Origin of the sequence: Pseudonocardia sp. UM4_GMWB1, from assembly GCF_017312155.1 — a bacterium.
GTDB classification, from domain to species: Bacteria; Actinomycetota; Actinomycetes; order Mycobacteriales; family Pseudonocardiaceae; genus Pseudonocardia; species Pseudonocardia alni.
On the sequence record NZ_QJPN01000001.1, the window covers coordinates 169,962 to 281,634 of the forward strand.

Here is a 111,673-nt window from a genome sequence, read left to right on the forward strand (position 1 = left end):
GGGTCGACCGGGACGCTCCCGCGGCTGCGCGGCCGCGTCGCGGTCGGCGGTGTTCGGTCCCCAGGGACTTCCCGTGGGGTCCCGGCCGAAACCCGAAACCGGTGCGCGACGACGACGGGCGCGGGTCAGGATGGGGTCGTGCCCGACACCGCCGCCACCGCACCCCGCGCCGGCCCGGGTGCGTTCGCCGACGTGCTGCGCCTGCCCGGGGTCGGTGCGATCACCGCGATCGGCATGGCCGCCCGCATCCCCGCGACGGCCGTCGGCGTCACCCTGACCCTGCACACCGTCACCACGCTCGGCCACGGCTTCGGCGCCGCCGGGCTGGTCGCCGCCGCGGTCCCGACCGGGATGGCGATCGGCGCCCCGCTGCTCGGCACGATGGTCGACCGGCACGGGCTGCGGCCGGTCCTGGCGCTGACGATGACCGCGGGCCTGCTGTTCTGGTCGGTGGCGCCGCTGCTGGGCTACGCCGGTCTGCTCGGCGCCGCCTTCGTCGCCGGCATCCTGACCCTCCCGGTGTTCTCGCTGGTCCGGCAGGTCATCGCGGCCGCCGTCCCGGCCGGACGACGCCGCCCCGCCTTCGCGCTGGACTCGATGACCGTCGAGATCTCCTACATGACCGGGCCCGCCGTCGGGTCGCTGCTGACGGTGTGGCTGGGCTCGGCGACGACGATGCGCGTGATCGGCGCCGGGTTCGTCCTGGCCGGGATCGCGCTGTGGCGGCTCGACCCACCGGTCCGCGCCGACGGCGACGGGGCCGCCCGCACCGGCCCCCGCCCTCCGCTGCGCAGCTGGCTGACCCGGCCGCTGGTCGGCGCGCTGCTGGCGGTGACCGCCGCAGTGATCGCGATCATGGGCACCGAGTTCGCGTTCATCGCCGCCCTCACCTCCTCCGGGCAGGCGTGGGCGATCGCGCTGGTCAACGCCGTGTGGTGCCTGGCGTCGCTGGTCGGCGGGTTCCTCTACGGCAGCGCGCGCCGCGGCCTCCCGCTGCCGCTGCTGCTCGCCGCGCTCGGGCTGGCGACGCTCCCGGCGGCGCTGGCCTGGTCGTGGTGGAGCCTGCTGTTCCTGCTGCTCCCCGCGGGTCTGGCGACCGCGTCGACGCTCGCGGCGGGCAGTGCCGCGATCGGCGACCTCGCCCCGGACCGGGTGCGTGGCCTGGTCACCGGCCTGCAGGGCTCCGCGACGACGCTCGGCATCGCCATCGCGACCCCGCTGGCGGGGGTACTGGTCGACACCGCCTCCCCCGGCGTGGCGATGCTGGCCTGCGGGTCGATCGCGGTCGTCGCCGCCGGGGTGGCGGCGCCGCTGCTGCGCGTCCGCACCTGACCGGCCGGGGCTGCACACGGGCGGCGGAGTCACCGAGATGCACCTCAGCGGGAATTGTGGATCTTCCAGGCCCGCTGGGCTGCATCTCGGCGATCCTGCTGCCGCCGAGATGCACCTCAGGGTCGTCCGAATCGCTCCGCCGGGGCCCTGAGCTGCACCTCGACGTGCGAACGGTCGACGAGCGGTCGCGCAAGTCGGACACTGAGAGAGTCCACAGACGATCGGCGCAGCGCACCGTCCGGATGCGGCGGGCGCGTGGGCCCCTCGGGCAGACTGGATCGAGTGAGCGCACCGCCCCACCCCGACTCCGAGACCCAGCCCATCCCGAGTGGGCGGCCCCGTCGTCGGGGAGGTCGGGTGCGCTGGGGGTTCGCGCTGTTCCTCGGTGCCGCCGCCGCGCTCGCGACGCTGCCCGACCTCGTCGGTCTCGACGCCCACTCCCCGTTCGCGCAGGTCATCGCCTTCCGGCCGCTGATGGTCGCCGCGCTCGGCGTGCTGGTGGTGATCGGCCTGCTGATCACCCTGGCCGCCCGCCGGTTCTGGCCGGTGCCGGTCGTCCTCGCGCTGGTCGCGCTGGTCGGCGCGGCGATGGTGCTCCCGCGCACCGTGGCCGACCCCGCGCCCACCGGCGGCACCCCGCTGAAGGTGCTGGCGCTCAACGTCTACGAGGGCAACGCCGACGCCGACTCCCTCGCCGCGCTCGTCGCCGCGGAGAACCCCGACGTCGTCTCGATCCCGGAGGCGGGCGGCCGCTACGAGAGCGAGATCGCGCCGCTGCTGGAGCCGCTGGGCTACCGGACGGCGTCCAGCGTCGACCGCTGGGACCGCGACGTCACCGGCAACACCGTGGCCTGGTCGGACCGGCTCGGCGACGTCCGCACCCGGATCGGCAAGGACGTCCGCTTCGACTACATCGAGATCACCGGCGGCGGCCTGGGGAACCTGCGCTTCGTCGCGTTCCACTCCGTCGCGCCGGTCCCGCGCTCGGTCGGGCAGTGGCGCTCGGACCTGGAGACCGTCGCGAAGTGGTGCTCCGCGACGAGCCCGGCGATCGTCGCCGGCGACTTCAACGCGAGCCTCGACCACTCGGTCTTCCGCAACGCGATCCAGGGCTGCGGCGACGCGGGCTCGCAGACCGGCAACGGGCTGGCCGGAACCTGGCCGACCTGGGCGCCGTCGTGGCTGGGGCCGCAGATCGACCACATCGTCTACAACGGCGGGATCGCCGCCGAGTCCTTCGGGACGCGGTTGGTGCCCGGCACCGACCACCGCGCGATCGTGGCGACGCTGCGCCTGCCCTAGACCCGCACACGACGACGGCCGCCGCTCCGGGCTCCGGGGCGGCGGCCGTCGAACGTGCGGAGGGGTCGGTCAGCCGGCCGCGGCGACCGTCTCCGCCACCTCGTAGGTGTTCAGGGCGGCACCCTTGCGCAGGTTGTCCCCGCACACGAACAGCTCCAGGGTGTTCGGGAAGTCCAGCGACTGCCGGATCCGGCCCACCACGGTCGGGTCCCCACCGACGGCGTCGGCCGGGGTCGGCCACTCGCCGGCGGCCGGGTCGTCCTTGACGACGATCGTCGGCTGCGCGCCGAGAACCTTGCGGGCGGCGTCCACCGAGACCTCCGAGGAGAAGGTCGCGTGGATCGCCAGCGCGTGCGTGGTGACGACCGGGACGCGCACGCAGGTCGCGGAGACCTTGAGCTCCGGGATCCCGAGGATCTTGCGGGACTCGTTGCGGACCTTCAGCTCCTCCGACGACCAGCCGTCGTCCTTGAGGGAGCCGGCCCACGGCACGACGTTGAGCACCAGCGGAGCCGGGAACGGCGAGTCGCCGCCGACCGGGATGCCGGCCTCGGTCAGGACGGCCGCGACGTCGCCGGCGGCCTTGCCGAGGTCCTTGCCGGCGACCGCGGACAGCTCGGCCTGCAGCTGGTCGATGCCGGGCTGGCCGGCACCCGACGCGGCCTGGTACGACGACACGACCAGCGCCTCGAGCCCGAACTCGCGGTGCAGCGCACCCATCGCCGCCATCATCGACAGCGTCGTGCAGTTCGGGTTCGCGATGATGCCCTTGGGCCGCTCGGTCACCTTCTCCGGGTTCACCTCGGGCACCACGAGCGGGACCTCGGGGTCCATCCGGAACGCGCCGGAGTTGTCGACGGCGATCGCGCCGCGGGAGGCGGCGATCGGCGCCCACTCGGCGGAGACCTCGTCGGGGACGTCGAACATCGCGATGTCGACGCCGTCGAAGACCTCGGGCTTCAGCTCCAGGACGGTGATGTCCTGGCCGCGGACCGTCAGCACCTTGCCGGCGCTGCGGGCCGAGGCGATCAGGCGGATCTCGCCCCACGGCACCGACTCGCGGGAGTCGATGATCTCGATCATGGTGGTGCCGACGGCACCGGTCGCGCCGACCAGCGCGAGAACGGGCTTGTCCATGGCCATCTCAGCTCACCGGCCCGTTCCGGCGGCGACCACCGCGTCGTCCTCGGCGCCGAGCTCGAACGCCTCGTGCAGCGCCTGCACCGCATCGTCGAGCTGGTCGGAGCGGCAGATGACCGAGATCCGGATCTCCGAGGTGTTCATGGTCTCGATGTTGATCCCGGCGTCGGAGAGCGCCTCGCAGAACTTCGCGGTGACGCCGGGGTGGTTGCGCATACCGGCGCCGACCAGCGAGACCTTGCCGATGTCGTTGTCGTAGATCAGCTCGGTGAACCCGATCTCGCCCTTCGCGCGCTCCAGCGCCGCGACGGCGGTGTCACCGTCGGTGCGGGGCAGCGAGAAGGTGATATCGGTCTTCTTGTCCGACACGTTGGAGATGTTCTGCAGCACCATATCGATGTTGATCTCCGCGTCGGCGACCGTGCGGAAGATCTTCGCCGCCATGCCGGGGGTGTCCGGCACCCCGGTGACGGTGATCTTGCCTTCGGACCGGTCGTGGGCGACGCCGGTGATGATCGGATTCTCCAACGGGATCTCCTCGATCGAGCCGGAGACCAGGGTGCCCGGCTTGTCGTTGTAGGAACTGCGCACCCGCAACGGGACGCCGTAGCGGCGGGCGTACTCGACGGCGCGCAGGTGCAGCACCTTGGCGCCGGACGCGGCGAGCTCGAGCATCTCCTCGTACGTCACCGTCTCGAGCAGGCTCGCCTTGGAGACGATCCGCGGGTCGGCGGTGTAGACGCCGTCGACGTCGGAGTAGATCTCGCAGACGTCGGCGTTCAGCGCGGCCGCGAGCGCGACGGCGGTGGTGTCCGAGCCGCCGCGGCCCAGCGTGGTGATGTCGCGGGAGTCCGCGCTCATGCCCTGGAAGCCGGCGACGAGCACGATGTGCCCCTCGTCGAGGGCCTCACGCAGGCGCCACGGGTTCACCTCGGTGATGCGGGCGTCACCGTGCTTCGAGGTGGTGAGCATGCCCGCCTGCGAGCCGGTGAACGACCGGGCCTCCGCGCCGAGGGCGTGGATCGCCATCGCGACGAGTGCGTTCGAGATCCGCTCACCGGAGGTGAGCAGCATGTCCATCTCCCGCAGCGGGGGCTTCGGGGAGATCTGCTCGGCGAGATCGGTCAGCTCGTCGGTGGTGTCCCCCATGGCGGACACGACGACGACGACATCGTGGCCCTCCTTGCGGGTACGGACGATGCGCTCGGCGACCTTCTTGATCCGCTCAGCGTTCTCGACCGACGAACCGCCGTACTTCTGCACGACGAGGGCCACGCCGACCTCCAATCCTGGCTCCGCGGTGGGAGCCGTCGGGTGCTCTCTCTTCGACCGCCGGAATGCGCAGGTGACGCACCGGCGGCGTTGGTCGGAACGGAACAGTACCGGCGAGCGCCGTCCGTTTTCAGGATCTGGACGGTCACCGATGACCCAGACCACACGGGCTCGCCCGCGGACCCCCCGCTCGGGTATGTGCGCGGGCCGCACGGCCCCGGACCGGGGGCTCAGGCCCGGACGGGCTGCTGCCTGCCGCGGTGCCGACGGACCGCGTCGGTGTTGCCGCAGCGTGCGCTGCAGTACCGCTGCCTGCCGTTGCGGGAGACGTCGGCGTAGACGCGGGTGCAGCCCTCGGCGGCGCACCGGCCGAGCCGGTCCATCCCCCGGGTCGCCAGGTGGGTGGCGGTGCCGGTCGCGAGCAGGGCGCGCAGCACACCGGCCAGGCCCAGACCGTCGTCGCGGTGGTGCAGGTGCCAGTGGCCGTCGTGGTCGGTGAGGCGTGGCGGCCCGGTCGACTCGGCGAGCAGGGCGTTGAGCAGCCGTGCCCGCTCCGCGCCCGGCTCGGCGTCGACGACCGCCTCCCACCGGCGCAGGAAGTCGAGCACCGTCGGCAGGTCGGCGCCGACCGGGTCCCAGTCGCGCGTCACCCCGGCGGCGAGACAGCGCGCGACGAGCTCCCCGGTCGACGACGGCGGCGCGTTCACCAGGTCGGTGGCGAGGAGCACCGGATCACGTCCGTAAGGGTTGATGTGCACTGACCCATTACAGCAACGTCGTCGTCGTGAGTACACCCCTGGACCACGAGTGGGAGACGACGTCGCGGCACCGCACCTCCGACGGCGTCGTGAGCTACCAGCGCTGCCGGTGCGGGGCGTGGCGGATCCGGCTACGCCCGGACCGGGTGGACGGCCCGCGGACCCTCACCCCGGCCGAGCGCGGGTAGGCCCCCTCAGGCCGCGGGACGCGCCAAGCGCTCGACGGCCGCGGCGATCTCCAGCAGGGCGCGGTCGGCGCCGTGGCGGGCGACGAGCTGGACCCCGACCGGGAGCCCGTCGGGGGTCCGGCCGAAGGGCACCGAGACGGCAGGGCAGCCGGTCACGGTGATCAGGTACGCCGAACGCATCCAGTCCAGGTAGGACGCCATCGGGACGCCGTCCACGGTGGCCGGGAACTCCTGGTCGGCCGGGAACGGCGGCACCTGCGACACCGGCAGCACCAGCACGTCGTGCTCGGTGAAGAACTCCCGCATCCGCTGGGCGAGCGTCGTGCGGCGCTGGTACGCGACGGCGACGTCAGCGCCGGTCAGCGCCTCGCCTGCCCTGATGTTCGCGGCCAGCGAGGCCTTGAACTCCTGCGGGTGCACGGCGAGCTGCATGCCGAACCGGGCCTGGAAGTGCCAGGCGCGCAGGGTGCGGAAGCACTCGTCGGCGCCGGTCAGGTCGGGCGCGGTGCCCGAGACCGCCGCCCCGGCGCCGGCCAGTGCGTCACCGGCCGCCTCGACGACCGCGGCGACGGAGCGGTCCACGGTGAACGCGCCACCGAGGTCGGCCGACAGCGCCACGCGCAGCCCGGCGAGCGGGACCGGGCGCAGCGGCGGGGCGAAGGTCTCCCCCGGGTCGCCCAGGGCGTGCGGGGCGCGCGGGTCCGGACCGGCGAGCACCGACAGCAGCAGCGCGGCGTCGTCGGCGGTGCGGGCCATCGGGCCCCCGGTCGACGTGGTCTCCCACATGTTCGACGACGGCCACTCCGGCACCCGTCCCCACGAGGGGCGCAACCCCACGACCCCGCAGAACGACGCCGGGTTGCGCAGCGAACCGCCCATGTCCGAGCCCTCGGCCAGCGGGACCATCCCGGCCGCCAGCGCGCACGCCGCGCCGCCGGACGACCCACCCGCGGACCGCGTCGGGTCGTGCGGGTTGACCGTGGTGCCGAAGACGCGGTTGAACGTGTGCGAACCGGCCGCGAACTCCGGCACGTTGGTCTTGCCGATCGGCACCACGCCGGCGGCCCGGATGCGCTCGACGATCAGGTCGTCGGTGTCGGGGACGTGGTCGGCGAACAGCGGCGAGCCGTAGGTCGTCCGCCACCCCGCGACGGCGTGGGTGTCCTTGAACGCGAACGGCAGCCCGTGCAGCGGCCCGACCGTCGCACCGGAGGCCAGCCGCTCGTCGGCGGCGGCGGCACCCGCCCGCGCGCGCTCCACGTCGAGGGAGACGACGGCGTTGAGCTCGGGGTTGCGGGCCTCGATCCGGGCCAGGTGCAGGTCCATCAGCTCGCGGGCCGAGATCTCCCGGGCGCGCAGCGCCGCGACCTGCTCGCGGGCGCTCGAGGCGACCGTGACGGTCACCGCGACCGCACCAGGACGGCCCCGACGCGGGTGGGTCGGTTAGAGCTCATGGGTGGTGCTCCTCCGGGCCGGACGGGTCCGGCGTCGCGGCGCCGGCACGTCCCGGCATCCTGCCACCGCATCCGCGCCCGGCGCGGGGACGTGTCAGACCCGGCGCAGCAGCCGCACGACCACCGTGGTGATGATCAGCCACAGGATCGCGGCGACCCCGTAGTTCAGGGTGACGGCCATCTTCGGCTGGGACGGGGTGAACAGGTCACCGAGACCGAGGTTCAGCTGGGCCGCCCAGGAGGACACGAACTCGGTGAGGAAGTTCGCCGGGTTGGCGTCGAGCAGGGTCAGCACGATGTGCGCGACCAGGATGGCCACGATCACCAGGCCCACGATCCGCACGATCGTCGCGATGATCCCCATGCCCTGCCGCACGGTCGTACCCACGGTTGCCGCCATCACAAACCCCTTCGTCACGGACGGCGTCATGGTTGCACCGCCGCATCCTCACTGCCCTTCCAACGAGGGGAAACGCCGCTGGTTGTGATCACTTCGTTGCGAGCCGGGGCTCGGGGGCCGGGTTCGACCGTGCGGGTGGCGACTTGCCGCGCAACGGGGGTTCGGGTCTACGGTAGGAGACATGGCGCGCCTGCTCCTTCGCCGCCGCGGCGGGGTCTGAACCGACCGGCCCCTCGTCGCGGGGTTTCGCGTGTCCGCCGGTCGCCACGACGGCACGACGACGGAGCATTCCCGTGACCACCTCTCCCGACGCCTACGAAGCCCGCGCCCGCAGCAACGTCCGCACCCCCGAGGGCGCGCCGCACGCGACCCAGCCCGCCTGGAACCGGCAGCGCGGCTCGCAGATGCCGGTCCACCGGTACAAGCCCTTCCATCAGCTGGTCGAGCCGGTCTCGCTGCCCGACCGCACCTGGCCGGACAAGGTCATCGACACCGCGCCGCTGTGGTGCGCGGTCGACCTGCGTGACGGCAACCAGGCACTGATCGACCCGATGAGCCCGCTGCGGAAGCGGCGCATGTTCGACCTGCTGGTACGCATGGGCTACAAGCAGATCGAGGTCGGCTTCCCGGCGGCGAGCCAGACCGACTTCGACTTCGTCCGCGAGATCATCGAGCAGGGCGCGATCCCGGAGGACGTGCAGATCCAGGTCCTGACCCAGGCCCGCCCGGAGCTGATCCAGCGGACCTTCGAGGCCTGCGAGGGCGCGCACTCGGCGATCGTCCACCTCTACAACTCGACGTCGATCCTGCAGCGCCGGGTCGTCTTCCGCTCCGACCGCGCGGGCATCACCAAGATCGCCACCGACGGCGCGGAGGAGGTCAGCAAGTTCGCCGAGAAGTACCCGGCGACCGACTGGACCTTCCAGTACTCCCCGGAGTCCTACACCGGCACCGAGCTGGAGTACGCCGTCGAGATCACCAACGCGGTGAGCGCGATCTGGCAGCCGACGCCCGAGCACCCGATGATCGTCAACCTGCCGGCGACGGTCGAGATGGCGACGCCGAACGTCTACGCGGACTCCATCGAGTGGATGCACCGCAACCTGGCCCGCCGCGACTCGCTGGTGCTGTCGCTGCACCCGCACAACGACCGCGGCACCGGCATCGCCGCCGCCGAGCTGGGCTACCAGGCCGGAGCCGACCGGATCGAGGGCTGCCTGTTCGGCAACGGCGAGCGCACCGGCAACGTCGACCTGGTCGCGCTGGGGATGAACATGTTCACCCAGGGCGTCGACCCGCAGATCGACTTCTCCGACATCGACGAGGTCCGGCGCACCGTCGAGTACTGCAACCAGCTGCCGGTGCACGAGCGCCACCCGTGGGGCGGCGACCTGGTCTACACCGCGTTCTCCGGCTCCCACCAGGATGCGATCAACAAGGGCTTCGCCGCGATGGAGGCCGACGCCGCGGAGGCCGGTCACCCGGTCGCCGACCACACCTGGGAGGTCCCGTACCTGCCGGTGGACCCGAAGGACATCGGCCGCACCTATGAGGCCGTCATCCGGGTCAACAGCCAGTCCGGCAAGGGCGGCATCGCCTACATCATGAAGACCGAGCACCAGCTCGACCTGCCGCGCCGGCTGCAGATCGAGTTCAGCCACGTCATCCAGGCCTTCACCGACACCGAGGGTGGCGAGGTCGAGCCCAAGGCCATGCGCGACGCGTTCGACGTCGAGTACCTGGGCCGCGAGACCCCGCTCAAGCTGGTGCGCCACCGCGTCCACAGCGACGGCGAGGGCCGCGACGAGATCGTGGCGACCGTGCGCGTCGAGTCCGACCTGCACGAGATCGCCGGCTCCGGCAACGGACCGATCGCGGCGTTCGTCGACGCTCTGGCCGGGATCGGGTTCGACGTGCGGGTGCTCGACTACCACGAGCACGCGATGGGCGGCGGTGACGACGCCCGCGCCGCGGCCTACGTCGAGTGCGCCGTCGAGGAGAAGGTGTTCTGGGGCGTCGGGATCGACAGCTCGATCACCAGCGCCAGCCTCAAGGGCGTCGTGAGCGCGATCAACCGCGCCCTGCGCTGAGTCCGCGCACCCCGCCCTGCCCCCAGGGTCACTCTCGTAGCGCTCTAAGCCACGAAAGTTCCCCTGGGGGCACCGCAGGGGAACCGCGAGGGCACCGCGGGGCCGGGGCTCAGCGGCCGATCGCGTCGCCGAGGGTGATCTGCCGGTCGGGATCCCGCGGGCCGGTGTCCGGTGCGGCGGCGGCCTCGGCCTCGTCGGCGGTCACCTCGTGCGGGATGATCCGCCCGTCGCGGACGGCCTCGGCGTGGTGGCAGGCGACCCGGTGCCCCGAGGTGTCGCCGTCGAGCACGCGCAGCTGCGGGCGCTCGGTGGAGCACCGGTCGTCCTGGCGCCACGGGCAGCGGGTGTGGAACCGGCACCCGGACGGCGGCGCGGCGGGCGAGGGCAGGTCCCCGGACAGCAGGATCCGCTCGCGGGTGTCCTCCACGGTCGGGTCCGGCTGCGGCACTGCCGAGAGCAGGGCCCGGGTGTAGGGGTGCAGCGGGCCGTCGTAGAGCGCGCGGGCGGGCGCCTCCTCCACGATCGACCCGAGGTACATCACCCCGACCCGGTCCGAGACGTGCCGCACGACGGCCAGGTCGTGCGCGATCACCAGGTAGGTCAGGCCGAGCTCGCGCTGCAGTGAGCGCAGCAGGTTGAGCACCTGGGCCTGCACCGACACGTCCAGCGCCGAGACCGGCTCGTCGGCGACGACGAGGTCGGGCTCCACGCACAGGGCCCGGGCGATCCCGATGCGCTGACGCTGCCCGCCGGAGAACTCGTGCGGGTAGCGGCGCAGTGCGGACTCGGGCAGCCCCACCGCGCGCATGAGCTCGGCGAGCCGGTCCGGACCGGCCTCGATCCCGTGCGCGGCCAGGCCCTCGCGCAGCAGCGACCCGACCGACTGGCGCGGGTCCAGGCTGGACATCGGGTCCTGGAACACCATCTGGAACCGGCGGCGCATCCGGCGCAGCGGCTCCCCCTTCAGTGCGGCGACGTCGGTGCCGTCGAAGGACACCGTGCCCGCGGTCGGCTCGGTGAGCTTGAGGATCGCCCGCCCGAGGGTCGACTTGCCGCAGCCGGACTCGCCGACCAGGCCGTAGGTCTCACCGCGCTCGATCCGCAGCGAGACGCCGTCGACGGCCCGGACGTGCCCGACGGTGCGCTGCACCAGCACACCCCGTGTGATCGGGAAGTGGACCTGCAGGTCCTCGACCTCCAGCAGGGGGCTCATGCCGTCGCTCCGATCGGCTCGGGATTGTGGCAGCGCAGCAGCCGGCCCGCCTCGTCGTCGGCCACCGGGGTGACCGAGGTGCAGGTCTCCAGCGCCCGCGGGCAGCGCGGCGCGAACGCGCAGGCGTGGTCCCAGGGCAGGTTGTCCGACACCGACCCGGTGATCGCGGGCAGCTCCGCGGCGGGGTCGGAGTCCAGCCGCGGGATCGACCGGATGAGCCCCGAGGTGTACGGGTGGCGCGGTCCCCCGAACAGGGCGTGCCGCTCCGCGCGTTCCACGACCCGGCCGCCGTAGAGGACGTTGACCCGGTCGCAGAGCCCCGCGACGACGCCCAGGTCGTGCGTGATCATGATGAGTGCCGTTCCCGTCTCGGCGACGAGCTCGCGCAGCAGCTCCAGGATCTGGGCCTGGATGGTGACGTCGAGGGCGGTGGTCGGCTCGTCGGCGATGAGCAGCTTCGGCCGGCAGGCGAGCGCGATCGCGATCAGCGCGCGCTGGCGCATCCCGCCCGACATCTGGTGCGGGTAGGCCGACACGCGTCGTGCCGGGTCGGGGATGCCGACCCGCTCCAGCAGGGAGACGGCCTCCGTACGCGCCTCGTGCTTGCTCATCCCGCGGTGCCGGGTGAGCGCCTCGGTGATCTGGACACCCACCGGGACGACCGGGTTCAGCGACGACAGCGGGTCCTGGAAGACCATCCCGATGTCGCGGCCGCGCCGCTCGCGCAGCTCGGCGTCGGACAGGGTGAGCAGGTCGACGGACTCGTCCCCGGAGGAGAACAGCACCGAGCCGCCCACCCGGGGGGTGCGGCCCGGCAGCAGTCCCATGATCGCCAGGGAGGTCACGGACTTGCCGCAGCCGGACTCGCCGACCAGGCCGACGACCTCGCCGGGGCGGACGTCGAACGACACCCCGTCGACGGCGACGACGTCGGCCTCACCCCGCCGCACGAAGCGCACGGACAGGTCCTGGACCTGCAACAACGGGTTCATCGGAGGTGTGGTCATCTCCGGCCTTTCGGGTCGATGGCCTCGCGCAGCGACTCACCGAGCAGCGTGAACCCGAGCGCGACGACGATGATCGCGATCGCCGGGTAGACCGCCAGCCCGGGCCGGACGTCGAGGTAGGGCTGCGCGGAGGCGAGCATCAGGCCCCACTCGGCGCGGGCCGGGTCGGCGTCGCCGAGGCCGAGGAAGGACAGCGCGGCCGCGTCGAGGATCGCCGTCGCCAGGGTCAGCGTGGCCTGCACGATCACCGGGCCGATCGCGTTGGGCAGCATGTGCCGCAGCACGACCGCCCGTCGCTTCACGCCGAGCGCGGTGGCCGCGAGGACGTGGTCGGAGTCGCGCTGGGCGAGCATCGACCCGCGCAGCAACCGCGCGAAGATCGGCACGTTCACCAGCGCGACGGCGATGATGACCGTGGTCTGGCTGGGCCGGGCCGCCAGCGCCGCGACCGAGATCGCGAGCAGCAGCGACGGGATCGACAGCAGCACGTCGGTGACGCGCATCAGGACGGTGTCGATCCAGCCGCCGAACGCTCCGGCGAGCACGCCGATGACCAGGCCCGCGGCCAGCCCGGACACGGTGGCGAGCACGCCCACGAGCAGGGTCTGGCGCGACGCCAGGATCAACCGGGAGAACTCGTCGCGGCCGTTCTGGTCGCTGCCGAGCGGGAAGCCGGGCTGCGGTCCGGGGATCGAGCCGGGGCGCAGCTGGTCGAGCAGCTGCGGGAACGCCTGGGCCGGGTCGTGCGGGGCCAGCAGCGGCGCGAACACCGAGACCAGCACGAAGAGGCCGATGATCACCGCCCCGACGATCGCGGTGGGGCTGCGGCGCAGCCGGCGCAGTGCGTCCGCGGACAGGCTGCGGCCGGCGGTGTCGTCGATCCGGTCCTTCCGCCGCTGCGCCCAGGTGGTCGGTGCGCTCATCGCAGCCTCACCCTCGGGTCGATCACGGCGTAGGACAGGTCGACGAGCAGGTTGACCAGCACGTAGATCAGCGCACCGAGCAGCACCACGGCCTGCAGCCGCGGGTAGTCGCGGCGCTCGATGCCCTCGGCGATCAGGGTGCCGATACCGGGCCGGTTGAACACCTTCTCGGTCAGCACCGCACCGGCGAGGAGCAGCCCGGTCTGCAGACCGATCGTCGTGGAGACCGGCAGCAGGGCGTTGCGCAGGACGTGCCGGCCGCGGACGGTGCCCGGCGCGAGCCCCTTGGCGTTGGCGGTGCGGACGAAGTCGGACTCCAGGACGTCGAGCACCGAGGCCCGGGTGATCCGCACGATGACGGCGAGCGGGATCGTGGCGAGGGTGACGGCGGGCAGCACGAGGTGCAGCAGCGAGTCCCAGCTGGCGTCGAACTCGCGGGTCAGCAGGCCGTCGAGGGTGGGGAAGCCGGTGACCGAGGTGGCGTCGATGCCGGTCGACTGCAGTCCGGACGGCGGGAACAGGCCGAGGTCGACGGCCAGGAACTGCTTGAGCACGTAGCCGAGGAAGAACACCGGCACGGCGACGCCGACCAGGGTCCCGACGATGGTCAGGTTGTCCCAGATCCCGCCGCGGTGGCGGGCGGCGAGGTAGCCCAGCGGGATCCCGAGGGCGACGGCGAGCAGCAGGGCCGACAGGGACAGCTCGATCGTCCCCGGCAGCGCCCGCCCGAGCTCGGTGATCACCGGGTCACCGGTGACCAGCGAGGCGCCGAAGTCGCCGGTCAGCGCCCGGCCGAGGTAGTGCAGGTACTGGATCGGGATGGGCTGGTCCAGGCCCAGCGTCTTGTTCAGTGCCGCGATCGACTCCGGGGTCGCCTTGTCTCCGAGCAGCGCACCGGCCGGTCCGCCGGGCAGCGAGCGCAGCCAGGCGAACAACAGCACGGACAGGATGAGCAGCGTCGGGACGACCTGGAGCAGGCGGCGCGCGACGAAGCGCAGCATGCGTGGATGTCCTCAGTGGTGGGAGGCGGGACACGCGACCGGGCGCCGCGGGGTCTCCGCGGCGCCCGGGGCACGGTCAGTTCTTGCTGACGGAGACGAAGCGCTCGTCGGTCAGCGGCGACGGGATCACGCCCTGCACGTCCGGTCCGACGACGATCGCCGGGCCGGTGGTCAGGATCGGCACGGCCGGCAGGTACTTGGCCATGATGTCCTTGTTCGCCTGCTGGTACGCGGCGGCGTGACCGGCCGGGTCCGGGATGGAGTCGGCCTTGGCCAGCTCGGCGAACATCGCCGGGTCCTGCGGCCCGAACTCGGCCTTCTCCCGGCCGAAGAACGTGCCGACGAAGTTGCCGGCGTCGTTGTAGTCGCCGGTCCAGCCGAGCATGTGCAGGTCATGCTTGCCCGCCTTCTGGACGTCGTCCTTGTAGCCGCCGTTCCACGGCCGCGCGACCGGGTTGACCGTGATGCCGACGGCCTTCAGGTTCGCCGACATCGCCGAGAACAGGTCCGCCGGGTTCGGCATGTAGGGCCGGGTGATCTCGGTCGGGTAGTAGAAGTTCAGCGTCAGGTTCTGCGCGCCGGCCTCGGCGAGCAGCTGCTTGGCCTTCTCCGGGTCGTACGGGTACTGGGTGACGTCATCGGCGTAGCCCGCGACGGTCGGCGGCACGAACTCCTTCGCGACCGCGGAGCCCTCGGGCATCTTGGTGCGGACCAGCGACTCGCGGTCGATGGCGTACGCGAGCGCCTGGCGGACCCGCAGGTCCTTGAGCTTCGGGTTGTTCTTGGTGTTGATGCCCATGTAGAGCAGCGAGAACGGCTGGCGGATCAGCACCTGGTCACCCTGGTCCTTCAGGGTCTGGTAGTCCGCCGGGGACGGGTAGTCGTAGCCGTCGATGGTGCCGGCGGCCAGCTCCTGCTTGCGGGCGTTCTCGTCGGGGATGATCTTGAAGATGAGCCGGTCGAGCTTCGCCTTCTCGCCCCAGTACTGGTCGTTGCGGACCAGGGTGATCGTGTTGTTCGCCTTGTCGAAGCTCTCGAACTTGAACGGCCCGGTGCCCGTCGGGTGCTCGTTCGCGTAGGCGGGGTAGGTGAAGGAGTCACCGCTCTGGGTGACGGCGTCGGCGTCGTACTGCTCGAGCGCCGCCGGGCTGGAGATCGAGAACGACGTGAGGCCGAAGGCGGCCGGGAACGCACCCTTGAACTCGTTCAGCGCCAGCACGGCGGTGTTCGGGCTCTGCGCCGTGCAGGACTTGTAGAGCGGGGCCCCCGAGGCGTCGCCCTCGTTCTTGGCGAAGCCCTCGAAGACGTCGCCGTAGTAGATCATCTGGCTCTGCGCCGCGGCGCCCTTCATGTTGAACCAGCGGTCGAAGTTCGCACAGACCGCGGTCGCGTCGAGCGGCGTGCCGTCGTGGAACGTGACGCCCTCGCGGAGGGTGAACGTCCAGGTCTTGCCGTCCGGCGTGGACGTCCACTCGGTGGCCAGGCCGGGCTCGAGCTCGGTGGTCCCGGGCTTGTAGGTGATCAGCGTGTCGAACATCTGCCGGGCCGGGCGGAAGCTCTCGCCGTCGTCGTTGAAGATCGGGTCGAAGTTCTTCGGCGCGCCCGCGGCGCCGAACACGAACGTCCCCCCGGCGGCGTCGCCACCCGCTCCGCGCTCCGAGCTCGCGCAGGCGGTCATGCCCACTGCGAGCACGCCCGCCATGACCGCCGTCATCCACCGTCTGCGCATTCCGGTCCCCTCGTCGGCAGAGGCGTCCACCCGATGTGTGCGTGCGGACACCTGATGACGGGGAAACCTATAGCGGTCCGTTACCAACCGGTAGACCCTTGCGTCACGATAGTGCTACGAACTGGTACGCACGTCCCGTTCGTCCGGACCGTCGTCGACAGCCGACCGGTGCGCGTCCCGGTGTGCCGACACCGCGGCCCGCGAGGCGTCCTCGTCGAGCGCGGCGTCCCGGACCTCGTCGAAGACCTCGCGGTAGGTGCGCAGGTCGGCGGGCGACTCCAGGAACGACTCCCCGGCGTGCCCCTCGGTGTGGACGACGTCGGGTCCGAGCTCGTCGGGGACGGTCAGGATCGCGAAGCGGCCGGCGTGCGCCCGCTGCGGTCCGGCGCCGAACGGGAGCACGCGCAGCGTCACGTCGGGCAGGCCCGACAGCGTGAGCAGCCGGTCGAGCTGCTCGGCCATCACCGCGGGGCCGCCGGTCGCGCGGGCGAGCACGGCCTCGTCGACGACGGCGTCGAGCACCAGCGGCGGCGTCGCGGTGAGCGCCTCGTGGCGACGTCCGCGCAGCCGCACGAGCTGGTCGATCTCCCAGTCCGGGCGCCCCGGGAGCCGGGCACGCAGCGCGGCGTGTGCGTAGGCGGGCGTCTGGAGCAGCCCGTGCAGCACGGTCAGGTCGAACGCGGCGACGGCGGTCGCGTCGGACTCGGCGGCGGCGTAGCGCCCCGGCGACGGCAGGAAGTGCGGGTCGCTGCGCAGGCCCTCGGTGAACGGCTCCCACCAGCCGCGGGTGCGGCTCTCGGTGACGAGCCGCTCGAGCATCTCCGCCTCGACCCCGGCGACCCCGCCGTAGACCTCGACCAGCGCGGCGACGTCGGCCGGGCGCGGCACCCCCTTGCCGTTCTCCAGCCTGCTGATCTTCGACGTCGAGCAGCCCACGCCACCCGCGGCGTCCTCCAGCTTCAGACCGGCGTTGACGCGCAGCCTGCGCAGTTCGGCACCCAGCCGTCGTCGCGCGCCGGTCGGCTCCTGCTCCACCTCGCGCCCCCTCCGTGGCCCCGCCGTGCAATCTACAGTTCTGTGCAATTCCCTGTGCCTGCAATTGCACAGAGGCGGGTCGTCGTGCATCCTGGAATCACCTGAACGTGACGGCAGCCACACCGGCCGTGTCAACCGGGGCCACGGACCGACCGCGACACACGAAGGGAGATGGACATGATCCGCAGGACGCAGGTGCCGCACACAGGCACGCACCACAGCGCCCGTACCGGGCGGTGGTCGCCGTGATCGCGCTGGTGGCGGTGGCCCTGGCGGGGCTGGCCACGCTGGTCGTCTCGGCGATCGTGATCGGGGTGACCGACCGGCGCCAGAGCGAGGCGTGGCGCCGGATCGCCGAGCAGCGACGCCGGGAGTGGGAGCGCAGGCAGCGCCGGCTCCACGGCAGGCCGCACCGCGTGGACGCGTGGGGCGACGAGGACACCGACTGAGGCTCGCCGAAGTCGTATCGATACCGACTGAGGCTCACCGAAGTCGTATCGATACCGACTGAGGCTCACCGAAGGAGTGTCGATACGGCTGACGCCGCTTTCGGGACCCACCAGGAAGGACGGCGCCGCGGCGGGGGGTTGCTGCGCCGGGTGGCCGGTCACGACCGGGACGACACGCCCGGGACGGACCGGCCCGTTCCGTGTCCGGGGGCTAGAGGGCCCGGCGGCCGGCGAGCGCGCGGCCGAGCGTCATCTCGTCGGCGAACTCCAGGTCGCCGCCCATCGGCAGGCCGGACGCGAGCCGCGTGACGCTCAGGCCCGGGAAGTCGCGCAGCAGCCGGACCAGGTAGGTCGCGGTCGCCTCACCCTCGGTGTTGGGGTCGGTCGCGATGATGACCTCGGAGATCTCGGTCTCGTCGGTCGCCGGACCGGTGCCGCCGAGGCGGGCGAGCAGCTCGCGGATCCGCAGCGTGTCCGGGCCGATCCCGGCCAGCGGGTCGAGCGCGCCGCCGAGCACGTGGTAGCGCCCCTTGAACTCCCGGGTCCGCTCGACGGCCAGGACGTCCTTGGGCTCCTCGACCACGCACACCAGCGTCGGGTCGCGTCGTGCGTCGGAGCAGTAGCGGCAGCGGGTGTCCGACGCGACGTTGCCGCACACGTCGCAGAACGCGACGCCCTGCTTGACCGTCTGCAGGACCTCCTGGAGCCGGTTGATGTCGGCCGGGTCCGCGGCGAGCAGGTGGAACGCGATGCGCTGGGCGCTCTTCGGACCGACCCCGGGCAGGCGCCCCAGCTCGTCGATCAGGTCCTGGACCGGTCCTTCGAACACCTCAGGCGCCCGGGAGGCCCAGGCCGCCCATGTCGAGACCGCCGGCGAGCGGACCCATCTTCTCCTGCTGCAGCTCCTGCGCACGGCGGACCGCGTCGGCGAGCGCGCCGGCGACGAGGTCCTGGAGGGTCTCGACGTCCTCGGGGTCCACGACCTTCGGGTCGATCCGCACCGAGCGCGGCTCCAGGCCCGCGGTGACGGTGACCTCGACCAGCCCGTTCCCGGCCTGGCCGGTGACCTCGGCGGTCGCGAGCTCGGCCTGGGCCTGCTGGAGCTGCTGCTGCATCTTCTGGGCCTGCTGCAGGATCATCTGCATGTCGGGCTGACCGGGTTGCACGCGTACCCCTCGCTGTCGGGTCCGGCTCGCGCGATCGGGGGCTTCCCCGGCGCGACCGGCGCGGACGTGTCCTTCTCCCAGGGTAGACGTGTCAGGCTGACCGACCGTGCGCGCCCTGATCCGTTCCGCCACAGCCGTCCTCCCGGTCGTCGTCGCGCTGCTGTGCGCGGGCTGCGGGGCACCGCAGGCTGCCCCGCCCGCCGTCGACGCGACGCCGTCACCGGCCGCGACGACCCGCTCGGAGTCGGCCACCCCGGCGCCGCCGCCCGCCCCCGTCGTGCTGCTCGACCCCGGGCACAACGGTGGCAACGCGGCAGACCCGGCCGCGGTGAACCGACCGGTCCCCGACGGGCGCGGCGGGACCAAGCCGTGCAACACGACCGGCACCTCCACGAACGACGGCTACGCCGAGCACACCTTCACCTGGGACCTGGCCGGGCGGGTGCGGTCCCGGCTGGAGGCCGCCGGTGTGCGGGTGGTGCTCACCCGCCCCGACGACGACGGCGTCGGCCCCTGCGTCGACGCCCGCGGCGCGGCGGGCGGCCGGGCCGGTGCGGCGCTGGCCGTGTCGCTGCACGCGGACGGCGCGGCGGCCTCGGCCGGCGGGTTCCACGTCGCCTACGCGGAGCCCACCGTGCACGGGACCGGACCGGCGTCGCTGCGCCTGGCCACCGGGCTGCGGGACGCGCTGCGCTCGGCCGGGTTCGCGTCGGCCGGTTACATCGGCCGCGACGGGCTCGACGGCCGCGAGGACCTGGCCGGCCTGAACACCTCGACCGTGCCGACCGCGCTGGTGGAGGCGGGCAACATGCGCAACGCCGACGACGCCGCCGTGCTCACCGACCCCGCCGGGCGGGACCGGATCGCGGCGGCGGTGGCCGCTGCGGTGCTGGCACAGCTGCGCCGCTGACCACCTGCGCCCCGGCCACGACCCGTCCGGGCCGGGGTCAGCGCGGGTCGATCGCGCGGGCCCCCAGGTGCGAGGTGAGGATCTCCAGCGCGGCGGCCTCGGGGTCGCGACGGGCGCCCGGCGACGCCGCCTCGGCCGCGGCCTCGGCGAGCATGTCCTCCTCCTCGGCGGCCTGGTTCCGTACCGGGGCGGGTCGTGCGCCCGGACCGTCGCCCCCCTGCGGTCCGGCATCACGAGGGTCCGGCGGTGCGTCCTCCGGCGGCGGCTCCGGCGGCAGCGGGACGTCGGAGTCCCCCGCGGGACCGCGGGTGGGCCGCCCGCCCTGCTCGCGCTGCGGAGCGTCGCGCTGGGAGGGGCGCTGCGGCACCGCCCGCTGCGCGCGTTCCGGCGTGGCGGCGCGACGCGCGGTCGCGGCCTCCCCGGTGTCGCAGTGGACCCGCCACTGGACCCCGAGGACGGCGCGCAGCGCATCGGCGATCACGTCGGTGTTGCGCGCCTCGGACAGCCGCCGGGCCAGCGGCGGGGCGCCGATCGCGAGGACCAGGGTGTCGCCGTCGACCGCCCGGACGGTGGCGTTGACCAGCAGCGCCTCGGTGCTGCGGCTGCGCTGACGGACAGCGGCGAGGATCTCCGGCCAGACCCGGCGGACCGCCGTCGCGTCCAGCGAGGACGCCGACGACACCGGCTGCGCCGACTCCGGCGGTACGGCGTCGGCGGGGGCGCCGTCGCGGGGCGGGGCGGGGCGACGGACTGGGGCCTCCTGCGCGGCGGGCTCCTCGGCCCCGCCCGCTCCCGGCCCGTCTGCCCGGCGACCGTCCGCCGGCCGACCCTCTGCGGCCGGGCCGTCCGTACCCGGGCCCTCGGCAGCAGGTCCGTCGGCAGCCGGGCCGTCCACCGGGGCCGGGCCGGCGGTCGCCGGAGCGCGTTCCGCGGAACGCTCCGCGCCGGACTCCGCACCGGCGGAGGGAGCAGCGGGCCTGCCCGAGGACGCCGCCTCCGTCGCGGCGCCGCCCGGCCCGCGTGGTCCGGTCGCGGCCTCGGCGTGGGGCGTCGTGGCGCCCGCCGGACGGTTCCCGGCATCCGCGGACGCGGGGCCACGACCGGAGGGCTCACCGCCCCGGTCGTGGGCGTCGCCGCCCCGGTCATGGGGGCCGTCGCCCTGGTGCGCGCCGGGGGCTGCGGCCGGGGCGGCAGCGGTGGCCCGGCCGTCGTCGCGTTCCGCGGAACGCGCCGCGCCCGCCTCCGGTCCGGTCCCCGCCGGCTCCGGGACGGTGGGCGCCGGGGCGGTGGGTGACGGGACGGGCTCGGCGGGCCGCGGCGGTGCCGGGGCGGGCACGGCCGTCGGCGCCCCTACCTCGCGTTCCGCGGAACGCGACGGTGCGCCGCCGGTCGGCTCCGGGGTGGCCGGGCGCTCGCTGGGCCGGACGAACCGCTTGGCGGCTCCGCCGTCGTCGGCCGGGCCGGCGGGGCCCGGCGCGATCGCGTTGCGCCGCTCGATGCGTTCCAGGCGTTCGAGCAGCCCGCCGTCGGAGGTCGTGGCCGCCGGGAGCAGCATCCGCGAGACCAGCAGCTCCAGCAGCAGCCGCGGGGCGGTCGCCCCGCGCATCTCGATCAGACCCTGGTGCAGGATCTCGCCGTAGCGGGTGAGGGTGGCCGGGCCGAGCCGGGCGGCCTGGTCGGCCATCCGGGACAGCTCGTCCGCGGCGCCGTCGACCAGTCCCTGCTCGGCCGCGTCCGGCACGGCCTGCACGAGCATCAGGTCGCGGAAGCGCTGCAGCAGGTCCGAGGCGAAGCGACGGGGGTCGTGCCCGGCCTCGACGAGCCGGTCCACCGCGCCGTAGACGGCCGCGCCGTCGGCCGCGGCGAGCGCGTCGACGGTGTCGTCGATCAGGCCGGAGTCGGTCACCCCGAGCAGCGCGACCGCGCGCTCGTAGGTCACACCCTGCGGCCCGGCGCCGGCGAGCAGCTGGTCCAGCACCGACAGCGTGTCCCGGGCCGAGCCGCCCCCGGCCCGGATGACCAGCGGGAACACCGGCGGCGCGACGGTCACCTGCTCCTCGCCGCAGATCTTCTCCAGCAGCGCGCGCATCGTGCCGGGCGGGATCAGCCGGAACGGGTAGTGGTGGGTCCGCGACCGGATCGTCGGGAGCACCTTCTCCGGCTCCGTCGTCGCGAACACGAAGACCAGGTGCTCCGGGGGCTCCTCGACGATCTTGAGCAGCGCGTTGAAGCCCTGGGTGGTGACCATGTGCGCCTCGTCGACGACGAACACGCGGTAGCGCGACTCGGCGGGCGCGTAGAACGCCCGGTCACGCAGCTCGCGCGCGTCCTCGACACCACCGTGCGACGCCGCGTCGAGCTCGACGACGTCGATGCTGCCCGATCCCTCGGGGGCGAGCGCGATGCACGAGTTGCAGACGCCGCAGGGATCCGGGGTCGGCCCCTGCTCGCAGTTCAGCGAGCGCGCCAGGATGCGCGCCGAGGACGTCTTGCCGCAGCCCCGCGGCCCCGAGAACAGATACGCGTGGTTGATCCGCCCCGCGGTGAGGGCGGTGGCCAGGGGCTCGGTGACGTGCTCCTGCCCCACGACGTCGGCCAGCTTGGCCGGGCGGTACTTGCGGTACAGAGCCAGAGCCACGAGGGGAAGGCTACCCAGGGGGTCCGACACTCCGGGGACCCGCTCGGAGACAGAAGGGGACCCCGCGCACCCGCCAGAGCCTGTTGACCCTTGCTGCCTTCCGGCCCTGGGGGAGTTCACAGGATGGACGCCGCACGGGGTCCACGGACAGTGTGCCACGGACGGCGCCGTCGGGCGGCGAGGGGGCCGCGTCGGATCGCCGAGGGCGTCGCGTAACCTCTTTCGCGGAGGATTCGCCTAGTGGCCTAGGGCGCACGCTTGGAAAGCGTGTTGGGAGCAATCCCTCAGGGGTTCAAATCCCCTATCCTCCGCCAGCAGGAAGGCGGAACGCCGGGCACACCCTCGCGGGTGGCCCGGCGTTCGTCGTCCCCGGCTTCGGTCTCCGCGGTGGACGGGCGAGGCGACGAGGTCCGGCATCCCTGCGCACCCTGCGACGGCGCGGCGGCGGACGGGACGTCGCGGCGCTGCGAGGTGGGAAGGCGGTGCTCGATCCGAACCGGGTCCTCCTCAGCGCCGCACTCGGCCTGTGGACGGCGGCACCGCTGATCGCCTACTTCGCGCAGCTCTCCGCGGGAGTCGGCCTCCCCGTCGTACTGACACCGGCGGCAGGACTCGGCCCGCTCATCGTCGTCGTCCCGGCTGTCGTGACCCGGCACAGCCACTCGGCGATCGGTCCGTTCGACCTCCTCCGTGCGGCGATCGCCGGGGCGGCGCTCGTCGTCTGATCCGGCTTCGACGCGGCTCCCACCGCGATGGTCTTCGCGGTCGGCGCCGACACGGCAGCGGCACTCCCCCACCGTCCGGACGGCCTGGCGCGACCGCCGGCTCCGAGAACCTGGTGTTCCACGTCCTGGTCGGCCTCGGAGCTGCGTTCACGCTCCTGACGCTGCGCAGCGGGGTCCCGCCCGACTGGGCATTCGCGGTGTACATCCTGGTCCTGTGCCTGCTGCTCATCAGCCTCGTCACGGCACGCAGGCACTCCGCGCTCGTGTGCTCCGCTCGTCGGCTGCAGGGGCACCTGCGGGCACCAGGCGTCCGCTCGGAGCTCGCCGGCGGTCGATCCGGGTCTAGGGTCGACGACGGACCGGCATCGGAGGACGTGCTGGGGGCCGGCCGCGCCGCCGGTCGAGGGCCGTCGTCCCGCACGGCCGCGCGGTGTCCCGGATGCCCGGTCCCTGGATCCTGCCGTCGTGGAGTGAGGTGGGCGATGGACGTCGATGTCCTGCGCTACGTGGTGACGCTCTCCGAGGAGCTGCACTTCGGACGGTCCGCGGCGCGGCACTATGTCGCCGAGGGGCATTTCGGACGACGGATCCGGCGGCTCGAACGGGAGCTCGGTGTCCGGCTGTTCGACCGCACGACGCGCCGGGTGTCGGTGACGCCGGCCGGGGCCCGCGTCATCGCGCACGCCCGCACGACCCTGGCCTCGTTCGACAGCCTGGTCGAAGCCGTTCGCGGCGTGGAGGCCGACGGGCAGGTGCTGCGGGTCGGGGTACTCGGGTTCGGTGTCGCGCACCGATGGCGGACGCTCGTCTCGGGCATCGCCGCCGCGGCACCGGGGGTCCGCATCGAGTACGAGGAGCTCGATCTGATGGACCAGTACGACGCCGTACGGAGCGGCGACGTGGACGTCGGGCTGGTGCACCATCTGGGTGGCCTCGACGGCCTGGTGATGCAGCCGGTGCTGAGTACGCCACGGGTGGCGGTGGTCCCCCGCACGTCGCCGTTGGCCGACGCGGACCGGCTTGTGGAGGCCGATGTGGCGGATCTGCCGTGGCTCCCGATGGCCGGAGCGGACCCCCGGCTCGCCGAGTGGGCGGCGGCGGGCCGGCAGGGCGGGCGGACAGGGCAGGTGATCCGCCGACCGGCCGCGATCCCGACCGCCGTCGCGACGTCCGGGCGGATCGGCCTGCACGGGGCGGTGGCGGTCCGCTACTGCAGCCATCCGGAGGTGGCCTTCGTGCCGCTGGAGGGAGCGCCCGTCGACGTCGCCGTGGCCACCGGCGGGCACGACGACCGCCCGGTGATCCGGGCGGTCCGGGCGGCCGCGGAGGCCACCGCCGGTGCCCGGGGCCCGGGGATTACGGCCGATCCGATACATGATCCCGGCGCGGCCTGCGTGCTCGACTGAGGGCGTCGGCCCACCGGGGCCGGCTCCCCCGAAGACGTGGAGGCACCCATGGCATCCGGTCGCACCCTCGTCACCGGCGGGCACGTGATCTCGATGGACCCCGCCATCGGTGACCTGCCCACCGGCGACGTCCTGATCTCCGACGGGGAGATCGTCGCCGTCGCTCCCGTCGTGGAGGCCGACGGGGTCGACGTCATCGACGCCACCGGGCACATCGTGCTCCCGGGACTGATCGACACCCACCGGCACACCTGGCAGTCGCTGGTGCGCGGCATCTGTGCGGACTGGCCGCTCGGGGACTACTACTTCGGCATCAGGCTGGGGATCTCACCGGCGATGACCCCCGACGACGTCCGGCTGGGCCAGCTGGTGGGTGCCGCGGACGCGCTCAGCGCCGGTGTCACCACGCTGCTCGACTTCTCGCACACCAACAACACCCCCGACCACTCGGACGCGGCGGTGCAGGGCCTGCGCGACGCGCACATCCGGGCAGCCCACTGCCACGGATTCTTCGAGAGCTCGCCGGGGGGCTCCCGGTTCGGGACCCACGCGGACCGTCTCCGGGACTTCCGACGGCTGGCCGACACCTGGTTCCGCGACGGCGACGGCCTGCTCTCCCTCGGCGTCTCGCTGAACGAGGTCTTCGGAGTGCCCTGGCAGGCGACCCTCGACGAGTTCGCCGTCGCCCGCGAGTACGGCGCCCTGCTCGTCAACCACACCGGATGCGTGTGGGGCAGCTCGATCACCGGTGGGGTCCTCGAGCTCGACGCCGCAGGTGTCCTGGGCCCGGACATCGTCCATGTGCACTGCAACGCACTCACCGGCGAGGAGTGGGCCGCGCTCGTGCGGTCCGGCGGCAAGGTGTCGATCTCGGTCGAGACCGAGCTCAACATGGGTATGGGACGGCCGGTGTTCGAGGCCTGCCGGCGTCACGGCCTGGCCCCGACCCTGTCCGCGGACGTCACGAGCCTCAACAGCGGCGACCTCTGGCACCAGATGCGGTTCGGCCTGGGCTTCGACCGGTGGGACGCCACGCACGCGCTGAACCTGTCCGGCCGCATGCCCGACGTCGTCACCACACCGGCGTCCGACGCGCTGCGGTGGACCACCGTGAACGCGGCCGAGGCGATGGGGCTCGGGGACCGCATCGGCTCGCTCACCCCCGGCAAGCGGGCGGATCTCGTGCTCGTCGGCGGAGACGCACTCGAGCAGCACCCGCGGACGGACCCCTACGGGAGTCTCGTGTTCCAGACGACGGTCGCGGACGTCCGGACCGTGCTGGTCGACGGCCGGGTGGTCAAGCGGGACGGCGTGCTCGTCGATCTCGACGCGGTGGACCTCGGTCGTCGGGCGGACGCAGCGGTCGACGCCCTCCTCGGCCGCATCGCCGACGGCGGCGGGACGCTCCCGGGCACACCACCCGGTGCCTGGGACGCGCTCGAACCGGTCTTCGCCGAGCATCGCAGGGCCGTCGGCCGATGAGCCGCGCGATCGAGCGGGCGGACCTGGTCGAGGTCGCGGCCGGAGTCTTCGCCTACGTGCAGCCCGACGGCAGCTGGATGATCAACAACACCGGTGTCGTGCTGGGCACGCCGAATCGTCCGCTGCTGGTCGACACGACCTCGACGGAGACCCGGAACCGAGCGCTGCTGTCCGTGGTCGCGGAGGTGGCACCGGGCCGCCCGCTCACGCTGGTCAACACCCACCACCACGGGGACCACACCTTCGGCAACTGGCTCCTGGAGGCGGACACCCCGATCCTCGCCCACGAGCACTGCCGCGAGGACCTCCTGGCCGCGGGGCTCGTCGCCGCCCGGCTGCTACCCGGCCCGGACTACGGGCGGCAGGAGATCCGCCCGCCCGACGTCACGTTCGCGGGCCCGATGACCCTGCACCTCGGTGACCGGCCGGTGCAGCTGATACCGGTCGGACCGGCCCACACCCGTGGGGACATCGTCGTCCGGCTCCCCGAGGACGGCGTCGTCTTCGCCGGTGACATCGCGTTCGCCGGTGGCCAGCCCTTCCTCGTCGAGGGCAGCGTCGCCGGGTACCTCCGTGCACTCGAGGAGCTCCGTGCACTCGACGCCGAGGTGCTCGTACCGGGGCACGGCCCGGTGTGCCGTGGAGCCGAGGTCGGCCGTCTGCTGGACGATCTGGAGGGCTACGCCCGCTTCGTCGATGCCGTCGCGAGGGAGGGTCACGCCGCGGGAACTCCCCCGCTGGAGGCCGCACGTGCCGTCGCCGACGACCCCTACCGGGACTGGCAGGAGGCCGAGCGACTCGTCGGCAACCTGTACCGCGCCTACAGCGAGCTCGACGGCGACCCGCCCGGCACCCGGCTCGACCTGGGCGCCGTGTGGGAGGACATGACGGCGTTCCACGGCGGCCCCATCCGCTGTTTCGCCTGAGGAGGAGAGATGCGTCTCGCGACCTGGTCACATGAGGGCGTCGTCCGGTCGGGCGTCGTCACCGACGTCGGGCTGCACGCGTTGCCCGACGGCAGGACCGTGCTGGACCTGGTCCACGCCGGTCTGCCCGCCGCGTTGGAGGCGGGCGCGTCCGCGCTGTCCACGGCGCCGGTCCCGCTGTCCGAGGTCCGGCTGCTGCCGCCGATCGCCCCGCCGACGATCCGCGACTTCGTCGCCTTCGAGGAGCACGTCGAGGGCGTGCTGCGCGCGGTCACCGCCGAGGCGGCGGTGCCGCCGGAGTGGTATCAGGCCCCGACGTTCTACTTCACCAACCCCTACGCCGTCGTGGGCGCGTTCGACGACGTCGCGGTGCCACCGGGCAGCGAGCGGTTCGACTTCGAGCTCGAGGTCGCCTGTGTCGTCGGCAGGGACGGACGCTCGCTGACACCCGAGCAGGCCCGGGGCCATGTCTTCGGCTACACGGTGCTCAACGACTGGTCGGCGCGCGACCTGCAGAGCCGGGAGATGCGCGTACAGCTCGGACCGGTCAAGGGCAAGGACTCGGCGACGACGCTCGGACCGTGGCTCGTCACCGCCGACGAGGTCGAACAGCACCGTGACGCCCACGGCTTCCTGGACCTCGCGATGTCGGTCACGCTGAACGACACGCTCGTCGGGCACGACCTGCTGGGGAACATGGGCTGGCCGTTCGAGGAGCTCCTGGCCTATGCCTCACGCGGGACGGAGATCCGGGCCGGGGACGTCATCGGCTCGGGGACCTGCGGGAACGGTGGCTGTCTCGCGGAGCTGTGGGGTCTGCGGGGGACGGACGACCCGCCGCCGCTGCGCCCCGGTGACGTCGTCGAGATGACGGTCGAGGGGATCGGGTCGATCCGCAACCGAGTCGTCGCGGGCCCGACGTGCCCGGACGTCCGACCTGCCCGGCCCCGTCCACGTACCCGGAGGGAGACCCCGTGACCCACACGGACGAGCAGACCTGGTCGGCGACCTTCGGTGCCGCCGACGCCGACGCGGCGTGGTTGCTGTGCGACCGGCACGATCCCGACGCGATCGCCTTCACCCTGGTCGACGCCGACCTCGCCGGCCGCGACCTGAGCTACGGGGAGCTGGCGGACCGGTCCCGCCGGATGGCCGCGGTCCTGGCCACCCACGGGGTCCGGGCCGGTGACCGGGTGGCGGTGCTGATGGGCAAGCGGATCGAGCTGGTGGTGACGCTCATGGCGATCTGGCGGTTCGGTGCCGTCCACGTACCGCTGTTCACCGCGTTCGCCGCCCCCGCTGTCGAGATGCGGGTGGAGGCCAGCAGCGTCGGTGTGATCGTGACCGAGCCGGCCCAGCGTGCCAAGCTCGACGCCCTCGACGGCCGGACCGTGCTGGAGGCGGGGCCGCGTCTGGACGCCGAGCTCGATGCCGCCGAGCCCGTCACCGGGCGGGTGGCCGTCGGGGGCGACGGCCAGCTGGTCGAGCTCTACACCAGCGGCACCACAGGACACCCCAAGGCGGTCCCGGTCCCGGTCCGTGCCCTCGCGGCGTTCAGTTCCTACATGGTCTTCGGACTCGACGTCACCGACGACGACGTGTTCTGGAACGCCGCGGATCCCGGCTGGGCGTACGGGCTCTACTACGGCGTGCTCGGCCCGCTGGCCATCGGCGGGCGGAACCTCCTGCTCGACGCCGGCTTCGGCGTCGAGACCACGTACGCGGTGCTGGAACGCTTCGGCGTCACCAACTTCGCTGCGGCCCCCACCGTGTACCGCGCACTGAGCCGCGCGACCACGACGCCGACGGTGCGGTTGCGGCGGGCGTCCTCCGCGGGCGAACCGCTGACCCCCGACGTGGCCACCTGGGGAAAGAACGCCCTGGACGTCGAGATCCGCGATCACTACGGGCAGACCGAACAGGGGATGGTGATCGTCAACGGTTGGCACGACGAGGTCCGCGCCCCGGTGCGGCCCGGCTCGATGGGGCGGGCGCTGCCGGGGTTCCGGGCAGCGGTCGTCGATGGACAGATCGCGCTCGCCACCGACAGCCCGTTGATGTGGTTCACCGGGTACGTCGACGCCCCGGAGCGGACCGCCGAACGCTTCACCACCGACGCCGCCTGGTACCTGACAGCCGATATCGGCAAGGTCGACGCGGACGGGTACTTCTTCTTCACCTCCCGTGACGACGACGTCATCCTCGCCGCCGGATACCGGATCGGCCCGGTCGACGTCGAGAGCGTCCTGGCCACCCATCCACTGATCGCCGACGTCGCCGTCGTCGGCGCCCCCGACGCGGTGCGTGGTCAGATCGTCGTCGCCCACGTCGTCCTGGTGGACGGTGTCACTGCTCCGGACGACCTCGTCACCGAGCTGCAGGACATGGTCCGGTCCCGGTACTCGGCCCACGCCTATCCACGGCAGGTGCACGTCGTGGACTCCCTGCCCCGCACCCCCAGCGGGAAGGTCCAGCGCTACCTGCTCCGGTGACCACGATCCCGCTCGACCACACCGGAACCGCGGTGCGGTCCCGCGGCGTCCGGCTACGGAGGAGGACCGGCGTCACCGACCACCACCAGCCGATGCCGGGTGACCCAGGCGATGACCGGGACCGGGACCGGGACCGGGTCGGGCTCGGAGCCCGCCCGGTCGGGCCGCCACGTCCCGTCGCCGGACCGGTGCGAGGGTGCCTCCGGCGTCGCGGCGCGATGGCTGAGCCGCCCTTGCCCCCCGCCCCCACGACGAGTAGGGCGGCCGGTACGAGGGACGGGGGAGGAACTGAGCACACCCCGCACCGGCAGTCACCTCCCTGATGACCGCCGAGCGCCGCCTATGCGCCGAGGTGGTCCGTGATCCGCTCGGCCGCCTGCTGTCCGCTACGAATGGCTCCGTCGACCCACGGTGCGGTCATGTGGTCCCCGGCCAGGTCCACGTTTCCGGCGGGCAGAACCGCACGTGCGGCGGCGAGACGACGAACGGTGCCCGGGCCGAAGGTGGGGGTGTAGGGCTGGTGCCGCATCACGACGCGGTCGGTGACCTGCCCGACGACCTCGGGGTGGTACTTCTCGACGTCGACCTGAAGACGGTCGGCCAGCTCGGTGTCGTCGAGGTCCTCCGCACGTGCCGGACGGGCCGCGGTGACGAGCAGCAGACCACCCTCCTCGGCCCAGCTGTTGGCGAGGTAGATGCCGCCCATCGTCGCCTGTCCGACCTCGGGGGTAGTGACGACCTCCATCCCGACGGGGCGGCCCTGCGCGGTCAGTGAGATCGCCTCGCGGGTGCGGAGGTAGACGTAGTCGATGCGCGAGTAGGGGATCGTCAGGTGGGCCGCGACCGGCGCCGGTGCCTGCGTCCAGATGCGGGCCGTGACGTCGGCCGGGCAGGCCAGCACGGCGCGTCGCGCGGTGATCTGCTCGCCGCGGGCGTGGACCACGACGCCGTCGCCGGTGTCCTCGACCTGGTCGACCGGTGTGTCGTGGCGGACGTCGAGTCCCTGGGCGAGCGTCGTGACAAGGCGGTCGGCGCCGCCGGCGATCTCGCGGAGCTGGCCGGAGAAGACATGGAGCTGCAGGGCAAGCATCGCCGCCGACAGCTGGTCGCTGGTGACGCCCCAGAGGAACTCGTGCGGAGCTGCGGTGAACCAGCCTCCCGCGGTGGGGGTGAGCCCGTCGGTGACCGCACGCGAGTCCCGCCCGGCGAAGGAGACCAGGTCGCCGAGGTCCTTCGGTCGCGACACCAGGATCGGGCCGGCGGCCTTGAGCACGGAGACCTTGTCCCTGACTGACAGTGCGGAGGTCCGCAGCGGGCCGGGGACCGAGCCGTAGTCGACGTGATGCCACGTGCCGCCGCGTCGCAGCGCGGTGTGGAACCCGGTCGGGATCGCGACCGTCTCCCCGTCGAGACCGACCTCCCGGAGGAGCTGCGCCATCGCGCGGTAGCCGTGGGTGTGGAAGATGCCGCCGTGCTCCAACCGAAGACCGGGGCGTCGCTCGGTGCGGATGCGGCCGCCGGTGTGGCTCTCGGCCTCCAGCACCACGACGGACAGCCCTCGGGCGGTCAAGGTCCGCGCGGCGACCACTCCGGCCATACCCGCACCCACAACTACGACATCGACGTCGGCCATGGATCGAGACGGTAGGGACGTGCGAACCGCCTGCCGTCCCGCGCCGGGGGGAGACATGTACCCACATCTGCGCGGTGGCCCGCGGGATGCTGCCGAGCACAGATCCGCCGAGTACGTGCCGAAGTGCCGACCGGACCGCCCTTCGGACTGAGGTCTCCGCAGGTCGACGGGGTCGCCCGGCCGGCGTGACTCCCCTCGACAGGATCTGGTCCAGCGTCACCGACCACCACCCGTCGATGTGCCGGGTGACCCACGCGATCGTCGGGACGGGGACCGGGGCGGGTTCGGAGTCCGCCCGGTCGGGCCGCCACGTCCCGTCGCCGGACGGGTGCACCGTCCAGCGGACGCGCGCCGGCCGCCACAGGGTCTGTCAGGTCGAACTGCCACCGTCGTAGCGCGACACGGGATGCCGACATCGCCCGGGCCTGGCATCACACGGTCCCGGCCGAAAGTACGACGCCCCGCAGGCGGAACCGGCCTCCGGGCCGATCCGCGAGCTCTGCACGGCCGCCACGCTGAACCGGTGCAGCGAACAGACGTGAGCGTTCCCCCGGATCCGACGACCACCGCGCCCGGCCGGGTCGACGCCCTCGACGCCCTCCGCGGGCTGGCCCTGTGCGGGATCCTGCTCGTCAACATGCCCGCGATCGCCGGGCTGCCGCCCGCCGCGGGGTCCTGGAGCGGCACCCTGCCGCAGTGGCTGGAGCTCACCGCGCACCAGCGCTTCTTCCCGCTGTTCTCGTTTCTGTTCGGGCTCGGCACCGCCCTGTTCCTGGACGCGGCCGCCCGGCGGACCACCCGGCCACGGCTCGTGCTGCTGCGCCGGCTGCTCGTGCTCGGCGTGCTCGGCGCCGCGCACCATCTCCTGCAGCCCGGTGAGGCGCTGCTCCCGTACGCGATCGTCGGCGTCGTCGTCCTCCTCCCGGCCTCCTGGCTACCGCGGCCGGTGATCGCGCTCGGCGGCGCGGCCGCGACGGGCGTGGCGCTCGCGTTCACCAGCGGCGGACTCCTCCTCGTGCCCGGCCTGTTCCTGCTCGGTCTCGCCGCCGCCCGCTACGGCCTGCACCACCGGATGGCGGCGCCGAACCGGGCCGTGTGGACGGCCGTGCTGGCCGGGGCCGTCGTCGTCGCGGTGCCGCTGCTCAGCATCCAGGTCGACACGATCGAGCACAGCGGGTTCGACCGGGTGTCCTCGACCGCCGGGCTCGCCGTGGCCGTCGGGTACGCGAGCGCACTGGTGCTGCTGACGGCGTCCCGGTTCGGGCCGTGGGCGTCGTCCGTGCTCGCCCCGCTCGGCCGGCTCGCATTGACGAACTACCTCACGGCGACGCTGATGGTCGTGCTGCTGACCACGGCCCCGGCGTTCTCCGGCCCGGGCGGGTACCGCGCCCTGCTCCCGCTCGCCGCCGCGATCCTGGTGGTCCAGGTCGTCGCGAGCCGCTGGTGGCTGCGGCGCTTCCGGTACGGGCCGGTGGAGTGGTTGTGGCGCAGCATCGTCTGGTGGTCACCCGCTCGGATGAGATGAGCCGACGGCGGTCACACGGACGTGCGGACCTCTCGTCGGACCGGTGGACGAATCGCCATGATCGGACACTCACGGCTCGGGCACGCAGTCGTCGCGGCGAGGAGGACCGATGACCGGCCAGGACGACGGACAGGGTGTGGACGGCCGCTGGGGGCGCGCGGCGGTGGCGACGGCCGTCGTCGTGGCGGCGGTGTTCGCAGGCCAGTTCCTCTGGACGGCGGTGCGTCCACCGGCGCCCCCGTCGGACGGGATGCGGTTGTGGCAGGCGACCGAGCTGATCGTCCCCTTCGGTGTGTCGCTGGTCCTGCTCGTGCTGTGGCTGCGGCTGCGGGAGAGCCGGGGGCTGTCGGATCTCGGGGTCCCCGTCCGCCGGCGGGCCCGGGCGGTGCTCGGTGCGGGACTGCTGGCGCTGCTGGTCCTCGCGGTGGCCTCCGTCGCCGGTGCGCTCGCCGCCGGCGACGACGGCGGCGGCGGCGGACCGACACCGGAGGGAGCCACCGCGCTCCCGGGAGTGCTCGCCGTCGTGCTCGTGCTCGCCGCCACCGCGCTCCAGTCCTCGACCGAGGAGCTGCTGTTCCGCGGCTACCTGCTCGGCGCGGTGCGCACAGGATTCGGCAGCGGCGCCGCCGTCGCGTTCAGCTCCGTCGTGTTCGGTCTGTGCCACTCGTTCAACTCGGGCGCGACCGTCGTCTACGTGGCGACGACCGTCGCGCTGGGCGCCCTGCTGGGGGTCATCTCGCTCGGCCGGGGCGGGCTGTGGGCCGCATGCTCCTTCCACACCGTGTGGGACGTGGTGCAGAACATCCAGGCCGACCCGACCGCCCCGGCCCGGGACACCGGGTCGACCGCGGTCGACGTCGCGGTCCTGTTCGCGATCGTGTGCTGCGTGGTCGTCGCGGTGTGGCTCCGTCGCCGTCGCCCCGCCCCGCAACGCCCGCAGGTGGCCCGGTGACGGTTGCCGGAGTCCTGTCGGCCCTGGCCGCACTGTCGGCGACGCTGTGCGTCGTCGGCGTGCTCGTCGAACGGCGGCGGTTCCGCAACGCCGTGGCCGGTGGGACGACGGTGGTCCTGCTCCTGATGGCGTCGATCGCCGCGATCCCCCGGGTCGACGTCGGCGTCGTCGACCTCGTGACGGCGCTGGTCGCGGCGCTGCTCATCGTGTTCGTGCTCGTGCTGACGGGGTTCCTGCTCGTCAACGGCGTCGTGATGATGCGGCGGGAGGGGCGTCGGCCGGCGAACCTGCTGTCGCTGCTCGCGGGTCTGGCCTGTCTCGCGGTCGTGGTCCTCGTCCCGCTCACGCTGCAGCTCGAGAACCGGTTCCTGACCACGGTCACCTACGTGACGCTGCTGCTCGCGGCCCACCTCGGCCTCCTGCTGTGCAGCCTGCTGGCCTACTCCTTCGTCTACGGGCGGATGGAGGTCCGACCCGGGGTCGACTTCGTCGTGGTGCTCGGGTCGGGTCTCATCCGGGGTGCGGTGCCGCCGCTGCTCGCCGCCCGTCTGGACCGCGGAGTGGCGCTGTGGGTCCAGGAGCGGGAGCGGGGCGGGGACCCGATGCTGGTGACCTCCGGTGGGCGCGGTCCCGACGAGCCGGTCGCCGAGGCCGTCGCGATGGCCGACTACCTCGTGGCCCGCGGTGTGCCGTCGGAGAGGATCCTGCGGGAGGACCGGTCGAGGACGACGCGGGAGAACCTCGTGTTCAGCCGGGCGCTGATGACCGAGCGGGCGCCCGACCACCGGTGCGCCGTCGTCACCAACAACTTCCACGCCTTCCGGGCCGCGCTCACCGCCCGCCGGGCCGGGGTGAACGGCCAGGTCGTCGGTTCGCCGACCGCCCGCTACTACTGGCCCAGCGCCACCCTGCGCGAGTTCGTCGCGATCCTCGCCGAGCACCCGGTCCTGAACGGCACGATCTGCCTCGCACTGGTCGTCCTCGGGGTCCTGGTCGGCCTCGACCGGTAGCCGCCGGCTACTGCGACGACCCCGTCGCCGCCACCCCGACGCCGAGCCCGATCATCGCGAGCCCACCGGCACCGCCGACGGCCGCGATCCGCCTCGGCGACGACGCGAACCAGGCCCGGGCCGATCCGGCGGCGAGGGCCCACACGCTGTCGAGCACCAGACCGATGGCGACGAAGAACGCCCCCAGCAGCAGGATCTGCGTGACGACCGGCCCGCGGGCGTCGACGAACTGGGGCAGGAACGCCACGAAGAAGACGACGGACTTCGGGTTCAGCACGCCGACCACCAGACCGTCGACGACGCTGCGGGCCGGACCCACCTGCCGGGCGTCACCGGCCGAGCGCTGCATCGCGCGGACGACGTCGTGCCGGTGCCGGAACGCCGTGATCCCCAGGTACACCAGATAGGCGGCGCCCACCAGCTTCAGGACGGTGAACGCCGCGGCGGACTGGGCGACGAGGTGCCCGAGGCCCACCGCCACCGCGACCACCTGCAGGAAGACGCCGACGGCGTTGCCGACGACCGTCGCCAGCGCGGCGGACCGGCCGGCCGCGAGCGCGCGGCCGACGGTGAACACGACGCTGGGTCCGGGGATGACGATGACGACCGCCGCGGCGGCGGCGAACGCGAGGAGTCGATGGTCCACGGCGGAAGCGTCCGCCGGCCGGCCTCCGGTGTCGAGCCCGTTCCCGATCAGCGTCGGGGCGGTGCGCGGCGGTCCGACCGGTCACCATCACTCGACCCGGGCCCGGCGGTCCGCCATCCTGGTACCGGACCGCCCACCCGGCGGCTCCCCGGACGAGACGCGCCGTACCCGGAACGCCAAGACGACGCATCCTTCCGGGAGGAGCTCGTCATGGCATGGATCTACCTCGTGGTCTCCGGTGTGCTGGAGACGGTGTGGGCCGCGGCGCTGTCGCAGAGCCGCGGGTTCAGCAGGCTCGGCCCGTCGCTGCTGTTCGCGGGCGCGCTGGCCCTGAGCATGGGCGGGCTGGCCCTGGCGTTGCGCGACCTGCCGGTCGGCACCGCGTACGCCGTGTGGGTGGGCATCGGCGCGGTCGGCACCGCGCTCTACGGCATGGCCGCCCTCGGGGAGCCGGCGACGACGGCGCGGCTGTTGTGTCTGCTGGCGATCGTCGCCGGTGTGGTGGGGCTGAAGGTCCTGCACTGAGGCTGGAGACGACGGCGGGGCCGGACCTCGTGAGAGGTGCCGGCCCCGCCGCCTGGGAGCCCCTTACTCGAAGGGTCCGTCCTTCAGCAGCCCACCGACGGGACCCTCGACGAAGCGGGGGTCGGCCTGCGGGATCTCGGTGTCGGTGCCGTTGACTCCGTCCGGCCGGTTGTTCGGCGAGAAGGTGTCCGCGGCGTCGAGGAAGCTGTAGCCGAACGTGTCGGAGGTCTCGAGCACGGCGTCGAGGCCCTGCGTCGGGCTCTGGGTGCTCGGGTAGCCGTGGTCGCGGTCCTCGTCGGCCGCGGCGATGCCGGCCAGCGGGAACGCCACGGCGCCGAGGGCGCCGACGGCGATCAGTGAGCGGCGCATCCGGTTCTTCATCGAATCCGTCCTTCGGTTGGGGAGCAGGCCGTTCACACTAACGGCCCAGTGCGGTACGGCGTACGGAGCACGCCGCACCGGCGTCACATGTTGTCGGCGCCGGCCTTGATCGCCTCGCGGATGCGGTTGTAGGTGCCGCACCGGCAGATGTTGCGGATCTCGTCCAGGGCGTCGTCGTCGATCGAGCGGCCCTCGGCCGCACACCGCTTGACCAGGTCGATCGCGGCCATGATCTGACCAGGCTGGCAGTAGCCGCACTGCGCGACGTCGTTGTCGATCCAGGCCTGCTGCATCGGGTGCAGCTCCTCGCCCTTCGCGATCCCCTCGATGGTGGTGATCTCGTCGGACTCGGAGATGGCGCCGACCGGCACCGAGCAGGGGTTGAACGCCTTGCCGTTGATGTGGCTGGTGCAGGCCTTGCAGACGTTGATCCCGCAGCCGTACTTCGGACCGGTCACCCCGAGCAGGTCGCGCAGGACCCACAGGACCCGGACGTCGTCCTCGACGTCGACGGTGACCTTCTCGCCGTTGACCGTGAAGGTGTGGGAAGGCATGTCAGTCTCCTCAGCGGACGAAGTCGAGGCCGTTGGTCGGCGACGGCGGGACGGGCGGGACGGTCGGGTACGGCTCGAACGGCAGCGGCTCGTTGTGCAGGATCGGGAACTCGGTCGGGACCTTCCCGGTCGCCCGGGCGTAGGCGTTCGCGATCGCGCCGCAGGTGGCCGCCACGCCGAACTCGCCGGCGCCGCCGGGCTCCGGGGCCTCGGAGTCCTCGATGAGCACGATGTTCATCTCCGGCGGGGTGTTCCACTGCCGGGTGTAGAAGTAGTTGTCCCAGCTGGCCTCGACGAAGTGACCGTCGACCAGGTGCAGGCCTGAGGTCAACGTCATCGCGATGCCGTCGTTGATCCCGCCCATCATCTGGGCCTCGAGACCACGCGGGTTGATGATCAGGCCGACGTCGACGACGTAGGTGACCTTGGTGACGCGCGGGCCGGTGCGAGCGGAACGGATCTTCCGGTTCACCGTCTCGGGGCGGCAGTCCAGCTCGACGACGGCGCAGGCCACGCCCTTGTACTCGACGTGCATCGCGATGCCCTGGGCGGTGCCCTCCGGCATCGACTTGCCCCAGTCCGCCTCCTGCGCGGCCCGGTCGACGACGTTCTTCCAGCGGGTCAGCTTGGTGAACTCCGAACGGAACTCGTACGGGTCCTTGCCCATCTTCGCCGCGACCTGGTCGATCATCAGCTCGCGCGCCGTGGCCGTGTCGGGCGAGTAGATGTTGCGCATCGAGCAGGTGTTGAAGCGCATGTCGACCTCGTTGAGCAGCGAGGTGGCAGCGCCGACGTTGTACGGGTTGGTCTGCGTCGTCAGGTAGATGCTCTGCGAGATCGTGTAGTTGCCGCCCGGAGCCTTGTTCGCCGCGGCGGTGATCGCCTCGGACAGGCCGGGGTTGATCTCGGTGGCGACGCTGGTGTGGCGGATCTCGAAGCTCGAGACGCTCTCCCCGGAGACCTGCGCCCGGACCCGGGTGGTGGCCATCGGGTGCGTGCGGCCCTGGCGGGAGTCGTCGGAGCGGGTCCACATGAGCTTGACCGGCTTGCCGAACGCCTGCGAGCACTCGGCGGCCTCCTCGAGACCGTCGAAGAACAGCCGGCGGCCGAACGAGCCGCCGCCCTCGGTGACGTGCACGGTGACCGCGTTCTGCGCGATCCCGAGCTTCTTGGCGATCTCGGCCTGCGCGGCGATCGGCGACTTGGACGGTCCCCAGATCTCGGCCGAGCCGTCGCGGACGTCGGCGATGGCGCAGTTGGTCTCCAGCGCGGAGTTGCTGCGGAAGTAGAACGTGAAGTCGCCCTCGACGGTCTCACCCGGCACCTGGGGCACGGCCAGCGGCAGCTCGCCACGGCGCAGGGCCGCCAGCACGGACTCGTCGTTCTCGCCCTCGACCGTGCCGCCGTCCCAGTCGACACGCAGCGCGTTGACCGCGTCGACGGCCTGCCCGAACGTCTTCGCGCGGACCGCCACGCCGGTCGGGACCTGCTCGACGTCGGTGACGCCGGGCATGTTCCGGACCTCGTCGATGTTGCGCACACCCTGCGGGGCCGAGTTGATGTTCGGGCCGCGGCAGATGACGGTCGGCAGCGCGTCCGGGATCTGCAGGTCGGCGAGGAACTTCTTCTTCCCTGTCACCATGGCGCGTGCGTCGGACTTGGTCCGCGGCGTGCCGATGACGGTGAACTCCTCGCGGTCCTTCAGGACGACGTCGACGGCCTCGTTCACCGCGCTGGAGGCCATCTCGGTGAGCTCCCCGAAGGGCAGCTGCTCGCCGTTGTTGCCGGTGATGAGCCCCTGACGGCTGCGCAGCACGTTCACGTCCTGGCGCAGCTCGTTCGCGGCCGCGTCGAGCAGCCGCTTCTGCGCGAGCGCCGCCGCGACCCGGATCGGGGTGTAGGTGGAGAACGTGGTCGTCGAGCCGCCGGTGAGCTGGTTGAACACCAGTTCCGGGCGGGCGTCGGCCAGGGTGACGATCACCTGGTCGGGGTCGAGGTTCATCTCCTCCGCGATGATCATCTGCGTCGAGGTGATGATGCCCTGGCCGTTGTCCGACCGCGGCAGCGCGAACGAGACGGTGCCGTCGCGGTTGACCTCGATGCGGATGAGGTTGGCGGTCGGGCGCGCCGAGTCGCGGATGACGTCGAGCAGGTCGTAGAGCTCGGCGGGCAGGGGCGGCGACGGGATCGCGGCCGCGTTGGCCTGCGGGACGCCCGGGAAGTAGGTCTGGCGCCCGATCTCGGCCGCGACCACCAGCGTGGGGGCGGCGACCAGGTAGCCGAGGAACCGTCGGCGGCTGACGTTCTTGCGGTCGTCTCCGGACGCCGGGCGCTCGGGGGCGGTGGCGCTGTGAGCGGGCATCGTTGTCCTCTCGGAATGTGCTGCGGTGCGCGCCCGATGCGACGTCCGGTGCGGGGAGCGGGGGACGACTGCGGGGCTTTCGGTCGATCAACGACGTGCCTGATTCGACGGATACGCGTCGGTACGCGTGGCACACGTAGAGGGAAATCCGCTGGTCGGACTGTCGGAGATCCAATGATTCGCAGGTCAACGACCTGGCGCTCAGGGTCCCCTTACCCGCAGATGCGGATGACTTGCCGCCACAAGTTCCGCAGGATGGGGTTGCTCTCCCGGCGAACAGACCACTCGTACGGGTGATCCAGTGGAGAGGGCCCGAACCTGGACCGGGTCTCGGCCGAAGGGGCTGCGCCCGCCGCCCGGGTCCCGGTGCGGCGGGCGCGCGCCGTCACATGGTGTCGGCGCCGGCCTTGATCGCCTCGCGGATGCGGTTGTAGGTCCCGCACCGGCAGATGTTGCGGATCTCGTCCAGGGCGTCGTCGTCGATCGAGCGGCCCTCGGCCGCACACCGCTTGACCAGGTCGATCGCGGCCATGATCTGACCAGGCTGGCAGTAGCCGCACTGCGCGACGTCGTTGTCGATCCAGGCCTGCTGCATCGGATGCAGCTCCTCGCCCTTCGCCAGACCCTCGATCGTCGTGATCTCGTCCGACTCCGAGAGGGCGCCCACCGGCACCGAGCACGGGTTGAACGCCTTGCCGTTGATGTGGCTGGTGCAGGCCTTGCAGACGTTGATCCCGCAGCCGTACTTCGGTCCCGTCACGCCCAGCAGATCCCGCAGGACCCACAGGACCCGGACGTCGTCCTCGACGTCGACGGTGACCTTCTCACCGTTGACCGTGAAGGTGTGGGAAGGCATGTCAGTCTCCTCAGCGGACGAAGTCGAGGCCGTTGGTCGGCGACGGCGGGATCGGCGGCTCGGTCGGGTACGGCTCGAACGGCAGCGGCTCGTGGTGCAGGATCGGGAAGTGGTCCGGCACCCGGCCGGTGGCGCGCGCGTAGGCGTTCGCGATCGCCCCGCAGGTCGGGGCGACGCCGAACTCGCCGGCCCCACCGGGCTCCGGCCGGCCGTTGTCGACCAGGTGGACCTGCAGGTCGAGCGGGGTGTTCCACTGCCGGGTGTAGAAGTAGTTGTCCCAGCTCGCCTCGAGGAAGTGACCGTCGACCAGGTGCAGGCTTGAGGTCAGCGTCATCGCGATCGCGTCGTTGATCCCGCCCATGATCTGTGCCTTGAAGCCGAGCGGGTTGATGACCAGACCGCCGTCGACGGCGAAGACCGCCTTGGTCACCCGCGGGCCGGTCCGCGCCTGGCGGACCTTACGGTCCACGGTCTGCGGGCGGCAGTCGATCTCGACCAGGCAGGCGGCGAAGCCCTTGTACTCGACGTGGAACCCGATCCCCTGCGCCGTGCCGTCGGGCATCGACCGGCCCCAGTCGCCCTCCTCGGCGACCTTGTCGAGCACGGCGCGCATCGCGTCGTTGCGGAGGAACTCGCGGCGGAACTCGTACGAGTCCTTGCCCATCTTCTCCGCGATACGGTCGACGATCAGGTCGCGCGCGGTGCAGACGTCGGGCGAGTACACGTTGCGCATCGAGCCGGTGTTGAACCGCATGTCGACCTCGTTGAGCACCCGGGTCTGGGCGCCGAAGTCGTAGGGCGTGGCCTGGGTCAGCTCCCAGATCGCCTCCGCGACCGAGACCTGGCCCAGCGGCGCCTTCGCGGCGGCCGCGGTGACGGCGTCACCGAAGCCGTGCCCGAAGTCGCAGCTGACACCGGTGTGCCGCTGCTCGAAGCTGACGACGGACTCGCCGGCGACGACCGCCCGGATCCGGGAGGTCGCCATCGGGTGCACCCGGCCCTGGCGGGAGTCGTCGGCGCGCGACCAGATCAGCTTGACCGGCTTGCCGAGCTTCTGGGAGATCTCGGCGGCCTCCTTGGCCGCGTCGCCGAAGAGGCGACGGCCGAACGAGCCGCCGCCCGGGACGATGTGGATGGTGACCGCGTTGACCGGCAGCCCGAGCTGCTCGGCGATGTCGTGCTGCACGGTGATCGGGATCTTCAGCGAGGTCCAGATCTCGCACCGGCCGTCCCGGACGTCGGCGATCGCGGTGTTGGTCTCCAGGGCCGAGCTGCTGCGGAAGTAGAAGGTGAAGTCGCCCTCGACGGTCTCCCCCGGCACCGACGGGACCGCCAGCGGCAGCTCGGCCGCCCGTACCTTCTGCAGCACGGACTCGTCGTTCTCGCCCTCGACGGTGCCCGCGTCCCAGCGCACGCGCAGCGCGTTCGCACCGTCGACGGCCTGGCCGTAGGTGTGTGCCCGCACGGCGACGCCGGTGGCGCACTCGACGACGTCGGTGACGCCCGGCATGGAGCGCACCTCGTCGGCGTTGGCGACCGAGACCGGGGCGCAGTTCAGGTTCGGGCCGCGGCAGATCACCGTCGGCAGCGCGTCGGGGATCTTCATGTCGGCGATGAACTGCTTGCGGCCGGTGACGATGTCGCGGGCCTGCGCGTTGCGCCTGTCGGTCCCGATGACCGTGAACTCCTCGCGCGGCTTGAGCACCACCTCCACCGAGCGGGTGGCGTCGACGGCCGCGGCCTCGGTGAGCTCCCCGAACGGGATCGCGCTGCCCCCGGCGCCAGTGATGAGCCCCGCGCGGCTGGTGAGGGTGCCCACGTCCTGCTGGAGGAGGGCGGCGGCCGCGTCGAGCAGCCGGCCCTTCGCGATCGCCGCGGCGACCCGGATCGGGGTGTAGGTCGAGAACGTCGTGCTGGAGCCACCGGTGAGCTGGTTGAAGACCAGCTCGGGACGCGAGTCGGCCAAGGTGACCGTCACCTGGTCCGGGTCGAGGTCCATCTCCTCGGCGATGATCATCGCGGTCGAGGTGATGATCCCCTGCCCGTTGTCCGACCGCGGGAGCTGGAACGACACCGTGCCGTCCCGGTTCACCTCCACCCGGATCAGGGCCGAGGTCGGCCGGGAGGAGTCGCGGACGGCGTCGAGCAGGTCGTAGGCGTCGGCCACCTGGGGCGGCGACGGGATCGCGGCGGCCGAGGCCCCCGGCGGGGCGAACAGCTGCTGGCGGCCGACCTCCGCCGCGACGACGAGGGTGGGTGCGGCGACCAGGTAGCCGAGGAATCGGCGACGGCTGACATCGCGGCGTTCGGTGCGTGCACGTGTCGGGGCAGACATCGTTGTCCTCTCCTTCGCTCCGTGGCCCGGGGGGAGCGGCCGGCGGAGTCCGTTGGAGAGCGGAACGAGAGGGCAGTGGTCGTGATGCGCTCGGCGATGTGACCCACGGAACCCACTGAGATCCGCACAACGCCGATAATCGGGCCGAACATACCCGCAGATGCGGATGCGATGTGTCTCACAGGTCCGAATCAGGAGGTTGTGCGCCCGATATTCCGTTCACCTGTTCGAGCGAGCGTCGCTACCAACTTCAGTGGGTACGCCGACCGGCGCGCAGCAGCTTCACGAAGGTCCAGGGCAGGACGACCAGCGCACCCAGGACACCGACGATCCCGGCGACGACGATCGCCCAGTGCCCGGCACCCGGCTCCGGGGTCGCCACGAAGCCGGCGACCAGCACCAGCGCCGGGACGGCCACGATGCCCGGCCACACCAGGGTGCCGAGCCACTTCTCCCCGACCGTCCAGGAGCGACCGGTCCACAGCATCACGACACCGGCGAGCCAGCCGACGACGGGCAGTACGAAGCCGCCGAGCATCAGCATCAGGACGGTGAGGACGGGGTAGGCGTCCGGGTCGCCGGGGCGGGCGGACTCCGGGGTCGCGTGGTCGTGCGGGGTGGTGGTCATCGTGGTCATCTCCAGCTCCTCGTGTCGGGGTGTGCACCCACTGTCGCGCCGGACGAGGGTCGGCCACATCGGAGCCGGGAATGATCCACGCCGTCGGACCACGGTCGGAGACGGGACGCGCTCACTCCGCCCGCGAGAGTGCCTCCACCCCGGGACCGGTGAGCGCGTCGCCCCCCGGCGGCCGGCCCGAGATCGCGAGGAGCAGGGCCAGCGCGGTCCCCCGCACCTCCGGGCCGCTGCCGACCACCAGGCCGGTATCGGTGGCCGACAGGCGGATGCCGGCGACGGTCTCGCGGGCACCCCCGAACGAGGTGGAGGTCCGGATCTGCAGCGCGAGCGCGCCGGCCACCGCCGCGGGGGCGTAGGTCCGGACGATCCCGAGCGGACGACGGACGTCCTCCCCGTGCACGACCATCTCGACCAGCCGGGTCGCGAGCGGGGCCGGCGGCGTGGCGGTCATCGGCACGCACTCCGCGAACCGGCGCAGGGTCTCGTCCGGCGTCGCACCGCGTGCGCGGGCGAGCCCGTGCTCGTTCTGCCGGTCGAAGTCCATGCGCGCCCGCAGCATGCCGACGACGAACCGGCCCCGGGTCGTCCGGGCGGTGTCGACGAGGTGGGCCAGCACGTCGTGGACGGTCCACCCGGGACAGAGCGACGGCGTGTCCCACCGGTCGCCGGACACGTCCCGCAGGTCGGCGACGAGCGCGGCGCGCTCGGAGTGGACGAGCTTCCAGACCTCGGTCACGGTGGTCCTCCCGGGCGTCGAGCGGATGGTCGGCTGCTCCTGGGGACCGCCCGGCGGCCGTGGACTCATCGGCCCGACGACAGAGGGCCGGACCCCCGACTCGGGGATCCGGCCCTCTGACCAGCGGTAGCGGTGGGATTTGAACCCACGGAGGCGTGAACCTCACGCGCTTTCGAGGACGGAGCACGGGCGTTCAGCCGGGAACGTCCATGACCCCCGACCACTACAGCCAGCACTCTCCTTAGCCTGCGGCGAAGAACGAGCACCAACAACTGCAACCGGGAATGCAACCAGGCTCGCTGGGGCAGCGCAGCCCGCGCGCTTCGCCGAACAACCCCGAAACGCGGCCTTCCAGACTCTCTAGGTCGCCTCGATCATGTCCGTAGGCGGGCATGTACCTCCGCCTTGCAGGCGACTAGTCAATATCCGTCGGCTTGTGTGCGGCGCAGTACCAGCCACGAGATAGGACTGGGACTGTGTCGCGCGACTCACACCGTGTACAGCGGGGGCCGTATGAGATCACAGCCTCTCGCGCGTGCCGATCGATGACAGCGCCGAAACCACTGCGCAGTTCGGCACGATGGATCGGCGCCCTTCCGCGTCGTTGCTCTGGTACTCGAACCGCCGCCTCGGTCGACTCCAGCTCGATCCACAGGTCACGGTGAGCCGGGGTAACCAGTGGAAAACCGTGCCGGCGACCGGCATTTAGCCTTACCAGATCGTCGGCGGGAGCCCGCTCCACGACTTCGTAGACCCGGAGAGCCCTCTCGGGCGGCCGGAGGCGAGCATGCCATCCACCACAGAAACGTCCGCGACCGAGTTTCGAGCATTGCCCACCGATACGCGGACTGCACTGCTCGGGAAGAACATCCCGAACCCCACCCACGACTAGCCAAGTGTCACGAGGTGAATGTCCTTCCGGAAGGCCGTTCGTGCGAATATTCGCAACAGCGTTGTCGCGATTCCATTCGGTGATTCGATCCGAAGACCAGATCGGCTCAATTAGATCAGACCGATTTCGTCGAGTGCGATGCAGCGCGGTCGCGCGCGTTTGATGGCTCCGCTGAACCTCAACGTCGATACTTCTAATAGGGCCTCGGATCAGGACGTCCGCCGTTCCTCCGCCGGGAAGAGGCTCCTCCTGTCGCGCTTCATACCCGACTGCGTCAGCGGCAGTGCAGAACTCGTCCTTCTCGCGTCGATGCTCAGCACTCTCGCCACTCGGCAAGTGATGCTTAGCGCGGCCATCAAAGTGAACGACAACCCAGCGCTCAGCTGGGGTCCCCTCGTGCAACTTCTTTAAGTAGATGTAGATCCCACGGACGCGGCCGTCCGAGTCCCGGCGGGAGACGAGTTCGGGGTCACTGCTGTCGTCGTGCTCTCTACACTCCACGATCTCTCGTCCAGCCCGGCCACGACCGGTGATCTTCTTGTACAGACGATCTGCAAGATCACGATCAGCAGGGGAAGTATCCGGTCCAATCTCGAAGTCGATAGCGGAGCCGAGGTGGGTCGCCCGCACCACCAGGTGCGTCGGTTCGTTCGCCATCAGACCTGGCACCTCCCCGGGGCGCGGCGCCCCCTTGCCGGAGGCTTCTCGACATGGTCTCACACTCATGCCTGTGAGGACCTCGATATTCCTAGGAGCTATGAGCAGCGTCCACGACCCGACACACGACTCGAAACGAGGACTCCGACCGATGAGCGCGACCACGGTGCGGGTCGTGCCGCGCAACGTAACGACTGAGCAGGGTTCGGCAGATACGTCGGTGTGACCCCTGCTGCCCCGCCGTTGCCGCCGAGCCCGGAACCGTCGGCTGTCGTAGTCCCCGCGCCGATGCCGGACGTTCCGGCGGCCCCCGCACCGACTGCGGAGCCGACCTTGTTCGGGCTCGCGCCGGAATGCGTCAGCGCAGCCGCGGGTGTTGCGACTGCGTTGATCGCTCTCGCCGCATTGATATTTGCGCGACGTGCTGCAAACGCGAATAAGGAGACTCAGCGCGACCAGCGCGCTACGCTCGATCTTCAGCGACAGCAGTTCGCGGATGCTCGCGAAGCCGAAGAACGCGCGCAGGCGTCGCGAGTGTCGTTCTATATACCTGGCCTCCGTACGCGCGAGCGCATCGTTAGACCTGATGGCCGGGGCGCGACCTCGTTTTCCGGCCCGAACTCTGTGCGCCTATTTAATACGTCAGAGAGTCCGGTATTTACGGTTGTCATGTGGGACGAAGAACCAAGTCTGCGACTTTTGCATGCATTGCATTACCTAATGCCCACTGGCAAAGAGGCGAGGAACAATTTCATGCAATACGACAAGCATTATCCCAATACTGCCGCGGTCATGTTCTTTCGCGATGCTTCCCGGGCCCCCTGGGTCCGCCTGCACACCGGAGAGCTGCACCGGGCGAGCGCAGAGCAAATCGCGATCGCTGACCGACTTACCGAGCTCATACAGACGTCGGGCGATGACGAGAGCCCCGTCGAGCTTCCGTCAGTCGAGACCGCACGACCAGCCGCAAACCCAGAGAGGGCGGGCCCCGGTCCGGACCGATCGGACTCCTCCGGCCAGCCGGAGGGTCGCGCGTCGAACGGGGAGCAGCCAACTGTGCCATGACCTGCGTCGACCCGGTCGTCGACATCGCAGCTCACGCTACAGACGCAGCAACTCCGCTCGAGCGTCGAACGCTCGTTGCAGAATGCACGCTCCAGGCGAAGCGAGCGGCTCGTCGCGCAGTAACCGGGTCACGTTGACTTCATCAAATCGGAGTCCGTCGGTCACATTGACGACATCGGAGGAGCTGACGAGTGACCCCTCTGAATTGACCGATACGGCGTCACCGAAGAGTTCATCGAACACATCGTCGTCGAATACGACGACTGTGAGGACGGTTGCGGTCAAGGTGAGAGTGTCGAGGCCGATCCCCAGGCAATACGGCGTGAGTCGCCCATCTTGCCGCGCCCGCTCCAGGTCGTTGTAGAGCTGCCAGTCTTCGTATATCAGCGGCTCCCCCGAGCTGCCATCCCTCTCGGGATCGCCGAGAACCTCTTCGCTGTACTCCCGGACCATGCTCCGCCACAAACTGAAGTCGTTCTCGCGATCGTGGGTTGCGACGGTCGACGGCTGGAACTCTCCCGCCGGAATCAGCCCGTAGATGCCGGCTGAGGTCGCGACCTTCGCCGGGTCCCGCCAGTGCAGCAGGAACGTCGCCTCTCCGGTATCACGGTTTCGGCGCAGCGTGAGCGTCTCGATGGCCGGGATGATGTAGCGCCGTTCCATGTCGAACGGGTCCCCGATGAGCCCCCGCAACGGCAGCTCACTCCAGTCGAGCTTCTTGCTCGCTCGCTCCGCGGCAATCGCCATCTCGTGCGCGATCGCCTCAGCGAGGTCGAGCTTGTCGAAGTAGGCCGCGAGCCCGAACGTCATCCGCGGATCGTCGCGTAGGTCGACGTCGAGCAGGCGGTAGCTGGTGCGGTTCTCGAACAGCTTCGGCGGGTCGAGGTAGCGCACGGCAGAGGTGTAGCGCGGGAACGACTTCCCCGGTGCCCTCAGCGGCAGCGTGGCCGCTGCCTCCGGCTCACTGCCGGTGATGCTGACCGGGGGCGGGTTGTCGCTCCATTCCAGGCGGATGTCGTCGAGCGGGATCGGCCGCTCCGGCGTCCACTGCGGCAGCGCCAGGAACGTCAGGTCCCCGACCCGCACATCGGGTTGGTAGAGGTCGGCGGCCCGCTGGGCCAGCTCCCGGCGGGACCGGTTGAGCGCACGGCGCGTCCGGCGCCACTTCTCCTGGCTCACCGCGACCGGGTCGACGTCGCCGACCAACCGCGAGTCCGACGGCTCGGCCACGGGCCGCAGCAGCTCGTCCGACAGTCCGAGACGGGCCGGCGAGATGTTGAGCTGCTGGGCGATGCGCAACAGCATCTCGATGTCGGTAACCCGGCGCTTGCCCGTCTCGATCTTGGAAACGTAGGACTGATCCAGGTGCAGCAGTTGGGCCAGGTCGGCCTGGTTGATCTTGTTGGCGCGGCGGTACTCGCGCAGGACTTCGCCGAGCAGGTCGGTGTTCAGTTCCAGCTCCGATGACGCGGGGGACGACAGCCACGGCTCGTCTGGCACGAGAATTCTCCGCCTTCCTCTCGGGCGCCGGCCCCGCGGACGCGGGCTCCGACCAGTGCTTATGCCTGGTAGTCCTAGCAGGTCACGGGGTAGGTCAGAGGGTCCTTGGACTCATGTGTCCGGAGACTCGATTCTCGGTTCATGGCACCGAGACGAGCACTACGAACCCGAGTCCGAACCAGACGCCGGCGCCCGGTCGAGCATCTCGCCGATGGTCCGCTCGACGTCGTTGAGCGTGGCCTTCGCCCGGCGGACCTGGTCCCGCAGCGCGGCGAGTTCGAGCCGGCCCGCCGCGGTGGTCCGGGTCGCCCCGGCCGGCTCGTCGGCGACGAACGCGCCGCTGCTGGGTCGCACAACGGCCCGGCCGGACGCTACGAGGAGCCGGACAGCCGCCTGTGCGGTGTTCACGGCGATGTCGTGGTCGGTCGCGATCTGCCGGTAGGAGGGCAGCCGCTCCCCCGGCCCGTAGGTGCCGGCGTCGATGTCACGGGCGAGCAGCTCGGCGACGCGATGGCTCGCGTGGCGCGGCTCGGCGTCGTCGGGCTCGGAGTCGGGCGCAGCCATGCCGGTGAGGCTACTCGCCGTCTCAAGACGGCGGTTGACGTTGCGACAGTCGAGCCTTACCGTCGCAATCACAGCAACCGTATTAAGACGGATCGGAGCGTCATGCACACGGACCGACACGACACCGCCGAGCTGGACGACTGCACCGTGCCCCTGGCCGACGAGCAGCGTGATGCGCTGCACGAGTTCTGGGACCGCGTCATCGCCGAGGAGTGGGGCCCGGCCCCGATCCCGCGACCGGCCCCGGTGGACGGGGCGTTGGTGGAGCTGGCCGAGCGCCGGCGCCGGCGCAGCACCCGCCGGGCCATGACCCGGATGACCCGCGCAGCGCAGGTCACCGCGCCCGCACCGAGCTACGGAGGTGAGGCAGCGTGATCGCGCTGCGGGTCACCGTCGGCTGCGACGACTGCGCGATGGCCCTGGCCGGTACCGACCAGGTGCGGACGACGACCGACGGACTGGCGGCGGCCCGCGCCGCCGGCTGGGTGGTTCGGCTGTCCGGCCGGCTGCTGTGCCCGGCATGTGCCGACCCGGCGCTGTGCCGGTTGCTCGGTCACGACTTCGGCCCCGCCCCGGTGTGGCGGGCGTGCGCCTGCGACGGCTCTCTGTGGGAGCACTCGACCTGCGAGCCGTGGCAGGACCCAACCTCGTGGGAGGGCTGCGGGTGGGAGTGGCGGACGTGCCGGCGATGCGACCACGTCGACGACCGGCACGTGACCCAGGCCGACGAGGCATCGCGACGAGCCGAGGAGCGCGCGGCCGACGCCTACGTCGCCGCGATCGAACGTGGCGAGCTGCGCCCGCAGCCGGCACGCCGCAACGGGAACCGCAGTGAGCACCAGCCCGGCGACGGGATCTTGGCGGATGTAGCCGCCGGGCTGGCTCTCCCCCACCAGCAGAACGCACGTGAGGAGACCGCGATGGTAGAGCCGCACGGGCCCCGGCCCGCCACCCCGGCCGGGGGTGAGCAGCGGTGAACGGGCAGACGATCGCCGTCGCGCTCGGCGTCCTGGCCGGGCTGGTCCTGATGTGGTCGTGGGCGGCCGGCGCACGCGCCGGGCGCAAGGTGCAGAAGTCGATCCACCACGCCGGCCGCACCGGCAACAACGCCGCCCGAATCCTGACCACCGCTGCAGTGGTGGTCGGGGTGCAGTGGGCGGTCGTGAAGCTCTCGGCCGACCCGATCGCCTGGGTCATCGTGCTCGGCGTCCCAGCGCTGATCGCCGGGGTGACCGTGGCTCGGATGCTCGCCGGCCCGGACGACGTCGTCCGCGTCTCGTCGCGGGGTGTCCGGTGAGCGCCGCGGTGGAGCGCCTCGCCGAGCAGGCCGCGGATGCGGCTCGGGTGCGGGCCCTGACCACCGATCCGGACGTGATCGCGCTGCGGGTCGAGCGGGTGCGTACGCAGGTGGACGGGCTGCTGTGGGCCGGCATCGTGCTCGGTCTGGCGTTCACGATGGTCAACGTCCAGAGCTTCGCCGCTGCCGGCGCCCCGATGTGGTCGGCCGCGTGGTGGGTCGCGTGGCTGCTGGACCCGATGGTGTCGCTGGTGCTGCTCGCGGTGCTGCGCGCCGAGCAGGTCACCGCCCGCTACCAGGTCGCGTTGCCGACCTGGGCGCGGCGGACGAAGTGGCTGACCTTCGCCGCCACCTACGTCATGAACACCTGGACCTCGTGGGGCCTGGGCGACGCACCGTTCTCCGCTGCCAGGGTGGTGCTGCACTCGGTGCCGCCGCTGGTGGTGTTCGCGACCGCCGAGACCGGCCCGGTCCTGCGTGACCGGCTCACCGAGGCGGTGCACCGCGCGGTGGCCGCCGGGCCGGCGCCGGCCGCCGAGCAGACTCCGGTAGTTCACGACCCGGTCGAGCCCGACGTTCACGAGCCGGCCGCCGAGCCCGCTCCGCGAATCGCGGCGGCACCGGTCCGGGCACCGCGTGGCGGTGGCCGACGGAAGGCGGCGGCCCGGCCGCGTCGGCTGCTGGCCGACTACGTCCGTGCCGCGTCCGAAGCGCTCGACAGCGCCCGGGACGCCGGCGAGCAGGTCGACGTCACGCCGGCGTGGTGCCGGCAGGTGACGGGCTGCTCGGCCGGCACCAGCGTCAAGGTCGCTGCCGCCCTGCGCGCTGCGCCCGCCTCGATCGACTCCGCTCGTTCCCGCGACAGCCGGCCGGTGGCCGGCGAGGAGGTGGCTGCGTGATGACCGACCACCCGCACACCCCGAACCCCGACCAGCAGACCCCGGCGACCGTTCACGAGCCCGCGCCCGACACCGTTCACGACGGGACCGGCGCCCGGGTGCTGAACTTCCGCCCGCGTTCGGCCGACCCTGTCGAGCGCTCCTACCGCCCGACGGTGGTCGACGGCGAGATCGTCGACGACACCGATGTCCAGCACGTGGCGGTGGACCCGCCAACCGGGGCGGACGTGGCACTGCCGTGGCGCCGTGAGGTGTCCCGCCGCCCGGTCGTGGAACCGTGGCTGCGCAGCCGGGAGGACATCGCGGCCGCCGCCCGCTGGGCCGCCGGATGGGCGTGGCACTCCACCGGGTTCCACACCGTCCGAGTGCCCCTCTACGCCGCCCGCCTCACGGCCCGCGCCCCGCGGGGCGCGGTGACCGCGGTCGCCGGCGCCGCTCGGTGGGCCGGCGACGCCGAGTCCCGACCGTTGCGGGAGCAGGCCATCCGCTCCGGTGAGCCGGACCAGTACCTGCGTCTGACCGCTGCGCGCGCCGAGCGGATCACGGTCCGGCGACGGCTGCTCGCCGCCGCGGTGCTCGGCGGGGCCGGTGCCCTGGTGGCGCTGTGGACCTTCGCGCCGCCGTGGCTGCTCGCCGTCCTGCTGGTCGCCGGGGTGTTGGTGCTCGGCTGGGTCGGGTCGCCGGCCGACAAGCCGGTCACCGGGCGGTCGGTGGTCACCCATCGGCCGACGCGGCTCACCTCGGAGGTGGTCGTGCGGGCCCTGGGCGCGCTCGGTCTGGGCGAGATGAACAAGGCGCTCGCGAAGGGGCCCAACGGGATCACGTTCCCCGCACCGATCACCCGTGACGGGCCGGGCTGGCGCGCGGACGTCGACCTGCCGTTCGGGGTGACGGTGACCGACATCGTCGAGCGTCGTGATCGGCTCGCGTCCGGCCTGCGTCGCCCGCTGGGCTGCGTGTGGCCCGAGCCCGCGCACGACGCCCACGCCGGCCGTCTCGTGCTGTGGGTCGGCGACCAGGACATGAGCCAGGCCAAGCCGCGCCCGTGGCCGCTCGCCGCGCACGGCGAGGTGGACCTGTTCAAGCCGGTGCCGTTCGGTGCCGACCAGCGCGGCCGGTCGGTGTCGCTGCTGCTGATGTTCTCGAACGTCCTGATCGGGGCGATGCCGCGGGTGGGGAAGACATTCGCGCTGCGGGTGCTGCTGCTGGCCTGCGCTCTGGACCCGACAGCTCAGCTGCGGATCTTCGAGTTGAAGGGCACCGGGGACCTGTCGCCGATGGAAGGGTGCGCGCACCGCTATGCCTCCGGCGCTGACGACGCCACGCTGGAACTGGCGATGGAGTCGCTGCGCGAGCTGTACGCCGAGCTCAACACCCGGGCCAAGCGCATCCGGGAGCTCCCGCGGGAGCTGTGCCCGGAAAACAAGGTCACCCCGCAGATCTCCGGGCGCCGTGACCTGGGCCTGTTCCCGATCGTCCTGGCGGTCGACGAGTGCCAGGAGCTGTTCTCCCACCCCGACTTCAAGGACGAGGCCGACCGGCTCGCGACCGGCATCATCAAGCGCGGCCCGGCGATGGGGATCATCCTCATCCTCGCCACGCAGCGCCCGGACGCGAAGTCGCTGCCCACCGGGGTCAGCGCGAACGTCGGCACCCGGTTCTGCCTGCGGGTGATGGGCCAGACCGAGAACGACATGGTGCTCGGCACCAGCGCCTACAAGAACGGCATCCGGGCGACCACGTTCACCGCGAAGGACAAGGGCATCGGCTACCTCGTCGGCGCCGCCGACGAGCCGCAGATCGTGCGCTCGGCCTACATCGACGCACCCGCCGCGGAGACCATCGCCGCGCGCGCCCGCGCACTGCGGGAGGCCGCCGGCACCCTGTCCGGCCACGCCGTCGGCGAGACGGTCGAGGTGACCGGCGGGCCGTCGCGGTCCGCGCTCGGTGACGTGGCCGCGGTGTTCGCCCCCGGCGAGGACCGGCTGTGGTCCGACGTCATCGCCGCCCGGCTGGTCGATCAGTGGCCGACCACCTACGCCGGCACCACTCCGGCGACGCTCGCCGCCGCCCTGCGCCCGTACGGGGTCGAGCCCAAGCAGGTGTGGGGCACCGACCCGCAGACCGGCGACGGACGCAACCGGCGCGGCTATCACCGCGACGCCATCACGACCGCGTGGGAGACCGCAGAACGGCGGCGCCGCACCGGCACCGACGGTGACACCGAGTAGCCAGACGAGAGGGCGCGGCGGCGGGTGCGACTAGCAGTGAGCCCCGCTAGGTCTAGCACCCGTCGCTAGCGCGCCACACCACATCTGATCAGCCCGCTAGCAACCTAGCGCCACCAGGGCGAACACACCCGGAAATCCCTCCACACAGCATCCACACGGGTGCTGCGGCGCTAGACCCATGCCGAAATCAGGAGCCCGAATGTCGACACAGAGTGACCGTTCCGGCAGTCCCACAGACCGTGCTCGTCTCGCCGGCTGGCTCGACCTCGCCGCCCGCGGCTGGCACCTCTTCCCGGTCCTACCCGGCCGCAAGCAGCCCGCCATTCCGGCGTGGGAGTCCCGCGCCACCACTCGCCCGGAGACCATCGTGGACTACTTCACCTCCCACCCCGACCACAACGCCGGCATCGCCTGCGGCCCCTCCCGGCTCCTGGTCGTCGACTGCGACACCCCCAAGCCGACCGACCCCGACCAGAGCCGCGACGGCGTCGCCGTGCTCGCCGGCCTCGCCGCCGGCCGGGGCGGGCTGCCCGACACCTGGACCGTCGCCACACCGTCCGGCGGCCGACACCTGTACTTCCGGGCCCCCGCGGTCCGGCTCGGCAACACCGCCCGCACGCTCGGACCGATGCTCGACAGTCGCGGGCACGGCGGGCAGGTGCTCGCCCCCGGCAGCCGGCTCCCGAACGGCTCCTACGAACTGCTCGACGACACCGACCCGCCCCCTCTGCCGGGGTGGTTGGTCTGGCACCTGTCCGTTCGCCCCGCCACGGCCAACTCAGCGCCGTCTGAGCGGCCCACCACCACGCCACGCGACGCCGGGGCCTACGTGTCGGCGGTCGTGCGGGCCGAGCTGCAGCGCATTGCTCAGGCCGGGCGCGGGGACCACAACGCCGCGGTGTTCACCGCTGCCCGCGCCCTCGGGCAGCTCGTCGGGGCCGGGGTGCTCGACCGCGACCAGGCCGCCGCGGACCTGACCGCTGCGGCCGGGCACATCGTCGACGGGCCGTGCGACTGCACCGCCGGCGACATCGCCGCCACGATCGCGTCCGGACTCGGCTACGGCGCCCGCCGGCCCCGTCGGCTGCCCACCCTGTCGAGCACTCGCTCCCACGGCGAGGGGCGGCGATCGGCATGAGCACCACACCCGCCGGCCTGCGCGCCGTCCCGGACCTGCCCGCAATCGCGCCGTCCGAGCTGCTCGACCAGGTCGCCGCGTTCGTCTCCCGGTTCTCGGTGTTCCCCGACCGGCACACCGCCCCGATGCTGGCGCTCTGGTACGCCCACACCCACGCCGTCCAGCACTTCTACACGACCCCGCGCCTCATCCTCGACAGCGCCGAACCCGGCTCCGGCAAGACCCGCGTCCTCGAAGTAGCGCAGTACCTCGTCCGCAAGCCCGAGATGACCATCTCGATCACCACCGCAGCCATCTTCCGGATGCTCTGCGACGGCCCGGTCACGCTGCTGTTCGACGAGATCGACGCCGTGTTCTCACCCAAGGGCGGCGGGAACAACGAGGACCTGCGCGGGCTGCTCAACTCCGGCTACAAGCGCTCGGCCACCGTGTCCCGCTGCGTCGGCGACGCCTCCCGGATGAAGGTCGAGCGATTCCCGGTCTTCGCCCCGGTCGCGCTGGCCGGGATCGCCGGGGCGATGCCCGCCACGATCACCACCCGCGCGATCACCGTGCACATGCGCCGCCGTGCCCCGCACGAACGCGCCGAGGCGTTCCGCGAGCGTCGGGTCGAGAACGAGGCGACGCCGCTGCGCGAGCAGCTCGCCGCGTGGCTCGACAGGGTCGGGGAGGACGAGCTGGTCGGGGCAGAGCCGGTCATGCCCGAGCAGGTCACCGACCGCGCCGCCGAGGTCTGGGAGCCCCTGCTCGCCATCGCCGATCTCGCCGGTGGGCACTGGCCCGACACCGCCCGCGCCGCCGCTGTGCACTTCGTCGGGCAGGCCACCGAGACCGGCACGTCGGTCGGGACGCGGCTGCTCGCCGACCTGCGCGCTCTGTTCACCGCGCACGAGGCCGAGCGGATGGCGACCAGCGACATCATCGGCCGGCTCTGCGCCGACGAGGAAGCCGGCTGGGCCGACCTCGACGGCCGCCCCCTCGACGCCCGACGCCTCGCCCGCGAGCTGGCCCGCTACGGCGTCCGCCCCGGCCCGCTGCGCATCGGCGGACACGTCACCAAGGGCTACCACGTCGACGGCGCACTCTTCGACGCCTTCGCCCGCTACCTGCCACCCGCCACCGAAGCCACCCCGGCAGGTGCGGTTACCGCGGTTACGCCGGTTACGGCGCAGGTCAGAGGCGTAACCGATCCCGACCGCGTAACCGCACCGACGGTTACGCCCCCTGTCGAGCCCTCACCCGACGACCCGCCCGAGCAGACACCCGTAACCGACGCTGCGGTTACGCCCCGCTCGTCGGTTACGCCTCTGACCAGGCACGTAACCGCTGTAACCGACGTAACCGCTACCAGTGGAGGTGCCCGATGACCGACGACCGCACCGCGCAGATCGGGCAGCTCCTCGCGCAGCTCGCCACCCTCATGGCCGACCAGCCGGCGCCTCGCGAGCCCGAGCCCGCACACCGGCCGGCACGGGTCCTCTTCACCGTCGAGGAGGCCGCGGAACAGCTCGGCATCGGGAAGACGACCGCGTACGCCTACGTCCGCACCGGCGAGCTGGAATCCGTCCTCATCGGACGACTCCGACGCATCCATGCCGACGCCATCGCCGGTTTCGCCGCCCGGCTCGTCGCCAAGCACCGAGCCGCCTGAGAGGACCGGACATGACCCGCGAGAAGCGCACCCGAAACGCCAACGGCCGGTCCAGCATCTTCGAGGGCTCCGATGGCTCGTGGCACGGCTACGTGACCGTCGGCACCAAGGACAACGGCCGCCCCGACCGCCGCCACGTCCGAGCCAAGACCAAGGCAGAGGTGACCAAGAAGGTCCGGAAGCTCGAACGAGACCGCGACGAGGGCAAGGTCCGGAAGGCGGGCCAGACCTGGACCGTCGAGCAGTGGCTCCGGCACTGGCTGGACACCATCGTTGCGCCGCCGGCGATCACGGAGAACGCCCACATCGCCTACGACGTCGCAGTCCGTGTCCACCTGATCCCCGGCATCGGCGCCCACCGGATCGACCGCCTCGAACCCGAGCACTTGGAACGGCTCTACCGCAAGATGGTCGCTGCCGGGGCGAAGCCCGGTCGGGCTCACCAGGTCCACCGGACGATCCGAGCCGCGCTTAACGAGGCGCTGCGGCGCAAGCACATCACCGAGAACCCCGCCTCGCTTGCTCGCGCGCCGCAGCCGGACGAGGAGGAGGTCGAGCCGTGCACCGTCGAGGAAGTACAGCGAATCCTCGACGCAGCGAACAAGGGCCGAAACGCAGCGCGCTGGGCTGTGGCCCTCGCCCTCGGGCTGCGGCAGGGCGAGGCTCTCGGACTCAAGTGGTCCGATGTCGATCTGGACGCCGGAACGCTAGTGGTGATGCGGAGTCGCCTGAGGCCGAAGTGGGCCCACGGCTGCACGACACCGTGCGGGCGCAAGTTCGGCGGGCACTGCCCCGACCGCGTGGCTCTTAGGCCAGAGACGGCGAAGACGAAGTCCCGCGCCGGCCGACGCGGGATGGGGCTTCCCGATCCGTTGGTGGAGCTGCTGCGTCTTCACCGGAAGCACCAAGATGAGGAGCGAGCCGCCGCCTGCGACCTGTGGGAGGACACCGGATATGTCTTCACCACACCCACTGGACAACCGTTGAATCCGCGGACCGACTACACAAATTGGAAGGTGCTGCTGGACAGGGCAGAGGTCCCGGAAAGGCGCCTACATGACGCGCGACACACCGCGGCGACAGTCCTGCTACTACTCGGCGTTACGGAGCGAACAGTCATGGCGGTGATGGGTTGGTCAAGCACTGCGATGGCAGCTCGATACCAACACGTTGTCGCAGCAGTTCGGCGTGACGTAGCGATACAGGTGGGCGGGCTCTTATGGAAGCCATAAGCCCGTGATGTGGCGCCGGCGGCAGACTCTGTCGCCGGCGCCGCGCTAGATCAGACGCTTCGCTCGATCGTCAATAAGGCCCCATGCAGCATTTGTCATCAACATGCCGGCCAGCGCCATAGTGACCAGATTCGAATCCGACGCAGTCACTCTCAGATCCAGGACACCCGCAGCCACCTCACCGATCTGCTCTTGTTCTAGCACCGACAGGGTCGCCCAGGGCTTCGCGTGAGCCATACCGCTGCATGAACGCCAGCAGAAAAGGGCCATATCCCCGGTCAGGTCCGGATTAGCCTCGCCCGCAATTTGAACGATGGTCGAGTACGCGACCGGACGGGCCGCGATCGTAGCGATTGCATCCTGCGAGAGGCCCGCTTCCCTGCCTACCTCTTGCAGCTTTGCCTTTCTAGACGCTAGATCGTCTGGCGCTCCGCCTGTCACGTTGTGAAAGTCTTGAGCATCTCCCCATTGCAGTCGAAGTCGCCGCAGCACTCGCTCTTGGCGACCAGCCGGCGCGAGGAGCCACAGAGGGACGGACGCGTTCTCTATCGCAGCACGGAGGATCGTGAAGGATGCGTACGGATGCACTGCCTGCGCGCCCCGAACCAAGCTCTGCAACGCGTTGAGATGGTCCACCGCGCTAGCCATAGCCAGGTGCGCAGAGTGGGACATCTGGTACGGATCAGTAGCGGCATCATCTCCAGCAAGACTGCTGCCGGCCTCAGGTCGCGTGGCTACATCAGATACCCGGCGTTGCCAAAGCTCGACGACAGCGAAGATCTCACCGAGTCGGCGCTTCGTCTCATCATCAAGTTCGTGCATGCCGTTCTCCGATCGTGCAACTGCACACTGCCGCCTGCGCCGCCCGAGCCCCAGCCAGCCCTGCGCTCCACCGGAGCATCCCACCCAGCCAACTCGGGCCTCTGGCTCCTGCGAAGCGCAACCACAACTGCAACCAACGACAGAGGGCCGGACCCCCGACTCGGGGATCCGACCCTCTGACCAGCGGTAGCGGTGGGATTTGAACCCACGGAGGCGTGAACCTCACGCGCTTTCGAGGCGCGCTCCTTCGGCCGCTCGGACACGCTACCGCCGACAAGGTTACAAGAAGCTCAGTCGCGGTCGGTGCACGGGGTCCGGCCGAAGAACTCGCGCATCAGCGCGGCCGCCTCACCTGCGCGGACCCCGCCGACGACCTCGGGCCGGTGCGCGAGCCGCCGGTCGCGCAGCACGTCCCAGAGCGAGCCCGCGGCACCGGTCTTGGGCTCCCACGCCCCGAACACGACGCGCTCGACCCGGGCCAGCCCGATCGCGCCGGCGCACATCGTGCACGGTTCGACGGTCACGGCGAGGGTCGTCCCGGTCAGCCGCCACTCCCCCACGACGGCCGCGGCGGCGCGCAGGGCGAGCACCTCGGCGTGCGCGGTCGGGTCGCCGGTGGCCTCGCGGGCGTTGCAGGCCGCGGCGAGCTCGGTGCCGTCGGCGGCGAACACGACCGCGCCGATCGGGAGGTCCCCGGTTGCCGCGGCATCGCGCGCCACGTCGAGGGCACGGCCCAGCGCGAGCCGATCGGCCGGGCGGAACAACTCAGGAGCCGACGAGCTCGTCCAGCGCGGCGGCGAACCCGCAGCGGCGGGCGATGGTGTCCAGCTGCTCGTCGGGGTACAGCTCGAGGTCGGAGACGAGGATCTCCAGCTCGTCGGCGGGCAGGCCGAGGTCGGCCAGGATGCCGAGGTCGCCCTCCGGCCAGGCGTCGTCGAGGGCGTCGTCGTCCGGGGGGAGCTCGACGCGGAGCAGGTCGAGCACGTCCGCGGCGATGTCGTAGTCCAGCGCGGCGACGGCGTCGGAGATCAGCAGCCGCACCCCGCCCGCGGACGGGCGGAGGAGGACGAAGAACTCGTCGTCGACGTCGAGGAGGCCGAGCACCGCGCCGGTGGAGCGCTGCGCGCGCAGCGCGGTGATCGCCGCGTCGAGGTCCACGAGCGCTTCGGAGTCCAGCCGGACACAGCGCCAACGGCCCTCCTCCCGGATCGCGGCGACCGCGAATCCGGGCAGGGCGGCGCCCCGGGTGTCCGGGGCTGCCTCGACGCTCTGTGTGGCCACGCGTCAACGGTACGTCGCTCCGGGGTTGTGAGTCACGCCACGACCAGGTACGCGTGGTCACACCGGGCCCGCGGGCGCCGGACGGGCTCCGGTCAGCGACGATCGGTCCATGCCCATCACGCCCGCCTCGGTCGCGGGGCTCCCCGGCGGCCTGCTCGAGGCCGCTCGTGTCCTGCAGCCGCGGACGGTCGCGCTGCGCCGGGCGCTGCACCGGGCACCGGAGCTCGGACTGCACCTGCCCCGCACCCGGGACGCGGTCCTGCGGGCCCTCGTCGGGCTGCCGCTGCGGATCCGCACGGGCGGGTCCTGCACCTCGGTGACCGCCGTCCTCGACGGCGACCGTCCCGGGCCGACGGTGCTCCTGCGGGGTGACATGGACGCGCTGCCGCTGCCCGAGGACAGCGGACTGGACTTCGCCTCGGCCACCGACGGCGTCATGCACGCCTGCGGGCACGACACCCACACCGCCATGCTCGCCTCGGCCGCGCGGCTGCTCGCGGACCGGCGGGACCGGACCGCCGGCCGGGTGGTGTTCATGTTTTAGCCGGGCGAGGAGGGGTTCCACGGCGCCCGGCACATGATCGACGAGGGCGTACTCGACGAGGACCCCGAGCTGGCCTACGCCCTGCACATCACCTCGACGGTGCCGACGGGGCAGCTCCACCACCGGCCGGGCCCGATCATGGCGGCCGCGGACGTGCTGCGGGTCCGGGTGACCGGCCGCGGCGGGCACGCCTCGGCCCCGCAGGACGCCTGCGACCCGGTCCCCGCCGCCGCGGCGATGGTCGGCGGCCTGCAGACGCTGCTGACCCGCCGGGTCGGGCCGCAGGAGTCCGCGGTCCTCACGGTGTCCCGGATCGAGGCGGGCACCACCGACAACGTCATCCCGGAGACCGCGGAGCTGACCGGGACACTGCGGACGTTGTCGCAGCCGGTGCGCACGCTGCTGCACCGGGCGGTCACCGAGCACTGCCGGCACACCGCGCTGGCCTACGGCTGCACGGCCGAGGCCGAGATCGTCCCGGGCTACCCCGTCACCCGCAACGACGACCGCGCGACCGCCGGGCTGGTCCGCGTCGCGGAGAAGGTGCTCGGCCGCGGCGCCTGCGTGGCGATGCCGGACCCGCTGATGGGGGCGGAGGACTTCTCCTACGTGCTGGACCGGGTGCCGGGCTCGCTGGCGTTCCTGGGGGCGCGGCCGCCGTCGGTCGACCCGGCCCTCGCCCCGCCGAACCACTCGAACCGGGTGGTGTTCGACGAGGCCGCGTTCCCGGCGGGGGTCGCCGTGTACGCGGGACTCGCCCTGGCCGCGACCGGCTGAGCCCCGCCCGGTACGCGACGGCGCCGCACCCCCTCGTGGGATGCGGCGCCGGGAGCGCGGACGCTCAGACGGTCTCCTCGACCTGCTCGGCCGGGGCCACGCGGCCGTAGCCCTTCCAGGTGCGCTGGGCGTAGGCGGCCAGCGCGGAGGTGACCGCCAGGCCCACCCCCGTGCTCGCGATGATCGACAGGAAGACGGCGTTCGACACAGCCATGACGGCTCCTCCTCACACGGGCACGCGCCGGGTCCGGTGACCGGGTCCGGATGACCCGGGCGGAGTCGCGACGCTTGCGAGTCCCACGGGCGCTGCCTGCGCCCGCCGACCACGGTCCCACGTCGGAAAAGCGCTGTCCCGCCTGCGGAAGTACCGATTCGAATGACTCCGCTCACAGACATGTCGGTGCCTCATCCGGCATGGGGGGCGACGTCTCGTTAACGTCGAGGAGAACTGTTTGACGAAACGGACAGAACGCCACGGATCGACAGTTTCCCGACGAAAGCTTCATCCGTGGCGTGCACTGTCGCCAGGGGGAACGCGTGGACGACACAGCAGAAGGGGCGGTCGACGGCGTCACCGTCACCGATCCCGCGACCATGCGGCGCGCTGTTGCGGCGGCCGCGGTCGGCAATATCACCGAATGGTTCGACTTCGGTGTCTACGGTTATCTGGCCACGACCATCGAGGCCGAATTCTTCCCACCCGGGCCGCTGTCCCAGGTGGCGGTGTTCGCGACGTTCGCGATCGCGTTCTTCTTCCGTCCGCTGGGCGGGCTGTTCTTCGGTCCGCTGGGCGACCGCATCGGCCGGACCAAGGTCCTGTCGATCACGGTCATCCTGATGGCGCTGGGCACGTTCCTGATCGGGCTCATCCCGTCGTACGCCTCGATCGGGCTGGCCGCGCCGATCCTGCTCGTCGCCGCCCGCGTCCTGCAGGGCTTCTCCACCGGCGGTGAGTACGCCGGCGCCATGACCTTCATCGCCGAGTACGCCCCCGACCGTCGTCGCGGGTACTTCGGCAGCTTCCTGGAGCTCGGCACGTTCGTCGGCTACGCACTCGGCGCCACCATCGCCTCGGTGCTGCCGCTGGTCCTCAGCGCCGAGTCCATGTCGAGCTGGGGCTGGCGGATCCCGTTCTTCGTCGCGCTGCCGCTGGGCATCGTCGGGGTGTACCTGCGGGTCAAGCTGGAGGAGACCCCGGCCTTCCAGACCCTGCTCTCGGAGTCCGAGGAGCGCGAGGGCACCCAGGTGAAGGACGGCCTCAAGCTGATCTTCACGAAGTACCTGCCGACCTTCGTCATGGTCGGTGGCGTCGTCGTCGCCTGGAACGTCACGAACTACATGCTGACCAGCTACATGCCGACCTATCTGGAGACCACGGTCGACCAGCACGGCGGCACCTCGATCGACTCCACGACGTCGTCGTGGCTGCAGATCGCGGTGCTGTGGCTGGCGGTGTTCATCATCCCGCTGCTCGGGCGGCTCTCCGACCGCACCGGGCGCAAGCCGATCATGTGGGTCGGCGCGGGCGGGCTGATCGTGCTCGGCATCCCGATGATCCTTCTGATGCAGGACGGGTCGGTGCCCGCGGTGTTCCTCGGCCTGCTGGTCATGGGGCTGCTGCTGATCTGCTTCTCGGCCACCGGGCCGTCGACGCTGCCGGCGCTGTTCCCGACACAGATCCGCTACGGCGGACTGTCGATCGCGTTCAACATCTTCGTGTCGGCGTTCGCCGGGACCGTGTCGCTGGTGATGTCGGCGCTCGTCCTGTCCACGGGCGACCTGCTGTGGCCCGGCTACTACCTGATCGCGGCGGGGGTCATCGGCGTCGTGACGCTGCTGTTCCTCCCCGAGACGGCGAACCGGCCGCTGCGGGACTCGCAGCCGTCGGCGGGGTCGGTGGACGAGGCGCGCGAGATCGCGGCGACGATGCACGCCGCGCGCTGACCACCGGTTGTCGGAGTCGGGGAGCGACGGCACGCTGAGCGCGTGCTGCCGCTCCCCGATCTGTTGCGGGCCCTCGACTCCGGGGAGCTCTCCCCCTCCGAGCACGTCGACGACGTGCTGTCCCGGCTCGTGTCCGACACCACGAACTGCGTGGTCGCCCTCGACGCCGACCGCGCCCGCGAGCGCGCCGCCGAGCTGACCGCGCTGTCCGCCGCGGGACGACGGCTGGGCCCGCTGCACGGCGTCGCCGTCGGGATCAAGGACCTGGTCGACGTCACCGGGCTGCCGACCCGGTGCGGCTCGCGGCTGCTGGCCGACGCCGCCCCCGCCACCGCCGACGCACCGGTGGTGACGATGCTGCGGGCCGCGGGGGCCGTGGTCGTCGCGAAGCTCCACACCCACGAGTTCGCCTACGGCCCCACCGGCGACGTCGCCGCCACCGGCGCGGCCCGCAACCCACACGACCCGGCCCGGATCACGGGCGGCTCGTCGTCCGGGTCCGCCGCGGCCGTCGCCGCCGGGCACCTCGCGCTGGCCGTCGGGACCGACACCGGGGCGAGCGTGCGGACTCCGGCCGCGCTGTGCGGCGTCGCCGGGCTGAAGCCGCGGCGCGGGGCCATCCCGGGCGAGCGGGTGTTCCCGCTGGCCGAGTCGTTCGACACGGTCGGGCTGCTGGCCGCCGACGCCGCCTCGCTCGCCGTCGCCCGCACCGCGCTCGGGGAGCCCGGCGCGTCGGCCGCGGCGGTGCTGCCCCGGATCGGCGTCGCCGACGACGACTGGTGGCGCCCGCACGACCCGGTGATCGCCGACGCCGTCCGGGCCGCGGCCGACGCGCTCACCGCGCTCGGCGCGCCCGTCGCCGCCCAGGACACCCCCGGCGTGGCCGAGCTCGCCGCCACCTACCCGGTGATCACCGGCGCGGAGGCCTACGCGACCCACCGGCGTTGGTTCGCCGAGCGCCGCGACGAGTACCAGCCCGCGACGGCCGCCCGGCTCGCCCCGCACGCCGAGGCGCCGGCGCACCTCTACGTCGACGCCCGGCGCGAGCGCCGCCGGGTCGGACGCGCCCTGCTCGACCGGCTCGGGGCCTCCTGCGACGTGCTGCTCTGCCCCACCACCCGGCTGCGGGCCACGCCGATCGGCGCGACCGAGCACGACGGGGTGCCGGTGCTGCCGTCGATGCTGCAGCTGACCTCGCCGTTCAACCTGCTCGACCGGCCCGTCGTCGCGCTACCGGTCCCGGTGCCGGGGCTGCCCGCGGGGGTGCAGCTGGTGGGGGTCACCGTCGGTGAGGACGTGCTGCTGGGGCTGGCGCGGGCGCTGGAGAGGGCGTTGCGGTGATCCTCCCGGTGGCGGTGGCACGCGGGGTCGCCGCGGGCGAGGTCGACCGCGTGTACCGCCGCTGGGCGCGGTCGCGGGTGGCCGTGGGCTCGACGCTGCGCACCGCCGCCGGGGTGGTCGAGGTCGTCGCCGTCGACGAGGTGGACCCGGACCGCATCACCGACGACGACGCCCGCGCCGCGGGCGAGCCCTCCGCCGACCGGGTGCGCCGCGCGTTCCGCGGAACGCGGTCCGACCCGGTGTTCCGCATCGGGCTGCGCTTCGCCGGGGCCGACCCGCGGGAGTCGCTGCGGGACGCGACCGGGGACCTCGACGACGTCGTCGCGGCCCTGGACCGGATGGACCGCCGGTCGCGCCGGGGGCCCTGGACCCGGCCGACGCTGCGGCTGGTCGCCGAGCTGCCCGGGGTACGGGCCGCCGAGCTCGCGGAGCGGGCCGGGCGGGACACCCCGGCGTTCAAGCGCGACGTCCGCGCGCTCAAGGAGCTGGGCCTGACCGAGAGCCTGGAGGTCGGCTACCGGCTCTCCCCCCGCGGGGCCGCGCTGCTCGCCGGACCATGATCACCGGTTGTGGAGTCCGGAGTGCGCTGTCCGTGCCTCTGCGCTCCACAACCGGTGATCACCGGGTCGGGCGGTGCGACGAGCGGAGTCCGCGCGGGGCCGGGAACCGCGGTCTCTACCCTCGTGACGCATGCGAGCGGTGTGTGTGCTGGGGACCGGACTGATCGGCGGGTCGCTGCTGCGGGCCGCGGCCCGCGCCGGGCGCGAGGTGTGGGGCACCGCCGCGTCCGAGCCGACCGCGGCCGCCGCCGTCGCCGACGGGTTCGACGTCACCACCGACACCGACGCCGCGCTGGCCCGGGCCGCCGAGGCCGACGCGCTGGTCGTCGTGTGCGTCCCGCTGACCGCGCTGGAGGCGGTGCTGCGCCGCGTCGACGCGGTCGCCCCCACCTGCCGGCTCACCGACGCGGTGAGCGTGAAGGTGTCGGTCGCCGACGCGGTCGCCCAGTTCGCACCGCGCACCCGGTTCGTCGGCGGGCACCCGATGGCCGGCACCGCCGAGTCCGGCTGGCCCGCCGGGTCCGCGGACCTGTTCACCGGCGCCGCCTGGGTGGTCGCCGCCGACGACGGCCTCGACGTCGAGGTGTGGCGCGACGTCGCGGAGCTGGCCTGGGACTGCGGGTCCCGGGTGGTGCCCGCGGCCGTCGACGAGCACGACGTCGCCGTCGCCCGGATCTCCCACCTCCCGCACCTGTTCGCCGCGGTGCTCGCCTCCGTCGGCGCCGGTGAGCAGGGCGACGACCTCGCCCTCGCCCTGTCCGCGAGCTCGTTCGCCGACGGCACCCGGGTGGCCGGGACCCGGCCCGAGCTGGTCCTGGCGATGTGCGAGGGCAACCGGGGCGCGCTGCTCGCCGCCGTCGACGACGCGCTGGGCAGGCTCGGCGCGATGCGCGGGGCGCTGGCCTCCACCGGTGGGCTGGCCGCGACCGTGCGCTCCGGGCACGAGGCGCGGATGCGGTGGGCCTCGACCCGCGAGCCGCTGGAGGTGCCGGTCGACCTCGGCGCACCGGACGTGTTCGCCGAGCTGCGCGAGCTCGGCCGCCGCGGCGACGTCGTCGAGCCGGTGAAGCGCTAGAGAGTCACCCGGGACGCGATGCCCGGGTAGTCGAGGACGAAGCCGTCGTCGTCGACGGTCATGTCGGCGGCGAACGAACCCGCGGCGAAGCCGACGACCGCTGGCGTGCCGGGCGACCCGGCCGTCACGGTGCGGTAGGTCTGCTCGGTGTTCTCGACGGTCAGTGTCGGGAGGTCGACGAACACCATCGGCAGCACGTGCTCGGCGGGCTCACGGTGCAGGGCGAGGCGCCGGACCGGGAGCGCGTTGAACACCGGGCTGAAGGCGAGGTCGACGTCACGGGCGCCGCCGAAGTGGCCGCGGCTGCCGCCGGAGCCGTCGTCGACCAGCCAGACGCCGTCGGTGCTGCGCGACAGCGTGAGCTGCTGCTCCCCCTCGGCGGTGGCGACGTCGACGGCGAGCCGCGACAGCGTCCCGTCGCCGGCGACGACGAGCCGGTAGGACGCGGTGAGCACCCCGCCCTCCCCGCCGCGGATGATCCGGCCGACGGCACGGAACCCACCGCCGTTGGTCGTGATGCGCGCCGACTCCATGCCCGCGGCGCCGTCGGTCTCGGGGTCGGACCGCCAGGTCAGCATGACCGCCACGCGCGTCACCTCCGGGTCGTCGATGTCGGGCACACCGAACCACATCGCCGCGCGGACCACGCGAACGGGTGATGATCAGGCGTCCTCAGCGGGGCTCCCGGCGGACGTCGGCGGCGTCGACGTCGTCGCGGATCCCGCGGAAGACCGGCTGCCGCAGCCGGCCGGCCGCCGTCCACCCGAGGTGGGCGACCTCGGCGACGACCGTCGGGGAACACCAGCGTGCGCCCGCGGCGTCGACCCGGGGCAGGACCTGTGCGAACGGCGACTCCGGTGCCCCGGTCAGCCGGGCGGTGAGCAGCTCCTGCACCGCCGCCCCGGCCAGCCCGGACCCGACCCGGCCGGCGAACTCCAGCCCGTCCGGCCCGGGGACACCGAGCAGCAGCGCCCCGATCCGCCCCGCAGCACCGGACCTCTCGGGTTTCCAGCCGCCCACCACACAGGACTGCGAGTGCCGGTGGGCGATCTTCACCCAGTCCGGGCTGCGCCGGCCCGGCCGGTACCGCGAGTCCTCCCTCTTGGCGACGACGCCCTCCAGCCCCCGCGACGCCGTCACCTCCAGCAGTGCGGCCCCGTCCGGGTAGAGCGGCGAGGTCTCGACGTGCGGGGTCGCGGACAGGTCGAGCCGTTCCAGGGTGGCCCGGCGCTCGGCCAGCGGGCGGTCGAGCAGCGGGACCCCGTAGAGGCGCAGCACGTCGAACACCATGAACGTGACCGGGCGGCCGCCTACGGGACCGTGGATCCGGTGGGCGAGCGCGGCGAAGCTGGGGACACCACCGTCGAGCAGCACCACCTCACCGTCGAGGAGCACGTCGGGGGCCAGGTCCACCAGACCGGCGAGCTCGGGGAAGTTCGCGGTGACATCGCGGCCGGAACGGGTACGCAGGCGCAGTGCCGGCTCACCACCGCCGTCGGTGACCTCGGCCAGCACGCGCATGCCGTCCCACTTGACCTCGAACGACCAGCCGGCCCCGGTCGGCAGGGGTCCGGGGGTGGCGAGCATGGGCTGCACACCGTCATGCTGTCACTTCGGACGGCACGCGAGGGGGGACCGTATGCGCGCGATCTGGAGCGGGGCCGTGTCCTTCGGGCTGGTCAGCGTGCCGATCAAGGTCTATTCGGCGACGTCCAACCACGACGTCCGGTTCCACCAGGTGCACGGTGAGGACGGCGGCCGCATCCGCTACAAGCGGACCTGCGAGGTGTGCGGCGAGGAGGTCACCTACGCCGACATCGTGAAGGGCTTCGAGACCCCCGACGGCGAGCTGATCACCCTCGACGACTCCGACCTCGCGTCGCTGCCCGTGAAGACGGGGCACGAGATCGACGTCATCGAGTTCGTGCCGAACGACCAGATCGACCCGATGCTGTTCGACAAGAGCTACTACCTCGAGCCGGAGACCAAGGCCGCCAAGCCCTACGCGCTGCTGCGCGAGGCACTCGAGGAGACCGACCGCACCGCCGTGGTGAAGGTGGCGCTGCGCCAGCGCGAGACCCTCGCGCTGCTACGGGTGCGCGGCAAGGCGATCGTGCTCCAGACCCTCATCTGGCAGGACGAGATCCGCGAGCCGGAGTTCGACATCCTCGACAACGAGGTCGACCTCAAGCCGCAGGAACTGAAGATGGCGTCGTCGCTGGTCGAGAGCATGGGCGCGGACTTCGACCCGTCGGAGTTCCACGACGAGTACCGCGACGCGATGGCCGACCTCATCGAGGCGAAGAAGTCCGACGGCGACGCCCGCCCGGCGCCCGCCGCGGAGGCCGCCGACGACGGCGGGGACTCGATGAGCGACCTCCTGTCGGCACTGCAGGCCAGTGTGGACGCGGCCCGGTCGACGAAGTCGGACTCCGGGTCGGGGTCCGGGCCGACGGAGAAGAAGACCCCGAACCGGCGATCGTCCTCCCGGACGAAGAAGACCGAGGAGAACGACGCCGAGACCGGCACCGACGACGCGAAGCCCGCGAAGCCGGCCACCACACGTCGGCGGTCGACGAAGAAGACCGCCTGACCGGCGCCCTCAGGGGCCGAAGCTGGACTCCGGCGGCGCCTGGTCGTTCTGCAGGGCGCCGAACAGCGCCTGGGCCCGGGTGCGGTCCCAGCGCAGGTTCGACCCGCCCGCGCTGCCGCCGATCGGGACGGTCGTCTGCACGCCGTCGCCGCCGGAGACGCCCTTCATCCCCCAGGCCAGGCCGGCGAGGTTCCAGATGTGGTCGGAGTCGTCGACGGTGATCGTGCCGGTCACCGCGGACGCCAGCGGGACCATCCGGAACGGGTTGATCAGCGTGAGCGGGCTGGTGGCCCTGCCCAGCAGCGCGGAGAGGAACTCGCGCTGGCGCTGGACGCGGTCGAAGTCCGAGCCGGGCGTCGCGCGGGTGCGGACGTAGCCGAGCGCGGTCGTCCCGTCCAGCTCCTGGCAGCCCGCCTGGATGTCGAGGCCCGCCTTCGGGTCGTCGATGGCGCGGGGGACGCACATGTCCACCCCGCCGACCGCGTCGACCGCGCCGACGAACCCGCCGAAGCCGACTTCGACGTAGTGGTCGATACGCAGGCCGGTCGCGGCCTCGACGGTCTCGACGAGCAGCTCCGGGCCGCCGAACGCGAACGCCGCGTTGACCTTGTTGCTGCCGTTCCCGGGGATCGGGAGGTACGAGTCGCGCGGGATGGAGACGAGCACGCTGCCGGAGCTGCCCGTGTGCAGCAGCATGATCGTGTCGGTGCGCTGGCCCGCCGCGTCGCCGGTGGCGAGGCGTTCCTCGTCCTCGGCGGAGAGTCCCTCGCGGCTGTCCGATCCCACGATCAGGTAGTTCGTCCCCGACGACGACGCCTGGGAGTCCGCGGGCAGCGCCTGCACCCGGGTCATGTTCTGGTCGAGGTAGACGCCGAACCCGACGAACGCGACCAGCAGCAGGATCAGCACGGCCTTCCAGCGCCCGCGGGTGGCACGACGGACGCGGCGCCAGTCCGGCATCGACGGGCCGCGGGTGACCCGGCCGTCGCGGGGGGCCTGCGACGCGGGATGCACCCCGGCCCCCGCTCCCCCGGCTCCGGAACCGGCAGGGCGCGGCATGACCGGACCACGGGGCGGCGCGGCGGCCCGGGTCGGTGGCGGCGCCCCGGCGGCCCGGCCGGGCGGCGGCTTGCGCAGCGGTCCGCGGCCCCCGCGCGACGGCGGGGCCCCGGGCGGCTGCTGCGGCGGGGACGGCGGCGGGAGCGGACGGCCCCCGTGTCCGGGCAGCGGGTTGCGGGGCTGGTTCGTCCAGCCGGGGCTGCCGGGCCGCGCGGGACGGCCGCCGCGCGGCGGCTCGCCCTGCGGCGGACGCCCGCCCGCGGGGGGCGGGCCGCGGAAGTCTCCGGCCATGCCTGTGCCACCCTCCGATCGGCCCGGATCCTGGGCATCCGCGGCCGACGATACTGCGCGCCGTCGTCACCGGGACGCCGGGCGAGAGGGTCACCCCGCCCACCTGCGGTGTTCCACCCGACCGGGTGCGCGGGGGATGATCGTCGACGATGGACCTCCCCCTGCACGAGGACGACCTGGACGCCGAGGGCGTGATCCGGGCGTCGGCGATCACCCCGCTCCGCCCGGACATGCCGGCCGCGGCGGTGCTGTGCTGGTTCCCCGAGGTCGTCGAGGACGTCGGGACCCGCTCCGAGACGGTGACCGTGCTGCGCAGCGAGCTCGGCCGCAGCCCGGTGTGGCGTACGACCGGGCCCGGCGGGACACCGGTCGCGGTGCTGCACCCCGGCGTCGGCGCGCCGCTGGCGGCGATGTTCCTGGAGCACCTCGCGGCGCTGGGCGTCCGCACCGTCGTCGGGGTCGGCGGGGCCGGGGCGCTGCGGCACGAGCTGACGCTGGGGCACGCCGTCGTCCTGGGCAGCGCGCTGCGCGACGAGGGCACGTCGTTCCACTATCAGCCGCCGTCGCGGACGATCGACGCCGACCCGGACGGCGTCGACGCGGTGGTCCGGGTGCTCGACGGCGCCGGGGTGCCGCACGTCGTCGGGCGGTGCTGGACCACCGACGCCGTGTTCCGGGAGACCCCGGCGCGGGTCGCGCGGCGCCGCGACGAGGGCTGCGCGGTGGTCGACATGGAGGCGTCCGCGCTGGTCGCGGCCGCGCGCCGGATCGGGGTCGGCTACGGCCAGGTGTTCCTCGCCGCGGACTCGCTCGCCGGGCCGGAGTGGGAGCACCGCGGCTGGACCAGTGCCCGCGAGGCCCGGGCGGGCCTGTTCGGCCTGGCGCTGGCCGCGGCCGAGACCTGGGACGGGAGCCGCGGCTCCGGGGCCGGACCGCGCGACGACCCGGCCGGCGCCGCGGACGGGGACGGGCGGTGGGCGGGCGGGACCGGTACGCCCTAGCGTCTGCGGGCATGCGCGTCCTCGTCACCGGCGGTGCCGGATTCATCGGGTCCCACGTCGCCGACCGCTTCGTCGCGGACGGCCACGAGGTCGTCCTGTTCGACGCGCTGCTGCCGCAGGCGCACGGCGGCGAGGCCCCGGAGCTGGACCACGAGCTGGTACGCGGCGACGTGCGCGACGCCGACACCCTGTCCCGGCTCCTGCCGGGGGTGGACGCGGTCTGCCACCAGGCCGCCATGGTCGGGCACGGTGTCTCCCCCGCCGACGCCCCCGACTACGCCTCCCACAACGACCTCGGCACCGCGGTGCTGCTGGCGCAGATGCACGCCGCGAAGGTGGACCGGCTCGTGCTGGCCGGGTCGATGGTCGTCTACGGGGAGGGCCGCTACGACTGCCCCGACCACGGCGTCGTCCGGCCCGGGCCGCGTGCGCTCGACGACATCGACGCCGGCCGCTACGAGCCCCGCTGCCCGGAGTGCGGCAAGGACCTCGAGTCCGGCCTCGTCCCGGAGTCCGCGCCGGTCGACCCGCGCAGCACCTACGCCGCCACCAAGCTCGCCCAGGAGCACCTCGCGAGCGCCTGGGCCCGCCAGACCGGCGGGACGGTGTGGTCGCTGCGCTACCACAACGTCTACGGCCCGCGGATGCCCCGCGACACCCCGTACGCGGGCGTCGCGTCGATCTTCCGGTCCTCGCTGGAGCGCGGTGAGGCGCCGCGGGTGATGGAGGACGGCCGGCAGCGCCGGGACTTCGTGCACGTCACCGACGTCGCGGCCGCCAACGCCGCCGCACTCGTCGCCGACCCGGAGCCGACCGGCTTCGGCGCCGCGAACGTCTGCTCCGGCGAGCCGCACACCATCGGCGACCTCGCCGCCGAGCTGGCCCGCGCGATGGACGGCCCCGAGCCCGAGATCGTCGGCGGCGCCCGGCCCGGCGACGTGCGCCACGTCGTCGCCGATCCGGCCTACGCGGCGGCCCGGCTGGGCTTCCGCGCCCGGACCACCTTCACCGACGGGGTGACGGCGTTCGCGACCGACCCGCTCCGTTCACCGATCACCACGAACCGCTGAGGGGCGCCGTTCGAACCTCCTGCGGGACCCTCCCGCATTCGGCGGGCGGTGGACCGGCGGAGAGGTGAAGATCGCGACGTGCACCCGGAGATCGTCCTGCCGTGCCTCGACGAGGCGGAGGCGCTGCCGTATGTCCTGAAGCGGATGCCCGACGACTGGCCGGTGATCGTCGTCGACAACGGGTCGACCGACGACACCGCGGCCGTCGCGCGCGGGCACGGGGCGCGGGTGGTCGTCGAACCGCGTCGCGGCTACGGCGCGGCCGTGCACGCCGGGCTGGAGGCGGCCAGCGGTGAGCTCGTGGCCTTCCTCGACGGCGACGGCTCCCTCGACGCCGACGTGCTGCCCGGCATGGCCGAGACCGTCGCGTCCGGCCGCGCCGACATCGCCGTCGGACGGCGGGTCCCCGACACGGTCGGTGTGTGGCCCTGGCACGCCCGCGCGGCGAACGCGGTGATCGCCGGGATGCTGCGGACCCGAGGGGTCCCGGTGCACGACATCGCCCCGATCCGGGTCGCACGCCGGCAGGCGCTGCTGGACCTGCGGATCGAGGACCGGGCGTTCGGCTACCCGCTGGAGCTGCTGCTGCGGGCGGGCCGGGCGGGCTGGCGGTTCGACGAGATCCCGGTCGCCTACTCCCGGCGTGCCGGCGGGCGGTCCAAGGTCTCCGGCTCGGTCAAGGGCACCGTCCGGGCCGGGCGCGACATGATCCGGCTGCTGCGATGACCGGCCCCGTCACCACCGTCGTCCTCGCGAAGGCACCCGAGCCGGGCCGGGTCAAGACGAGGCTGTGCCCGCCCGCGACGCCCGAGCTCGCCGCGGCGATCGCCTCGGCGGCGCTGCTCGACACCCTCGACGCCGCCGCCGGGGTGGCCGGGGACACCGTCGTCGCGCTGACCGGGGACCGGGCCGCCGCCGTCGGCGCGGCCGATCTGGCCGCCGCGCTGGACGGGCTCGCCGTCGTCGCGCAGCGCGGGGAGGGGCTGGCCGCGCGGATCGCCGCCGCGCACGCCGACGCCGCCGCGCTGCACCCGGGCCGCCCGACCCTGCAGGTCGGGATGGACACCCCGCAGGCCACGGCCGAGCTGCTGTCCCACTGTGCGGAGCGACTCGCCGAACCGGGGGTGGACGCCGTCCTCGGCCCCGCGACCGACGGCGGCTGGTGGGTGCTGGGCCTGCGCGACCCGCTCGCCGCCACCGCGCTGCACGGCGTGCCGATGTCGACCGCCGAGACCGGCGACCGGACCCTGGACGCGCTGCGGGCCGCCGGTCTGCGGGTGGCCCTCGCCGAGCCGCTGACCGACGTCGACACGGCCGCGGAGGCCGTCGCCGTCGCCGCGCAGGTCCCGGGGAGCCGCTTCGCCCGCGCCGTCGCCGAGCTGACGCTCCGATGTCCGGAGGTGTCGGTGTGACCGTGACCGCCGAGGGCTTCGACATACCGCTGTCCGGCGCCCCCTCCCGCCTGCTCTGCGACGACGGCACCGAGATCGCGCTGGACGTCGACCGCTGGGCCGACGCCGCCGGAGGCTGCGACGACTGGCTGCTGCGCCACTGCACGGGCCCCACCCTCGACCTCGGCTGCGGACCCGGCCGCCTGCTCGTCGCGCTCGCCGCACGCGGGATCGCCGCCCTCGGCGTCGACGGCTCCGCCGTCTCCCGGGTGCTGTGCCGCCGCCGCAGCGTCGCGATGGTCCAGGCCGACCTGTTCGGCCCGCTGCCCGGCGAGGGCAGCTGGTCCCACGTGCTGCTCGCCGACGGCAACATCGGCATCGGCGGCGACCCGGTCGCCCTGCTCACCCGCGCCGCTCGGCTGCTCACCCACGGCGGGACGGTGCTGGTCGAGGCCGACCCGCGCCCCGAACACGCGTGGCGCGGTACCGCCCGGGTGCTGTGCGGCAGCGGTGCGGGCGAGCCGATCCCGTGGGCCGCGCAGGGCGCGGTGCCCCTCGCCGTGACGGCCGGGCGGGCCGGTCTGCGGGTGACCGACGTGCACCTCGGCGCCCGGGTGTTCCTGGAGCTGACCGGGCCGTGAGGCACGTGGTGCGGTGGCGCAGCCCGATCCGGGGCCCCTGGCTGACCTCGATGTTCGCGCTGCCACTGCTGGTCGGGCTCCCCGTCGTGGCGTTCACCGGGCTGCTCGACCGGCTCGCCTACGGCCGGGAGCAGGCCATCCCGGCCGCCGACGCCGTCGGCGGGCTGCAGCTGCCGTGGTGGGACTGGCCCGCGTCACCGGCCTGGCTGTTCCGGCTCACCGAGGGCCTGCACGTCGGGCTCGGGATCGTGCTGGTGCCGCTGGTCCTGGCGAAGCTGTGGTCGGTCATCCCGAAGCTGTTCACCGCACCCGAACGCAACCCGGTGACGCTCCTGGAACGGCTGTCGCTGGTGCTGCTGGTCGGCTCGATCCTGTTCCTGATCGTCACCGGCCTGCTGAACGTCCAGTACGACTACGTCTTCGGCTTCTCGTTCTACGACGGCCACTACGCCGCGGCCTGGGTGTTCCTGGCCTCGTTCGCGCTGCACGTGGTCACGAAGCTCCCGACGATGGTCCGGTCGCTGCGGGGCCGATCGCTGCGCACCGAGCTGGCCACGCCGCTCGCCGCCACCCGGCCCGAGCCGGCACACCCGCTGGTCGCGCCCGACCCGGACCCCCCGACGATGTCGCGGCGCGGCGCGCTCGCCCTGGTCGGCGGCGGGATGCTCTTCGTCGCGGCACTGACCGTCGGCCAGTTCACCGACCGGCTCCGGTCGACGGCGCTGCTGCTGCCCCGCGGCCGGACGACGGCGCCCGACAGCACCGAGCGGGGCGGCCCGAACGACTTCCCGGTCAACCGCACGTTCGTCGCGTCCGGCATCGCCCCCGCCGCGGTCGGGAGCGCCTGGACGCTGACCCTGACCGGCGGCACGGCACCGGTGGTACTCGACCGGGCGGCGCTGGCCGCGCTGCCGCAGCACACCGCGGAGCTGCCGATCGCCTGCGTCGAGGGCTGGTCGACCGCGCAGGTGTGGACGGGGGTGCGGCTGACCGACCTGGCCCGCGCCGCGGGCGTGACCGACCCGGAGACCGCGGAGGTGCGGTCGGCCGAAGTGGGGAGCCCGTTCGCCCGGTCGCTGCTCAACCGCGGCCAGACGGTGTCGCCGGACTCGCTGCTCGCGCTGCGGGTCAACGGCGCCGAGCTGTCACCCGACCACGGGTACCCGGCGCGGCTGATCGTCCCGGCGCTCCCCGGGGTGCACAACACCAAGTGGGTCGTGACGATCGGGTTCTCCCGTGCTGCTCCTCGGTAGCCGCCTGCTCGCCGCCCTCGGCTGCTTCGCGCTCGCCGGATGGGCGGCGTACGCGATCGTCGGCGGGTCCCCCGACCTGGTCACGATGGCCTGGTGGTTCGCCGGCGCGGTCCTGCTGCACGACCTCGTGCTGTTCCCGCTCTACGCCGCCGGGGACCGGCTGCTGCTGCTCGCGCTGCCCCGCACCCGGGTGCCGCTGGTCAACCACGTGCGGATCCCGGTGCTCGGCTCCGGGCTCGCGCTGCTGATGTTCCTGCCCGGGATCATCCGGCAGGGTGCGCTGAGCACGCTGAACGCGACCGGGCTGGACCAGGAGCCGTACCGGATGCGGTGGGTGTGGCTGACCGTCGTGCTGTTCGCCGTCTCCGCGCTGGTCTGGACGGCGCGGACACTGCTCGCCCGCCGGGCAGTATCGGAGCCATGAGCGAACCCGTCTTCGACAAGCGCGACCAGCTCGACAAGGTCGCCGCCGGCCTGCTGGAGGGCGAGCGGATCATCGCCGTCTACGACGCGATCGGTGCCGGCACCGGCTTCCTCGGCCTCACCGACCTGCGGGCGGTCCTGCAGGACAACTCCTTCGTCGGCAAGCGCACCGCGATCACCTCGATCCCCTACGGCCGGATCTCCTCGGTCTCGTTCGTCGCCGATCGGAACCTGCTGGGCCGGTTCGCGAGCTCCAGCCAGATCGCGATCACCGTCGGGGCGGCCGTGCACGAGGTGGCCTTCCGCGGCGACGACAAGGCCCGCCACGCCCACGACGTGATCCTCTGGCACCTGACCCGGTCGTGACCGGAGTTCACGCGTCGCGCAGCGCCGCCAGGAACGCGAGCAGGTCGGCAGGGCCCTGCGAAGCGATGGTGTGGACCCGGCGCAGGTCGAGCTCGCCGTAGGCGTGGACCAGTAGGTTGCGGAACGCGGCCGCCCTGGCCAGCCGGTCCGCCAGTCCGGTCTCGACGACGCCGTGCCTCCCGAGCAGGCGGAACGCGTCACCGTAGGTGGGCGGCGAGCCGAGCCCCGATGTGACGCAGGCCGACACCGCCATGTCGATGACGACCTGGATGGCCTGCCACAGGTGCAGGACGACGGCGTCGGTCGCGTCGGTCATCGGGGCCAGCCCGTCCGGGTCCGACGGCAGCCGGTCCCGCACACGGTCGAGGTGCCGGCGGACCGTCGCCGCGCGCTCGGCGAGCAGTTCCGGCCGGATCGCCCCGCTCACCGCCCGAGCCCCGCGAGGACGTCCTGCTGAGCACGCCGGATCACGGGACCGGCATCGCACCAGAAGCGAGTGGCCTCCAGCACGAAGTCGCGATACGCGTCGCCGGACGTGTACAGGGCGACGCCGTCGCGGGCTGCCTCGTACCGGAGCAGCGCGGTGGCCCGGTCGAGGTCGACGAGGTCGACGGCGTCCGTACCCAGCGCCGACGCGACCGCGTCGAGCAGCGTGGCCGGGTCGGCGTCGCCGCGATAGCCCAGGTCCCAGTCCGACCCGGCATGCTCCTGACCGCGGCTGCGCGACCCGTGCAGGAGCAGGAGCGTCAGTCCCGGTACCCGGGCCGCCACCACCCGGACGGCGTCGAGCCGGGCCGGGTCCTGTGTCTGCGGTCCGATCACGGGTGCCACGGTAGCGGCCCCGGTCGTGACCGGGGGCACGCTCAGCGGCGGCCGCCCGGCCGGGTTGCGACACTGGGGTCATGAGCACCGGCCCCGTCCCGCCCGCCACCACTCCGGACTCCACCGACGTGCTCGTCGTCGGGGCGGGACCGGCCGGGTCGGCGGCGGCGGCGTGGGCGGCCCGGCACGGGCTCGACGTCGTCCTCGCCGACTCCGCCACCTTCCCCCGCGACAAGGCCTGCGGTGACGGGCTGACCCCGCGCGCGATCGCCGAGCTGGGGCACCTGGGCCTCGGTGGCTGGGTCGACTCGCACGGCACCAACCAGGGGCTGCGCGCGCACGGGTTCGGGCAGGTCCTGGAGCTGCCGTGGCCGGGCGGGTCGCTGCCGGCGCACGGCTCGGCGATCCCGCGCACCGAGCTCGACGCGGGCATCCGCCGGGTCGCCCTGGAGGCCGGCGTGACCCCGATGGAGGGCGCCAAGGCCGTCGACGTGACGTTCGCCGGGGGCCGGGTCGACTCCGTGCTGTTCGACGACGGCCGCTCCGTCCGGTGCCGCAGGCTCGTCGTCGCCGACGGGGCGCGCTCCACACTGGGGCGGGTGCTGGGCCGGGAGTGGCACCAGGACACCGCCTACGGCGTCGCCGCCCGCGGCTACGTCAGCTCCGGCCGGCACGACGACCCGTGGATCAGCTCGCACCTGGAGCTGCGCGGCGAGGCCGACGAGGTCCTGGCCGGGTACGGCTGGCTGTTCCCGCTGAACGACGGCCGGGTCAACATCGGCGTCGGCACCCTGGCCACCGACCGGCGCCCGGCGAACATCAAGCTGCGCGGCCTGATCGACCACTACGCGAACGCGCGCCGCGCCGAGTGGGAGCTCGGCCCGGAGGTCGAGCTGGTCCGCTCCGCGCTGCTGCCGATGGGCGGGGCGGTGTCCGGCGTCGCCGGGCCGAACTGGGCGCTGGTCGGCGACGCGGCGGGCTGCGTGAACCCGCTCAACGGGGAGGGCATCGACTACGGCCTGGAGACCGGCCGGCTGGTCGCGGAGCTGCTCGCGTCGGGCGCCGACCTGGACCGCGCCTGGCCCGCGACCCTGCGCTCGCACTACGGCCTGGCGTTCTCGATCGCGCGGCGGCTCGCCGGGCTGATCACGATCCCGCGCCTGCTGCCGCTGGCCGGGCCGGTCGGGATGCGGTCGCGGGCACTGATGACCGTCGCGCTGCGGGTGATGGGCAACCTCGTGACCGACGAGGACCGCGACCTGACCGCCCGTGCCTGGCGGGCCGCCGGGAAGCTGTCGGTCCGCCTCGACGACCGGCCCCCGTTCCCCGCGGCCGACCTGCGCACACCGGTCGCGGCGCGCTGAGGTCTCCGGACCGCAGGATCACCGGGTGGTGGCAGCGCGCCGTCCACCGGGGTGATCGGTTCCGGACGGTACGGTCGCCGCCAGGAGGTCCGCCACGACGGCGGACGGCCGGTGCGCGCGCCCGCGGCCCGGCTGCACCACCAGACCGGGAGGGCCCGTGACCCGCGGCGACGATCCGGAGCGCACCCGCAGGGATGCGTCCGACCCGTGGCGGACGGGGAACCGCCGGCATCGGCCGCCGGGCGGCCCCGCGCCCGACCCCACCCGTCGCGTCGGCGGTGCCCGGCCCGCGCCGCGGCGCGCCGACGACGACCCGGCGACCCGCGGCAACCCGCCGGACGCCACCCGCCGGGTCGGCCCGCCCCCCGGCCCCGGCCGCCCGGGCCCCGGTGCCCCCGCGGACGGCACCCGGCGCCTCGGGCCCGGCGAGGCCCCGACCCACCACCTCGGCGCCCCGCCGACCGCCGCCCACGGCGCGTCGCGCCCGTCGCGCCCGGACGCGACCCGGATGATGCCCGCTCCCATCACCGAGCCCGAGCTGCTCGGCGGCCGGTACCGGCTGGAGGGGCTGCTCGGCCAGGGCGGGATGTCCGACGTGCACCGGGCCACCGACACCCGGCTCAACCGGCCGGTCGCGGTGAAGATCTTCGGTGCGGCCGACGACCCGAGCGCCGACCAGCGCTTCGAGCAGGAGGCGCAGGTCATGGCGAACCTGCGCCACCCCGGGCTGGTCGCGGTGCACGACTTCGCCGTCGAGGCCGACCGCGCCTACCTGGTCATGGAGCTCGTCGACGGGCCCACGCTCAAGGACGTCATCGCCCGCGAGGACCTGCCGCCCGAGGACATCCGCCGGATCGGCACCGAGGTCGCCCAGACCCTGGCCTACGTCCACTCGCAGGGCGTCACGCACCGCGACATCAAGCCGTCGAACATCCTCGTCGACTCCGACGGCCGGGCCCGGCTCGCCGACTTCGGCATCGCCGCCCTGCTCGGCGCCGACGGCCACACCGCGGCCGGCGAGATCATCGGGACACCGGCGTACCTGTCGCCTGAGCAGGTCCAGGGCCGACCGGTCGGGCCGCCGACCGACGTGTACGCGCTCGGCCTCGTGCTGCTGGAGGCCTGGACCGGGCGGCAGGAGTACCAGGGCCAGGGGCTGCAGGGCGCCGCCGAGCGCGTGAACCGCGCCCCGGTGGTGCCCGCGGACGTGCCCGAACCGGTGCGGACGGCGATCGACCGGTCCACCGCGACCGACCCGCAGCGACGTCCGGACGCCCGCCGCGTCGCCGAGATCCTCTCCGAGCCGGCCGCCGTCGCTCCGCCGGTCGTCGCACCGGAGCCGGAGCCGGAGCCGCGTGACCTCGGCTCGTCGGGGATCGGCAAGTGGATCGCGATCGGCGCGCTCGTCGTCGCGCTGCTGGTGCTGCTCCTCGGGTTCCTGCTGTTCGGCAACGGCGACTCCGACACCCAGGCCCCGCCGACCACCGAGACCAGCGCACCGCCCACCACCGAGACGACGACCGAGGCCCCGACCAGCGAGAACGACGGCGGCATCCAGCTGCCGAGCAACATCCCGGGTCTGCCGTCGGGTCTGCCCTCTCTCCCGTCGAACCTGCCGTCGCTGCCGAGCGAGCTGCCGTCGCTGCCGTCGAACCTGCCCGATCCCGGCCAGATCGGTCAGGACGCGCAGGGTTTCTGGGAGTCGATCCAGCGCTGGTGGTCCGGGATCACCGGGAACTGACGTGACCCGTCCGACCCGGTGCGGCGCGCGCCGGGCCGGGCGGGGACCATCGGAGGTGACACGGGCGCGGTACGTGCCCGGTGACCACCTGCGGAGGGGTTCTCGGTGAGCGCGAGCACGGAGCAGGCGACGACCGATGCGGCCGGTGGTGCGCAGCCCGCACCGGCGGTGCCGGCGCGGCGCGACCGTCGTGCCCTCCTGACCGCGCTCACGGTCGCCCTGGTGCTGCTGTGCGCCGGCGTCGCGGTCGCCGTCTCGATCGGCGACGACGGCTTCTGGCGGCAGAGCGGGCTGCCGGTGCCCGAGCCGGGCCTGAAGGCCGCGACGGTCGTCGCGAAGGTCCTGGCCGTCGCCGCGACCGCGCTCGCCGCCGGGTCGCTGCTGGTCGGCGGCCTGGTCGCGGCGCCGCAGAGGTCCGGGACGGTCGACGTCCACGGCTACCGCGCGCTGCGCCGGGGCACCCTGGCCGCCACCGTCGCCGGGGTGTCGGCGATCGCCGCGGGCTGGCTGTCGGTGGCCGACATGACCGGCAACTCCCCCGGTGTCCTGGCGTCGGTGGGCCCGTTCGGGTGGCTCGGCGCCGCCGCGACGATCGAGGAGCCGCTGGGCTGGGCGCTCGCCGGGGCGCTGCTGCTGCTCGTCGCCCTCGGGGCGGCGTTCTCGCTGAGCTGGAAGGCCGTCGCCGCGCTCGGCCTGGTCGCCGCGTGCGCGATGGCGATACCCGCCGCGGTCCACCCGGCCGCGACCGGAGCCGGGCACGACTGGAGCGGCGACGCGAACGTGCTGCGCGCCGTCGCCGGGACCGCCTGGCTCGGGCTGGTCGCCGCGCTGGCCGCATTCCGCGCGCACGGCGGCGTCGTCGAGGGACGGACCGTGGGCCGGGTCCGCGGGCTGCTCGCCGTCGGCGGGGTCGTGTACCTGGCCGGTGAGATCGTCTTCCAGTTGGTGGTGACCGACGCCGGGCCGCTCGGCGGGTCGGCCTACGTGCAGGTCGCCGTGGTCGTCGCGGTGCTGCTCGCGGCCCTGGTCCCACTGACCGCGCTGCTGGTCCGCGGGCTCGTCGCCGCCCCGGGCGGGCCGGTCCCGGGCCGGCTGCTGCCGGTGGTCGCGGCGCTGGGGGCGGTGGTGGCGACGCTGGGCGTCGCGAGCATCCGGCTGGTGCCGCCGCGGTTCGTCGTCGCCGACGACTCGGCACTGCAGACCCTGATCGGCTGGGACATCGTCCGACCGTTCTCCGCGCTCACGGTGCTGACCGACTGGCGCTGGAACCTGCTGTTCGGCACCGGTGCGCTGGTGCTGGCCGGGCTGTACCTGGTGGCCGTGCGCCGGCTCGCGTCCCGCGGGGTGGTGTGGCCGGTCGGGCGCACCGTCGCCTGGCTGCTGGGCTGCGCGACGTTGCTGCTGGCGACGTCGTCGGGGCTGGGCTTCTACTCCCCGTCCATGTTCAGCGTCCACATGATCAGCCACATGACGCTGAACATGCTCGCGCCGATCCTGCTGAGCCTCGGCGGCGCGGTCACGCTCGCGCTGCGGGTGCTGCGCCCGGCGGGCCGCGGCAACCCACCCGGCCCGCGGGAGTGGCTGCTCGCCGCGGTGCACTCGCGCGTCGCGAAGGTCATGACCCACCCGGCGTTCGCGGCGGTGCTGTTCGTCGGCTCGTTCTACGTCCTGTACTTCACCCCGCTGTTCGACGGGGCGCTGCGGTTCCACTGGACCCACCAGCTGATGAACCTGCACTTCGTGCTGGCCGGCTACCTTTTCTTCTGGCCGCTGATCGGCGTCGACGCCGCCCCGCACCGGCTGCCGCACCTGGGGCGGCTCGCGGTCATGCTCGCGACGATGCCGTTCCACGCGTTCTTCGGCGTCGCGGTGATGAGCTCCTCGACGGTGCTCGGGGAGAACTTCTACCGCCAGGTCGGGCTGCCGTGGCTGGACCTGCTCGACGACCAGCGCACCGGCGGCGGCATCGCCTGGGCGACGGGCGAGATCCCGATGCTGCTGGTGATGGTCACGCTGGTGGTGCAGTGGTCGCGCGACGACTCCCGGGAGGCGGCCCGCAAGGACCGGCAGGCCGAGCGGGACGACGACGCCGAGCTGAAGGCCTACAACGCGATGCTGGAGCAGATGCGCCGGGGCGGCTGAGCGCCGGTCGCGCTCACGCCGTCGCGGCGATCGCCCTCAGCCGGGTCAGGCCCGGCGAACAGACGGCGGCGAGGTCCGCCCCGTCCTCGCCGCGGACCTTCTGGTCCCCCGGCCGCGGGACCAGGACGAGCTCCCCGCCGCGACGGTCGTCCAGCAGCCGGTCGTCGTGCGGACCGGGGCGCGGCCCTCGTGCAGGAAGACGGACCCGGTGGCGTCGCGGAGCACCGTGGCCGTCGCGCCGTCGGTCACCCGGGAGCAGCGGGACCGCCGCAGCTGCCACTCCGACCGGCCGGCATCCGGTCGAGGCGGGTGTCGATCGCATCGGGCAGGGGTGCGGTCACCCCCGGATCAGCCGCGGGACGGGTCGCCGTATTCCGACGACCGCGCCCGCCCACCCCCTCCGGCGGCCGTCCACACCCGCTGCGACGGGTGTGGGGACCCGTCAGGGGGTGTGGACCGTGGGCTCCACGTAGTCGGTCGACTCCTCGCCGACCGGGGTGCGCGTCCCGCCGAGGGTGCCGTCGGCCCAGCTCGCCGCCTTCCGCAGCCGCAGGCTGTTGGTGACGACCAGGAACGACGACAGCGCCATCGCAGCCCCGGCGAGCAGGGGGTTCAGCAGTCCCGCCATCGCGATGGGGATCGCCGCGGTGTTGTAGCCGAACGCCCACCACAGGTTCCCGCGGATGGTGCCCATCGTGGCGCGGGCGAGCTCGACGGTCGCCGGGAGCACGCGCAGGTCGTCGCGCACGAGCACGACGTCGGCGGCCTCCAGGGCGACGTCGGTGCCCGAGCCGACGGCGATGCCCAGGTCGGCCGCGGCGAGCGCGGCGGCGTCGTTCACGCCGTCGCCGACCATGGCGACGGTGCGGCCCTGCCCCTGCAGCGCACGGACGTGGTCGACCTTGCCGTCGGGCAGCGCCCCGGCGACGACCTCGGTGATCCCGCAGGCCCGGGCGACGGCGTGCGCGGCGGCGGGCCGGTCACCGGTCAGCAGCACCGGGCGCAGCCCCATCGCGACGAGCTCGGCCACCGCGACCGGCGCGGACTCCTTCACCGGGTCGGCCAGCGCGACCAGCCCGGCGAGGGCGTCGTCGACGTGCACGGCGACGACGGTGTGCCCGGCCGCCTCCCACTCCGCGAGGCGCGACGCGAGCGCGCCCGTGTCCTCCGGGGGACGCCCGACGGAGACGGTGCGGCCGTCGACGGTGCCGCGTGCGCCGAGCCCGGGCAGCGCGACGAAGTCCTCCACCGCCGGGACGTCCGGTCCGGCGTGGGCCCGGATCGCGGCGGCGATGGCGTGTTCGGACCCGCTCTCGACCGCGGCGGCGCGGGCCAGCAGCCGCGCCGCGTCCGTACCCGGGAGGGCGGCGACCTCGACCACGGCCATCCGCCCGGTCGTCAGGGTGCCGGTCTTGTCGAGGACGACGGTGTCGGCGGCCCGGGTGGTCTCCAGCGCCCGGTGCCCCTTCACGAAGATCCCCAGCTCGGCGCCGCGGCCGGTCGCGACCATCAGCGCGGTCGGCGTCGCCAGCCCCAGCGCGCAGGGGCAGGCGATGATCACCACGGCGATCGCGGGCGCCAGCGCACCGGCCCAGCCGGCGCCGGCCAGCAGCCAGCCCCCGAGGGTGAGCAGCGCCAGCGCCAGCACCACCGGCACGAACACCGACGACACCCGGTCGACCAGCCGCTGCGTCGCGGACTTCTCGGTCTGCGCGCGCTCGACGGCCGCGATCATCCGCGCGAGCCGGGTGTCCGCGCCGACCTGCTCGGCGACGACGACCAGACGCCCGCCCGCGGCGATCGTGCCACCGGTGACGGCGTCGCCCGGCCCGACCTCGACCGGGACCGGCTCGCCGGTCATCGCGCTCGTGTCGACGGCGGCCCGCCCGGTCTCGACGACGCCGTCGGCGGCGACCCGCTCGCCCGGCCGCACCAGGAACCGGTCGCCCACCCGCAGCCGTCGCACGGGGATGCGGGACTCCGTCCCCCCGGACAGGACGGTGACCTCGTCGGTCTCCAGCGCGGCGAGCGAGCGCATGACACGCCCGGCGGTACGGCGGGCGCGGGCCTCGAAGTACCGCCCGGCCAGCACGAACGTCGTGACCCCGGCGGCGACCTCGAGGTAGAGCGGGCCGGACGGGTGCAGCACCGCGTCCCACCCGGTGAGGGTCTGCCGGGTGTCGAGGAAGGCCATCTCCCCCAGCGACCAGGCCGACGCCGAGATCACGCCGAGCGAGACGAGGGTGTCCATCGACGTCGTCCCGTGGCGCAGGTTCAGCACGGCGGTGCGGTGGAACGGCCACGCCGCCCAGCCGACGACGGGCAGCGCCAGCGCGACGACCACCCACTGCCAGTAGGGGAAGCGCAGCGACGGGACCAGCGACATCGCCAGCGACAGGTCGGCCAGCGGGATGAACAGGATGAGTGCGACGGCCATCCGGGTCCGCAGCCGGCGCAGCGCGGTGTCGTCGGAGGTGGCCTCGTCGCCGGTGTCGGTCGGGCGGATCTCGGTGGCGCCGTAGCCGGCCTTGCGGACCGTCTCGACCAGGGTCGCGACCGGGGTCGCCGACGGGTACCGGACCAGCGCGCGCTCGGTGGCGAGGTTGACGGTCGCGTCGACGCCGTCGAGCTTGCCGAGCTTGCGCTCGACCCGTCCGACGCAGGCCGCGCAGGTCATGCCGTCGATCTTGAGCTCGACCGTACGGACGTCCGTCTCCCCCACGGTCCGGTCCACGGCGCTGTCGGTACTCACGACCCCATGGTTCTACACGCGATCGAAGATCCGCCACCCGGGCCCCTGACCTGCGGCGGACCGGCGCCCCGCCGAACCGTTGCGGGGCGACAGGGCGTACAACTGGTCGTCGGGAGTGGGGTACGCGGACGTCCGAGGAGGAACCCTGATGGCCACCGGGAAGCGGAAGGCGGCGGCGAAGAACCCGCTCACCGCGAGGGAGGGACCGTCGCAGTTCACGGTGATCGCGCTGATCGTCGTGGTGGCCTTCGCCGCGGTCGTCGGTGTCGGCGTCTACTGGAAGAACTCCGGCGGCGGGATCGCGGTCCCGGCGAACGCGTCCGCGCAGGGCGTGACCGTCGGCAACGAGGCGGCCCCGAAGACGATCGACATCTACCTCGACTTCCAGTGCCCGATCTGCAAGCAGTTCGAGGCACAGGCCGGGCAGACGCTCGACCAGATCGTGTCCTCGGGCCAGGCGAAGATCGTCTACCACCCGATCGCCATCCTGGACCGGGCGTCGTCGACCCGGTACTCGACCCGTGCGGGCGCCGCGGCCGGATGCGCCGCCGCGGCCGGGGTGTTCCCGCAGTTCGAGAAGGAGCTCTACGACAACCAGCCCGCCGAGGGCGGCGCCGGGCTCCCGAACGAGCAGCTGGTCGCGCTCGGGCAGAAGGTCGGCGCGGGCGGCGACTTCGCCCAGTGCGTCGACGACCAGCGCTACGCGCCGTGGGTCACCCAGCTCACCCAGCAGTCGCTGCGCGACGGCGTGTCCGGCACTCCGACCGTGAAGGTCGACGGCACCCAGGTCGACGCGACCCCGCAGGCCGTCGCGCAGGCGGTCGCCGCGGGCTGAGGCCCGGGTCCTCCGCGCAACCGGAGCGCCACACGGCTCAGTCCGTCGCGCCACCGGAGCGCCACGCAGCGACGGCCGCGGTCACCTCGTGGCCGCGGGCGCGGGTCAGGTCGCGGTCCCGGAACGGCGATCGGACCCGGTACGCGACGGTCGCGGCGAGATCGTCCAGGTAGCCGCGTCCGCCCCCGTCGAGGGCCCGCCGCTCGTCGTCGTCGAGTTCCAGGAGCACCGAGTACCCGACCGGGCCGTGCGAGCAGTTCACGTCCAGGTAGGTCCCGGCGTCGTCGCGCAGCAGGAACCAGGCGTGCGGCTCGTGGTCGACGACCTGCATCACGGCGCTCCCCTCGGGCCCGGGCCTGCCGGTCAGCCGGGGCGCCGGAGCGGACAGTCCAGCCGGGGGCAGCTGCGGAGGAGCAGCTGCCGTTCCTCCCAGCGGTCCCGGCGTTCGGCGGCGATCCGCTTCCACTGCCGTCGCTGGTTCTCGGTGTCCACCGACATACCGATGAGCACGGAGAACCAGATGAGGGCGAGGACTCCGCCGACGACGATCAGCGAGGTGGTCATGGTGTGCCACCTCCGCTCCGGTGCGGCGGGGTGGGGATCTCGGGACCGTGTGTGGTGCCGTCATGGTCGTGCATGGCGCACCCCCTTCAGCGGTGGTGACCGCTGTCCAGGATCTGGGAGTCGAGTATGCGGTGCGAGTGGCTACTTGCACCAGGTCAAAATGCAAGACTTCGTCTGCAATTGCAGGATGGCTACGGTGGTCCGGAGCTACGCTCGACACGCTCGTGATCACGAGGAGGTCGGGATGACCGTGACACACGGCCCCGTCGTCATTCGCCGACGTCTCGGCTGGGCCCTGAAACAACTTCGGGTGCGCCGGAAGAAGCAACTGGGCGACATCGCGAAGCTTCTGGAGATGTCGGCGTCGAAGCTCTCGCGCATCGAGACGGGTCAGGTGGAACCCAAGTACCGCGACGTCCGGGATCTCCTGGAGATCTACGATGCCTCGCCCGAATCACGAGAGCAGCTCCTGTCGTGGGCAACCGACGCAAAGTCACCCGGATGGTGGCAACCGTTCAATTCGACTGTCGCCGTTGCCGATCTCGACATGTTCATCTCGCTCGAGGCCGAATCGGCCTCCGAGCTGATGTTCAGCACACCGATCACAGGCCTGCTCCAGACCGAGGCCTACGCGCGCGGCATTCTGTCCGATGCGTTTCCCGCGGCATCTCCGGCCGAGCTCGACAGATTGGTCGAGATCCGAATCGGCCGGCAGGCAGTGGTGGATCCCGCTCGCCAGGACGCCCCGCCCCTCATCCTGCACGCCGTCATGGACGAGAGCGCGCTGCACCGAGGTCGCGATCGTGCAGTTCTCCGCGGGCAGGTCCGACACATCCTGGAGCGCGCCGAGCAGCCGAACATCGAGGTCCAGATCCTCCCGTTCACCGCCGGGTACACGCGGGCGGTGAGCACTTTCGCGATCTTCGAGCCTCGCGAGACCACATCGGACTGGACCGTCGTCAATGTGGAGAGCACCGGTCACGACGCCTACTTCGACACACCGGTCGAAGTAGACACATACCGATCGATCTGGTCGGACGTGCTGCAGGGAGCACTGTCCCCCCAGGCGAGCCGCGACTACCTCGCGGACCTGGCGAGCTGAACGCTCAGGGGTGCAGGACCTGCGAGTCGAACTCGCCGACCTTGACGCCGGCCACGAAGGCATCCCACTCCGCCCGCGTGAATGCGATCGGCGTAGCACTGGCATCCAGCGTCGAAGCGATCTCAACGCGCCCGTCGCCTGTCGGCGCCACGGCGACACAGCCGCCGTCGAGGCAGAACGAGCTGGTTCGGAAGCGGCCGGGCAGCGACACGACAATCTCGATTCGTTCGATCCCACGACCCGCTGGGCACCCACGCAGGTCAAATCCGCGTCGAGGGTAGTGGGTGGTGCATCACACGCCCCACGCACCCCGGAGACACGATCGGGTGGATCCAGGTTCCGTGACCGAACAGCGTCGAATCACGAGCCGCGAAGCCCAGGTTGATGATTGCTCCGCCGGGAACGCAACAGGTCCCGACGTGCGAGATCCACGGGCGCTCTGCCCCGTCAGCCCTGGGTGGCGATCTCACTCGGCGTCGCCGCGACTCGGTTCTCCGCCCGCCGGATCAGCACGATCCCCCCGAGGATCAGCACCCCACCACCCACCTGGACCAGGGTCGGCACCTGCGCGATCAGCACCCAGGCCGCCAGCACCCCGAACATCACCTCGGACAACCCCACGAACGAGGCGACGCGCGTGTCGAGCCGTCGGATGGCGATGATCCCCGTGAGGTACGGCAGCGCCGTCGCGAGCACGACGAGCATCCCCAGCAGCACCGGCCAGGACACGTCGACCCCCGCCAGCCGGCCGCTGGACTCCCCCACCCGCCACGGTGTGATGCCCAGCAGACCGGTCACTGTGAGTGTCACCGCACCCACGACCATCGCCCCGGAGATCATCAGCAGCGGCGGGACGCCGCCCTCGTCGTCGCCGCCGGGCAGCACGAAGTAGACGCACACGCACACCGCCGCGCCGAGGCCCCACAGGATTCCCGTCAGGTCGACGCGCTGGGGTCCGAACGGGTCGACGACCAGCACGAGCCCGGCGAGTGAGACCAGGCAGCCGACGAGCGTCACCGCGGCCGGGGTGCGCCGGGTCCGCGCCCAGGTCCAGCCGACGAGCAGCACGGGCGCGAGGAACTCCAGCAGCAGCGCGACGCCCACCGACAGGTGCTGCAACGCCTGGAAGAAGCACAGCTGGACACCGGCGACGGCGGCCAGGCCGTAGAGCAGGACCTTGCGGGCGTTCGGCGCGCTGAGCGGGTGCCGGCGCAGCATCACGACCGTCACCGGGAGCAGCAGGACGGCGGCGCCCGCGATGCGCAGCAGCGTCGTGAGCCCGGGCGACCAGCCCGCCTCCAGGAACGCCGCGCCGAGCGGTCCGGAGAAGCCGTACGCGGCGGCCGAGACCAGCGCCCACATCAGCCCGCGGACCATGTGATCCCGTGTCACGACCGAAGCACCCATAGACTCCTGACACTAGGAACCGACCATGTCAGGGGTCAACATGGAATTCGCCCATGACACCCAGGTGCTGCTCGCGGCGGCCGCGGCGCTGGTGAACACCCGTCGGGCCGAGCCGGACCCGCTCGACGACGTGCCGGGCTTCGCGGCGTGGCTGGCCGAGCAGCCGTACTCGGGGCGCCGCTCCGGCTCCGACGACGAGCGCCGGGCCGTCCGTGCGCTCCGCGAGCGGCTGGCCGGGCTGTGGCCCGCCCACGGCGACGACGACGGCCCCGACCGCGACGGCACCGTCACGCTGGTCAACGCGATCCTCGCCGAGACCGACGCGCGCCCCCACCTCGCGCGGCACGACGGCTGGGACTGGCACCTGCACGTCACGCCCCAGGACGCGCCGCTCGCGGACCGGATGGGCGCGGAGATCGCGATGTCGGTCGTCGACCTGGTACGCGGCGACGATCTGTCCCGGCTGCGCCGCTGCGCCGCCGAGGACTGCGACGCCGTGCTGGTCGATCTGTCCCGCAACCGGTCCAAGCGGTTCTGCGACACCGGCAACTGCGCGAACCGCGCGCACGTCGCCGCCTACCGCGCCCGCCGCGCCACCCGGACGCCCTGACACCCCGTCCCCCGCCGTGTCGATCAGTACCTGAGCGCGGTGCGCCCCGGTCGGGACCGCACTCAGGTACTGATCGACGTCAGCTGCCGGGCAGGTGCTCGGTGAGCAGGGCGTTCACCTCGTCGGGGCGCTCGTAGTTCAGCAGGTGTGCCGAGTCGGCGACCTCGGCGTAGCGGGCGCCGGGGATCGCGTCGGCGATCTCGTGCAGCGACGACGGCGGCGTCGCCGGGTCGTCCGCCCCCGCCACGACGAGCGCCGGCACCGAGACCGCACCCAGCTCGGCGCGGATGTCGAAGGCGCCGATGGCGGCGCAGCAGGCGGCGTAGCTCTCGTCGTCCGCGGCGCGCAGCATGTCCAGCAGCCGCCGCTCACCGGCCGGGTCGCGCTGCGCCCAGGTCTCGACGTACCAGGTCCCGGGCCGGGAGCCGACCATCGCGGCCGTGCCGTCGGCCCGCACGGTCGCCGCGCGCTGCGGCCACGAGTCCGGGTTCGGGAAGCGAGCCGCCGTCGCCAGGACCGCGATGCTGCGCACCCGCTCCCCACCGTGCACGCCGAGCCACTGGCCGATCGCCCCGCCGATCGAGACGCCGACGTAGTGGAAGTCCCCGATCCCGGCGGCGTCGGCGGCGGCGAGCGCGCCGCGGCCGAGCTCGGAGATCGTGAGGTCACCGGTGACGGGGGCCGAGTCGCCGTGGCCGGGCAGGTCGAACCGGACGCATCGGAAGCGGTCGGACAGGGCCGCCACCTGGGCGTCGAACAGGTGCAGGTCGGTCCCCAGCGACGGGCCGAACAGCACGGCCGGTCCGTCGGCCGGACCGTCCACGACATGGTGCAGATCGAGTGCCATGTGCCCATCCTGCACCGGCTGCGGATCGCGGCCCGGGTTCGTAGGGTCACCGGCGAGGACGTGCGCCACCGGAGCCGCTGGAGAGAGGACCGTCCATGGCCGAGCTCGAGACCTTCAGGATGCTGATCGGCGGCAAGCCGTCCGACGCGGCGTCGGGCCGCACCTTCGAGACCCAGAACCCGTTCACCGGAGCGCCATGGGCGACCGTGCCGGACTGCGGCCCCGACGACGTCGACACCGCCGTCGCCGCCGCCCGCACCGCGCTCGACGGCGAGTGGGGCGCGATGACCCCGTTCGCCCGCGCCGCCTGCCTGCGCCGGCTGGGCGACCTGATCACCGAGAACGCCGAGGCGCTGGCCCGGACCGAGGTCAACGACTCCGGGAAGCTGTACCGGGAGATGATCGGCCAGCTGAGCGGGCTCGGCGGCTGGTACCACTACTACGCCGGGATCGCCCCGACGATCGAGGGCCGCCAGATCCCGGCGCCGAACCCGAACTACCTGGTCTACACGCGCAAGGAGCCGGTCGGCGTCGTCGCGGCGATCACGCCGTGGAACTCCCCGCTGCTGCTGATGACCTGGAAGGTCGCGCCCGCGCTGGCCGCGGGCTGCACGATCGTCGTGAAGCCGTCGGAGCACTCGCCCGCCTCGACGCTGAAGTGGGCCGAGCTGATCGAGAAGGCCGGGATCCCGGCCGGTGTGGTCAACGTCGTCACCACGAACGACCGGGACACCGCCGCGCACCTGGCCGGGCACCCGGGCGTCGACAAGGTCGCGTTCACCGGCTCCACCGCGACCGGGCGGTCGATCGCGAAGGCGGCCGCTGCGAACCTGAACAAGGTCACCCTGGAGCTGGGCGGCAAGTCCCCGCAGGTCGTGTTCCCCGACGCCGACCTGGAGTCGGCCGCGAACGGGGTCATCGCCGGCGTGTTCGCCGCGACCGGCCAGACCTGCATGGCGGGGTCGCGGCTGATCGTGCACGCCGACGTCCACGACGAGCTCGTCCGGCTCATCGCCGAGCGCGCGGCGACCATCGCGCTCGGCGACCCGAACGCCGAGGACACCGAGATGGGCCCCGTCGCGAACGGGCCGCAGTACGAGAAGGTCCTCGGCTACCTGGAGACGGCGAAGGCGGAGGGCAACACCATCGCCTACGGCGGGGCCGCGGAGTCCGGGCTGGGCGGCTACTTCGTGCAGCCGACGGTGATCACCGGGGTGACGCCCGAGTCCACGGTCTACCGGGAGGAGGTGTTCGGCCCGGTGCTCGCGGCACTCACCTTCACCGACGAGGACGAGGCCGTGAAGCTGGCCAACGACACCCCGTACGGCCTGGCCGGCGCGGTGTGGACGAAGGACGTGCACCGGGCGCACCGCGTCGCCGGACGGATCCGGGCCGGCACGGTGTGGATCAACGCCTACCGGGTGGTGGCGCCGAGCGTCCCGTTCGGCGGGTTCGGGCACTCCGGGCTCGGCCGGGAGAACGGCGTCGCGGCCGTCGAGGAGTACCTGGAGAACAAGTCGGTGTGGGTGGAGTTGTCCGGCGGCACCCGCGACCCGTTCACCCTCGGCTGACCCGGGACTCCCGGTCCGGGGACTCCTCCCAACCCAGCCGTTCGGTCCAGCGCTCGCCGCGGTCGGCACGACGCGGGGCGGGCACGCGGGCGGCGGGGGTGTCAGTACGGGTCTCGGACGTGCTCATGGGGGGCCTTCCGTCGGCGGTGTGCACCGCCGTGCCCGGGGTCGAGGTCCCGGGCACGGCGGTCCTCCGGCACCGCGGCCAGGACGCGCGGGTCCGGCGACGGGGAGCGTCGCCGGATCCGGCGACGTGTCGCGCGGCGCGGAAGTCGGGGAGCGGCCACGGAACCGGTGCGGACCGCACGCTACGGACCGACGGGGGCCGCTGTTCGCGAGCTGAGACCCCGACCGGTGGACGGACCCGCGAGCGCGACGGATGGGAATGCGTTCGGCCGTCGGGACCAGCCGAGTCCGTCGTTCGCCCGCGGGGCTCTCAGCGGGCGGCCGCTCTCCCGGGCGAACGCGAACGCGAACGCGATCGCGCAGGCAGAGCTCCGACCCGCGACGATCACGACGGTGTGGGTCCGCCGGGCCGGGGCCGGTCCCGCGGGCTGCCGGTCAGGCCAGGACCACCTGCCCGCCCTCGACCCGCACCTGTCGCGAGGTGAGCGGGGCCTGGGCGGGGCCGTCGAGCGGGGCCCCGTCGGAGACGGCGAACAGGCTGCCGTGACAGGGACAGGAGATGCCGGCCGGGGAGACCTGGTCGACGAGACAGCCCTGGTGCGGGCAGGTCGCGTCGAACGCCAGGACGGTGTCCGCGTCCGGGCGGGTCACGACGACCTTCTGCTCGGCGAAGACCCGGCCGCCGCCGACCGGGACGTCGTCGACGGCGGCGATGCCGGCCGGTGCCGCGGCGGTGCTGCTGCTCGGGGCGGCCGCCGCGGGGGCGGGGGTGGTCGGTGCGGGCGCGGCGGGTGCCGTGTCGCGCGGGGTTCCGTAGGTGGCGCAGCCCGCGGCGCAGCAGGCCACGGCGGCACCGGCGCCGGCGAGGAGCCGGCGGCGCGGGATCGGGGACACGGGGGACCTCCGGGGGACGGTGGGAGCGGTCGGGGGGTCAGAACGACAGGCCGTGGCCGGCGAAGAACCACAGCGCCGAGGTCAGCCAGACCCCGGCGAGGACGGCGAGCAGCACCCCGCCCGCGACGGCGAGCAGCCATCCCGGCACGCCGGGGCGGCGCAGGAGCAGCATCTTGGTGACGAACGCGCCGTAGAACAGGCAGCCGAGCGCGGAGTGCAGCAGCGCCGACGTCGTCGCGCCGGACCAGCCGAACGCGTAGAGGCACTGCGCGGCGACGGGCACGGTCACCAGCACCGCGGCGCGGCCCGACCAGCGGTGCACGACCGCGGTCACCGGGTCGGCGTAGCCGCGCATCATCATCCGGCCGGTGACGCCCTGGACGATCGCGAGGACCAGGGCGGCCGAACCGAGCCACGCCTTGGCCGCGGCGCCGCTGGAGAAGCCGGCGAGGTTGACCGCGACGCCGGTGCCGACGTGCTGGCGGGCCCAGACGCCGAGCGCGACCGCGACCAGCGACCCGACCACGACGGGGACGGCGACGACCCGCCACGACAGACCCTCCGCCGGGACCGCGACGTCGTGGGCCGCCTCGGCGTCGGGGCGGCGACGGGCGCGCGCCGGGTCGGGTGCCGTCGCGCGGGACCGTCGACGGCCGGGGCCGCGCCGACCGGGCCTGCGGGCGGGGCCGTCGCCGCCGTCGGCCCGGTCGCGGACGGCGGGGCGTGCGGGGCGCTCGCGGTACGCGGCAGCCGGGTCCTCGGCCGGGGCGCCGGTGCGGACGTCGGTACCGGCGGCCGCCCCGTCGCCCGTCCCGTAGCCCGTCCGGTCGTAGCGGCCGGGTTCGGCGTAGCCGGCGAGCGGTTCGTAGGCGTCGGGGTGGTCGGCCGTGCCTGCCGGCCGGCCGCGGTGGTCGGCGTCGTCGGACCAGTGCAGCCGGTCCGCGCCGGCGGGCCGGGAGCGGCCGGGGGTGCTCCCGGACCAGGCCGTGTCGTCGGCGCCCTCGGACCATCCGGAGGGCGGGTCGTCACCGGCGGCCCGGCGCGGGCGGCCGGGACGCGCGGCCCCGGCGGCGGGCGCCGGGCGGCGCGGCGCGGCGACCCCGTGGGTGCCCGAGCCGCCGCCCGGGGGCGGGGTGAGCGGGCCGGTCGGGGTGAACAGGTCCCCCGCGACGGCGTCGCGGCGACGGTCGGCGGTGCCCGCCCACCGGTCCGCGCCGCCGCCGGGGTCGTGGTCGGGTGCCCAGGACGGCTCCGGGACGGCGGCCCAGCCACCGCTGTGCTCGGGGCCGCGGGGGCTCGGGATGTCCGCGGAGACCGGGGCGAACCCGACCGGGTCGGTGAGCTCGCGGTCCGCGTGCCGCGCGCGGGGGGACATCAGTACCCACCGCCGTAGCCGCTGCCGCCGGTGGACGGGGCCGGCGCCTCGGCCGGGGCCTCGGCGGGTGCGGCGGCCGGCGTCGCGGCCGGGGCCGGGTCGGAGGCGTCGGTCCGGGTCGCGGTGAAGTCCCAGGACCTCCCGTCGGCGCGGGCGGTGCCGGTGGCGACGCCGTCGGCGACGGTGTACTCGACCTCCGCGCCGTCCTCTCCGGTCAGGCGGGTGGTGCCGCCGGGGGTGGCGGTGCCCTTCGTCCAGGATTCGATGCCGCGGTTGTCGCAGACGTAGGCCTGCACGGCGCCGTCGGTGACCCGGATGTCGACGGTGACCTTCCCGTTCGTCGACCGGCCCGTGTAGACGACCTCGCCGGTCGCGGCCGGTGCCGGGGCGGCCGTCGGAGCGGGCGCCGCCGGGAGGGCGGACGAGCCGGCGGCCTGTTCGACGGCGGCGGGGGCCGCCGGTGGCAGCGGTTCCGGTTCCGCGGTGAGCACGACGTTCGCCGTCGCGGCCCCGGCGGCGACCGCGCCGACGGCGACCATGGTCAGGAGGGGTCCGGAGAGTCGCATGTCAGCCCACCTCGATCCGGACCGAGTCGAACGCGGGCGTCTGGTTGGCCCGCTGCATCATCGGGGTGCGGTGCGACCCGTCCCCCGCCCACGACGAGCACTGCAGCTCGCCGGTCTGCTCGACCCCGGGCACGTCGATCGTGACGCTGTCCGGCCGTGCCCCTCCACCGCCGTCCTCGGTGGCCTGGAAGAACAGCGGATCGGGCGACGAGTCCGGTGCCTCGCCCGGGTCGGGCAGGATCCGGCAGGCGGTGTGGAAGTGGCCGCGCTGGAGTCCCTGGCCGTCGAGCAGGGACGCCTCGGCGTAGTAGCCGCCCTGGGCCGCGGGGAGGAACCGGTCACGGACCAGGTTCCGGGTGCTGACGGTCAGGCGGAACGACTCCCCGGGCCGGACCGTCGTCGGGGCCTGGGTGATGAGCAGCGACGGGCTGCGGTCGGCGTCGGCGACCTCGCCGAACGCGGTGGACACGCAGCGGGGCGCCTTCTGGAAGCCGTCGTGGGCGGTGAGCCGGCTGCCGGAGCAGTCGACGGCGAGGATGTCGAGCGCCGACGGCGCACCCTTCTTCTCCCCGTCGCCCGCGTCGGGCTCGTCCCCCGCGCTGCCGGAACCCTGGTCGGCCGAGCCGCCACCGGCCCCGGCCCCGGCGCTGTCACCGGACCCGTCACCGGAGCCCGATGAGCCGGGGCCCGTGTGCCCGGCGTGGTCGTGCTCCCCGCCCCCGGAGGAACTCCCGGATCCGGAGGAGCCCTCGGAGGAGCCGGAAGAGCCGGACCCTCCGGACGAGCCGGTCGAGTCGGACGGCCCGGAGGCGACGTTCGCCGGCCGGTCGCTCCGGTCGGCGGAGGCGGCCCCGGCGGCGTAGGCGGCGGGCCCGGCGACGAGCAGGCCCAGGGCGAGCGCGGTGACCGCGATCGTCCTGCTGCGGCTGGTGGAGGATCTCATCGGTATCGGCTCCTCGGGGCGGTGCGGTGCGCTCCGGTGGTGCGGGAGGGCGGCGCTCCGGTGTCGGTGTCCAGGTCGTGGGGGGTGGCGTCGGTGAGGCCGGGCTCGGGATCGGGCTGCGGCCGGACGGGTGGCACGTGCGCCAGCTCGTCCCAGGGGTCGGGTGGGCCGACCGGCAGGGCCCGCCGGGCGCCGTCGCGGGGGTGGCGCGGGGCGGGGACGAAGGCGGCGGCCGGGCCGGGGGCCGGGCGGCCGCGCCGGTGCAGGGTCATGAGCAGCCCGCCCGCGGCGAGCAGCGCGACCCCGACCACCAGCGCCGGCACGACGACGTCGGACGCGGTGCGGGTCCCGGTCGGCACCGGGTCGGGCGGGGCGGGCAGCGCCGCGTAGTCGACGAGCCCGGTCGACTCCAGATAGCCGATGTGCCGGGTGACGTACACCGACGCCTCGTTCGCGAACTGCCGCATGAGCTCGTTGCGGGTGCCGACCTTGACGTCGGTGATCACCGGCAGGACCGAGCCGTGCGCGGCGCGCAGGATCTGCACGAACTGGCGGTCGTAGTCGGTCCCGGTGCGGGCCGTCAGGTCGTTCATCCAGCCGATCTGCTGGTCGTTGGGCCTGCTGGGCAGCAGGACCCCGAGCTGTTCGGCGGTGGAGCGGACCAGCTCGTCGAGGTCGTGGTGCTCGACGCCGAGCTTGCGGGCGACCTCGCGGACGGCGGGTGAGGTGGCCTGCTGCTCGCCCTGCTGCCCGGTCGGGGCCTCCCAGAGACCGGCGAGGCGCACCTTCTGGAGCAGGTCGCGGTCGGCGGGGCCGAGCGGACCCCACCGGGTCTGCGTCCACCCCTGCTGCTGGTCGGTGGCGGCCGACGTCGCCACCCAGTACTGGGCGAGCACGACGGCGGCGACCGCGGCCAGTGCGGCGAGCACCGACCACCGGAGCGGGCCGGGGATCCGGCGGGACATGGGTTCTCCTCCCCTTCTCAGACCTGGGCGAACTGCTCGGTGTGCACCCGGTCGTCCGGGACACCGAGCGCGGTGAGGGTGGCGAGGACGTCGCCGACGAGCTGCGGTCGGCCGCAGACGAAGTAGTCGAGCCGGCGGGCCGGGTCGTCGAGGTCGGTCAGGACGGCGGCGAGCAGCGCGGTGTCGATCGGTCCGGTCGCCCCGGACCAGTCCGCCGACGGGCGGCGCAGCACCTCGGTGACCTGCAGGTCGATCAGCGTGCGCAGGTGCGCGAGCTCGGCCCGGAACAGCAGGTCGGCGCGGTCACGGGCGTGCACGACCAGCCGGTACGGCCGCCGGTCGCCGCGGTCGGCGGCGGTGCGCAGCATGCTCATCATCGGGGTGATCCCGACGCCGCCCGCGATCAGCACGAGCCCGGTGGACGGCACCGAGTCCGGGGTGAACGAGCCGTAGGGGCCGTCCACCCAGACCGGGTCGCCGCGACGCAGCTCGCGCAACCGCCCGGCGAAGTCGCCGGTGTGCCGGACGGTGAACTCGACCCGGCCGCGGTCGGACGCCGACGACGCGATGGTGAACGGGTGCTCCTCCACCGACATCCGCTCCAGCCGCAGCCAGGCGAACTGGCCGGGCCGGAACCACGGCCCGGCGTGCCGGCCGGGCCGGGCGAGGACGAGCGTCGACACGGTGGGGCTCTCCGGGCGCACGACGTGCACCCGGAACTCGCCGGTCGCCGCGCGGGCGCCCCAGCGGAGCACCAGCACCGCGACCAGCAGCAGGCCGAGCCCGCCCAGCACGGGCCCCATGACGGCGTCGCCGACCAGGTTGTTCAGCCACAGCACGTGCAGCGACGACGCGCCGACGACGACCGCGGCCAGACTCAGGTGCAGCCAACGCCACACCTCGTGCGAGCCCGACCGGACACCGCGCAGTGCGAGCACCAGCAGCACGACGACCGCGATCGTCGCGAGGGTGGCTGCCTGGCCGCGGGCCGGTGCGGCGAGCGGCACGAGCAGCCCGACACGTTCGGGGTGGTCGGCCACCACGCAGGCGAGGTGCAGCGCGACCAGCACCCCGGCGAGCACGCCGAGCCTGCGGTGCAGGCCGAGCAGGGTCTCCAGGCCGAGGGCGCCGGAGAGCCCGCGCACCCGGGACGGCAGCACCGCGACGATCACCATCGCCGACAGCGCGAGCAGCCCGGTCAGCACCGAGAGCTGGTGCAGCAGCGGCTGCGGTCCGGAACGGAGCATCCAGATCAACGACGGGCCGACGAGGACCGTGACCAGCACGGATCCCCACACCGTGCGGGCGCGGCGGTGCGCCAGCCAGGCGTCGGCGGGCGGCGGGGTGTCCCGCCGCAGGGGTGCGGTGACCGGATGCGGAACCGGGCGGGTCACCGGTCGCCGGGCGTGCGCCCGGCCGGTGAGGGTGCCCGCAGCGGGCGGGGGTGGTGGGTGCGCGAGCGGTGGACCGTCACGGACCGGCCTCGGGCCGGTCGCGGGTGCGACGCTACGGTCGGGCGGACGCCGGGGGCGCGTCCGCGCAGGGGGCGGGTCATCGGATCACTCCGGTTCGTGGAACCGGCCGGGTGGGGAGCCCCGGCCACCGCCGCGGCATCCGGGGGGAGCGGGCCGCGGTGCGGTGACACGAACATAGGAACCCCACCGGGACGGGGTTGCGTTCCTGAGAACGCGCACCGCCGTCCGGTCGTCGGTGTCCGGCGGGCGGGGACCGATCGCTCCGGTCGGAGTACGGACGTACGACCGACCGGCGCGATGACTCTCAGGGACACGACGTTCACCGCGCGCGACCACCGCTGGTCCCGTGCAGTCGGCCTCCGGCGGCGCGGGCGGGCACGCCGGCACAGCCGGAGGCGGCAGCCCCGGGCACCCCGGAGCCCGGCGGGCCGCTGCGGACGGCCGGTCGGTCGGCCGGTGGCCGGTCGGGAGCTGCGACCGACGGCCCGACGACACACGACGGCCGCGCCCGCCCACGAGGGGCGGACGCGGCCGGTGGAGGAGGGTCAGGCGGAGACGCGCTCCGCGGCGCGGACGCCCTCGGCGAGCTCGCGGGCGAGCGACTCGACCGCCGACGGCCCGCCGGACTCCAGCGCCTGCACGAACGCCGTCCCGACGATGACGCCGTCGGCGTAGCCGGCGACGTCGGCCGCCTGTTCGGCGGTGCGGACGCCGAGGCCGACGCACACCGGCAGGGTCGCGACCTCGCGGGTCCGGGCGACCAGGTCGCGGGCCTCGACGCCGACCGAGCGGACGCCGGTGACGCCCATCAGCGACGCCGCGTAGACGAACCCGCGGCTGGCCTCGACGGTCATCCGCATCCGCTCGGGGGTGGTCGTCTGCGCGACGAGGAACACCCGGTCCAGGTCGTGCTTTTCGGAGGCGGTCAGCCAGTCCTCGCAGTCGTCGGGCAGGAGGTCCGGGGTGATGAGCCCGGAGCCGCCGGCCTCGGCGAGCTCGGCGGCGAACCGCTCGACGCCGTAGCGGTCGATCAGGTTCCAGTAGGTCATGACCAGCGCCGGGGCGCCGGCGCCGACCACCGCGCGCACGGCGGTGAATGCGTCCCGGCTGCGGGCACCGTTGTCCAGTGCCTGCTGGGTGGCGCGCTGGATGACCGGGCCGTCCATCAGCGGGTCGGAGTAGGGCAGGCCGATCTCGACGACGTCGACGCCGCCCGCGACCATCGCCCGCATCGCCTCGACCGAGCCCTCGACGGTCGGGTAGCCGACCGGCAGGTAGCCGACCAGCGCGGCCCGGCCCTCGGCGCGGACCTGCTCGACCCGCTGCGCCACGCTGCCCATCAGACCGCTCCGTCCGTCACGGCGTTGCCCTCGTCGTCGATCAGCTGGAAGTACTTCGCGGCGGTGTCGACGTCCTTGTCGCCACGGCCGGACAGGTTGACCAGCACGACCTTGCCCTCGCCCAGGCGCGTCGCCTCGCGCAGCGCACCGGCCAGCGCGTGCGCGCTCTCGATGGCCGGGATGATGCCCTCGGTGCGGCAGAGCAGGCGGAAGGCCTCCATCGCCTCGGCGTCGGTGACCGACTCGTAGCGGGCGCGCCTCATGTCGTGCAGCCACGAGTGCTCCGGGCCGACGCCCGGGTAGTCCAGGCCCGCGGAGATGGAGTGCGAGTCGCGGGTCTGGCCGTCCTCGTCCTGGAGGATGAAGCTGCGCGAGCCGTGCAGGACGCCGACGTCACCGCCGCCGATGGAGGAGGCGTGCCGCGGGGTGTCGACGCCGTCGCCGCCGGCCTCGAAGCCGACCAGCTCGACGGAGGTGTCGTCGAGGAACGCGTGGAAGATGCCCATCGCGTTGGAGCCGCCGCCGACGCAGGCGCAGACCAGGTCGGGCAGGGCACCGGTGAGGTCCTGGACCTGCTGCCGCGCCTCGACGCCGATGATCCGCTGGAAGTCGCGCACCATCGCCGGGAACGGGTGGGGCCCGGCGACCGAGCCGATGAGGTAGTGCGTGTCGGCCACGTTGGTGACCCAGTCGCGCATGGCCTCGTTCATCGCGTCCTTGAGGGTGCGCGTGCCCGAGGTGACCGGGCGGACCTCCGCTCCGAGCATGCGCATCCGGGCGACGTTGAGCGCCTGGCGCTCGGTGTCGACCTCGCCCATGTAGACGACGCACTCCAGGCCCATCAGGGCGGCGGCCGTGGCCGAGGCGACGCCGTGCTGGCCCGCACCGGTCTCGGCGATGACCCGGGTCTTGCCCATGCGCTTGGTGAGCAGCGCCTGCCCCAGCACATTGTTGATCTTGTGCGAGCCGGTGTGGTTCAGGTCCTCGCGCTTGAGCAGGATGCGCGCACCCCCGGCGTGCGCGGCGAACCGCGGCGCCTCGGTGACCAGACTCGGGCGGCCCGAGTAGGTGCGGTGCAGCTCGGCGAGCTCGGCCTGGAAGGCCTCGTCGGACATGGCCGTGTGGTAGGCCCGCTCGAGTTCGTCCAGCGCGGCGACCAGCGCCTCCGGGACGTAGCGGCCACCGAAGCGGCCGAAGTACGGGCCGGTCTGGTCGACCAGCCGCGCCGTGTCCCCGGCCGGGGGAAGGGCGGTGTCGGTCACGAGTACTCCCTGACGGATCGAGGACCCCGATCTCGGGCCGCCGCCGGGCGGGGATGCGCCGGGAGATCGGACGGTCACGACGGTACACCGGGCCCACGACGCCGGACGCGGCACCGGGGGCTCTCATATATCAGCGGCCCGGCGCCGCGCGGGCGGACCTCAGACGTAGCGCGGGCGCCCCGCGACCCAGCCCAGCACCATCTCGGCGACGATCACCGCGCCGAGCAGCACCAGCGACGGCGTCCAGGAGCCGGTGAGCCCGTGCAGGATCCCGAACAGGAACGGGCCGGTCGCGCCGATGAGGTAGCCGAAGCCCTGCGCCATCGCCGACAGGTCGGTGGTCTCGGCGGCCTCGCGGGTGCGCAGCGCGATCACGCCGAGCCCCAGCGGGAAGACCGCCATGCCGACGCCGAGCAGGACCGTCCACAGCCAGGGCGCGGCGGCCGGGGCGATCGCGAGTCCGGCGACGGCGGCCAGCGAGCAGCAGGCGAGCCCGACGATCCAGCCCGACTGCGACGCCCGGTTCAGCGCGATCGGCGGGATGACGAAGCTGAGCGGGATGCCGATCAGGTTGATCAGGGCGAGCATCAGCCCGGCGTCGGTGCGGGTGACCCCGACGGAGACGAACAGCTCCGAGAGCCACCCCATCGCGACGTAGGCGACACAGGCCTGGAGCCCGAAGAACGCGGTGACCACCCAGGCCAGCGGCCGGCGCACCATCGGGCGCCGCTCCTCCGCGTCGGCGGCGCGCACGACCGGCTCCGGCTCACCGTGCCGGGCCCCGATCGTCCAGACGACCAGCGCGGCCAGCGACAGCAGCGCCCACGCCCCGACCGCGCCGCGCCAGCCGCCGAGCAGCGGTTCCAGCGCCGGCGTGAACGCGGCGCCGATCCCACCGCCCGCGGCCAGCGCGGCGGTGTAGACGCCGGTGACCCGGCCGACGGCGTGCGGGAAGGACTGCTTCACCACGACCGGGATCAGCACGTTGCCGATCGCGATGCCCGCCGCGGCGACGAAGGTGCCGCCGAGCACGACCCACGGGCCGTCGACGACGCGCAGCACGAGCCCGGCGGTCAGCACCGCCATCGCGAGGCCGATCGCGCGGGCCATGCCGAGCCGGCGGGAGAGCAGCGGCGCCGCGATCGCGGCGAGGCCGAAGCAGATGGTGGGCACCGCGGTGAGCACACTGGTCCAGACCGCGGAGGCACCGAGGCCGTCACGGACCTCGCCGAGCACCGAGGACATCGAGGTCACGGCCGGGCGGAGGTTCGAGGCGGCGAGTGCCACCCCCACGACGAGCAGCGGAGTCCCGACGAGCGCACCGCGACGCGACGGCCCGGTCTCCTCGGCCCGCCCGGTGGCGATGGTCTCCTCCGCGCGTGTCTCCTGCTCAGCAATGCTCACGAAACAGTATTGTTACAGACGTAGGATGTTCGGATGGAAGGATGATCCGGTGCCTCTCGTCACAGCGCGCCGCGGTGGCCTGGTCGACCAGGTCATCGACCAGCTCCGTTCCGCCATCACCGGCGGGGAATGGCCGGTCGGTGCCCGGATACCGCCGGAGTCGGAGCTGGCCTCGTCGTTGGAGGTCGGCCGCAACACCGTCCGCGAGGCCGTCCGCGCCCTCGCCCACGGCGGCCTGCTCGAGGTGCGTCAGGGCGACGGCACCTACGTGCGGGCCACCACCGAGCTGTCCGGGGCGCTGCGCACGCTGTGCGGCCCGGAGCTGCGCGAGGTGCTGGAGGTCCGACGCACCCTGGAGGTGGAGGCGGCCCGGATGGCGGCCGCCCGCCGGACCGACGCCGACCTGACCGTCCTGCGGGCGGCGCTGGCCGGGCGCGACCGGGCCGTCGCGGCCGTCGCGGCGTACGGCCGTCGCGGGGAGCAGCCGGACGCCGCGGACCTGGAGCGCGCGGCCCGTGCGGACACCGACTTCCACGTGGCCGTCGTCCGGTGTGCGGGCAACGGCCTGCTCGTCGAGCTCTACCGGGGTGTGGTGGAGGCGGTCGCGGACAGTGTGAAGACCACGATGCCCGGCACCGCGGGCACCGAGGACGACATCTCCCACACCGGGATCGTCGAGGCCATCGCCGACGGCGACGTGGACCGTGCCGCCCGGGAGGCCGGGGACTTCCTGGACCGGCTCATCGCGGCCCGCCCGGTCACCCCGCAGGGCCCCGCCGGGGAGCGCGGCCCGGACGCCGGGACCGGACCCACCGCCTGACCCGCGACCCCGCGCCCGGGCCGCCCGTCGACCGGCGCGTCCCGTCCGCCGCGCCGGGCCGCACCGTGCGGGCGCAGGCCCGGCGCGGAGGTCACGGTCCGGTTAGCCTCCTTCGCCGGACCCACCCCCGCCCCCGACCCGATCTCGAGGAGTGCTCCGGCGTGCTGAAGGGCTTCAAGGAATTCCTGCTGCGTGGCAACGTGATCGACCTGGCGGTCGCCGTCGTCATCGGTGCGGCGTTCACGGCCGTGGTCACCGCCTTCACGAAGGCGTTCCTGGAGCCGCTGCTCCGGCTGTTCTCCGGCGGGGAGAACGCCGTGCCCCCGGGCACGATCCCGCTGACCGACGAGGTGCAGCTCGACTACGCGAGCTTCCTCAACGCCGTCATCACGTTCCTGATCACCGCCGCGGTCATCTACTTCCTGGTCGTCTTCCCGATGAAGTGGCTCCAGGAGCGCCGCAAGCGCGACGCCGGGGACCCGGCCCTGGAGACCGACCTCGACCTGCTGAAGGAGATCCGCGACCTGCTCCGCGACCAGGCCGAGCGGGACCGCGAGCGGGCCCTCGCCCCCGCACCCCGCGCCGTGGGACAGCCGACGGTGCCGGCGCCGCCGATGCCGTCCGGCCCGCCGCAGGGCCGTCCGGTGCCCCCGTCGCACGCGTCGCAGCCGCCGCAGCCCGGCCCGGTCGACGACGGCTACCCCGAGCCCTACCCGGACACCCCGCGCCGGTCCCGGCACCGCGGCTGAGCCTGCTCACTCCGGGTCGCTGCCCGACGGCCCGCCGACCCGGTACGGCGTGGTCACCCCCTCGTACACGAGGTGCGCCATCAGGCCCTCCGACAGATGCGTCGGGGCGCACCGCGCCGCTGCCGTCGGCGATCCGCATCCGCACCACGTCGCCGCGGGCGACCATGAACATCGGCACGTCCGCCACATGCCGGCCTGGAGCAGGACCTCCCGGCGCGACGAGACAGGCGATCACTCGGTAGCGGTACACACGGCGACCTCCGGCTCCTGCGACGAGCGCGCGCCGGACAGTGAACGCCACGTCAGCGGGGCCACACACGCTCCCTCCAGATGAACACTCCACCCTTTCGACTCGACACGGCACGAACCCCCCACCAGGCTGAGCCGGTCGCGGGCGGCACGGGCCGCCGCGGAGGGGAGCGCACCACGATGGCGGACGCCACCACGTCGACGGCGGAGGACGGGCCCGCGCTGAAGCGGGTCATGGGGCCCAGGCTCCTGCTGCTGTTCATCGTCGGCGACATCCTGGGTACGGGCATCTACGCCCTGGTCGGCCAGGTCGCCGAGGAGGTCGGCGGGGCGGCGTGGGTGCCGTTCCTGGTCGCCTTCGCCGTCGCCATGATCACCGCGTTCTCCTATCTGGAGCTGGTCACGAAGTACCCGCAGGCGGCGGGCGCGGCGCTCTACACGCACAAGGCGTTCGGCATCCACTTCCTGACGTTCATGGTCACCTTCGTGGTGATGAGCTCGGGGATCACCTCGGCGTCGACGGCGTCACGGGCGTTCGCGGCGAACCTGAACGAGGGCTTCGGGCTGGACCTGGGCAACGGCGGCATCGTGCTGATCGCGCTGGGATTCATGCTGCTGGTCGCGGCGGTGAACTTCCGCGGCGTCGGCGAGAGCGTGAAGGTCAACGTGGTGCTCACGATCGTCGAGCTCTCCGGCCTGCTCCTGGTGATCCTGATCGGGATCTACGCGATCGCCGGCGGCGACGCCGACTGGTCGCGGGTCGTCGCCTTCGACACCCCCGAGGACAAGGGGGTGTTCCTGGCGGTCACCTCGGCGACCTCGCTGGCGTTCTTCGCGATGGTCGGCTTCGAGGACTCGGTGAACATGGCCGAGGAGTGCCACGAGCCGCGCCGGATCTTCCCCAGAATCATGATCACCGGGCTGACCATCACCGGGGTCATCTACGTGCTCGTCGCGATCTGCGCGGTGGCGCTGGTCCCGGTCGGCCCGCTGGCGGCGAGCGAGACGCCGCTGGTCGAGGTCGTCCGCGCCGGGGCGCCCGGCATCCCGGCCGACCTGGTCCTGCCGTTCATCTCGATGTTCGCCGTCGCGAACTCGGCGCTGATCAACATGTTGATGGCCTCGCGGCTGCTCTACGGGATGGCCAACCAGGCCGTGCTGCCCAAGCCGCTGGCACGGGTGCACCCGTTCCGCCGCACGCCGTGGGTGTCGATCATCTTCACCACGCTGATCTCGTTCGCGCTGATCAGCTACGTGTCGCTGGACTCGGACTCCGACGTCGTCTCGGCGCTCGGCGGCACGACCTCGCTGCTGCTGCTCGCCGTGTTCACGATCGTCAACATCGCGGTGCTGGTGCTTCGCCGCGACCGGATCCCCGAGGACCACTTCCGGGCCCCGCCCGGCCTGCCGGTCGTCGGCGCCGTCGCCAGCCTGTACCTGGTCCTGCCGTTCTCCGGGCGGGACGCGATCCAGTACGAGCTGGCCGGGCTGCTGCTCCTGCTCGGCCTGGTCCTCTACGGGATCACGCTGCTGCTCAACCGCAGGCTCGGGGTCAAGAAGGCGACCCTGGACCCGTCGAAGCTGGACGGCTGAGCCGCCCGGTCAGGGCCGCAGGACGATCTTCCCGACCTGGGCGTTGGACTCCAGGTGCTCGTGCGCGGCGACGACCTGGTCGAGCCCGTCGAACACCCGGTCCACCTGTGGGGCGAAGTCCCCACCGCGCATCCCCGCGGCGACGAACGCGGCCGCCCGGCGCAGGCGTTCGGCATCGCGGGTCATCGCGAACAGGGTGAACGAGCGGACGACGAGGTCGGGCAGCGTCGCCGTCGGGAAGATCGTCGGTTCACCGGAGAGCCTGCCGTGGATGACGATCGTGCCGTCCGGGCGGACCGCGTCGGCCATCGTCTCGACGGCGGGTCCGGCGACGGCGTCGAACACGACGTCCAGGCCCCGCCCGCCGGTGATCTCCCGGCAGCGCGCGACCAGGTCCTCCTCCCCGGTGGCGACGACGTGTGCGGCCCCGGCGTCGAGCAGCGCCTGCGCCTTGGCGCGGCTGCGGCTGGTGGCGATCGGGACGGCGCCGATCCGGTTCGCGGTCGCGATCGCCGCCAGCCCCACGCTCGACGACGCCGCCGTGACCAGCACGTGGTCGCCCGGCTGCAGGACGCGCGGTTCGAGCAGCCCGGCGTAGGCGACGAGGAACGGCATCCAGGTCGCGGCCCCGGTCACCGCGTCCACCGGCCGCGGGACCAGGGCGCGGGCCGGGACGAGGGCATGGTCGCCGTAGACGGTGTGGTCGTTCATCGAGAACGCCGGGACGATGCTCACCGGGTCCCCCGCCGACCAGCGGTCCACGCCCGCGCCGACGGCGGCGACGGTGCCCGCAGCCTCGTAGCCCAGACCGGCCGGGAGCCGGGTCGGCTCGATGTACTCACCGCGCCGGAACATCGACTCGGCCCGGTTCAGCCCGATCGCCTCGACGGCGACGACGGCCTCCCCCGGCCCCGGCTGCGGCACCGGCTCCTCGACGACCGTCAGCACCTCGGGACCGCCGAGCTCGGTGAAGCGAACGACCCTGTTCATGGCCGCCACCCTGCCGCCCGCCGGACACGCGCCGCCCCCTCCGACCGGAGGGGTTGCGCTTCCCTGATTTCACTAGTTAACTAGTGAAAGTAGGAATCAGGCGACCCCGAGGGGGAGACACGACATGCACGCACGACGCACGATCATCGGGTTCCTGGCCGCCGCGATCGCGATGGGCGGCGCCACCGGCACCGCGCTCGCCGACCCGGTCACCATCGACCCGACACCCCTGACGGTCACGTCGGGCCACGGACCGGTGGACGTGACGGTCCTGGGCCCCCACGGGAGCGGGTACTCCTTCACGCTTCCCGCCGGAGGCCGGAGCGACATCCCGACCGAGGGCGGCGGCTACGAGCGGATCGTGGTCAGCGAGAACGGGGTGACCATCGGCGAGCGGACACTGCTCAACCCGGATCTGCGCACCTACTGCGACGTCCGGCCCGCCACCGAGGAGACGCGACTGAGCTGCGGGATCATCGCCTGAGCCACGGTCGGCGCTCCCCGGACGGAGGGGATCCGGGGAGCGCCGGCCGTCCGCCGGGCCGGGTGCCGGTGGGGGATCGGCACCCGGCCCGCATGATGTGGCACCACCGTCCGGAGAGGAGGCACCGGTGATCGAGTACCGGATCGACCGGCGCTCCGGGGTGGCTGCGTACGCACAGATCGTCCGGCAGACGCGGGAGGCGCTGCTGCTGGGCACGCTGCGGGCCGGGGACCGGCTGCCGACGGCCCGTGAGGTCGTCGAGGCCACCGCGATCAACCCGAACACCGTGCTCAAGGCCTACCGGGAGCTGGAGCGGGACGGGCTGGTCGAGGCGAAGCGCGGTGTCGGGACCTTCGTCCGCCCCGACGCCACGGCCTCGGAGCCCGCCACGAACTCGCCGCTACGGGCCGAGCTCGAGGACTGGGCGGCCCGCGCCGTCACGACCGGGCTGTCCCGGGAGGAGGCCGACGCGCTGGTGCGTGCAGCCCTCGACCGGCACTACGACCGAGGAGACGCATGACCACCGCCACGACCGATGCGGTGCGCACCTCCGGGCTCGGCCGCCGCTTCGGCGGGACCCCGGCGCTGCGCGACTGCTCGCTCACCGTCGAGCCCGGCTCCGTCGTCGCCCTGACGGGCGCCCCCGGCGCCGGGAAGTCCACGCTGCTCGGCCTGCTGGCCGGGCTCGACCTCCCGACGGAGGGCACCGCCGAGGTGCTCGGTGCACCGGTGCCCACCGGCGGGCCGCACCCGGCGGTCGGCCACCTGGCTCCGTCGAAGCCGCTGCCCGACGACTTCACCGTCGCCGAGACGCTTCGGCTGGGGGCGGCGCTCAACCCCGGCCGCTGGGACGACCGCCGGGTCGCCGACCTCACCGGGCAGCTCCCGGCGGAGCGCCGGACGGCGGCGCTCTCGAGCGGGCAACGGGCGGTGCTCGCGCTCGCGCTGGTCCTGGGCCCCGGGCCGGACCTGCTGCTGCTCGACGAACCACTGGCCGGGCTCGACCCGCTGACCCGCCGCCGGGTGCTGGCCGCGGTCACCGGGCACGTCGCCGGCACCGGGGCGACCGCGGTGCTCGCCTCGCACGAGGTCGAGGACCTGCAGGACAGCTGCGACCGGCTGCTGTTCCTCGACCGCGGGCGGGTCCTGATCGACGCCGACATCGACGACCTGCTGGCCGAGCACCGGATCCTCGACGGGCCGGCCGGGGACACCGGCTGGCCGGACGACCACACCGTCGTCGAGCAGCGGGTGCACGGTCGCGGGCAGACCGTCCTCGTCCGCGGCCGCAGCCGGCCGGAGCCGCCCGCCGGGTGGCGGGCGCACGCCCCGGGGTTGCTGGAGGTGGTCGTGGGTCATCTCCGCGCGGCCGCCGGGCGGGAGGGGTCCCGATGACGTGGGTCGTCTGGCGCACCCACCGCGGCGCGCTGCTCGTCACCGCCGGGCTGGGGGTCGCACTGTGCCTGGCGCTCGTCGTGCTGGCCGCGGTGGACGCACTCGACACCGTCGCCCGCGACCCGTTCGGGGTGATCGAGAACCCGGTGTCGGACGTCGCCGGGTACCTGGTGCTCGCGGCACCGGCCCTGGTGGGGGCGTTCCTCGGGGCTCCCCTGCTGGCCGGTGACCTGGAGCGTGGCACGCACGTGCTGCTGCTGACCCAGTCCGTGTCCCGGCGTCGCTGGGCGGGCTCGGCCCTGCTCGTCGGCGGGGGCGTCGCCGTCACGACCGTGGTCACCGCGGCCGCGGTGTACGCGGGTCTCGCCGCGACCGAACCCTGGCACGACGCGCGCACCGTCGCCGCGACCGGGCTCGTCCCGCTCGCCCGCACCCTGTCCGCGCTCACGATCGGTGTGCTGACGGGGCTGCTGCTGCGCCGGGTCCTGGCCGCGTCCGTGCTGACGCTCGCGACCGTCGTCGTGACCGAGGTGGCGATCACGGCCCTGCGTGGCCACATGGTCGCGCCCCGGCTGCGGACCGGCCCGCTCCCGCTGGGGGGTTCCTCGGGCGCCGGGGAACAACGTCTCGACTCCGGCTACACCCTGACCGGTGGTGGCCTGCGCAGCGGTGCGTCCGGCACCGGCTGCACCCAGGACGACGTCGCCTGCCTGCGGGCCGCGGGCATCGACGGGAACTACGTGCTCGTGCACCCTGCGACCGACCGCTGGCCGCTGCACTGGGCGGAGGTCGCGCTGCACCTGGTCCTGGCGGCCGGCGCCGCCGCATGGCTGTTCGCACGACTGCGCCGGCCACTGGGCCGGTGAGCCGCCTGCGGGTCAGAGCGCGCGCAGCCGGCCCGCGAGCTCACCCTCGTAGAAGCTGAAGAACTCCTCGACGTCCGGTCCGGCGCTGATCAGTGCGAGCCGGTCGTAGCCCGCGTCGGCGAAGCCCTTCACCGTCGCGACGTGGGTCTCGACGTCCGGGCCCGCCCCGAACGCGTCGGCCATGTCCTCCCTGCGGACGAAGGCCGTCGCAGCCTCGAAGTTGCGCACGTTCGGCAGCTCGGCCTGGATCTTCCAGCCGGTCGGGCCGAACCGGAACAGCCGGTGCGCGGACTCCAGCGCGGCGTCGACGGTGCCGGCGTAGGCCAGCGGGACCTCGGCCCAGCGGGAGCCGGTCCCGCCGGCCGCGGTGTAGGCGTCGATCAGGTCGGTGCGGGGCTCGGTGGCGAAGAGGCCGTCGCCCAGTTCACCGGCGATCCGCGCCGCCTTCGGCCCGCCCGCGGCGACGACGATGTCCGGCAGTGTGTCCGGCAGGTCGAACACCTGCGCGTCCTCGATGGACAGGTGGTTGCCGCGGTAGGTGCGGTAGCCGCCGGACCAGAGCAGCCGGATGATCTCCAGCGCCTCGCGGAGCATGGCGTGCCGCACCCCGACGACCGGCCACGGGTGTCCGGTGATGTGCTCGGACAGCTGCTCGCCGGAGCCGACGCCGAGGGTGAACCGGCCGTCGGACAGCAGTGCGGTCGTTGCGGCGGCCTGGGCGATGATCGCCGGGTGGTAGCGGATCGTCGGGCAGGTCACCCCGGTGGCCAGGCCGATCCGCTCGGTCCGCATCGCGATCGCGGCGAGGATCGACCAGGCGAACCCGGAGTGCCCGTGGCTCTCGAGCCACGGGTGGTAGTGGTCGGAGATCTCGACGAAGTCGAAACCGGCCTCCTCCGCCCGGACGGCCTGGCGGACCATCTCCTGCGGCGTGTGGGCCTCGGCGAAGAGCTTGAAGCCGATCTGCACGACGGGTGTCCTCTCCTCGGGGGTGGCGCCGGTGGGGTTCCCGGCATGCGTCGGATCACTCCTGCGGCAGCAGGACGATCTTCCCCGCGGTGTGCCGCTTCTCCAGCTCGGTGTAGGCCTCGCGGACCCCGTCGAGCGGGTAGCCGGCCGCGATCGCGACCTGCAGGGCCCCGTCGGCGACGAGCGCGCCGAGCGCGGCGAGGTCGTCGCGGCCCGCGGAGTCGGCGGTGCCCCGGGTGGCGGCGCCGTGGGCCTGCGCGCCCTCGAAGTCGATGATCGTGTTGATCCGCTCCGGGGCGACACCGAGCTCGCGGGCGAGCGCGACGTAGCCGCCGCCGACGAGGTCGACGACGGCGTGCACCCGGTCCGGCGTCGCGGCACGCAGGTTCGCCAGCGTCTCCTCGGGCGAGGACCCGTAGGCGACCGGGGTCACGGCCAGCTCGCGCAGCCGGTCGTGGTTGCGCTCGGAGGCGATCCCGACGACCTCCACGTCGCGCAGCGTCAGCAGCTGCACCGCGATCTGCCCCACCCCGCCCGCGGCACCGGCGACGACGACCGTCTCCCCCGGCTGCGGGTCCACCGACGCGACCGACGCGGCCGCGGCCGTCCCGGCGATGTAGAGCGCACCGGCCGTCGCGACGTCGAGACCGGCCGGGCGGCGCAGTACCTGCTCGGCGGGCACGTCGACGTGGGTGGCCTGGGAGGCGCGGTCGTCGGTCCAGCCGAAGACGTCGTCGCCGGGCTCGACGTCGGTGACGCCCTCCCCGACCGCCGCGACGACCCCGGCCCAGTCGCTGCCCTGCCCGCTGGGGAACGTGCTGGGCCAGGACTCGGCGAACACGCCTTCGCGCAGCGCGGTCTCGCCCGGGTTGATCCCGGCCGCGTGCACCTCGACCAGCACACGACCCGGACCGGGGTCGTCGAACCCGACACCGGTCACGTACAGCTCGTCGACGCCGCCGTAGCGGTCGTACCGCACGGCCCTGCCCTCACGTGTGCTCATGTCGGGCAGCGTTCCCGCTGCGCGATTGCCTGCACCGATGAGCCGGGTCACACCGGTGGGTGCAGCTCCACGGCCGCGCCGGTGACGGTCCGGCGACCGCCCTTCAGCACCCAGCGGACCGGTGCGACGGCGGCGACCGCCGTGCCCGGGTCGGGTGCGTCGAGGCAGACCAGGTCGGACGGGGCCCCCGCGACGACCCCGGTGGCGGCGGCCGGGGTGCCGAGCACCCGGGCGGCGCGCGGGCCGACCAGGTCCAGGCAGGCCGCCAGCTGCTCCGGCGACGCCTGGTGGGTCAGGTTGGCGTAGAGGTTCGCCATCCGGACCAGGGAGCCGTCGCCGTAGGGGGTGAAGGCGTTGCGGACGTTGTTCGTGGCCACCGCGGCCGCGGCGTCGCGCTCGACGAGCCGGTCCAGCACGACGACCCCGCGCGGCGCCCCGGCGCCGGTCTCCCGGCCGGTGAGGAACAGGTCCGTCGACGGCAGGGAGACCACGCCGACCCCCGTCCCGGCGCACCGGTCCAGCACCGCGGCGCGCTGCTCGGGCTCCAGGAACGACCAGGCCGTGCCGTGGCCCGCGGTGACCCGGCCGCCGAGCCCGGCCCGTTCGGTCAGGTCGCACACCGTGCCGATCAGCGCGCCCTCGGCGGTGCCGTCGAACAGGTCCAGGTGCAGGTCGACGTCGGCGTCGTGGTCCGCGGCCAGCCCGAACACGCGGTCCAGCTGGCCCGCGGGGTCGTCGTCGGCGTAGGGGGCGCCGCCCACGACCGCGCGCCGGCCCGCCGCGCGGGCCCCGCCGAGCGCCTCGTCGAGCAGCCGGGCCGTCTCCGGCGAGCCGGTCAGACCGTCCTGGGCGAACACGCAGACCTCGACGTCGACGGCCCAGGCCCAGTCCGCCGCGGCCGCCAGCACACCCTCCAGCCCGCGTCGCCCGACGGTCGGGTCGAGCTCGACGTGGGTCCGCACCCGGGTGGTGCCGTGCGCGACGCAGGACGCCAGGACGGCCCCGGCGCGGGCGGCGACGTCGTCGACGGTGAAGTCCGCCTTCATCGCCGCGGTCTCGGCCATCGCGTCGTCGACGGTGCCGCCGGACCAGGAGCAGCGGTCAGCGGTGAGCGCCTTGTCCAGGTGCAGGTGCGCGTCGACGAGGCCACCGACGACGAGCCGGTCCCCCGCGTCGGTACCGGGTGCCCCGGCGGGCGCCGGGACACCCACCGACCGGATCCTGCCGCCGGACATCACGATGTCGACGGCGCCGTCGTGGCCGGGGACGCGGGCGCGCCGCACGACGGTCATGGCACCGTCGCCGGCCGGGTCCGGGGGTCGCGGTGATGTGGAGATGGTCACCCGGTGAAGACTCTCTCCCCGGACAGGATCCCGCAGGTCGACCGATGGACAACGGCCCGGGGCCCGGTACGGTGAGCCCATCGGAAACTCGGCCGTAGGTCCCCGGACATCCGGCCCCGCACCATCCGGCGGGCGGGGTCGTGGGCGAGGCGTGCCCGAACCCGGGCGGCCGTCGTGACGTCGGCCGAGCCCGGCCGCCGGCGGCTCGGCCACACGGGCAGCTGGCCGGAGCCGCACTCCCGGGTGAGCCTGCGCGAGCACACCCCGGCGCCCGGTGTGACCGTCCTCGAGGTGATCGGTGACGTCGACCTCGCCGAGGCCGAGGCGATCCGGGCCCGGATGTCGGAGATGCTCCAC

At 73.3% G+C, this 111,673-nt stretch carries 108 protein-coding genes, 2 tRNA genes, 1 other RNA gene, 3 pseudogenes and 1 riboswitch (1 of these 115 running past the window's edge); of the genes and pseudogenes, 56 read left to right on the forward strand and 58 right to left on the reverse strand.

Annotation, left to right across the window (positions count from 1 at the left end; translation table 11 throughout):
• The first annotated feature begins 138 nt into the window (after positions 1-138).
• Together DMP15_RS00845 and DMP15_RS00850 are read left to right on the forward strand one after the other, a co-directional pair.
• Entirely contained in the window at positions 139-1,332 is a 1,194-nt protein-coding gene (locus DMP15_RS00845; RefSeq protein ID WP_337825345.1) for an MFS transporter, read from the forward strand.
• Between the two features lie 357 nt (positions 1,333-1,689).
• Positions 1,690-2,634 (forward strand): endonuclease/exonuclease/phosphatase family protein, encoded by a 945-nt coding sequence (locus DMP15_RS00850; RefSeq protein WP_161152862.1) that lies wholly within the window; start codon positions 1,690-1,692, stop codon positions 2,632-2,634.
• A gap of 69 nt (positions 2,635-2,703) precedes the next feature.
• Here the strand turns inward: DMP15_RS00850 and DMP15_RS00855 are convergent, their stop codons facing one another.
• The 3 genes from DMP15_RS00855 to DMP15_RS00865 form a co-directional block, all read right to left on the reverse strand.
• Positions 2,704-3,777: an aspartate-semialdehyde dehydrogenase gene (locus tag DMP15_RS00855; protein WP_062399569.1), complete on the reverse strand. Its 1,074-nt coding sequence runs from the start codon at positions 3,775-3,777 to the stop codon at positions 2,704-2,706.
• 6 nt (positions 3,778-3,783) lie between these two features.
• The gene (locus DMP15_RS00860) at positions 3,784-5,049 is read right to left on the reverse strand and encodes an aspartate kinase (protein ID WP_073575765.1); all 1,266 of its coding nucleotides are present in this window, start codon (positions 5,047-5,049) and stop codon (positions 3,784-3,786) included.
• A gap of 227 nt (positions 5,050-5,276) precedes the next feature.
• Positions 5,277-5,774: a CGNR zinc finger domain-containing protein gene (locus DMP15_RS00865; protein ID WP_217266896.1), complete on the reverse strand. Its 498-nt coding sequence runs from the start codon at positions 5,772-5,774 to the stop codon at positions 5,277-5,279.
• Between the two features lie 56 nt (positions 5,775-5,830).
• On the opposite strand from DMP15_RS00865, the gene DMP15_RS00870 reads away from it, so the two are divergent.
• Positions 5,831-5,992, forward strand: coding sequence for a hypothetical protein (locus DMP15_RS00870; RefSeq protein WP_337825346.1), 162 nt, complete (start codon positions 5,831-5,833; stop codon positions 5,990-5,992).
• A 6-nt stretch (positions 5,993-5,998) separates the two neighbouring features.
• Here the strand turns inward: DMP15_RS00870 and DMP15_RS00875 are convergent, their stop codons facing one another.
• Complete coding sequence (locus DMP15_RS00875; RefSeq protein WP_253067158.1) at positions 5,999-7,396, reverse strand: amidase; 1,398 nt, start codon at positions 7,394-7,396, stop codon at positions 5,999-6,001.
• Positions 7,397-7,540: 144 nt separating this feature from the next.
• Positions 7,541-7,846, reverse strand: a complete 306-nt coding sequence (locus tag DMP15_RS00880; RefSeq protein WP_073575761.1) for a hypothetical protein — start codon at positions 7,844-7,846, stop codon at positions 7,541-7,543.
• 293 nt (positions 7,847-8,139) lie between these two features.
• Between DMP15_RS00880 and leuA the strand changes: the two genes are divergently transcribed.
• Positions 8,140-9,936: a 2-isopropylmalate synthase gene (leuA, locus tag DMP15_RS00885; RefSeq protein ID WP_073575760.1), complete on the forward strand. Its 1,797-nt coding sequence runs from the start codon at positions 8,140-8,142 to the stop codon at positions 9,934-9,936.
• A gap of 109 nt (positions 9,937-10,045) precedes the next feature.
• On the opposite strand, the gene DMP15_RS00890 is transcribed toward leuA, so the two are convergent.
• The 6 genes from DMP15_RS00890 to DMP15_RS00915 form a co-directional block, all read right to left on the reverse strand.
• Positions 10,046-11,149, reverse strand: a complete 1,104-nt coding sequence (locus DMP15_RS00890; protein ID WP_073575759.1) for an ABC transporter ATP-binding protein — start codon at positions 11,147-11,149, stop codon at positions 10,046-10,048.
• Complete coding sequence (locus DMP15_RS00895; RefSeq protein WP_275939031.1) at positions 11,146-12,156, reverse strand: ABC transporter ATP-binding protein; 1,011 nt, start codon at positions 12,154-12,156, stop codon at positions 11,146-11,148. The genes DMP15_RS00890 and DMP15_RS00895 overlap by 4 nt, the downstream gene beginning before the upstream one ends.
• On the reverse strand, positions 12,153-13,079 hold the full coding sequence (locus DMP15_RS00900) for an ABC transporter permease (RefSeq protein ID WP_337825347.1): 927 nt from the start codon (positions 13,077-13,079) through the stop codon (positions 12,153-12,155). The genes DMP15_RS00895 and DMP15_RS00900 overlap by 4 nt, the downstream gene beginning before the upstream one ends.
• Positions 13,076-14,080 (reverse strand): ABC transporter permease, encoded by a 1,005-nt coding sequence (locus DMP15_RS00905; RefSeq protein ID WP_062399555.1) that lies wholly within the window; start codon positions 14,078-14,080, stop codon positions 13,076-13,078. The genes DMP15_RS00900 and DMP15_RS00905 overlap by 4 nt, the downstream gene beginning before the upstream one ends.
• Positions 14,081-14,156: 76 nt before the next feature.
• The gene (locus tag DMP15_RS00910; RefSeq protein ID WP_376772576.1) at positions 14,157-15,809 is read right to left on the reverse strand and encodes an ABC transporter substrate-binding protein; all 1,653 of its coding nucleotides are present in this window, start codon (positions 15,807-15,809) and stop codon (positions 14,157-14,159) included.
• A 114-nt stretch (positions 15,810-15,923) separates the two neighbouring features.
• Positions 15,924-16,844 carry a helix-turn-helix domain-containing protein gene (locus DMP15_RS00915; RefSeq protein WP_161152861.1) on the reverse strand — a complete coding sequence of 307 codons (921 nt, stop codon included), beginning with the start codon at positions 16,842-16,844 and terminating at the stop codon, positions 15,924-15,926.
• Between the two features lie 245 nt (positions 16,845-17,089).
• Here DMP15_RS00915 and DMP15_RS00920 point away from each other — a divergent pair, with 245 nt between their 5' ends.
• Entirely contained in the window at positions 17,090-17,293 is a 204-nt protein-coding gene (locus tag DMP15_RS00920; RefSeq protein ID WP_161152860.1) for a hypothetical protein, read from the forward strand.
• Between the two features lie 211 nt (positions 17,294-17,504).
• Here the strand turns inward: DMP15_RS00920 and recR are convergent, their stop codons facing one another.
• Together recR and DMP15_RS00930 are read right to left on the reverse strand one after the other, a co-directional pair.
• On the reverse strand, positions 17,505-18,122 hold the full coding sequence (gene recR / locus DMP15_RS00925; RefSeq protein ID WP_062399547.1) for a recombination mediator RecR: 618 nt from the start codon (positions 18,120-18,122) through the stop codon (positions 17,505-17,507).
• A 1-nt stretch (position 18,123) separates the two neighbouring features.
• Positions 18,124-18,438 carry a YbaB/EbfC family nucleoid-associated protein gene (locus DMP15_RS00930; RefSeq protein WP_060713646.1) on the reverse strand — a complete coding sequence of 105 codons (315 nt, stop codon included), beginning with the start codon at positions 18,436-18,438 and terminating at the stop codon, positions 18,124-18,126.
• A gap of 127 nt (positions 18,439-18,565) precedes the next feature.
• Here DMP15_RS00930 and DMP15_RS00935 point away from each other — a divergent pair, with 127 nt between their 5' ends.
• The gene (locus DMP15_RS00935) at positions 18,566-19,369 is read left to right on the forward strand and encodes an N-acetylmuramoyl-L-alanine amidase (protein ID WP_337825348.1); all 804 of its coding nucleotides are present in this window, start codon (positions 18,566-18,568) and stop codon (positions 19,367-19,369) included.
• A gap of 37 nt (positions 19,370-19,406) precedes the next feature.
• Here the strand turns inward: DMP15_RS00935 and DMP15_RS30250 are convergent, their stop codons facing one another.
• From DMP15_RS30250 to ffs, 3 genes and pseudogenes are all read right to left on the reverse strand, one after another.
• Entirely contained in the window at positions 19,407-20,264 is an 858-nt protein-coding gene (locus tag DMP15_RS30250; protein WP_443217688.1) for a hypothetical protein, read from the reverse strand.
• Positions 20,250-22,007, reverse strand: a pseudogene (locus DMP15_RS00940) (DNA polymerase III subunit gamma and tau); the annotation flags it as partial. The pseudogene DMP15_RS00940 and the gene DMP15_RS30250, both read right to left, overlap by 15 nt.
• Before the next feature lie 51 nt (positions 22,008-22,058).
• Positions 22,059-22,153: signal recognition particle sRNA small type (ffs, locus tag DMP15_RS00945), an RNA gene on the reverse strand.
• Between the two features lie 80 nt (positions 22,154-22,233).
• Between ffs and DMP15_RS00950 the strand changes: the two genes are divergently transcribed.
• From DMP15_RS00950 to DMP15_RS00980, 7 genes are all read left to right on the forward strand, one after another.
• A tRNA-Ser gene (locus tag DMP15_RS00950) sits at positions 22,234-22,321 on the forward strand.
• Between the two features lie 168 nt (positions 22,322-22,489).
• On the forward strand, positions 22,490-22,732 hold the full coding sequence (locus DMP15_RS00955) for a hypothetical protein (RefSeq protein ID WP_073575751.1): 243 nt from the start codon (positions 22,490-22,492) through the stop codon (positions 22,730-22,732).
• A gap of 482 nt (positions 22,733-23,214) precedes the next feature.
• Positions 23,215-24,138 (forward strand): LysR family transcriptional regulator, encoded by a 924-nt coding sequence (locus DMP15_RS00960; RefSeq protein WP_073575750.1) that lies wholly within the window; start codon positions 23,215-23,217, stop codon positions 24,136-24,138.
• A 48-nt stretch (positions 24,139-24,186) separates the two neighbouring features.
• Positions 24,187-25,620, forward strand: a complete 1,434-nt coding sequence (locus tag DMP15_RS00965) for an amidohydrolase family protein (protein ID WP_073575749.1) — start codon at positions 24,187-24,189, stop codon at positions 25,618-25,620.
• Positions 25,617-26,546, forward strand: coding sequence for an MBL fold metallo-hydrolase (locus DMP15_RS00970; protein WP_073575748.1), 930 nt, complete (start codon positions 25,617-25,619; stop codon positions 26,544-26,546). The genes DMP15_RS00965 and DMP15_RS00970 overlap by 4 nt, the downstream gene beginning before the upstream one ends.
• A 9-nt stretch (positions 26,547-26,555) precedes the next feature.
• Positions 26,556-27,524: a fumarylacetoacetate hydrolase family protein gene (locus DMP15_RS00975; protein ID WP_073575747.1), complete on the forward strand. Its 969-nt coding sequence runs from the start codon at positions 26,556-26,558 to the stop codon at positions 27,522-27,524.
• Positions 27,521-29,038, forward strand: coding sequence for an AMP-binding protein (locus tag DMP15_RS00980; protein ID WP_337825350.1), 1,518 nt, complete (start codon positions 27,521-27,523; stop codon positions 29,036-29,038). Before DMP15_RS00975 ends, DMP15_RS00980 begins: the two co-directional genes overlap by 4 nt.
• Positions 29,039-29,378: 340 nt before the next feature.
• On the opposite strand, the gene DMP15_RS00985 is transcribed toward DMP15_RS00980, so the two are convergent.
• Positions 29,379-30,671 carry an NAD(P)/FAD-dependent oxidoreductase gene (locus DMP15_RS00985; RefSeq protein WP_073575746.1) on the reverse strand — a complete coding sequence of 431 codons (1,293 nt, stop codon included), beginning with the start codon at positions 30,669-30,671 and terminating at the stop codon, positions 29,379-29,381.
• Between the two features lie 538 nt (positions 30,672-31,209).
• Here DMP15_RS00985 and DMP15_RS00990 point away from each other — a divergent pair.
• The 3 genes from DMP15_RS00990 to DMP15_RS01000 all read left to right on the forward strand — a co-directional run bounded on the left by DMP15_RS00990 (position 31,210) and on the right by DMP15_RS01000 (position 34,158).
• A complete protein-coding gene (locus DMP15_RS00990; protein ID WP_202417190.1) occupies positions 31,210-32,196 on the forward strand; it encodes a DUF418 domain-containing protein in 987 nt (328 codons plus the stop codon).
• Between the two features lie 109 nt (positions 32,197-32,305).
• Positions 32,306-33,148 carry a CPBP family intramembrane glutamic endopeptidase gene (locus DMP15_RS00995; RefSeq protein WP_083658638.1) on the forward strand — a complete coding sequence of 281 codons (843 nt, stop codon included), beginning with the start codon at positions 32,306-32,308 and terminating at the stop codon, positions 33,146-33,148.
• The gene (locus DMP15_RS01000) at positions 33,145-34,158 is read left to right on the forward strand and encodes a YdcF family protein (protein WP_073575743.1); all 1,014 of its coding nucleotides are present in this window, start codon (positions 33,145-33,147) and stop codon (positions 34,156-34,158) included. The genes DMP15_RS00995 and DMP15_RS01000 overlap by 4 nt, the downstream gene beginning before the upstream one ends.
• Positions 34,159-34,165: 7 nt before the next feature.
• On the opposite strand, the gene DMP15_RS01005 is transcribed toward DMP15_RS01000, so the two are convergent.
• On the reverse strand, positions 34,166-34,804 hold the full coding sequence (locus DMP15_RS01005; protein ID WP_073575741.1) for a LysE family translocator: 639 nt from the start codon (positions 34,802-34,804) through the stop codon (positions 34,166-34,168).
• A gap of 124 nt (positions 34,805-34,928) precedes the next feature.
• A riboswitch (guanidine-III (ykkC-III) riboswitch) is annotated at positions 34,929-34,995 on the forward strand.
• Positions 34,996-35,014: 19 nt separating this feature from the next.
• On the opposite strand from DMP15_RS01005, the gene DMP15_RS01010 reads away from it, so the two are divergent.
• A complete protein-coding gene (locus tag DMP15_RS01010; protein WP_060713653.1) occupies positions 35,015-35,329 on the forward strand; it encodes a DMT family transporter in 315 nt (104 codons plus the stop codon).
• A gap of 63 nt (positions 35,330-35,392) precedes the next feature.
• Here the strand turns inward: DMP15_RS01010 and DMP15_RS01015 are convergent, their stop codons facing one another.
• The 7 genes from DMP15_RS01015 to DMP15_RS01045 all read right to left on the reverse strand — a co-directional run bounded on the left by DMP15_RS01015 (position 35,393) and on the right by DMP15_RS01045 (position 43,190).
• Positions 35,393-35,710 carry a hypothetical protein gene (locus tag DMP15_RS01015; RefSeq protein ID WP_073575740.1) on the reverse strand — a complete coding sequence of 106 codons (318 nt, stop codon included), beginning with the start codon at positions 35,708-35,710 and terminating at the stop codon, positions 35,393-35,395.
• A gap of 83 nt (positions 35,711-35,793) precedes the next feature.
• Positions 35,794-36,264: a (2Fe-2S)-binding protein gene (locus DMP15_RS01020; protein WP_073575739.1), complete on the reverse strand. Its 471-nt coding sequence runs from the start codon at positions 36,262-36,264 to the stop codon at positions 35,794-35,796.
• Between the two features lie 10 nt (positions 36,265-36,274).
• The gene (locus DMP15_RS01025) at positions 36,275-38,626 is read right to left on the reverse strand and encodes a xanthine dehydrogenase family protein molybdopterin-binding subunit (protein ID WP_073575737.1); all 2,352 of its coding nucleotides are present in this window, start codon (positions 38,624-38,626) and stop codon (positions 36,275-36,277) included.
• Positions 38,627-39,011: 385 nt separating this feature from the next.
• A complete protein-coding gene (locus DMP15_RS01030; RefSeq protein WP_073575736.1) occupies positions 39,012-39,482 on the reverse strand; it encodes a (2Fe-2S)-binding protein in 471 nt (156 codons plus the stop codon).
• A 10-nt stretch (positions 39,483-39,492) separates the two neighbouring features.
• Positions 39,493-41,817: a molybdopterin cofactor-binding domain-containing protein gene (locus DMP15_RS01035; protein ID WP_073575734.1), complete on the reverse strand. Its 2,325-nt coding sequence runs from the start codon at positions 41,815-41,817 to the stop codon at positions 39,493-39,495.
• 250 nt (positions 41,818-42,067) lie between these two features.
• The gene (locus DMP15_RS01040) at positions 42,068-42,454 is read right to left on the reverse strand and encodes a hypothetical protein (protein WP_073575732.1); all 387 of its coding nucleotides are present in this window, start codon (positions 42,452-42,454) and stop codon (positions 42,068-42,070) included.
• Between the two features lie 112 nt (positions 42,455-42,566).
• A complete protein-coding gene (locus DMP15_RS01045; protein WP_073575731.1) occupies positions 42,567-43,190 on the reverse strand; it encodes a maleylpyruvate isomerase family mycothiol-dependent enzyme in 624 nt (207 codons plus the stop codon).
• A gap of 535 nt (positions 43,191-43,725) precedes the next feature.
• Between DMP15_RS01045 and DMP15_RS01050 the strand changes: the two genes are divergently transcribed.
• Positions 43,726-43,899, forward strand: coding sequence for a hypothetical protein (locus DMP15_RS01050; protein WP_337825351.1), 174 nt, complete (start codon positions 43,726-43,728; stop codon positions 43,897-43,899).
• Between the two features lie 1,941 nt (positions 43,900-45,840).
• Here DMP15_RS01050 and DMP15_RS01055 read toward each other — a convergent pair.
• Positions 45,841-47,304, reverse strand: coding sequence for a helix-turn-helix domain-containing protein (locus DMP15_RS01055; RefSeq protein ID WP_337825352.1), 1,464 nt, complete (start codon positions 47,302-47,304; stop codon positions 45,841-45,843).
• Positions 47,305-47,463: 159 nt separating this feature from the next.
• Positions 47,464-47,868, reverse strand: a complete 405-nt coding sequence (locus DMP15_RS01060; RefSeq protein ID WP_337825353.1) for a GntR family transcriptional regulator — start codon at positions 47,866-47,868, stop codon at positions 47,464-47,466.
• Between the two features lie 102 nt (positions 47,869-47,970).
• Here DMP15_RS01060 and DMP15_RS01065 point away from each other — a divergent pair, with 102 nt between their 5' ends.
• The 9 genes from DMP15_RS01065 (at position 47,971) to DMP15_RS01105 (ending at position 56,316) form a co-directional block, all read left to right on the forward strand.
• Positions 47,971-48,243 (forward strand): hypothetical protein, encoded by a 273-nt coding sequence (locus tag DMP15_RS01065; protein ID WP_337825354.1) that lies wholly within the window; start codon positions 47,971-47,973, stop codon positions 48,241-48,243.
• Positions 48,240-48,845 carry a hypothetical protein gene (locus tag DMP15_RS01070; RefSeq protein ID WP_337825355.1) on the forward strand — a complete coding sequence of 202 codons (606 nt, stop codon included), beginning with the start codon at positions 48,240-48,242 and terminating at the stop codon, positions 48,843-48,845. The genes DMP15_RS01065 and DMP15_RS01070 overlap by 4 nt, the downstream gene beginning before the upstream one ends.
• On the forward strand, positions 48,842-49,165 hold the full coding sequence (locus DMP15_RS01075; RefSeq protein WP_337825356.1) for a hypothetical protein: 324 nt from the start codon (positions 48,842-48,844) through the stop codon (positions 49,163-49,165). The genes DMP15_RS01070 and DMP15_RS01075 overlap by 4 nt, the downstream gene beginning before the upstream one ends.
• Positions 49,162-50,064 (forward strand): hypothetical protein, encoded by a 903-nt coding sequence (locus DMP15_RS01080; protein ID WP_337825357.1) that lies wholly within the window; start codon positions 49,162-49,164, stop codon positions 50,062-50,064. The genes DMP15_RS01075 and DMP15_RS01080 overlap by 4 nt, the downstream gene beginning before the upstream one ends.
• The gene (locus DMP15_RS01085) at positions 50,064-52,295 is read left to right on the forward strand and encodes an FtsK/SpoIIIE domain-containing protein (protein ID WP_337825358.1); all 2,232 of its coding nucleotides are present in this window, start codon (positions 50,064-50,066) and stop codon (positions 52,293-52,295) included. Before DMP15_RS01080 ends, DMP15_RS01085 begins: the two co-directional genes overlap by 1 nt.
• Positions 52,296-52,494: 199 nt before the next feature.
• A complete protein-coding gene (locus DMP15_RS01090; protein ID WP_337825359.1) occupies positions 52,495-53,433 on the forward strand; it encodes a bifunctional DNA primase/polymerase in 939 nt (312 codons plus the stop codon).
• Entirely contained in the window at positions 53,430-54,800 is a 1,371-nt protein-coding gene (locus DMP15_RS01095) for a DUF3631 domain-containing protein (RefSeq protein WP_337825360.1), read from the forward strand. Before DMP15_RS01090 ends, DMP15_RS01095 begins: the two co-directional genes overlap by 4 nt.
• Positions 54,797-55,084 (forward strand): helix-turn-helix domain-containing protein, encoded by a 288-nt coding sequence (locus tag DMP15_RS01100; protein ID WP_337825361.1) that lies wholly within the window; start codon positions 54,797-54,799, stop codon positions 55,082-55,084. The genes DMP15_RS01095 and DMP15_RS01100 overlap by 4 nt, the downstream gene beginning before the upstream one ends.
• Positions 55,085-55,095: 11 nt before the next feature.
• Entirely contained in the window at positions 55,096-56,316 is a 1,221-nt protein-coding gene (locus DMP15_RS01105; RefSeq protein ID WP_337825362.1) for a tyrosine-type recombinase/integrase, read from the forward strand.
• Positions 56,317-56,361: 45 nt separating this feature from the next.
• Here DMP15_RS01105 and DMP15_RS01110 read toward each other — a convergent pair whose 3' ends face one another.
• The 4 genes from DMP15_RS01110 to DMP15_RS01125 form a co-directional block, all read right to left on the reverse strand.
• Entirely contained in the window at positions 56,362-57,138 is a 777-nt protein-coding gene (locus DMP15_RS01110) for a hypothetical protein (RefSeq protein ID WP_337825363.1), read from the reverse strand.
• A 184-nt stretch (positions 57,139-57,322) separates the two neighbouring features.
• Positions 57,323-57,407, reverse strand: a tRNA-Ser gene (locus DMP15_RS01115).
• Between the two features lie 21 nt (positions 57,408-57,428).
• Complete coding sequence (locus DMP15_RS01120) at positions 57,429-57,902, reverse strand: nucleoside deaminase (RefSeq protein ID WP_083658636.1); 474 nt, start codon at positions 57,900-57,902, stop codon at positions 57,429-57,431.
• A 1-nt stretch (position 57,903) separates the two neighbouring features.
• Positions 57,904-58,419 (reverse strand): tRNA adenosine deaminase-associated protein, encoded by a 516-nt coding sequence (locus DMP15_RS01125; RefSeq protein WP_174525539.1) that lies wholly within the window; start codon positions 58,417-58,419, stop codon positions 57,904-57,906.
• Between the two features lie 109 nt (positions 58,420-58,528).
• On the opposite strand from DMP15_RS01125, the pseudogene DMP15_RS01130 reads away from it, so the two are divergent.
• Positions 58,529-59,740, forward strand: a pseudogene (locus tag DMP15_RS01130) (M20 metallopeptidase family protein).
• Between the two features lie 64 nt (positions 59,741-59,804).
• On the opposite strand, the gene DMP15_RS01135 reads toward DMP15_RS01130, so the two are convergent.
• Positions 59,805-59,954 (reverse strand): hypothetical protein, encoded by a 150-nt coding sequence (locus tag DMP15_RS01135; protein ID WP_157818417.1) that lies wholly within the window; start codon positions 59,952-59,954, stop codon positions 59,805-59,807.
• Positions 59,955-60,277: 323 nt separating this feature from the next.
• Here DMP15_RS01135 and DMP15_RS01140 point away from each other — a divergent pair, with 323 nt between their 5' ends.
• From DMP15_RS01140 to DMP15_RS01155, 4 genes are all read left to right on the forward strand, one after another.
• Positions 60,278-61,684, forward strand: coding sequence for an MFS transporter (locus DMP15_RS01140; protein ID WP_073575729.1), 1,407 nt, complete (start codon positions 60,278-60,280; stop codon positions 61,682-61,684).
• Between the two features lie 42 nt (positions 61,685-61,726).
• Positions 61,727-63,025, forward strand: coding sequence for an amidase (locus tag DMP15_RS01145; protein ID WP_139282812.1), 1,299 nt, complete (start codon positions 61,727-61,729; stop codon positions 63,023-63,025).
• Positions 63,022-63,585 carry a hypothetical protein gene (locus DMP15_RS01150; RefSeq protein WP_073575728.1) on the forward strand — a complete coding sequence of 188 codons (564 nt, stop codon included), beginning with the start codon at positions 63,022-63,024 and terminating at the stop codon, positions 63,583-63,585. The genes DMP15_RS01145 and DMP15_RS01150 overlap by 4 nt, the downstream gene beginning before the upstream one ends.
• 130 nt (positions 63,586-63,715) lie before the next feature.
• Positions 63,716-64,660, forward strand: a complete 945-nt coding sequence (locus tag DMP15_RS01155; protein ID WP_174565871.1) for a prephenate dehydrogenase — start codon at positions 63,716-63,718, stop codon at positions 64,658-64,660.
• Here DMP15_RS01155 and DMP15_RS01160 read toward each other — a convergent pair.
• Positions 64,657-65,280, reverse strand: a complete 624-nt coding sequence (locus tag DMP15_RS01160) for a putative glycolipid-binding domain-containing protein (RefSeq protein ID WP_312888627.1) — start codon at positions 65,278-65,280, stop codon at positions 64,657-64,659. The genes DMP15_RS01155 and DMP15_RS01160 overlap by 4 nt on opposite strands.
• Positions 65,281-65,332: 52 nt before the next feature.
• Positions 65,333-66,247 (reverse strand): non-homologous end-joining DNA ligase, encoded by a 915-nt coding sequence (gene ligD, locus DMP15_RS01165; RefSeq protein WP_083658635.1) that lies wholly within the window; start codon positions 66,245-66,247, stop codon positions 65,333-65,335.
• A gap of 52 nt (positions 66,248-66,299) precedes the next feature.
• On the opposite strand from ligD, the gene ku reads away from it, so the two are divergent.
• Complete coding sequence (ku, locus tag DMP15_RS01170; protein ID WP_073575725.1) at positions 66,300-67,253, forward strand: non-homologous end joining protein Ku; 954 nt, start codon at positions 66,300-66,302, stop codon at positions 67,251-67,253.
• 9 nt (positions 67,254-67,262) lie between these two features.
• Here the strand turns inward: ku and DMP15_RS01175 are convergent, their stop codons facing one another.
• Positions 67,263-68,603 carry an LCP family protein gene (locus DMP15_RS01175; protein ID WP_337825364.1) on the reverse strand — a complete coding sequence of 447 codons (1,341 nt, stop codon included), beginning with the start codon at positions 68,601-68,603 and terminating at the stop codon, positions 67,263-67,265.
• 149 nt (positions 68,604-68,752) lie between these two features.
• Here DMP15_RS01175 and DMP15_RS01180 point away from each other — a divergent pair, with 149 nt between their 5' ends.
• The 8 genes from DMP15_RS01180 (at position 68,753) to DMP15_RS01215 (ending at position 74,748) form a co-directional block, all read left to right on the forward strand.
• Entirely contained in the window at positions 68,753-69,604 is an 852-nt protein-coding gene (locus DMP15_RS01180; RefSeq protein WP_139282811.1) for a nucleoside phosphorylase, read from the forward strand.
• Between the two features lie 11 nt (positions 69,605-69,615).
• Positions 69,616-70,674 carry an NAD-dependent epimerase/dehydratase family protein gene (locus DMP15_RS01185; protein ID WP_073575723.1) on the forward strand — a complete coding sequence of 353 codons (1,059 nt, stop codon included), beginning with the start codon at positions 69,616-69,618 and terminating at the stop codon, positions 70,672-70,674.
• Positions 70,675-70,752: 78 nt separating this feature from the next.
• Positions 70,753-71,400 carry a glycosyltransferase family 2 protein gene (locus DMP15_RS01190; RefSeq protein WP_073575722.1) on the forward strand — a complete coding sequence of 216 codons (648 nt, stop codon included), beginning with the start codon at positions 70,753-70,755 and terminating at the stop codon, positions 71,398-71,400.
• Entirely contained in the window at positions 71,397-72,086 is a 690-nt protein-coding gene (locus DMP15_RS01195; RefSeq protein ID WP_073575721.1) for a TIGR04282 family arsenosugar biosynthesis glycosyltransferase, read from the forward strand. The genes DMP15_RS01190 and DMP15_RS01195 overlap by 4 nt, the downstream gene beginning before the upstream one ends.
• Positions 72,083-72,706: a class I SAM-dependent methyltransferase gene (locus tag DMP15_RS01200; RefSeq protein ID WP_304580124.1), complete on the forward strand. Its 624-nt coding sequence runs from the start codon at positions 72,083-72,085 to the stop codon at positions 72,704-72,706. The genes DMP15_RS01195 and DMP15_RS01200 overlap by 4 nt, the downstream gene beginning before the upstream one ends.
• Positions 72,703-73,959 (forward strand): molybdopterin-dependent oxidoreductase, encoded by a 1,257-nt coding sequence (locus DMP15_RS01205; protein WP_304580123.1) that lies wholly within the window; start codon positions 72,703-72,705, stop codon positions 73,957-73,959. Before DMP15_RS01200 ends, DMP15_RS01205 begins: the two co-directional genes overlap by 4 nt.
• A complete protein-coding gene (locus DMP15_RS01210; RefSeq protein ID WP_073575718.1) occupies positions 73,943-74,383 on the forward strand; it encodes a hypothetical protein in 441 nt (146 codons plus the stop codon). Before DMP15_RS01205 ends, DMP15_RS01210 begins: the two co-directional genes overlap by 17 nt.
• Entirely contained in the window at positions 74,380-74,748 is a 369-nt protein-coding gene (locus DMP15_RS01215) for a hypothetical protein (protein WP_062399487.1), read from the forward strand. The genes DMP15_RS01210 and DMP15_RS01215 overlap by 4 nt, the downstream gene beginning before the upstream one ends.
• Positions 74,749-74,755: 7 nt before the next feature.
• On the opposite strand, the gene hepT is transcribed toward DMP15_RS01215, so the two are convergent.
• Positions 74,756-75,175 (reverse strand): type VII toxin-antitoxin system HepT family RNase toxin, encoded by a 420-nt coding sequence (gene hepT / locus DMP15_RS01220; protein WP_073575717.1) that lies wholly within the window; start codon positions 75,173-75,175, stop codon positions 74,756-74,758.
• Positions 75,172-75,570, reverse strand: coding sequence for a nucleotidyltransferase family protein (locus tag DMP15_RS01225; RefSeq protein ID WP_073575716.1), 399 nt, complete (start codon positions 75,568-75,570; stop codon positions 75,172-75,174). The genes hepT and DMP15_RS01225 overlap by 4 nt, the downstream gene beginning before the upstream one ends.
• Before the next feature lie 80 nt (positions 75,571-75,650).
• Between DMP15_RS01225 and DMP15_RS01230 the strand changes: the two genes are divergently transcribed.
• The 3 genes from DMP15_RS01230 (at position 75,651) to DMP15_RS01240 (ending at position 80,817) form a co-directional block, all read left to right on the forward strand.
• Entirely contained in the window at positions 75,651-76,934 is a 1,284-nt protein-coding gene (locus tag DMP15_RS01230; RefSeq protein WP_073575715.1) for a geranylgeranyl reductase family protein, read from the forward strand.
• 157 nt (positions 76,935-77,091) lie between these two features.
• On the forward strand, positions 77,092-78,675 hold the full coding sequence (locus DMP15_RS01235; RefSeq protein WP_073575714.1) for a serine/threonine-protein kinase: 1,584 nt from the start codon (positions 77,092-77,094) through the stop codon (positions 78,673-78,675).
• Positions 78,676-78,780: 105 nt separating this feature from the next.
• Positions 78,781-80,817, forward strand: a complete 2,037-nt coding sequence (locus DMP15_RS01240; protein ID WP_083658634.1) for a cytochrome c oxidase assembly protein — start codon at positions 78,781-78,783, stop codon at positions 80,815-80,817.
• Between the two features lie 13 nt (positions 80,818-80,830).
• On the opposite strand, the gene DMP15_RS01245 is transcribed toward DMP15_RS01240, so the two are convergent.
• Together DMP15_RS01245 and DMP15_RS01250 are read right to left on the reverse strand one after the other, a co-directional pair.
• Positions 80,831-81,139, reverse strand: a complete 309-nt coding sequence (locus DMP15_RS01245) for a hypothetical protein (RefSeq protein ID WP_161152456.1) — start codon at positions 81,137-81,139, stop codon at positions 80,831-80,833.
• Positions 81,140-81,259: 120 nt separating this feature from the next.
• Positions 81,260-83,569: a heavy metal translocating P-type ATPase gene (locus DMP15_RS01250; protein ID WP_304580122.1), complete on the reverse strand. Its 2,310-nt coding sequence runs from the start codon at positions 83,567-83,569 to the stop codon at positions 81,260-81,262.
• 148 nt (positions 83,570-83,717) lie between these two features.
• Here DMP15_RS01250 and DMP15_RS01255 point away from each other — a divergent pair, with 148 nt between their 5' ends.
• Positions 83,718-84,404: a DsbA family protein gene (locus DMP15_RS01255; protein WP_073575711.1), complete on the forward strand. Its 687-nt coding sequence runs from the start codon at positions 83,718-83,720 to the stop codon at positions 84,402-84,404.
• Positions 84,405-84,441: 37 nt separating this feature from the next.
• Here the strand turns inward: DMP15_RS01255 and DMP15_RS01260 are convergent, their stop codons facing one another.
• Positions 84,442-84,735: a hypothetical protein gene (locus tag DMP15_RS01260; protein ID WP_073575921.1), complete on the reverse strand. Its 294-nt coding sequence runs from the start codon at positions 84,733-84,735 to the stop codon at positions 84,442-84,444.
• A gap of 32 nt (positions 84,736-84,767) precedes the next feature.
• A complete protein-coding gene (locus DMP15_RS01265; RefSeq protein WP_073575710.1) occupies positions 84,768-84,968 on the reverse strand; it encodes a hypothetical protein in 201 nt (66 codons plus the stop codon).
• Positions 84,969-85,212: 244 nt separating this feature from the next.
• Between DMP15_RS01265 and DMP15_RS01270 the strand changes: the two genes are divergently transcribed.
• Positions 85,213-86,070, forward strand: a complete 858-nt coding sequence (locus DMP15_RS01270; protein ID WP_161152457.1) for a helix-turn-helix domain-containing protein — start codon at positions 85,213-85,215, stop codon at positions 86,068-86,070.
• Positions 86,071-86,074: 4 nt separating this feature from the next.
• Here the strand turns inward: DMP15_RS01270 and DMP15_RS01275 are convergent, their stop codons facing one another.
• Positions 86,075-86,281, reverse strand: a complete 207-nt coding sequence (locus DMP15_RS01275; RefSeq protein WP_304580121.1) for a DUF397 domain-containing protein — start codon at positions 86,279-86,281, stop codon at positions 86,075-86,077.
• Positions 86,282-86,517: 236 nt separating this feature from the next.
• The gene (locus tag DMP15_RS01280) at positions 86,518-87,462 is read right to left on the reverse strand and encodes an EamA family transporter (RefSeq protein ID WP_161152458.1); all 945 of its coding nucleotides are present in this window, start codon (positions 87,460-87,462) and stop codon (positions 86,518-86,520) included.
• Positions 87,463-87,517: 55 nt separating this feature from the next.
• On the opposite strand from DMP15_RS01280, the gene DMP15_RS01285 reads away from it, so the two are divergent.
• A complete protein-coding gene (locus tag DMP15_RS01285) occupies positions 87,518-88,087 on the forward strand; it encodes a CGNR zinc finger domain-containing protein (protein WP_073575707.1) in 570 nt (189 codons plus the stop codon).
• Positions 88,088-88,166: 79 nt separating this feature from the next.
• Here DMP15_RS01285 and pcaD read toward each other — a convergent pair whose 3' ends face one another.
• On the reverse strand, positions 88,167-88,934 hold the full coding sequence (gene pcaD / locus DMP15_RS01290) for a 3-oxoadipate enol-lactonase (protein WP_073575705.1): 768 nt from the start codon (positions 88,932-88,934) through the stop codon (positions 88,167-88,169).
• Between the two features lie 95 nt (positions 88,935-89,029).
• On the opposite strand from pcaD, the gene DMP15_RS01295 reads away from it, so the two are divergent.
• A complete protein-coding gene (locus DMP15_RS01295) occupies positions 89,030-90,505 on the forward strand; it encodes an aldehyde dehydrogenase (RefSeq protein ID WP_073575704.1) in 1,476 nt (491 codons plus the stop codon).
• Here the strand turns inward: DMP15_RS01295 and DMP15_RS01300 are convergent.
• The 10 genes from DMP15_RS01300 to DMP15_RS01345 all read right to left on the reverse strand — a co-directional run bounded on the left by DMP15_RS01300 (position 90,492) and on the right by DMP15_RS01345 (position 100,855).
• Positions 90,492-90,632 carry a hypothetical protein gene (locus DMP15_RS01300; RefSeq protein ID WP_161152459.1) on the reverse strand — a complete coding sequence of 47 codons (141 nt, stop codon included), beginning with the start codon at positions 90,630-90,632 and terminating at the stop codon, positions 90,492-90,494. The genes DMP15_RS01295 and DMP15_RS01300 overlap by 14 nt on opposite strands.
• 434 nt (positions 90,633-91,066) lie before the next feature.
• Positions 91,067-91,525 carry a Rieske (2Fe-2S) protein gene (locus DMP15_RS01305; RefSeq protein WP_073575701.1) on the reverse strand — a complete coding sequence of 153 codons (459 nt, stop codon included), beginning with the start codon at positions 91,523-91,525 and terminating at the stop codon, positions 91,067-91,069.
• A gap of 37 nt (positions 91,526-91,562) precedes the next feature.
• On the reverse strand, positions 91,563-92,900 hold the full coding sequence (locus tag DMP15_RS01310) for a DUF6529 family protein (protein WP_304580120.1): 1,338 nt from the start codon (positions 92,898-92,900) through the stop codon (positions 91,563-91,565).
• The gene (locus DMP15_RS01315; protein WP_073575699.1) at positions 92,900-93,466 is read right to left on the reverse strand and encodes a hypothetical protein; all 567 of its coding nucleotides are present in this window, start codon (positions 93,464-93,466) and stop codon (positions 92,900-92,902) included. Before DMP15_RS01315 ends, DMP15_RS01310 begins: the two co-directional genes overlap by 1 nt.
• A 1-nt stretch (position 93,467) precedes the next feature.
• On the reverse strand, positions 93,468-94,409 hold the full coding sequence (locus DMP15_RS01320; RefSeq protein ID WP_337825365.1) for a hypothetical protein: 942 nt from the start codon (positions 94,407-94,409) through the stop codon (positions 93,468-93,470).
• Positions 94,406-95,374, reverse strand: a complete 969-nt coding sequence (locus DMP15_RS01325; protein WP_179761340.1) for a DUF4142 domain-containing protein — start codon at positions 95,372-95,374, stop codon at positions 94,406-94,408. Before DMP15_RS01325 ends, DMP15_RS01320 begins: the two co-directional genes overlap by 4 nt.
• A 17-nt stretch (positions 95,375-95,391) precedes the next feature.
• The gene (locus tag DMP15_RS01330) at positions 95,392-96,768 is read right to left on the reverse strand and encodes a ferredoxin reductase family protein (protein WP_083658629.1); all 1,377 of its coding nucleotides are present in this window, start codon (positions 96,766-96,768) and stop codon (positions 95,392-95,394) included.
• A gap of 626 nt (positions 96,769-97,394) precedes the next feature.
• The gene (trpA, locus tag DMP15_RS01335) at positions 97,395-98,189 is read right to left on the reverse strand and encodes a tryptophan synthase subunit alpha (RefSeq protein ID WP_337825366.1); all 795 of its coding nucleotides are present in this window, start codon (positions 98,187-98,189) and stop codon (positions 97,395-97,397) included.
• The gene (gene trpB, locus DMP15_RS01340) at positions 98,189-99,451 is read right to left on the reverse strand and encodes a tryptophan synthase subunit beta (RefSeq protein WP_208623018.1); all 1,263 of its coding nucleotides are present in this window, start codon (positions 99,449-99,451) and stop codon (positions 98,189-98,191) included. Before trpB ends, trpA begins: the two co-directional genes overlap by 1 nt.
• A 159-nt stretch (positions 99,452-99,610) precedes the next feature.
• Positions 99,611-100,855, reverse strand: a complete 1,245-nt coding sequence (locus DMP15_RS01345) for a CynX/NimT family MFS transporter (protein WP_337825367.1) — start codon at positions 100,853-100,855, stop codon at positions 99,611-99,613.
• A gap of 49 nt (positions 100,856-100,904) precedes the next feature.
• Between DMP15_RS01345 and DMP15_RS01350 the strand changes: the two genes are divergently transcribed.
• From DMP15_RS01350 to DMP15_RS01360, 3 genes and pseudogenes are all read left to right on the forward strand, one after another.
• Positions 100,905-101,675, forward strand: a complete 771-nt coding sequence (locus DMP15_RS01350; RefSeq protein ID WP_167410013.1) for a FadR/GntR family transcriptional regulator — start codon at positions 100,905-100,907, stop codon at positions 101,673-101,675.
• 161 nt (positions 101,676-101,836) lie between these two features.
• A pseudogene (gene mscL, locus DMP15_RS30255) lies at positions 101,837-102,214 on the forward strand (large conductance mechanosensitive channel protein MscL); the annotation flags it as partial.
• Between the two features lie 639 nt (positions 102,215-102,853).
• Entirely contained in the window at positions 102,854-104,266 is a 1,413-nt protein-coding gene (locus DMP15_RS01360) for an APC family permease (protein WP_073575686.1), read from the forward strand.
• A 9-nt stretch (positions 104,267-104,275) separates the two neighbouring features.
• Here the strand turns inward: DMP15_RS01360 and DMP15_RS01365 are convergent, their stop codons facing one another.
• Positions 104,276-105,256 (reverse strand): zinc-dependent alcohol dehydrogenase family protein, encoded by a 981-nt coding sequence (locus tag DMP15_RS01365; RefSeq protein WP_073575685.1) that lies wholly within the window; start codon positions 105,254-105,256, stop codon positions 104,276-104,278.
• 124 nt (positions 105,257-105,380) lie between these two features.
• Here DMP15_RS01365 and DMP15_RS01370 point away from each other — a divergent pair, with 124 nt between their 5' ends.
• The 4 genes from DMP15_RS01370 to DMP15_RS01385 all read left to right on the forward strand — a co-directional run bounded on the left by DMP15_RS01370 (position 105,381) and on the right by DMP15_RS01385 (position 108,001).
• Positions 105,381-105,740: a hypothetical protein gene (locus DMP15_RS01370; RefSeq protein ID WP_073575684.1), complete on the forward strand. Its 360-nt coding sequence runs from the start codon at positions 105,381-105,383 to the stop codon at positions 105,738-105,740.
• A gap of 127 nt (positions 105,741-105,867) precedes the next feature.
• Positions 105,868-106,260 carry a GntR family transcriptional regulator gene (locus tag DMP15_RS01375; RefSeq protein ID WP_073575683.1) on the forward strand — a complete coding sequence of 131 codons (393 nt, stop codon included), beginning with the start codon at positions 105,868-105,870 and terminating at the stop codon, positions 106,258-106,260.
• Complete coding sequence (locus DMP15_RS01380) at positions 106,257-107,135, forward strand: ATP-binding cassette domain-containing protein (protein ID WP_073575682.1); 879 nt, start codon at positions 106,257-106,259, stop codon at positions 107,133-107,135. The genes DMP15_RS01375 and DMP15_RS01380 overlap by 4 nt, the downstream gene beginning before the upstream one ends.
• Positions 107,132-108,001 (forward strand): hypothetical protein, encoded by an 870-nt coding sequence (locus DMP15_RS01385; RefSeq protein ID WP_073575681.1) that lies wholly within the window; start codon positions 107,132-107,134, stop codon positions 107,999-108,001. The genes DMP15_RS01380 and DMP15_RS01385 overlap by 4 nt, the downstream gene beginning before the upstream one ends.
• 12 nt (positions 108,002-108,013) lie before the next feature.
• Here DMP15_RS01385 and DMP15_RS01390 read toward each other — a convergent pair whose 3' ends face one another.
• Genes DMP15_RS01390 through DMP15_RS01400 form a run of 3 tightly spaced genes read right to left on the reverse strand, consistent with a single transcriptional unit; the run spans position 108,014 to position 111,265 of the window.
• Positions 108,014-108,970: a TIGR03557 family F420-dependent LLM class oxidoreductase gene (locus tag DMP15_RS01390; RefSeq protein ID WP_073575680.1), complete on the reverse strand. Its 957-nt coding sequence runs from the start codon at positions 108,968-108,970 to the stop codon at positions 108,014-108,016.
• Between the two features lie 55 nt (positions 108,971-109,025).
• A complete protein-coding gene (locus DMP15_RS01395) occupies positions 109,026-109,973 on the reverse strand; it encodes an NADP-dependent oxidoreductase (protein ID WP_073575679.1) in 948 nt (315 codons plus the stop codon).
• A gap of 47 nt (positions 109,974-110,020) precedes the next feature.
• On the reverse strand, positions 110,021-111,265 hold the full coding sequence (locus DMP15_RS01400; RefSeq protein ID WP_073575677.1) for a hypothetical protein: 1,245 nt from the start codon (positions 111,263-111,265) through the stop codon (positions 110,021-110,023).
• A gap of 225 nt (positions 111,266-111,490) precedes the next feature.
• Here DMP15_RS01400 and DMP15_RS01405 point away from each other — a divergent pair, with 225 nt between their 5' ends.
• Positions 111,491-111,673 carry the beginning of an STAS domain-containing protein gene (locus DMP15_RS01405; protein WP_083658628.1) on the forward strand. The gene runs 228 nt beyond the window's last position, so only the first 183 of its 411 coding nucleotides appear in the window; it begins with the start codon at positions 111,491-111,493; its stop codon lies off the right edge, out of view.

Bases quoted from the DNA above. Each gene is read 5' to 3' on its own strand.
- DMP15_RS00855 (WP_062399569.1), bottom strand. From the start codon at position 3,777: ATGGCCATGGACAAGCCCGTTCTCGCGCTGGTCGGCGCGACCGGTGCC.
- DMP15_RS00880 (WP_073575761.1), bottom strand. From the start codon at position 7,846: ATGGCGGCAACCGTGGGTACGACCGTGCGGCAGGGCATGGGGATCATC.
- DMP15_RS00890 (WP_073575759.1), bottom strand. From the start codon at position 11,149: ATGAGCCCCCTGCTGGAGGTCGAGGACCTGCAGGTCCACTTCCCGATC.
- DMP15_RS00895 (WP_275939031.1), bottom strand. From the start codon at position 12,156: ATGACCACACCTCCGATGAACCCGTTGTTGCAGGTCCAGGACCTGTCC.
- DMP15_RS00900 (WP_337825347.1), bottom strand. From the start codon at position 13,079: ATGAGCGCACCGACCACCTGGGCGCAGCGGCGGAAGGACCGGATCGAC.
- DMP15_RS00905 (WP_062399555.1), bottom strand. From the start codon at position 14,080: ATGCTGCGCTTCGTCGCGCGCCGCCTGCTCCAGGTCGTCCCGACGCTG.
- DMP15_RS00910 (WP_376772576.1), bottom strand. From the start codon at position 15,809: ATGCGCAGACGGTGGATGACGGCGGTCATGGCGGGCGTGCTCGCAGTG.
- DMP15_RS00930 (WP_060713646.1), bottom strand. From the start codon at position 18,438: ATGCAGATGATCCTGCAGCAGGCCCAGAAGATGCAGCAGCAGCTCCAG.
- DMP15_RS00960 (WP_073575750.1), top strand. From the start codon at position 23,215: ATGGACGTCGATGTCCTGCGCTACGTGGTGACGCTCTCCGAGGAGCTG.
- DMP15_RS00965 (WP_073575749.1), top strand. From the start codon at position 24,187: ATGGCATCCGGTCGCACCCTCGTCACCGGCGGGCACGTGATCTCGATG.
- DMP15_RS00970 (WP_073575748.1), top strand. From the start codon at position 25,617: ATGAGCCGCGCGATCGAGCGGGCGGACCTGGTCGAGGTCGCGGCCGGA.
- DMP15_RS00975 (WP_073575747.1), top strand. From the start codon at position 26,556: ATGCGTCTCGCGACCTGGTCACATGAGGGCGTCGTCCGGTCGGGCGTC.
- DMP15_RS00985 (WP_073575746.1), bottom strand. From the start codon at position 30,671: ATGGCCGACGTCGATGTCGTAGTTGTGGGTGCGGGTATGGCCGGAGTG.
- DMP15_RS00995 (WP_083658638.1), top strand. From the start codon at position 32,306: ATGACCGGCCAGGACGACGGACAGGGTGTGGACGGCCGCTGGGGGCGC.
- DMP15_RS01010 (WP_060713653.1), top strand. From the start codon at position 35,015: ATGGCATGGATCTACCTCGTGGTCTCCGGTGTGCTGGAGACGGTGTGG.
- DMP15_RS01015 (WP_073575740.1), bottom strand. From the start codon at position 35,710: ATGAAGAACCGGATGCGCCGCTCACTGATCGCCGTCGGCGCCCTCGGC.
- DMP15_RS01020 (WP_073575739.1), bottom strand. From the start codon at position 36,264: ATGCCTTCCCACACCTTCACGGTCAACGGCGAGAAGGTCACCGTCGAC.
- DMP15_RS01025 (WP_073575737.1), bottom strand. From the start codon at position 38,626: ATGCCCGCTCACAGCGCCACCGCCCCCGAGCGCCCGGCGTCCGGAGAC.
- DMP15_RS01030 (WP_073575736.1), bottom strand. From the start codon at position 39,482: ATGCCTTCCCACACCTTCACGGTCAACGGTGAGAAGGTCACCGTCGAC.
- DMP15_RS01035 (WP_073575734.1), bottom strand. From the start codon at position 41,817: ATGTCTGCCCCGACACGTGCACGCACCGAACGCCGCGATGTCAGCCGT.
- DMP15_RS01040 (WP_073575732.1), bottom strand. From the start codon at position 42,454: ATGACCACGATGACCACCACCCCGCACGACCACGCGACCCCGGAGTCC.
- DMP15_RS01060 (WP_337825353.1), bottom strand. From the start codon at position 47,868: ATGGCTGCGCCCGACTCCGAGCCCGACGACGCCGAGCCGCGCCACGCG.
- DMP15_RS01065 (WP_337825354.1), top strand. From the start codon at position 47,971: ATGCACACGGACCGACACGACACCGCCGAGCTGGACGACTGCACCGTG.
- DMP15_RS01085 (WP_337825358.1), top strand. From the start codon at position 50,064: ATGACCGACCACCCGCACACCCCGAACCCCGACCAGCAGACCCCGGCG.
- DMP15_RS01090 (WP_337825359.1), top strand. From the start codon at position 52,495: ATGTCGACACAGAGTGACCGTTCCGGCAGTCCCACAGACCGTGCTCGT.
- DMP15_RS01095 (WP_337825360.1), top strand. From the start codon at position 53,430: ATGAGCACCACACCCGCCGGCCTGCGCGCCGTCCCGGACCTGCCCGCA.
- DMP15_RS01100 (WP_337825361.1), top strand. From the start codon at position 54,797: ATGACCGACGACCGCACCGCGCAGATCGGGCAGCTCCTCGCGCAGCTC.
- DMP15_RS01105 (WP_337825362.1), top strand. From the start codon at position 55,096: ATGACCCGCGAGAAGCGCACCCGAAACGCCAACGGCCGGTCCAGCATC.
- DMP15_RS01110 (WP_337825363.1), bottom strand. From the start codon at position 57,138: ATGCACGAACTTGATGATGAGACGAAGCGCCGACTCGGTGAGATCTTC.
- DMP15_RS01135 (WP_157818417.1), bottom strand. From the start codon at position 59,954: ATGGCTGTGTCGAACGCCGTCTTCCTGTCGATCATCGCGAGCACGGGG.
- DMP15_RS01155 (WP_174565871.1), top strand. From the start codon at position 63,716: ATGCGAGCGGTGTGTGTGCTGGGGACCGGACTGATCGGCGGGTCGCTG.
- ligD (WP_083658635.1), bottom strand. From the start codon at position 66,247: ATGCTCGCCACCCCCGGACCCCTGCCGACCGGGGCCGGCTGGTCGTTC.
- ku (WP_073575725.1), top strand. From the start codon at position 66,300: ATGCGCGCGATCTGGAGCGGGGCCGTGTCCTTCGGGCTGGTCAGCGTG.
- DMP15_RS01175 (WP_337825364.1), bottom strand. From the start codon at position 68,603: ATGGCCGGAGACTTCCGCGGCCCGCCCCCCGCGGGCGGGCGTCCGCCG.
- DMP15_RS01180 (WP_139282811.1), top strand. From the start codon at position 68,753: ATGGACCTCCCCCTGCACGAGGACGACCTGGACGCCGAGGGCGTGATC.
- DMP15_RS01185 (WP_073575723.1), top strand. From the start codon at position 69,616: ATGCGCGTCCTCGTCACCGGCGGTGCCGGATTCATCGGGTCCCACGTC.
- DMP15_RS01195 (WP_073575721.1), top strand. From the start codon at position 71,397: ATGACCGGCCCCGTCACCACCGTCGTCCTCGCGAAGGCACCCGAGCCG.
- DMP15_RS01215 (WP_062399487.1), top strand. From the start codon at position 74,380: ATGAGCGAACCCGTCTTCGACAAGCGCGACCAGCTCGACAAGGTCGCC.
- DMP15_RS01230 (WP_073575715.1), top strand. From the start codon at position 75,651: ATGAGCACCGGCCCCGTCCCGCCCGCCACCACTCCGGACTCCACCGAC.
- DMP15_RS01245 (WP_161152456.1), bottom strand. From the start codon at position 81,139: ATGCGATCGACACCCGCCTCGACCGGATGCCGGCCGGTCGGAGTGGCA.
- DMP15_RS01255 (WP_073575711.1), top strand. From the start codon at position 83,718: ATGGCCACCGGGAAGCGGAAGGCGGCGGCGAAGAACCCGCTCACCGCG.
- DMP15_RS01260 (WP_073575921.1), bottom strand. From the start codon at position 84,735: ATGCAGGTCGTCGACCACGAGCCGCACGCCTGGTTCCTGCTGCGCGAC.
- DMP15_RS01265 (WP_073575710.1), bottom strand. From the start codon at position 84,968: ATGACCACCTCGCTGATCGTCGTCGGCGGAGTCCTCGCCCTCATCTGG.
- DMP15_RS01270 (WP_161152457.1), top strand. From the start codon at position 85,213: ATGACCGTGACACACGGCCCCGTCGTCATTCGCCGACGTCTCGGCTGG.
- DMP15_RS01285 (WP_073575707.1), top strand. From the start codon at position 87,518: ATGGAATTCGCCCATGACACCCAGGTGCTGCTCGCGGCGGCCGCGGCG.
- pcaD (WP_073575705.1), bottom strand. From the start codon at position 88,934: ATGGCACTCGATCTGCACCATGTCGTGGACGGTCCGGCCGACGGACCG.
- DMP15_RS01295 (WP_073575704.1), top strand. From the start codon at position 89,030: ATGGCCGAGCTCGAGACCTTCAGGATGCTGATCGGCGGCAAGCCGTCC.
- DMP15_RS01300 (WP_161152459.1), bottom strand. From the start codon at position 90,632: ATGAGCACGTCCGAGACCCGTACTGACACCCCCGCCGCCCGCGTGCCC.
- DMP15_RS01310 (WP_304580120.1), bottom strand. From the start codon at position 92,900: ATGTCCCCCCGCGCGCGGCACGCGGACCGCGAGCTCACCGACCCGGTC.
- DMP15_RS01315 (WP_073575699.1), bottom strand. From the start codon at position 93,466: ATGCGACTCTCCGGACCCCTCCTGACCATGGTCGCCGTCGGCGCGGTC.
- DMP15_RS01320 (WP_337825365.1), bottom strand. From the start codon at position 94,409: ATGAGATCCTCCACCAGCCGCAGCAGGACGATCGCGGTCACCGCGCTC.
- DMP15_RS01325 (WP_179761340.1), bottom strand. From the start codon at position 95,374: ATGTCCCGCCGGATCCCCGGCCCGCTCCGGTGGTCGGTGCTCGCCGCA.
- trpA (WP_337825366.1), bottom strand. From the start codon at position 98,189: ATGGGCAGCGTGGCGCAGCGGGTCGAGCAGGTCCGCGCCGAGGGCCGG.
- DMP15_RS01360 (WP_073575686.1), top strand. From the start codon at position 102,854: ATGGCGGACGCCACCACGTCGACGGCGGAGGACGGGCCCGCGCTGAAG.
- DMP15_RS01365 (WP_073575685.1), bottom strand. From the start codon at position 105,256: ATGAACAGGGTCGTTCGCTTCACCGAGCTCGGCGGTCCCGAGGTGCTG.
- DMP15_RS01370 (WP_073575684.1), top strand. From the start codon at position 105,381: ATGCACGCACGACGCACGATCATCGGGTTCCTGGCCGCCGCGATCGCG.
- DMP15_RS01380 (WP_073575682.1), top strand. From the start codon at position 106,257: ATGACCACCGCCACGACCGATGCGGTGCGCACCTCCGGGCTCGGCCGC.
- DMP15_RS01385 (WP_073575681.1), top strand. From the start codon at position 107,132: ATGACGTGGGTCGTCTGGCGCACCCACCGCGGCGCGCTGCTCGTCACC.
- DMP15_RS01395 (WP_073575679.1), bottom strand. From the start codon at position 109,973: ATGAGCACACGTGAGGGCAGGGCCGTGCGGTACGACCGCTACGGCGGC.
- DMP15_RS01400 (WP_073575677.1), bottom strand. From the start codon at position 111,265: ATGACCGTCGTGCGGCGCGCCCGCGTCCCCGGCCACGACGGCGCCGTC.